The organism is Pseudochrobactrum sp. B5 (assembly GCF_001939785.1).
GTDB lineage: Bacteria > Pseudomonadota > Alphaproteobacteria > Rhizobiales > Rhizobiaceae > Pseudochrobactrum > Pseudochrobactrum saccharolyticum.
Genome location: NZ_MOYL01000001.1, coordinates 573881 through 689223, shown reverse-complemented (window position 1 = coordinate 689223; position 115343 = coordinate 573881). Strand labels below are relative to the sequence as shown.

Annotated in this window: 105 protein-coding genes (1 of these 105 cut by a window edge); 28 read left to right on the top strand and 77 right to left on the bottom strand. The window is 53.4% G+C overall.

Features of this window, described 5'->3' with window-relative positions; translation table 11 throughout:
• From BKD14_RS03090 to BKD14_RS03030, 13 genes are all read right to left on the bottom strand, one after another.
• A protein-coding gene (locus BKD14_RS03090) for an amidohydrolase family protein (RefSeq protein WP_075654228.1) crosses the window boundary here: on the bottom strand, window positions 1-184 show its beginning. It extends 1010 nt beyond the left edge of the window; the window shows 184 of its 1194 coding nt (coding positions 1-184); its start codon is at window positions 182-184; its stop codon lies off the left edge, out of view.
• A gap of 5 nt (window positions 185-189) precedes the next feature.
• Window positions 190-1137, bottom strand: coding sequence for an ABC transporter permease (locus BKD14_RS03085; RefSeq protein WP_075654227.1), 948 nt, complete (start codon window positions 1135-1137; stop codon window positions 190-192).
• A 9-nt stretch (window positions 1138-1146) separates the two neighbouring features.
• Entirely contained in the window at window positions 1147-2118 is a 972-nt protein-coding gene (locus tag BKD14_RS03080; protein WP_022709824.1) for an ABC transporter permease, read from the bottom strand.
• A 169-nt stretch (window positions 2119-2287) separates the two neighbouring features.
• Window positions 2288-3826, bottom strand: coding sequence for an ABC transporter substrate-binding protein (locus BKD14_RS03075; protein WP_075654756.1), 1539 nt, complete (start codon window positions 3824-3826; stop codon window positions 2288-2290).
• Window positions 3827-4092: 266 nt separating this feature from the next.
• The gene (locus tag BKD14_RS03070; RefSeq protein ID WP_075654226.1) at window positions 4093-5658 is read right to left on the bottom strand and encodes an ABC transporter substrate-binding protein; all 1566 of its coding nucleotides are present in this window, start codon (window positions 5656-5658) and stop codon (window positions 4093-4095) included.
• A 193-nt stretch (window positions 5659-5851) separates the two neighbouring features.
• Window positions 5852-6538 carry a GntR family transcriptional regulator gene (locus BKD14_RS03065; protein WP_075654225.1) on the bottom strand — a complete coding sequence of 229 codons (687 nt, stop codon included), beginning with the start codon at window positions 6536-6538 and terminating at the stop codon, window positions 5852-5854.
• A 207-nt stretch (window positions 6539-6745) separates the two neighbouring features.
• Window positions 6746-7795: an ABC transporter substrate-binding protein gene (locus tag BKD14_RS03060; RefSeq protein WP_075654224.1), complete on the bottom strand. Its 1050-nt coding sequence runs from the start codon at window positions 7793-7795 to the stop codon at window positions 6746-6748.
• A gap of 50 nt (window positions 7796-7845) precedes the next feature.
• Window positions 7846-8970, bottom strand: coding sequence for an FAD-dependent oxidoreductase (locus tag BKD14_RS03055; RefSeq protein ID WP_075654223.1), 1125 nt, complete (start codon window positions 8968-8970; stop codon window positions 7846-7848).
• Window positions 8967-10382, bottom strand: a complete 1416-nt coding sequence (locus BKD14_RS03050; protein WP_075654222.1) for an NAD(P)/FAD-dependent oxidoreductase — start codon at window positions 10380-10382, stop codon at window positions 8967-8969. The genes BKD14_RS03055 and BKD14_RS03050 overlap by 4 nt, the downstream gene beginning before the upstream one ends.
• Window positions 10383-10384: 2 nt before the next feature.
• Window positions 10385-10711: a (2Fe-2S)-binding protein gene (locus BKD14_RS03045; RefSeq protein ID WP_075654221.1), complete on the bottom strand. Its 327-nt coding sequence runs from the start codon at window positions 10709-10711 to the stop codon at window positions 10385-10387.
• A gap of 6 nt (window positions 10712-10717) precedes the next feature.
• A complete protein-coding gene (locus tag BKD14_RS03040) occupies window positions 10718-11512 on the bottom strand; it encodes an ABC transporter permease (RefSeq protein ID WP_075654220.1) in 795 nt (264 codons plus the stop codon).
• A gap of 4 nt (window positions 11513-11516) precedes the next feature.
• Window positions 11517-12395, bottom strand: a complete 879-nt coding sequence (locus tag BKD14_RS03035) for an ABC transporter permease (protein WP_075654219.1) — start codon at window positions 12393-12395, stop codon at window positions 11517-11519.
• A 2-nt stretch (window positions 12396-12397) separates the two neighbouring features.
• Window positions 12398-13444, bottom strand: a complete 1047-nt coding sequence (locus tag BKD14_RS03030; RefSeq protein ID WP_075654218.1) for an ABC transporter ATP-binding protein — start codon at window positions 13442-13444, stop codon at window positions 12398-12400.
• Window positions 13445-13689: 245 nt separating this feature from the next.
• Between BKD14_RS03030 and BKD14_RS03025 the strand changes: the two genes are divergently transcribed.
• A complete protein-coding gene (locus BKD14_RS03025) occupies window positions 13690-14505 on the top strand; it encodes an IclR family transcriptional regulator (protein ID WP_075654217.1) in 816 nt (271 codons plus the stop codon).
• Between the two features lie 46 nt (window positions 14506-14551).
• On the opposite strand, the gene BKD14_RS03020 is transcribed toward BKD14_RS03025, so the two are convergent.
• Entirely contained in the window at window positions 14552-15460 is a 909-nt protein-coding gene (locus BKD14_RS03020) for a LysR family transcriptional regulator (protein WP_075654216.1), read from the bottom strand.
• 253 nt (window positions 15461-15713) lie between these two features.
• Between BKD14_RS03020 and BKD14_RS03015 the strand changes: the two genes are divergently transcribed.
• The 3 genes from BKD14_RS03015 to BKD14_RS03005 all read left to right on the top strand — a co-directional run bounded on the left by BKD14_RS03015 (window position 15714) and on the right by BKD14_RS03005 (window position 20082).
• Window positions 15714-16508, top strand: a complete 795-nt coding sequence (locus tag BKD14_RS03015) for a transporter substrate-binding domain-containing protein (protein ID WP_225686362.1) — start codon at window positions 15714-15716, stop codon at window positions 16506-16508.
• A 152-nt stretch (window positions 16509-16660) separates the two neighbouring features.
• Complete coding sequence (locus BKD14_RS03010) at window positions 16661-18172, top strand: M81 family metallopeptidase (RefSeq protein WP_075654754.1); 1512 nt, start codon at window positions 16661-16663, stop codon at window positions 18170-18172.
• Between the two features lie 146 nt (window positions 18173-18318).
• On the top strand, window positions 18319-20082 hold the full coding sequence (locus BKD14_RS03005) for a LysR family transcriptional regulator (RefSeq protein ID WP_075654215.1): 1764 nt from the start codon (window positions 18319-18321) through the stop codon (window positions 20080-20082).
• Here the strand turns inward: BKD14_RS03005 and BKD14_RS03000 are convergent.
• The 8 genes from BKD14_RS03000 to bioB form a co-directional block, all read right to left on the bottom strand.
• Window positions 20067-21155, bottom strand: coding sequence for an acyl-CoA dehydrogenase (locus BKD14_RS03000; protein WP_075654214.1), 1089 nt, complete (start codon window positions 21153-21155; stop codon window positions 20067-20069). The genes BKD14_RS03005 and BKD14_RS03000 overlap by 16 nt on opposite strands.
• 11 nt (window positions 21156-21166) lie before the next feature.
• Window positions 21167-22342, bottom strand: a complete 1176-nt coding sequence (locus BKD14_RS02995; RefSeq protein WP_075654213.1) for an acyl-CoA dehydrogenase family protein — start codon at window positions 22340-22342, stop codon at window positions 21167-21169.
• Window positions 22343-22374: 32 nt separating this feature from the next.
• Window positions 22375-23568, bottom strand: coding sequence for a CoA transferase (locus BKD14_RS02990; protein ID WP_075654212.1), 1194 nt, complete (start codon window positions 23566-23568; stop codon window positions 22375-22377).
• Between the two features lie 91 nt (window positions 23569-23659).
• Window positions 23660-24610, bottom strand: a complete 951-nt coding sequence (locus tag BKD14_RS02985) for a beta-ketoacyl-ACP synthase III (protein WP_075654211.1) — start codon at window positions 24608-24610, stop codon at window positions 23660-23662.
• Window positions 24607-25881 (bottom strand): adenosylmethionine--8-amino-7-oxononanoate transaminase, encoded by a 1275-nt coding sequence (locus BKD14_RS02980; protein WP_075654210.1) that lies wholly within the window; start codon window positions 25879-25881, stop codon window positions 24607-24609. The genes BKD14_RS02985 and BKD14_RS02980 overlap by 4 nt, the downstream gene beginning before the upstream one ends.
• Window positions 25878-26513, bottom strand: coding sequence for a dethiobiotin synthase (gene bioD / locus BKD14_RS02975; RefSeq protein ID WP_075654209.1), 636 nt, complete (start codon window positions 26511-26513; stop codon window positions 25878-25880). Before bioD ends, BKD14_RS02980 begins: the two co-directional genes overlap by 4 nt.
• A complete protein-coding gene (locus tag BKD14_RS02970; RefSeq protein WP_139316313.1) occupies window positions 26506-27621 on the bottom strand; it encodes an 8-amino-7-oxononanoate synthase in 1116 nt (371 codons plus the stop codon). Before BKD14_RS02970 ends, bioD begins: the two co-directional genes overlap by 8 nt.
• On the bottom strand, window positions 27615-28607 hold the full coding sequence (gene bioB, locus BKD14_RS02965) for a biotin synthase BioB (protein WP_075654208.1): 993 nt from the start codon (window positions 28605-28607) through the stop codon (window positions 27615-27617). Before bioB ends, BKD14_RS02970 begins: the two co-directional genes overlap by 7 nt.
• Window positions 28608-28888: 281 nt before the next feature.
• Between bioB and BKD14_RS02960 the strand changes: the two genes are divergently transcribed.
• Both BKD14_RS02960 and BKD14_RS02955 read left to right on the top strand, forming a co-directional pair.
• Entirely contained in the window at window positions 28889-29674 is a 786-nt protein-coding gene (locus BKD14_RS02960; protein WP_075654207.1) for a hypothetical protein, read from the top strand.
• Between the two features lie 20 nt (window positions 29675-29694).
• Entirely contained in the window at window positions 29695-31347 is a 1653-nt protein-coding gene (locus BKD14_RS02955; RefSeq protein ID WP_075654206.1) for an alpha/beta-hydrolase family protein, read from the top strand.
• Between the two features lie 46 nt (window positions 31348-31393).
• Here BKD14_RS02955 and lpdA read toward each other — a convergent pair whose 3' ends face one another.
• From lpdA to BKD14_RS02865, 18 genes are all read right to left on the bottom strand, one after another.
• Window positions 31394-32791 (bottom strand): dihydrolipoyl dehydrogenase, encoded by a 1398-nt coding sequence (gene lpdA, locus BKD14_RS02950; RefSeq protein WP_075654205.1) that lies wholly within the window; start codon window positions 32789-32791, stop codon window positions 31394-31396.
• Window position 32792: 1 nt separating this feature from the next.
• Entirely contained in the window at window positions 32793-34025 is a 1233-nt protein-coding gene (locus tag BKD14_RS02945; protein ID WP_075654204.1) for a dihydrolipoamide acetyltransferase family protein, read from the bottom strand.
• Window positions 34026-35039: an alpha-ketoacid dehydrogenase subunit beta gene (locus BKD14_RS02940; protein ID WP_075654752.1), complete on the bottom strand. Its 1014-nt coding sequence runs from the start codon at window positions 35037-35039 to the stop codon at window positions 34026-34028.
• Between the two features lie 17 nt (window positions 35040-35056).
• The gene (locus BKD14_RS02935) at window positions 35057-36247 is read right to left on the bottom strand and encodes a thiamine pyrophosphate-dependent dehydrogenase E1 component subunit alpha (protein WP_245293578.1); all 1191 of its coding nucleotides are present in this window, start codon (window positions 36245-36247) and stop codon (window positions 35057-35059) included.
• A gap of 140 nt (window positions 36248-36387) precedes the next feature.
• Window positions 36388-37773 carry an amidase gene (locus tag BKD14_RS02930; protein ID WP_075654751.1) on the bottom strand — a complete coding sequence of 462 codons (1386 nt, stop codon included), beginning with the start codon at window positions 37771-37773 and terminating at the stop codon, window positions 36388-36390.
• Window positions 37774-37869: 96 nt separating this feature from the next.
• Entirely contained in the window at window positions 37870-38688 is an 819-nt protein-coding gene (locus BKD14_RS02925) for an ATP-binding cassette domain-containing protein (RefSeq protein WP_075654202.1), read from the bottom strand.
• Window positions 38685-39701 (bottom strand): ABC transporter ATP-binding protein, encoded by a 1017-nt coding sequence (locus tag BKD14_RS02920; RefSeq protein WP_075654201.1) that lies wholly within the window; start codon window positions 39699-39701, stop codon window positions 38685-38687. Before BKD14_RS02920 ends, BKD14_RS02925 begins: the two co-directional genes overlap by 4 nt.
• Window positions 39698-40564 carry an ABC transporter permease gene (locus BKD14_RS02915; protein WP_075654200.1) on the bottom strand — a complete coding sequence of 289 codons (867 nt, stop codon included), beginning with the start codon at window positions 40562-40564 and terminating at the stop codon, window positions 39698-39700. Before BKD14_RS02915 ends, BKD14_RS02920 begins: the two co-directional genes overlap by 4 nt.
• Complete coding sequence (locus tag BKD14_RS02910) at window positions 40561-41514, bottom strand: ABC transporter permease (RefSeq protein WP_075654199.1); 954 nt, start codon at window positions 41512-41514, stop codon at window positions 40561-40563. Before BKD14_RS02910 ends, BKD14_RS02915 begins: the two co-directional genes overlap by 4 nt.
• Window positions 41515-41553: 39 nt before the next feature.
• On the bottom strand, window positions 41554-43020 hold the full coding sequence (locus tag BKD14_RS02905) for an ABC transporter substrate-binding protein (protein WP_139316342.1): 1467 nt from the start codon (window positions 43018-43020) through the stop codon (window positions 41554-41556).
• A gap of 247 nt (window positions 43021-43267) precedes the next feature.
• Window positions 43268-44020 carry a glucose 1-dehydrogenase gene (locus BKD14_RS02900; RefSeq protein WP_075654197.1) on the bottom strand — a complete coding sequence of 251 codons (753 nt, stop codon included), beginning with the start codon at window positions 44018-44020 and terminating at the stop codon, window positions 43268-43270.
• A gap of 33 nt (window positions 44021-44053) precedes the next feature.
• Window positions 44054-45517: an aldehyde dehydrogenase family protein gene (locus BKD14_RS02895; protein ID WP_075654196.1), complete on the bottom strand. Its 1464-nt coding sequence runs from the start codon at window positions 45515-45517 to the stop codon at window positions 44054-44056.
• A gap of 1 nt (window position 45518) precedes the next feature.
• A complete protein-coding gene (locus BKD14_RS02890; protein ID WP_075654195.1) occupies window positions 45519-46205 on the bottom strand; it encodes a GntR family transcriptional regulator in 687 nt (228 codons plus the stop codon).
• Window positions 46206-46332: 127 nt separating this feature from the next.
• Window positions 46333-47106, bottom strand: coding sequence for an enoyl-CoA hydratase (locus tag BKD14_RS02885; protein WP_075654194.1), 774 nt, complete (start codon window positions 47104-47106; stop codon window positions 46333-46335).
• On the bottom strand, window positions 47103-47999 hold the full coding sequence (gene mmsB / locus BKD14_RS02880; RefSeq protein ID WP_075654193.1) for a 3-hydroxyisobutyrate dehydrogenase: 897 nt from the start codon (window positions 47997-47999) through the stop codon (window positions 47103-47105). The genes BKD14_RS02885 and mmsB overlap by 4 nt, the downstream gene beginning before the upstream one ends.
• Before the next feature lie 92 nt (window positions 48000-48091).
• Window positions 48092-49252, bottom strand: a complete 1161-nt coding sequence (locus BKD14_RS02875; protein ID WP_075654192.1) for an isobutyryl-CoA dehydrogenase — start codon at window positions 49250-49252, stop codon at window positions 48092-48094.
• A complete protein-coding gene (locus BKD14_RS02870) occupies window positions 49242-51017 on the bottom strand; it encodes an AMP-binding protein (protein WP_075654191.1) in 1776 nt (591 codons plus the stop codon). Before BKD14_RS02870 ends, BKD14_RS02875 begins: the two co-directional genes overlap by 11 nt.
• 60 nt (window positions 51018-51077) lie before the next feature.
• Window positions 51078-52268, bottom strand: coding sequence for an acetyl-CoA C-acyltransferase (locus BKD14_RS02865; protein WP_139316312.1), 1191 nt, complete (start codon window positions 52266-52268; stop codon window positions 51078-51080).
• Window positions 52269-52401: 133 nt separating this feature from the next.
• Between BKD14_RS02865 and BKD14_RS02860 the strand changes: the two genes are divergently transcribed.
• On the top strand, window positions 52402-53436 hold the full coding sequence (locus BKD14_RS02860) for an AraC family transcriptional regulator (RefSeq protein WP_075654189.1): 1035 nt from the start codon (window positions 52402-52404) through the stop codon (window positions 53434-53436).
• Here the strand turns inward: BKD14_RS02860 and BKD14_RS02855 are convergent.
• From BKD14_RS02855 to BKD14_RS02830, 6 genes are all read right to left on the bottom strand, one after another.
• The gene (locus BKD14_RS02855; RefSeq protein WP_075654188.1) at window positions 53339-54187 is read right to left on the bottom strand and encodes a phosphatase PAP2 family protein; all 849 of its coding nucleotides are present in this window, start codon (window positions 54185-54187) and stop codon (window positions 53339-53341) included. The two genes, BKD14_RS02860 and BKD14_RS02855, sit on opposite strands and share 98 nt — an antisense overlap.
• Before the next feature lie 486 nt (window positions 54188-54673).
• A complete protein-coding gene (locus BKD14_RS02850; protein ID WP_075654187.1) occupies window positions 54674-55864 on the bottom strand; it encodes a HAMP domain-containing histidine kinase in 1191 nt (396 codons plus the stop codon).
• On the bottom strand, window positions 55861-56559 hold the full coding sequence (locus BKD14_RS02845) for a response regulator transcription factor (protein ID WP_022710844.1): 699 nt from the start codon (window positions 56557-56559) through the stop codon (window positions 55861-55863). The genes BKD14_RS02850 and BKD14_RS02845 overlap by 4 nt, the downstream gene beginning before the upstream one ends.
• 258 nt (window positions 56560-56817) lie before the next feature.
• Window positions 56818-57633 (bottom strand): hypothetical protein, encoded by an 816-nt coding sequence (locus BKD14_RS02840; RefSeq protein WP_075654186.1) that lies wholly within the window; start codon window positions 57631-57633, stop codon window positions 56818-56820.
• Between the two features lie 155 nt (window positions 57634-57788).
• Window positions 57789-58712 (bottom strand): hypothetical protein, encoded by a 924-nt coding sequence (locus BKD14_RS02835; RefSeq protein ID WP_139316311.1) that lies wholly within the window; start codon window positions 58710-58712, stop codon window positions 57789-57791.
• An 80-nt stretch (window positions 58713-58792) separates the two neighbouring features.
• Window positions 58793-59611: a sugar phosphate isomerase/epimerase family protein gene (locus tag BKD14_RS02830; RefSeq protein ID WP_075654750.1), complete on the bottom strand. Its 819-nt coding sequence runs from the start codon at window positions 59609-59611 to the stop codon at window positions 58793-58795.
• Window positions 59612-59993: 382 nt separating this feature from the next.
• On the opposite strand from BKD14_RS02830, the gene BKD14_RS02825 reads away from it, so the two are divergent.
• The 8 genes from BKD14_RS02825 to BKD14_RS02790 all read left to right on the top strand — a co-directional run bounded on the left by BKD14_RS02825 (window position 59994) and on the right by BKD14_RS02790 (window position 68923).
• The gene (locus BKD14_RS02825) at window positions 59994-61628 is read left to right on the top strand and encodes an ABC transporter substrate-binding protein (RefSeq protein WP_075654184.1); all 1635 of its coding nucleotides are present in this window, start codon (window positions 59994-59996) and stop codon (window positions 61626-61628) included.
• Window positions 61629-61724: 96 nt separating this feature from the next.
• A complete protein-coding gene (locus BKD14_RS02820) occupies window positions 61725-62759 on the top strand; it encodes an ABC transporter ATP-binding protein (RefSeq protein WP_083646761.1) in 1035 nt (344 codons plus the stop codon).
• Window positions 62756-63748 (top strand): oligopeptide/dipeptide ABC transporter ATP-binding protein, encoded by a 993-nt coding sequence (locus BKD14_RS02815; protein ID WP_075654183.1) that lies wholly within the window; start codon window positions 62756-62758, stop codon window positions 63746-63748. Before BKD14_RS02820 ends, BKD14_RS02815 begins: the two co-directional genes overlap by 4 nt.
• A gap of 12 nt (window positions 63749-63760) precedes the next feature.
• Window positions 63761-64690: an ABC transporter permease gene (locus BKD14_RS02810; RefSeq protein ID WP_075654182.1), complete on the top strand. Its 930-nt coding sequence runs from the start codon at window positions 63761-63763 to the stop codon at window positions 64688-64690.
• A gap of 12 nt (window positions 64691-64702) precedes the next feature.
• Window positions 64703-65578 carry an ABC transporter permease gene (locus tag BKD14_RS02805; RefSeq protein WP_075654181.1) on the top strand — a complete coding sequence of 292 codons (876 nt, stop codon included), beginning with the start codon at window positions 64703-64705 and terminating at the stop codon, window positions 65576-65578.
• Between the two features lie 14 nt (window positions 65579-65592).
• Complete coding sequence (locus BKD14_RS02800; protein ID WP_075654180.1) at window positions 65593-66309, top strand: glycerophosphodiester phosphodiesterase family protein; 717 nt, start codon at window positions 65593-65595, stop codon at window positions 66307-66309.
• A 160-nt stretch (window positions 66310-66469) separates the two neighbouring features.
• Complete coding sequence (locus tag BKD14_RS02795) at window positions 66470-67294, top strand: bifunctional allantoicase/(S)-ureidoglycine aminohydrolase (protein WP_075654179.1); 825 nt, start codon at window positions 66470-66472, stop codon at window positions 67292-67294.
• A gap of 231 nt (window positions 67295-67525) precedes the next feature.
• Entirely contained in the window at window positions 67526-68923 is a 1398-nt protein-coding gene (locus BKD14_RS02790) for an alanine/glycine:cation symporter family protein (RefSeq protein ID WP_075654178.1), read from the top strand.
• A 63-nt stretch (window positions 68924-68986) separates the two neighbouring features.
• Here the strand turns inward: BKD14_RS02790 and BKD14_RS02785 are convergent, their stop codons facing one another.
• The 7 genes from BKD14_RS02785 to BKD14_RS02755 all read right to left on the bottom strand — a co-directional run bounded on the left by BKD14_RS02785 (window position 68987) and on the right by BKD14_RS02755 (window position 77791).
• Window positions 68987-70066: a dipeptide ABC transporter ATP-binding protein gene (locus tag BKD14_RS02785; RefSeq protein WP_075654177.1), complete on the bottom strand. Its 1080-nt coding sequence runs from the start codon at window positions 70064-70066 to the stop codon at window positions 68987-68989.
• Window positions 70063-71043, bottom strand: coding sequence for an ABC transporter ATP-binding protein (locus BKD14_RS02780; protein WP_022710263.1), 981 nt, complete (start codon window positions 71041-71043; stop codon window positions 70063-70065). Before BKD14_RS02780 ends, BKD14_RS02785 begins: the two co-directional genes overlap by 4 nt.
• A 57-nt stretch (window positions 71044-71100) precedes the next feature.
• Window positions 71101-72537, bottom strand: coding sequence for an amidohydrolase family protein (locus BKD14_RS02775; protein WP_075654176.1), 1437 nt, complete (start codon window positions 72535-72537; stop codon window positions 71101-71103).
• A 76-nt stretch (window positions 72538-72613) separates the two neighbouring features.
• A complete protein-coding gene (locus tag BKD14_RS02770) occupies window positions 72614-74206 on the bottom strand; it encodes an ABC transporter substrate-binding protein (RefSeq protein ID WP_075654175.1) in 1593 nt (530 codons plus the stop codon).
• A 58-nt stretch (window positions 74207-74264) separates the two neighbouring features.
• Complete coding sequence (locus tag BKD14_RS02765; protein ID WP_028233467.1) at window positions 74265-75167, bottom strand: ABC transporter permease; 903 nt, start codon at window positions 75165-75167, stop codon at window positions 74265-74267.
• Window positions 75164-76105, bottom strand: coding sequence for an ABC transporter permease (locus BKD14_RS02760; RefSeq protein ID WP_075654174.1), 942 nt, complete (start codon window positions 76103-76105; stop codon window positions 75164-75166). The genes BKD14_RS02765 and BKD14_RS02760 overlap by 4 nt, the downstream gene beginning before the upstream one ends.
• Before the next feature lie 60 nt (window positions 76106-76165).
• Window positions 76166-77791 (bottom strand): amidohydrolase, encoded by a 1626-nt coding sequence (locus tag BKD14_RS02755; protein ID WP_075654173.1) that lies wholly within the window; start codon window positions 77789-77791, stop codon window positions 76166-76168.
• Window positions 77792-78736: 945 nt separating this feature from the next.
• Here BKD14_RS02755 and ccoN point away from each other — a divergent pair.
• The 8 genes from ccoN to ccoS all read left to right on the top strand — a co-directional run bounded on the left by ccoN (window position 78737) and on the right by ccoS (window position 87026).
• The gene (gene ccoN, locus BKD14_RS02750) at window positions 78737-80374 is read left to right on the top strand and encodes a cytochrome-c oxidase, cbb3-type subunit I (protein ID WP_022710270.1); all 1638 of its coding nucleotides are present in this window, start codon (window positions 78737-78739) and stop codon (window positions 80372-80374) included.
• A 14-nt stretch (window positions 80375-80388) separates the two neighbouring features.
• Window positions 80389-81120: a cytochrome-c oxidase, cbb3-type subunit II gene (ccoO, locus tag BKD14_RS02745; protein WP_075654172.1), complete on the top strand. Its 732-nt coding sequence runs from the start codon at window positions 80389-80391 to the stop codon at window positions 81118-81120.
• Between the two features lie 11 nt (window positions 81121-81131).
• The gene (locus BKD14_RS02740) at window positions 81132-81290 is read left to right on the top strand and encodes a cbb3-type cytochrome c oxidase subunit 3 (protein WP_075654171.1); all 159 of its coding nucleotides are present in this window, start codon (window positions 81132-81134) and stop codon (window positions 81288-81290) included.
• A complete protein-coding gene (gene ccoP / locus BKD14_RS02735; protein WP_022710273.1) occupies window positions 81283-82146 on the top strand; it encodes a cytochrome-c oxidase, cbb3-type subunit III in 864 nt (287 codons plus the stop codon). Before BKD14_RS02740 ends, ccoP begins: the two co-directional genes overlap by 8 nt.
• Window positions 82147-82487: 341 nt before the next feature.
• Entirely contained in the window at window positions 82488-84044 is a 1557-nt protein-coding gene (ccoG, locus tag BKD14_RS02730) for a cytochrome c oxidase accessory protein CcoG (protein WP_022710274.1), read from the top strand.
• A gap of 15 nt (window positions 84045-84059) precedes the next feature.
• Window positions 84060-84611, top strand: coding sequence for a FixH family protein (locus BKD14_RS02725; protein ID WP_075654170.1), 552 nt, complete (start codon window positions 84060-84062; stop codon window positions 84609-84611).
• A complete protein-coding gene (locus BKD14_RS02720; protein ID WP_075654169.1) occupies window positions 84608-86854 on the top strand; it encodes a cation-translocating P-type ATPase in 2247 nt (748 codons plus the stop codon). The genes BKD14_RS02725 and BKD14_RS02720 overlap by 4 nt, the downstream gene beginning before the upstream one ends.
• A 4-nt stretch (window positions 86855-86858) precedes the next feature.
• Window positions 86859-87026 carry a cbb3-type cytochrome oxidase assembly protein CcoS gene (gene ccoS, locus BKD14_RS02715; RefSeq protein ID WP_075654168.1) on the top strand — a complete coding sequence of 56 codons (168 nt, stop codon included), beginning with the start codon at window positions 86859-86861 and terminating at the stop codon, window positions 87024-87026.
• A 66-nt stretch (window positions 87027-87092) separates the two neighbouring features.
• Here ccoS and phnN read toward each other — a convergent pair whose 3' ends face one another.
• The 13 genes from phnN to phnG form a co-directional block, all read right to left on the bottom strand.
• Entirely contained in the window at window positions 87093-87644 is a 552-nt protein-coding gene (gene phnN, locus BKD14_RS02710) for a phosphonate metabolism protein/1,5-bisphosphokinase (PRPP-forming) PhnN (RefSeq protein ID WP_245293548.1), read from the bottom strand.
• A gap of 35 nt (window positions 87645-87679) precedes the next feature.
• A complete protein-coding gene (locus BKD14_RS02705) occupies window positions 87680-88834 on the bottom strand; it encodes an alpha-D-ribose 1-methylphosphonate 5-triphosphate diphosphatase (RefSeq protein ID WP_075654166.1) in 1155 nt (384 codons plus the stop codon).
• A gap of 114 nt (window positions 88835-88948) precedes the next feature.
• Window positions 88949-90316: a phosphonate ABC transporter, permease protein PhnE gene (gene phnE, locus BKD14_RS02700; RefSeq protein ID WP_075654165.1), complete on the bottom strand. Its 1368-nt coding sequence runs from the start codon at window positions 90314-90316 to the stop codon at window positions 88949-88951.
• Between the two features lie 3 nt (window positions 90317-90319).
• Window positions 90320-91285, bottom strand: a complete 966-nt coding sequence (gene phnE / locus BKD14_RS02695; protein ID WP_075654164.1) for a phosphonate ABC transporter, permease protein PhnE — start codon at window positions 91283-91285, stop codon at window positions 90320-90322.
• Window positions 91286-91457: 172 nt separating this feature from the next.
• Complete coding sequence (gene phnD / locus BKD14_RS02690) at window positions 91458-92375, bottom strand: phosphonate ABC transporter substrate-binding protein (RefSeq protein ID WP_075654163.1); 918 nt, start codon at window positions 92373-92375, stop codon at window positions 91458-91460.
• 96 nt (window positions 92376-92471) lie between these two features.
• On the bottom strand, window positions 92472-93320 hold the full coding sequence (gene phnC / locus BKD14_RS02685; RefSeq protein WP_075654162.1) for a phosphonate ABC transporter ATP-binding protein: 849 nt from the start codon (window positions 93318-93320) through the stop codon (window positions 92472-92474).
• 162 nt (window positions 93321-93482) lie between these two features.
• Window positions 93483-94097: a DapH/DapD/GlmU-related protein gene (locus tag BKD14_RS02680; RefSeq protein ID WP_022710283.1), complete on the bottom strand. Its 615-nt coding sequence runs from the start codon at window positions 94095-94097 to the stop codon at window positions 93483-93485.
• Window positions 94094-94813 (bottom strand): phosphonate C-P lyase system protein PhnL, encoded by a 720-nt coding sequence (gene phnL, locus BKD14_RS02675; RefSeq protein ID WP_075654161.1) that lies wholly within the window; start codon window positions 94811-94813, stop codon window positions 94094-94096. The genes BKD14_RS02680 and phnL overlap by 4 nt, the downstream gene beginning before the upstream one ends.
• Window positions 94814-94815: 2 nt before the next feature.
• Window positions 94816-95604, bottom strand: coding sequence for a phosphonate C-P lyase system protein PhnK (gene phnK / locus BKD14_RS02670; protein WP_075654160.1), 789 nt, complete (start codon window positions 95602-95604; stop codon window positions 94816-94818).
• The gene (locus tag BKD14_RS02665; RefSeq protein WP_075654159.1) at window positions 95601-96509 is read right to left on the bottom strand and encodes an alpha-D-ribose 1-methylphosphonate 5-phosphate C-P-lyase PhnJ; all 909 of its coding nucleotides are present in this window, start codon (window positions 96507-96509) and stop codon (window positions 95601-95603) included. Before BKD14_RS02665 ends, phnK begins: the two co-directional genes overlap by 4 nt.
• Window positions 96506-97630: a carbon-phosphorus lyase complex subunit PhnI gene (locus BKD14_RS02660; protein ID WP_022710287.1), complete on the bottom strand. Its 1125-nt coding sequence runs from the start codon at window positions 97628-97630 to the stop codon at window positions 96506-96508. The genes BKD14_RS02665 and BKD14_RS02660 overlap by 4 nt, the downstream gene beginning before the upstream one ends.
• A 3-nt stretch (window positions 97631-97633) precedes the next feature.
• The gene (gene phnH, locus BKD14_RS02655) at window positions 97634-98245 is read right to left on the bottom strand and encodes a phosphonate C-P lyase system protein PhnH (protein WP_075654158.1); all 612 of its coding nucleotides are present in this window, start codon (window positions 98243-98245) and stop codon (window positions 97634-97636) included.
• Window positions 98245-98733 (bottom strand): phosphonate C-P lyase system protein PhnG, encoded by a 489-nt coding sequence (gene phnG / locus BKD14_RS02650; protein ID WP_022710289.1) that lies wholly within the window; start codon window positions 98731-98733, stop codon window positions 98245-98247. Before phnG ends, phnH begins: the two co-directional genes overlap by 1 nt.
• A gap of 111 nt (window positions 98734-98844) precedes the next feature.
• Here phnG and phnF point away from each other — a divergent pair, with 111 nt between their 5' ends.
• Together phnF and xylB are read left to right on the top strand one after the other, a co-directional pair.
• Window positions 98845-99603 carry a phosphonate metabolism transcriptional regulator PhnF gene (gene phnF / locus BKD14_RS02645; protein WP_075654157.1) on the top strand — a complete coding sequence of 253 codons (759 nt, stop codon included), beginning with the start codon at window positions 98845-98847 and terminating at the stop codon, window positions 99601-99603.
• A gap of 72 nt (window positions 99604-99675) precedes the next feature.
• On the top strand, window positions 99676-101127 hold the full coding sequence (xylB, locus tag BKD14_RS02640) for a xylulokinase (RefSeq protein WP_075654156.1): 1452 nt from the start codon (window positions 99676-99678) through the stop codon (window positions 101125-101127).
• On the opposite strand, the gene BKD14_RS02635 is transcribed toward xylB, so the two are convergent.
• Genes BKD14_RS02635 through BKD14_RS02610 form a run of 6 tightly spaced genes read right to left on the bottom strand, consistent with a single transcriptional unit; the run spans window position 101116 to window position 107264 of the window.
• Window positions 101116-101889: a dipeptide/oligopeptide/nickel ABC transporter ATP-binding protein gene (locus BKD14_RS02635; RefSeq protein ID WP_075654155.1), complete on the bottom strand. Its 774-nt coding sequence runs from the start codon at window positions 101887-101889 to the stop codon at window positions 101116-101118. The two genes, xylB and BKD14_RS02635, sit on opposite strands and share 12 nt — an antisense overlap.
• Window positions 101886-102680, bottom strand: a complete 795-nt coding sequence (locus tag BKD14_RS02630) for an ABC transporter ATP-binding protein (RefSeq protein ID WP_075654154.1) — start codon at window positions 102678-102680, stop codon at window positions 101886-101888. Before BKD14_RS02630 ends, BKD14_RS02635 begins: the two co-directional genes overlap by 4 nt.
• A complete protein-coding gene (locus BKD14_RS02625; RefSeq protein WP_075654153.1) occupies window positions 102673-103503 on the bottom strand; it encodes an ABC transporter permease in 831 nt (276 codons plus the stop codon). The genes BKD14_RS02630 and BKD14_RS02625 overlap by 8 nt, the downstream gene beginning before the upstream one ends.
• Window positions 103500-104477 (bottom strand): ABC transporter permease, encoded by a 978-nt coding sequence (locus tag BKD14_RS02620; RefSeq protein ID WP_075654152.1) that lies wholly within the window; start codon window positions 104475-104477, stop codon window positions 103500-103502. Before BKD14_RS02620 ends, BKD14_RS02625 begins: the two co-directional genes overlap by 4 nt.
• Window positions 104478-106121, bottom strand: a complete 1644-nt coding sequence (locus BKD14_RS02615; RefSeq protein WP_075654749.1) for an ABC transporter substrate-binding protein — start codon at window positions 106119-106121, stop codon at window positions 104478-104480.
• 24 nt (window positions 106122-106145) lie between these two features.
• Entirely contained in the window at window positions 106146-107264 is a 1119-nt protein-coding gene (locus BKD14_RS02610) for an alanine--glyoxylate aminotransferase family protein (protein WP_245293546.1), read from the bottom strand.
• Window positions 107265-107635: 371 nt separating this feature from the next.
• On the opposite strand from BKD14_RS02610, the gene BKD14_RS02605 reads away from it, so the two are divergent.
• Window positions 107636-108679 carry a purine nucleoside permease gene (locus BKD14_RS02605; protein WP_245293545.1) on the top strand — a complete coding sequence of 348 codons (1044 nt, stop codon included), beginning with the start codon at window positions 107636-107638 and terminating at the stop codon, window positions 108677-108679.
• A 63-nt stretch (window positions 108680-108742) separates the two neighbouring features.
• Here the strand turns inward: BKD14_RS02605 and BKD14_RS02600 are convergent, their stop codons facing one another.
• A complete protein-coding gene (locus BKD14_RS02600; RefSeq protein WP_075654151.1) occupies window positions 108743-110074 on the bottom strand; it encodes an aspartate aminotransferase family protein in 1332 nt (443 codons plus the stop codon).
• A gap of 191 nt (window positions 110075-110265) precedes the next feature.
• Between BKD14_RS02600 and BKD14_RS02595 the strand changes: the two genes are divergently transcribed.
• Together BKD14_RS02595 and BKD14_RS02590 are read left to right on the top strand one after the other, a co-directional pair.
• Window positions 110266-110820, top strand: a complete 555-nt coding sequence (locus BKD14_RS02595; protein ID WP_022710301.1) for a cupin domain-containing protein — start codon at window positions 110266-110268, stop codon at window positions 110818-110820.
• A 36-nt stretch (window positions 110821-110856) separates the two neighbouring features.
• Window positions 110857-111216, top strand: coding sequence for a winged helix-turn-helix domain-containing protein (locus BKD14_RS02590; RefSeq protein ID WP_075654150.1), 360 nt, complete (start codon window positions 110857-110859; stop codon window positions 111214-111216).
• 3 nt (window positions 111217-111219) lie between these two features.
• Here the strand turns inward: BKD14_RS02590 and BKD14_RS02585 are convergent, their stop codons facing one another.
• The 4 genes from BKD14_RS02585 to BKD14_RS02570 all read right to left on the bottom strand — a co-directional run bounded on the left by BKD14_RS02585 (window position 111220) and on the right by BKD14_RS02570 (window position 115209).
• A complete protein-coding gene (locus BKD14_RS02585; RefSeq protein ID WP_022710303.1) occupies window positions 111220-111642 on the bottom strand; it encodes a DoxX family protein in 423 nt (140 codons plus the stop codon).
• On the bottom strand, window positions 111639-112286 hold the full coding sequence (locus BKD14_RS02580; protein WP_075654149.1) for a TetR/AcrR family transcriptional regulator: 648 nt from the start codon (window positions 112284-112286) through the stop codon (window positions 111639-111641). The genes BKD14_RS02585 and BKD14_RS02580 overlap by 4 nt, the downstream gene beginning before the upstream one ends.
• Entirely contained in the window at window positions 112283-113197 is a 915-nt protein-coding gene (locus BKD14_RS02575) for a DMT family transporter (RefSeq protein WP_075654148.1), read from the bottom strand. The genes BKD14_RS02580 and BKD14_RS02575 overlap by 4 nt, the downstream gene beginning before the upstream one ends.
• A gap of 275 nt (window positions 113198-113472) precedes the next feature.
• The gene (locus tag BKD14_RS02570) at window positions 113473-115209 is read right to left on the bottom strand and encodes an ABC transporter ATP-binding protein (RefSeq protein WP_075654147.1); all 1737 of its coding nucleotides are present in this window, start codon (window positions 115207-115209) and stop codon (window positions 113473-113475) included.
• Between the last annotated feature and the right edge of the window lie 134 nt (window positions 115210-115343).

Below are 115343 nucleotides of genomic sequence, written 5' to 3'. Positions count from 1 at the left end.
TTTTATCCAGATGGGTATGAGCATCAATCAGACCAGGGATAACAATATGTCCCTGACCGTCTTCAACAGCCACACCATCCGCACTGAGATTGGTTCCGTATTCAGCGATACGACCATTACGGATCAGAATATCGGTGACAGCACCTGCCTGCGGGCGCACATTGCGCAACAAAAGATCAGACATAAATTTTACCTCAGTTTCGGATTAAGGGCATCGCGCAGCCAGTCGCCGAGCACGTTGACAGAAACAACGAGCAGACAGAGCTGCAGAACAGGGAAAACGGTGATCCACCACAGGCCGGAGAACAGGAACTGGTTGCCCAGACGGATCAGTGTGCCAAGGCTCGGCTGGCTCGGCGGCATACCGATACCAAGGAAGGAGAGCGTGGCTTCAGTGAGAATTGCCATACCGAAATTGAGCGTCGCTGCCACAAGGATCGGCGTCAGCGTATTCGGCAGAATGTGGTACATCATGATGCGGCGTGCAGGCACCTTGAGCAGACGTGCAGCCTGAACATATTCCTTGGAGCGCTCAACAATGGTCTGCGCACGCACGGTACGGGCATATTGCACCCAGCCGGACAATGTAATCGCCAGCACCAGAACACCGGCAGCCGCATAGTCACGCAGATCGGCAGGCAGCATCTGGCGCACCACGGCGCTGACCAGAATAGCGATCAGAATGGTCGGGATTGAGAGGAGCACATCACCGATACGCATCAGCAGATTATCGATAATGCCCTGCATATAACCGGCGATCAGACCAAAGCTCAAACCCACGATCAGCGACAGCACAACGGAAGCCACGCCGATCAGGATGGAGATACGTGAGCCATAAAGAATGGCGGAGAGAATATCGCGTCCCTGTGTGTCTGTACCCAGTAGATAAGGCCACTGACCGTCAGCACTCCAGATCGGCGGCAGTTCGGAATTCCACAGATCAAGCTGTGCCGGATCAAACGGATTTTGTGGTGCGATCAGCGGCGCAGCAAAAGCGGTCACGATCATGAAAAACAGCAGAAAGGCTGCAATCATTGCCGGTTTATTACGGGTGAATGACCACCAGAGATCACTGTCGCGCATACGCTGCCAGCGGCTTTGCGGTTTCACAATCGGGGCGTTTATTTTGTCTGTCATGTCTGCCCCTTAACGTGTAGCGGCGCGCAGGCGCGGATCAATCACAGCATAGGTGATATCAACAAGCGTATTCAGCGCAACAAAGATGAAAGAAACAATGCAAAGATAGGCGGCCATTACCGGAATATCGATAAATGTCACAGCCTGAATGAACAGCATTCCCATGCCCGGCCACTGGAACACGGTCTCGGTAATCAGCGCAAAAGCGATCAGCGATCCGACATTCATCGCGGTCATAGTTACAACCGGCATTAAGCAGTTGCGCAGTGCATGGCGGAAATAGATGCGATAGCGCGGAATACCACGGGCGCGGGCGAATTTGACAAAATCGGAGCGCAGGGTTTCCAGCATTTCAGCGCGCACCAGACGCATAATCAGCGTAATCTGATAGAGCGACAATGCAATGGATGGCAGGATCAGCGCCATGCGTCCGGAATGGGTGAGGAAGCCTGTCGACCACCAGCCGAGCTGCACGACATCACCGCGGCCAAAGGCAGGCAGCAAACCAAGACTTACCGAGAAGACGAGAATAAGCAGAATACCGACCACAAAACTCGGCAAAGACACGCCGATGATTGAAGCGAACTGGAACAGTTCCGTATACCATTTGCCACGATGGATGGCCGTAATTACCCCCATCGGAATACCGATAATCAGCGACAGCAGCGTGGCGACAATCACCAGCTCCATCGTTGCGGGAAAGCTCTCGGCGATCAGCCCCAGCACTTCCTGACCGTTACGATAGGAAATACCGAAATTGCCCTGAACAGCATCGCTGACAAATCGCGCATATTGCGTGATAAAACCGTCATTCAGCCCCAGACGCTCGCGCAGATTGTCACGGTCGATCTGGCTCATCTGTTCATTGGCCATCAGTTCAACAGGATCGCCCGCAAAACGGAAAATCATGAAAGCCAGCAATGCCACGGCGAGCATAACCATCGCCGCATTTGCCAGTCGCTTGATTATAAATACAAGCATTCAGTTCCCTCTCCCAAGGATAATCATGCTATGCCGCAATCTGTATGACCGCGGCATAGACAGAGCATTTTCTAAGCAGTTTAATATGTTGAAAATGCTCTGTTTCTTTGAGTTAACGCGCATTTTAATCCGAAAACCGCTTCACACTTTCGGAATGCGCTTGGTCTTGTTATTTCTTCAGAACAGTCAGCCAGTGGCGCGGCTTGTTATCAGCCTGCTGGACAACGCTTTCCACTTTGTCGGTGAGAACCCATGCAATCGGCTGCTGGTGCAGCGGCAACTGGATGATTTCTTTTTTGACGATTTCCAGTGCCTGTGTCTGCAAGGCCAGACGCTTCTCACGATCCATTTCCGTGGAGGCTGTTGTCACCAGCTCGTCCAGTTCCGGATAGGACCAGCCGCCCCAGTTGAATACACCGGCAACACCGGATTTGGTCTGGATGACCTGCATCAGAATGGAATAGCTGTCGAGCATCGGCTCATTAGCCCAGCCGAGAATATAGGCATCGGCCTGACCGGCTGTACGTTTTGGTGCCTGTACGGCTGTCGGCCCGATATCCAGAGACGGCTTGAAACCGGCACGGGTCAGCATGGAAACCATACCGTTGCACAGTTCTTCTTCATTCAGGTAGTTTTCATAGGTGCAGACCAGCGTGAACGGGAAGCCTTCCGCGCCGTTTTCCTTCAGCAGCGATTTCGCCTTGTCCACATCATAGCCGTAGAGCGTGTCCAGCTCCGGCACATAGCCCGGAATTTCCGGTGCAATAATCGTACCGGCATTGCGGGATTTATCACGCATAATGCGCTTTTTAATCAGATCCATATCCAGCGCATGGGCAAAAGCCTGACGCACGCCCAGCTTGTTGAACTGGTTTTCATCACCGTTGTGCAGCTTCTCACGACGCTGGAAACCGACAAATACAGTGCGCAGATCGGTGCGCTCCATCAGGCGCAGACCCGGAGCTGATGCCAGACGCGCCAGATCCTGTGTCGGCGCGGATTCAGAGAAATCCACATCGCCGCCAAGCAGCGCTGCTACGCGGGTTGCAGCAGAGGTAATCGGGGTGAACTCGATCTTGTCGATATTATGCTGCGGCTTATCCCACCAGCCTTCATTTTTCAGCAGGATGGTTTTGCTGTCCGGCACGCGGCTTTCCAGCTTGAACGGGCCGGTACCATTGGTGTTATAGGTCGCATAACCTTCCTTCTGCCCGCCCACATCGGTCGGCAGCAGGGAATCGTTTTTCACCAGCCAGTCTTCATCAAACATATGAATATTGGTCAGGTCGTTGAGCAGCAGCGGATAAGGGCCTGTCAGCTCGATATCGATTGTATAATCGTCAACAATTTTAGCGGATTTATAGGCCGGCAGATTACCACGCAGCGGCGATGTCGGATGGCTTACACGGGTGAGCGAAGCCAGAACGTCTTTAGCGGTGAAATCCGCACCGTCATGGAACTTCACATCTTTGCGCAGATTAAAGCGCCATGTGTTCTCGCCGACAACCTCCCAGCTGGTTGCAAGAGCAGGCTCGATCTTCAGATCGGCATTATAGCGCACAAGCCCTTCATAAATGTGGCTGAGAAAGGCAATCGTATAGCTGTCGCCGTAGGAATAAGGGTCCATCGAATAGACATCATGCGCTGCGCCCCAGCGCAAAGTCTCAGCAGAAGCAATATGCGCGGTATGACCTAATGCGAAAGCCATCAGACCCGCGAGGATCGATTTTCTGAATTTCATGAATTTGTTCCCCAAAAAAGACAACCGGCTCTTCACTCTTGATGGTGTTTTGTCCGGACGGGGAGAGTGTGTGGAATTCAGAATTCATTGTCAACTAAATTGTCGACATATTTTTTTACAAAATATTAGAGCAAACAGATAATATCGGGCAAAACCCGATCCAAAAACAGAAACAGCGCCTGCAAATGAACCTTGCAGGCGCTGTAAATATCGAAATTCAGCAAATATTATGCTTATTTAGCAATACGCGTTAGCCAGTGGCGTGGCTTATTGTCGGCACGAATGGTGACATCCTCCACCTTCTTGGTCATGCCCCATGCCATTGGCTGCTGATGCAGCGGAATCATAATCACTTCCGATTTAACAATGCCGAGCGCCTCGGATTCCAAAGCCAGACGCTTGTCACGATCCATTTCCAGCGCTGCTTTTTCCGTCAGCACATCGAGTTCAGGATAAGACCAGCCGCCATAGTTTGCCACACCGGCAGCGCCTTTGCGCGATGACAGAACCTGCACCAGAATGGAATAGGCATCCAGTGTCGGCTCATTCGCCCAACCTATCATGAACATATCGGATTTACCGCTCGAGCGTTTTGGTGCCTGAACAGCACGCGGCCCGATATCCAGCTTCGGCTTCAGACCGACACGGCTCAGCATGGTGACAATTACCGAGCAGACATCCTCTTCATTCACGCTCTCATCATTCATGCAGAGATAGGTGAATTCTGTACCGACAGCACCGGCTTCTTCCAGCAATTTCTTGGACAGTTCCGGATCATATTTTGTCGGAATATCCAGCTCTTTCGTATAGCCAGGAATTTCCGGCGCAACGACAGTACCGGCCGTATGGGTCATGCCGCGCATGACGCGTTTTGCCAGCAAATCACGGTCAATCGCATGGTCAATTGCCTGACGCACACGAATATCATTGAAGAAATTATCGCGGCCGTCGTTCAGCTTTTCCTTGCGGTTGAACACCAGATTGATGGTGCGCAGATCAGGACGCTGCTCCACACGAATATCCGGCGTGCTTTCCAGACGCTTCACATCCTGCAGCGGCACACCGTCTACCAGATCAATCTCACCGGACAGCAGGGCTGCAACACGGGTTGCAGGCGAGGCAATCGGGGTAAATTCAATACGGTCGAGATTGTGCTTCGGAGTATCCCACCAGCCATTATGTTTGACCAGAATAGTCTTGCTGTCCGGCACACGGCTTTCGAGCTGGAACGGGCCTGTACCATTGGTGTGGAAGGTTGTGTAACCTTCAACCTGACCACCAACATCGGTCGGCATTTCAGAATTGTTCTTCACCAGCCAGTCGCCGTCAAACATGAAAATATTGGTCATGTCGTTCAGGAAAAGCGGGCTTGGCGACGAAACTTCAATATCAACAGTGTAATCATCAACAGCCGTTGCGCCGACAAACAGCGGAATATTGCCGCGCAACGGTGAAGACGGATGGCTGACGCGCTTCATGGAAGCGAGCACATCGGCGGAAGTGAAATCGGAACCGTCCTGAAATTTCACACCTTCACGCAGTTTGAAGCGCCAGACCTTATTGTCGATCAGCTCCCAGCTGGTTGCCAGCGCAGGCTCGACAACAAACTCCGGCGTATAGCGCACCAGACCTTCGTAAATATGGTTCAGAAACGCCAGATTGGACGTGCTGCCATAGGAATACGGATCCAGCGAGAAAATATCGCGTGCACCGCCCCAGCGCAGTGTCTCAGCAAAAGATGCTGTGCTGATACAGGTTGCAACCGTACAGAATAATAGTTTTTTCAGTAGTGAAGTCATAGTCGTCCCTCTCGCCGACAGATAACAGCACCCTCCTTTTCCTCAGACGGGAGAGTGCCGAACAGGATTGAGACGATGTTTTATGCAGACATAATTGTCAACATATTTGTCATCAAATATTTTAAACAATATAAAAAACTCCGGCAGGCCTGCGGCTTACCGGAGCTAAAAATCGCGTAATTATGAATGAAAATCAGAGCAATGCGGCGCGCAGGCTGGAGGACTGATCTTTGTCATCTTCCAGTTCCAGCTCACATTCCACACGGTCGAGATGTTCAATCACGGCCTTGATTGCCGTTTCCGTGTCACCACGCGCAATATGTTCGACAATTGCCTGATGCTCATCCGGCCCGCAATTATGCAAATGGCGTGAGCGATAAACGGCCGTAATCAGCGATGTGCGCGAGATCAGATCTTTGACAATACCATAGAGGAAAGATGACCCTGCAAGCTCTGCCAGCAACAGATGAAAACCACCGGACAAACGAATAATATCCGTGCGATTGCCCTGCCGGTCGGCATTGCGCTCTTCTTCCACATGGGCATTCAGCCGCTGAACATGCTCTTTATTGATATTCTCGCACAGGCGCTCAACCACACGATGTTCAATAGCGCGGCGGGCATAGAACACATCCCGCGCTTCTTCCACCGATGGTTCTGATACAAATGCACCGCGATTGGCCTGAATTGTTACCAGTCCTTCACGCTCAAGCGTAGCCAGTGCCTGACGGATACGCGCACGGCTGACATCAAAAATTTCTGCCAGCTCTTCTTCTTTCAGCCGCGTGCCGGGCTTCAGCCGCCGCTCGGCAATCGAGAGCCATATCCTGTCAAATATCTGACTTGCCGGCGTAGCCTGGGCACTTTCTGCCTTGGACATGGAAACTCCCGTTATTTCACTTATCTCTCAATTCGTATCAGGCATGCATAATCCTGCCTGTTTAATTATTTTCAAGAGAATGTCGACATGATTGTTCTGAATATTGCTGCTGAATGTCTGACAAATAGGTGTAAATATCAAGAAGGTAAAATAAAAGCCCGCGATCAGAGATCGCGGGCCATATAGTTTCACGCAAAAAGCGGCTGATTAGCGCTCGATTGTACGGTTCCAGCGGCTGTTCCATGCCTGACGGTTTTTATTGACCGCATCCCAGTCCAGAACATTTGCAGTTTCCATGTAACCACGGAATGCTGTGAGCTTAGCAGCTGCATCTTCAGTGCCGGCCTTAGCATTGATGTTCGAAGGAATGATGTTTCCATTGTCCAGAGCAAGGCTCTGGGCATCGGCGGACAGCAGATAATGTGCCAGTTTCTGGCTCAGTTCCGGCTCACTATTATTGGCAATCACACATTGGGTAACGGCCAGAACCACCGAACCTTCCTTAGGCTGCGCATATTCCACCGGAATACCCTTGTCCTTCAGATTGTTCACGCCGGTAGGTGTCAGCGGGAAAATAGCCGCTTCGCCGGTCTGCACCATTTCAGAGATTTTGGCCGAGCTTGGAATGAACTCGATCACATTCTTGCCGATGGTATCGGAGAATTTCTCAAAACCCGGCTCAACATTGTTTTCATCGCCGCCCTGAATACGGTTAAACATCAGGAATGCGTGCAGGCCAAAGCTGGATGCCGAAGCGGACTGGAATACAACCGCATTGGCGAATTTAGGGTCAGCCATATCCATCCATGAGGTTGGTGCTGCCCAGCCTTTTTCATCAAACAGCTTTTTATTATAGGCAAGACCGGTCATGCCCATATCAACGCCGATGGCCATATCGTCTTTCAGACGCGCTGCCGGCTGGATTTCTTTCAGCACCGGATCATCAGAGATCGGCTGGCAAAGATTGCTGCCGATAGCGCGTACCATCACGCCGTCGTCCAGCAGCATGACATGCATCTGCGGATTGTCTTTGGCGGCAGTTGCTTTGGCCAGAATATCAGCCGAAGTGCCCGGAACCACGACAACTTTAACATTGTTGGCTTTTTCAAAAGGCGGCAGAACATGCTCGGTATAAGCGCGTTCAAAATTACCGCCATTCATACCGATATAGAGTGTCTTGGTTTCTGCCTGTGCAGCTGTTGCAACAGCAGCGGCACCCAATGCCAGAACGGAAACCATTGTCAGTTTAGAATTCATTTCGTGCTACTCCCATTATGAAGATTAAAGATTGCCTTATCCGCCCGTTCTCAGGCAGAAAGGTTATGAAAACGATCAATGCTGAAAGCCCCGATCGGTATGTTGCTTTGGCCTTGTGTTACCAGATCACACAGCACCGCCCCCACAGCTGGTGCGGTCTGAAAGCCCGCTCCGCAAAAACCAAAAGCATGAAAAAGCCCGTTCACCTTGGAACTCGCGCTGATAACCGGATTGCCATCCGGCATTTCAGCCTCAGTGCCGGACCAGAAGCGGATAACATGGGCATGTTCCAGATGCGGAAACAGCGCAATTGCCCGCTGCATAACCGATGAGGCGGCAGTCACCGAAGGTCGCGAATAGTCCGGATTATCCAGCACAATTCCGCGCCCGCCGCCCATCACATAATTACCGCGCGTCACCTGACGGCCATAGAAGCTGCCGCCCTCTTCGCCCATGCTCATTGGCAGGCGATAAGGCAGCGGCTCTGTCACCACCATTGACGGATAGATTTTTTTGAGCGGAACGCTCTCACCAAACTGGCTGGCAAACTGATCCGACCATGCACCGGCCGTATTGACCAATTGGCGGCACCGGATTTCCACGTCCTCACCGGCCTGCAACACAAAACCACTACCAGTACTGACAGCCTGATGCACCGGCATATGTTCCAGCACCGTGGCACCGGCAGCGCGGGCTGCACGGGCAAAAGCCGGAGAAACCAGACGCGGATTAGCATGGCCGTCGTCATGGCATAGGGATGCTCCGGCCACATCGCCGGTCAGCCACGGGAAACGTGTTTTCACGGCCTTGCCGCTGATGAGCTCCAGCTCCAGACCATGCGGGCGCACACGCGCCGCATAGGCTTCGAGCTTGGCGAAATCTTCTTCCGTGCGTGCCAGTTTCAGATGACCACTGCGCTGATATTCACCATCAATGCCGATCAATTCCGGCAAACGAGCCCATATTGCATGAGACAATTCCGCCAGCGGCAGCTGTTCTACGCCGCGCCCCTGACGGCGCACACCGCCATAATTGACACCGCTGGCCTGCGCGCCGCAGAAGCCCTTATCCAGCAGGATCACCGACAAACCGGCCTTGCGCATCGCCAGTGCCGCAGAACTGCCGACCAGACCGCCGCCGATAATGGCTACATCCGCTTCCAGACGTCTGGTCATGATACCACCTCGTCTTCAGCCGCCTGCTGCATCGCACCGAAACCCAGCGGTACCGGCTTCACCGGCGCCTGCGCACGCAGCCGACCGATTTCAGATGCATCAATATGCAATTGCGATGACAGCAGTTCCGTGGCTGCAGCCGTACACATCCGCCCCTGACAACGCCCCATACCGACACGGCTCAGGGCTTTCAGACGATTGATCTCGCGAATACTGCCGCCGCTGATTGCGTTCAATGCCTCGCCCACAGTGATTTCCTCACAGCGGCACAAAGTGACCTCAGGGCTGACAGTCTCAAACCAATCGCGCGGAAACGGAAAAGCCTTTTCCAGCAGGTCGCGCTCGGTGCTGATCTTCTGATGCGCTTTTTGCAGTGCATTGATACGCGCTGCATCAACGGGAAGTCCGCGCTTCTGCACCAAAGCCAAAGCGGCTATTTCACCGGAGATTTCCGCTGCATCGGCACCGGCAATACCGCTGCCGTCACCGGCAAGGTAAATGCCCTGCTCGCTGCTCTGCCCCTGTGTATCACGCACCGGTAGCCATACTCTGTCACGGTTGTTGAATTCAAAAGCACAACCGGCGAGATCAGCCAGCTGTGTTTCAGGACGCAGCGCAAAACCATAGGCCAATGCATCGCACGCCAGTGTTTTGACCTCAGATTTACCCTGAATATGATAGCGGATGCCCTCAACATGGGTTTTGCCGACAATGCTGTCGGGGCGTGCATTATAGATGGTTTTCACACCGGCAAAGCGCAATTGCATGGCATAGAACATGCCAAGTGCCACAATGCGCGGTGCATGGAGCGCCAGATGCGCCAGATGCAATTTGGCTTTGAAAGGTGCCGTATCCAGCACAGCCACAACCTTGGCACCGGCTTTCATATATTGCCATGCCACCAGATAAAGCAGCGGCCCCGAGCCCATGAAAACCAGCTTGTTTCCGATGGTCACGCCTTGTGCTTTCAGTGCTGTTTGCGAGGCACCAAGCGTATAGACACCGGGTGTTGTCCAACCTGAGAATGGCAGAACACGATCCGTCGCGCCGGTCGCCACGATCAGTTCGGAACATTCAATGCGGCGGTAGGCGCCATTGGAAATCACATCGAGAAAACGTGTGTCGCCGCTTGGCGAAATATTCCACACCAGACTTTCCGTATGATAATCAATTGCCGGTCTCAGCGCTTCAAATGTCTCATGCAGCGCTTTGGCTTTTGATGCTTCCGAACCGTAGCGCTTGGCATAGGAACGTCCGTCATCAATCAGCGGCTGGCGATAAATCTGCCCGCCTGCACGCAAACCTTCATCCAAAACAACAGGACGCAAGCCAGCCTTGACCAGCACTTCCGCCGCGCGGATACCCGCAGGCCCTGCTCCGATAATCACCGGCTGTAAATCGGCTTTGGCCATCATCACACTCCGGCTTCCACAGGCATGGCTGTTACAAAACGCATACCTTCCTGCAACGGCGTGGTGCAGGCACGAAGGCGCTGCCCCTCTTCCGTCATAACATAGCAATCCTGACAGGCACCGATCAGGCAGAAACCGGCACGGTTCTCACCGGTGAACTCGGTTTGGCGCACATGGGAGCTCACCGCCATAATAGCAGTCAGCACCGTGTCGCCGAGGCGTCCGACCTGTGCAACGCCGTTCAGTGAAAAGCTTATTGGCTTTTCATCCTGACGGTAGCGGCGGTGAAATTGCCCGCCGCTATGTGAAGTTTGCGTTTGAGCACTCACTGCGGATCAGCCTTTTCCGACCAGAATACGATCCAGACCAAACAGGCGATCCAGAATGATCATCGCAACCGTTGCCACAAGGATCATCAGGGCAGAGACCGCAGCCATCATCGGATCAATCGATTCACTGGCATACATATACATGCGCACCGGCAGAGTGACTGTTGACGGCGAGGTCACGAAGATCGACATTGTCAGCTCGTCGAAACTATTGATGAAAGCCAGCAACCAGCCACCGCTCACACCCGGCAACAGCAATGGCAGGGTGATGCGTTTGAACACTGTCCATTCACCGGCACCCAGCGTGCGGGCAGCATTTTCCGCATTGCGATCCATGCTGCTTAATGAGGCCAGTACCAGACGCAGCGCATAAGGCGTGATGATAATCGCGTGCGTTGCCACCAGCCAGAAAAACGAACCGCTCATGCCCATCAGCGAGAACAGACGCAGAAACGCAACGCCGAGCACCAGATGCGGAATAATCAGCGGCGACAGAAACAGCGCATTCAGCGCATCCCGCCCCGCAAAATCATAACGGGTGATTGCCAGAGCTGACGGCACCGCCAGCAAAGTGGAAATCGTCGCCGCCAGAAACGCCAGTTTCAGACTGTTCCCGAAGGAGGTCATGAAATCATTATGCTTGAACACCGCCTCGAACCAGCGCAGCGACAAACCGTTCCACGGCATTGTCAGCGTGTTTTCCGGTGTGAAGGCAACAAGACAGACCACCACCATCGGCGCCAGCATGAAGATGACAACAAGGCTGTGAAAAATCAGAGCAACAGGACCATTTTTCTGCATGATATTACCCCAGCTTCCGTTTGGCCTGACCTTCAATCATACGATTATAGGCAATCATGATGATGAGGTTTGCGACGAGAACAATGATGGCAATGGCAGCGCCAAGCGGCCAGTTCAGCTCAATCATGAACTCGTCATAGACAACGGTTGCAGCCATTTTTAAACGGCGGCCACCGAGCAAGCCGGGAATAGCAAAAGAGCTTGCCGACAAGGCAAAGACGATCAGGCTACCGGAGAGAATGCCGAGCATAGCCTGCGGAAACACGATACGGCGCAGCGCCGTAAAGCGTGATGCACCAAGGGTCAGCGCTGCGGCTTCCACCGTCGGGTCGAGTTTTTGCAACACTGTCCAGACCGGAATAACCATGAATGGCAACATGATATGCACCAGACCGATAACAATCGCGGTTTCGGTATAGAGCAGCTGCACCGGCTCCAGCCCGACCGTTGTCAGCGCACCATTGATGAAACCATTGCGTCCTAAGATCATGCTCCAACCGAAGGTACGCACCACAACGGAAACCAGCAGCGGGCCGATAATCACCAGCAGGAAAATCGAGCGCCAAGGAGAGCGCATATTCGAGAGAATATAGGCTTCCGGCACGCCGATCACCACGGCAATCACTGTTGTGATCAGCGCAAGACGCAAAGTGCGCCAAAAAATCGACAGGTAATAATCATCCTGCAATACTTGCGTATAATTGTGCAGGGTGAAGGTGTTTTCGATACCGGTGTCGTAATTGTAGCTGTTGAACGACAGAATGACTGTCAGCGCCAGCGGCAGCAGTACAAGACCGATGAAAAGCAAAGTCGCAGGCCCTGCCAGAAACAGCGGTGCAAAGCGGCGTTTTGCCTGAGATGGGGCGGCAGAGGTTGCGCTCATGGTCAGGCCGCTCCGCCTGCGAGCATCCGGCAATCTTCATGCTGCCAGACCAAACCAACTGTTTCGCCTTCTGCCGGTGGCGGTGTGCCAACATTTGGCAGCGACACAGACAATTGTCCGGCAGGTGTTGCAACCGTGACAAACCACTGGCTGCCCATAAAATAGCGGGTGGCAACAGTACCATCCACATGACCGGCACCGGCTGCGGTGAGGTTCAGTTTTTCCGGACGGATGAACAGAGAAACCTTGTCGCCGCTCACTGCCTGCTCCGGCTTGAAGCGTATAGCGGTATTTTCAATCGCCAGCATATCCGCTTCAACCTGCGCACTCAGGAAGTTGGACTTGCCGACAAAGTTGGAAATGAAATCATTCCGCGGATGCTCATAGAGCTTATAAGGCATATCAACCTGCGTGATATTACCCTTCTCCATCACCACAATACGGTCGCTGATTGACAAAGCTTCCGCCTGATCGTGGGTCACCATAATGGTGGTAATGCCCACAGCACGCTGAATGCGGCGCAGCTCAAACTGCATTTCTTCACGCAGCTGCGCATCAAGATTGGACAGCGGCTCATCCAGCAGCAGCACCGGCGGATTGATCACCAGCGCACGGGCAATCGCCACACGCTGACGCTGACCACCGGACATCTCACGCGGATAGCGGTCGGCCAATGCGGAAAGATGCACAAGAGCCAGCGTTTCTTTCACGCGCTCATCACGCTCCGCTTTCGGCACTTTGCGCATTTCCAAACCAAAGCTGACATTCTGCGCAACAGTCATGTGCGGAAACAGTGCATAGCTCTGAAACACCACGCCAAGCTGACGCTGAGCCGGAGCCGTATAGGTAATATCGCGACCATCCAGCGTGACAGAACCGGATGATGGCGTCACCAGACCGGCGATCATCTGCAATGTCGTTGTCTTGCCGCAGCCGGAAGGACCGAGCAGAGAGATAAACTCACCTTTTTCCACAGCCAGATCGAAATCTTTCACCGCTGTGAATTTTCCATAAATTTTGGAAACCTGTTTCAGGTTCAAAAAGCTCATGCATACCTCCCTGAGCAGTACCGGCATTTCTGCGCTGCGGGTTATCCGGCCGTTTACCGCTCTCTCAATCGGCCTGTTTCATGGCTGCCTTGTAACAAGGGCATGCGGGCAGATTTCACTTAAAGCGGAATTTATCCAATAATTGACAGAAATTTTGCGAATTAGACAAATTCTATTTTCTATTCTGAAATATTTTATATAGTTTAATCCATAATACGGAATTATTCCAATTCAAGAGTCGCGCAATGAGTGAAAATACGAAATCCCCTGTGAATACGAGCCTCACAAAAGCCATCCAGATTTTAAAAGGACTGGCCGCTCATTCACGGGACGGAATGCGGCTGATTGATCTGGCACGCGAGCTGGAACTCAGCCAGCCATCCATGCATCGCCTGCTCAAAAGCCTGATCAGCGAAGGACTGGTTGAGCAGATCAACGACACAAAATCCTATCGCCTCTCACTGGATTTTTTCTGCATGGCAGCGCAAACCCGCCAGCGTGATGGTATATTGGATTTTGCCCGTCCGGCACTGCTACGTCTGTCAGCTACCTTTAACGACACTGTATTTCTGCTTGTGCGCAGCGGTTTTGATGTCGTGTGTCTCGACCGCGTGGAAGGCCCGTTTCCGATCCGCTCTTTCACAGGTGATATCGGCGGCAAAGTTCCGCTCGGTATTGGTCAGGGCAGCATCGCCATTCTGGCTTTTCTGCCGGAAGAAGAGCGCGAGGCGATTATCCGTTTTAACATGCCGCGCATTCTCGACCGCGCAGCCATTGATGAAGTTGATCTGCGCATTATGATTGACAGTGTAAGACAGACCGGCGCTGCTCATATGAATTTTGAAATGATTGAAGGCATGGCAGGACTCGGCGTGCCGGTGCTGGATCAGAACGGCACAGCCGTTGCGGCACTGAGTATCGGCACACTGGCCTCGCGCCTGACAGAACAGCGCCAACGCACCATCGCTGATCTTTTGAAAAAAGAAGCAGCACTGATTTCCAGCAAGCTCAATCCGTTTGATGCGACATTGCGCTATCCAAGTCAGGCGCTGTCACGATAAATCATTCACCGCTGTATCCTTGCCAAATGCAGCGGTACTACCGGCCTCAGCCGGACAGTTCCGGCGCATCTTGTTGTTTCCGCCGCAATGCAACCTCTCTGAGCAACCAGTCGAGGAAGTCCTTTGTCACCGGCTTTGACCGGAATAAGTCCTCCTGACATACAAACTGGTAAGTCTCCTGCGGTTCAAAGCAATGTTCCGAGACCAGAAACATCTGGCCGGTTTTAAGCTCCTGCTCAACCAGCGCCTGATCGATCAGCGCCACACCCTGTCCCTCTTTAACCGCCTCCAGAATAATATGCTGATCATCAAAAATCAGATCCTGCTGACTATGACCAAGCATCAGGCCGGATGTGGCAATCCAGCTCTGCCATTCCGATACAGAGCGGTAGTGCAGACGGTTGCTGCATAAAAGTTCCGTTGCACTCTTATATTGATTACGGATGGACGTCCCGCAAACCGGTACCAGCCTTTCACGCAACAATTGTTTTGAGAATTTTCCGGCCACACCACCCAGACGATAATCGATCACAATATCTGGCTGGCCAGATGCAGGCACATTGGTATCGAGATGGGACAGATGCAGCTGCAGACCCGGATGCTGCGCCAGAAATTCAGAAATGCGCGGCGCAATGATTTTCATCGAAAAGAACGGCCCCACTTTCACACGCAACACCTTCTGCGCCGTGCGCGGGCTGATATGGCGGATTGTTCCGGCCAGATCGTCAAAGGCACGCTGACAGGATGTGAACAGCAGACTGCCTTCCTGTGTCAGTTCCACACCATGCTGTCTGCGGATAAACACCCGCAAACCCAGATAGTCTTCCAGCAGGCGGATCTGATGGCTGACCGCGCCCTGCCCGACGCATAATTCATCCGCCGCTGCCGTGAGACTGCCGCAACGCGCAGCGGCCTCAAAAGCCCGCAATGATTTCAGTCCGGGTAAATCACGCATCTTTCATCCTGTCCGGAATTTTTCAGATATGAATTATTTCGATATTTTAAATCAATTTTTTCACATTGCATACAGGTTTTAAATCCATCATGCTGGCAATTGAAAAAACAATAAAAATTCAATTAAATTATTAATATCAATGTTTTAATTGATATTAAATTAGTTTTCACACGGCGAATGGAAGCGCCAAGAACAAGCCTTTATTCTAAAATCAGACATTAGAAGAATGAAGGGCAACATCGGGGAATCTTTAATGAAATCAGCATTCATATCAGCGGTAAGCCTGATCGCTCTGGGCATTATGACCGCTCAGGCTCCGGCGGCAGAAAAACTGCGCATCGGCACAGAAGGTGACTACAAGCCGTTCAATTATGTAACCGGCAGCGGCGAAATCAAAGGTTTTGACTATGATATCGGGCAGGCCGTCTGCGCTGAAATGAAAGTTGAGTGCGAATGGAGCACGCATGAATGGTCGGGGATTATTCCTGCCCTGCAATCCGGCAAATTTGACGTGATGATCGCCTCAATGGCAGTCAATGAAGAGCGCAAAAAACAGGTTACTTTCAGCAATCCGTATTATTTCAATGCCATGCATTTCATTGCCCGCAAGGATCTCGGCATTCAGGAAATCTCCAAAGAAGCCCTGAAAGGCAAGGTCATCGGCACTCAGTCCGGCTCGGTTGCGGTCGATACGCTCAAAGACTACTTCCCTGACAATGAAGTGAAACTCTATCCTTCGCTCAGTGAAGTATTCCTCGATATGGACAGCGGTCGTCTCGACATGGTTCTGGAAAGCCAGATGGCGCTGAGTGACTGGCTGGCGCAGGACAGCGGTAATTGCTGTGAATTTGCCGGCAAGCCTTTCATTCTGGATGCGGCACAGGGCAATGCAATGGCCGTGCGTAAAGACAGCGGCGATCTGGCAGAGCGCCTCAACACCGCGCTTGCAGCCATCATCAAAAACGGCACTTACGACAAGATCCGCCAGCAATATTTTGACTTCGACATTATGGTTCGTCCGGTCAATGCCAGCGCCTATCTGAAGTAAATCTGCACGCCTCAGATCATTTCTTCCCCCGTAGCCTGCAAACAGCGTTCCGTTCACAGGCTCATGCTTTCTGCCCTGCTCACAGCAAAAGCAGGCGGGGCAGAAAGCCTTTCGCTTGCAATATCAATACCGCATAAATGAAAGATGCCCCTATGAGCTTCAAAGTCGCCGTTCTTGAACTCAATCAGGAAACCAATACTTTTTCCAAGCTGAAAACCACTTTGAAGGACTTCCACCTCTGCCATTATTTTAAAGGCCAGGAAATCGAAACCCATTGCCGCGGCACCAATTCCGAGATCGGCGGCTTTATCGAATGTTGTGAAGCCTATAGCTGGGAGCCGGTCTATACCGTTGCCGCCCGTGCCGAGCCGGGTGGTTTGGTTGAAAAGTCCATGATCGAGCATTTTCAACGCGATGTCAGAGAAACCCTTGAAGGGCAGAAACCGGACGGCGTGTTCATTGTTTTCCACGGCGCTATGTGCACGGAAAGCGCGGATGATGCCCAGATCGAATTGCTGCAATTTATCCGTGGCATTGTCGGTAATGATATACCGATTGCCGGTACATTCGACTTACATGCCAATAGCGCACCGGAAATGAGTGCGCTGCTGGATATTGCCGTTTCTTTCCGCACCTATCCGCATGTGGATATGGCAGAATGCGGACGCAAGGCAGGTAAACTGCTTGAAGACGCGATGCGCGGTCAGATCAGCCCTGCGATTGCTGTGCGCCAGCCGCCAATGCTCAATGGCTGCAATGACGGCCGCACCACCCATGCCTGCGCCATGACAGAAATTCTGGAAATTGCAGATCAGATTGCAGCACAGGACGGTATTCTCGCCACCTCGATTAATGCCGGTTTTTATGATGCTGATGTGTTGAACACAGGCCCCTCTGCTGTGATTTGCTATGACCGAAACAAGGTCGGGGTAGCACAGGCTGTCAGCCATGCCGAGCATCTGTGTCAGGAAATCTGGAACCGCCGCGAAGATGAGGATAACCGTTTGCAGGCACCGGAAATGCCCGAGGCAATCCGTGCGCATTTTGCCAATAACACCAAACAAGGCCCGCTGGTAATCGCCGACTTCTCCGATAATCCGGGCTGCGGTGCCTATAGCGATGCCACAACCGTACTGAAGGGCTTATTGGAAACCAATGTCGGACGTGCGGCCTTTGGTGCTTTCTGTGACCCGCTGGCTGTTGAAAAACTGGCAGCGGCGGGTATCGGTGCGCAATGCACGGTCAGCCTTGGCGGTAAAGTTGACCCGAAAATCGGTGGCGGTGCAATCACTCTGACCGGTGAGGTCATTGCCATTTCAGACGGCAATATCACTTTTGAGGGGCCGATGTTTCAGGGGCTGCCTGCCTCACTGGGTAAAAGCGTCTGTTTTCGCGTCGGCAATACTGATATGCTGATCTCATCAGAACGTCAGCAAATGCTGGATAAAAACCTGTTCCGCAGTGTCGGCATTGAACCTGCTGATTATGATATTGTGGTAGTGAAATCCCAGCAGCATTTCCGCGCCGCTTTCGGGCCGATTGCCTCAGCGATTATCGAAGTGGATGCCGATGGGTTGAGCACAGCCAATCTCGGCGCCCGCGATTATAAAAAACTGCGTCGCCCGATCTATCCGCTGAACGCGGAAACAACTTTCAGCGTCTGACCAGTAAATCACATAACAACAAAACCGGCTTTGCCTTGCATGGCCGGTTTTGTTTTGTCTGCTTCAATCCTGTTTTTAAGCTGGTCATTTGTATTGGGGAACAGTTATAGAAAACTATCCTTTAAAAACATAAAGCTGCACAGACCATGGAACTTCGCTCTCTCGCCTATTTTGTTCTGGCCTGTCAGTATTATAATCACGCAGAAGCGGCCAAAGCCGAGCAGATTTCCCCCTCCACACTCAGCACCGCAATTTCTACGCTTGAGACGGAATTGGGGCTGGAGCTTTTTGTGCGCGGCCCCAAAGGTCTGGTGCCAAGCGAAGCCGGACGCTGGCTGTTTCAGCAGGCGACTGCGACCTTGCAGGCAGTAGAAACCGCCTTCTCCGGCAAGGCCATTTCAACTTCGCTGAAAGTCAGCTCACCGCTGCATTTCATGTTTGGCAAATTGTCCCGCGCGGCAACGGCAGCCGTGCGCCCGTTCCGGCTTTCCCATCCTGAATATTATGCACAAGTGCATTTCCGCTCACCATTGATCAGCGCCTTCGACACCAGTAAACCTGAGAATACAGATATTCTGCTGGGCTATGCTTCGCAAAATGGCCGCGAGCAAGAACAATTTCTGTTTGATGATGAGTGGATTGCCGTTGCAGGCGGCCTTGTGCCCGATGAAGATCAGGCTCCGCTCAGCCCTGAGGATTTACACAATTACAGCCTGTGGCTGCCGCCGCTCTTACCGGCCGAAGAAGCCCGTATCCGCGCCTATTGCCGCCAGCATGATCTGCCTGCGCCGGAGATGACATCGGAAGATGTGGGGATTTTCACTCGTCTCAAGCAAGCCAAGCAGCCGGTACTTCTGCTTGCACCGCATAGTCTGCTTGCCAGCGGCATCAGCCGCAATGATCTTGCTGTGCTGCAATTGGAAAACCCGTTGCATAGCCCTGTCACAGCGAAAATCACCACGAAAGATGAAAAACTGACTGTCGTCGCACAAGATTTCATCAAGCTGGTGCGCGAAGAACTCAGCAAACAGACCGTAACGCTCTATAATCCGCCGGTGTCGCTGCGCGATATTCAGAGTATTCTGACGCTCTATCATTGCCGCAATATGAGCGAAGCCGCCCGCAGGCTCAATCAGACCCAGCCTGCCTTGTCCGCACAATTGCGCAAGACAGAGCAATTGATGGGCACGGCACTGTTTGCCCGCCATTATAAAGGCCTGCATCCGCTGCCGACCGCAGTCCATAAAGCGCCTTTGCTGCAAAGCGTGCTCAATCTGGCCGATGCGATCCGTCAGGGTGCACAGCAAATTGCAGTGATGGACGAGCCGGTGATTTCTTTCGCCCTTAGCCCGATGATCTTGCTCAGCCCGATCGGCGCCACTGCCATCAGCAATGCGATGCGGGAATGGCAGCGCCTGTGTCCGCATGTGCTGCTGAAAGTGAATGAGGCTCCGGCACATAGTCTGCAGGAACAGTTGAAGCAGGGAGAGTGCTCCATTGCACTTATGGAGAGCACAATACATCCTGAAAATGCTGCGTTCTTAACCGATCTGGGGCCACTGCAATATATTTCCGATATTGATGCGGAGGACGCGCCGCTGGCTTTGCCTGCTACCGGTGACAGTATCCGCAATGCCTTGATGCAAATGCCGGAAGCAGCAGAATATCAACCCGCGCTGGAAACCCAGTCTTTACAATTATGTCTGGCTCTCGCGGGCAACGGCTACAGCACGATTATCCCTGCGGCTCTGGCAGACAATATCAGCTCCGCCAAGCCTTTATTACAGCACATTTTGCCAGATGCGCCGCATTTTTATCTGACTGCGGGTACCAGCGGCACCCGCAACCTCAATGAGCCGGAGCATATTCTGCTCGCTTGTTTGCGTAAGGCGTTTCAGGCAGCCAACTGACGATAAGCCGCCATATAGGCTTCCGCCTGACCGAAACTATGCTCATTCACCAGCAGACGTTTGACCAGCGGGGAAATCGCACATTCTTCAGTCATGCCAATACCACCGTGAAGCTGAACGGCCTCCTGCGCGATATGACGGGCTGACCACAAAGTCTGCACCCATGCGGCAAAAGTCAGAGCACGGGCATCTTCCGCACCACTATCCTGCGCTTCCGCTGCGGCTTCCACCAAGGCTTTTGCCTCATCCAGTGCCACCGACATATCCACAAGACGGAACTGAATGGTCTGAAACGAGCCAAGCGCTTTGCCGAACTGCTTGCGCATCCGCATATAATCCAGTGTCTGCCGGTAGAGATTATCCATCGCGCCAAGACTGTCTGCGGCAACGGCAATCATAATATCTGCGACACAAGCCTCAATGCGCTGTCGTGCATCAGCGCCGGAGAGCAGCACCTGAATATACGCCGGTGCAATATCTGCCGTGATTTCACTCATCATCCGGCCGTCAATCATTGATAATTGATGGAACTGCGCCTTTTCCGGAGAGATCAGACACAGAGCAAGGCCAGCGCCTTGTTGCACCAGACACAACAGCTTTTCCGATTCCCGCGCACCAAAGACTTGAAGGTTTTTGAGTGCCAGACCTGTGCCGGTCAGTTCCGGCAGGTTCGCGGGTTTAATCCCCTGTGCTGCTGTCGCCAAATGACCGGCAATGCCTATGCGCAGCTCACCGGCGAGGAAGTTCTCCAGTAATGGCTCAACATCCGGATTGCTCTTCTGCGCTTCACATAACAGACTTGCTGCCAGTGCCGCACCGCAGGCAAAATCCACCGGCAAGGCAACACTTCCCAGAGCTTGTGCCACCGCTGCCAGACCTTCTGCGCCCAGTTCCGCACCACCCAATGCCTCCGGCAGCGCAAGACCAATCAGCCCCATTTCCGCAATCTGCGGCCACAGATCGAGATCAGTCTGCGGCAAGCCGTTTTCCGGTGTGTGATCGGCAGCAAAGCGGCTCACAAAATCCGTCAGCATCCGCAATTCATCTGCTTTTTCTTCACGTGTTTTCTGCATATCCGCTCTCCTCACCTTAAACCCAGAACCTGCTTGGCAAGGATCATGCGCTGAATTTCATTTGATCCGCCCCAGATCGTCAGCTTGCGCAAATTGAGCCATGCAGCAGCGGCACCGGCAGCCGCCGGATTTTCCGTATCTGCCTCACCATCCAGAAATGCCTCGCTGTATGGCAGCACCTGCGAACCAAAAATATCCAGACGCAATTGAGCCAATGCCTGAGCAATTTCTGTACCGCGGATTTTGAGTTTCGAGGCTTCAGGGCCCGGATTTTCACCCGCTTCACTCTGTGACAGGAGTTTCAGTTCCATATGTTCCAGCGCCAGACGCTGGATTTCAATCCGCGTCATACGATCCTGCAATAGCGGATCATCCGACACGCCGAGACGTGCGGCATCTTCTTTCAACTCACCGAGAATACGCTTGGAACGTGCAGCACCGGACATGGAAAAACGCTCATATTCGAGCAGATATTTGCCATAGCCCCAGCCTTCGCCCTCAGTGCCGATCAGGTTTTCAACCGGCACACACACATCATTGAAAAACACCTCGTTAAACTCGGCTTCACCGTCCAATGTGCGGATCGGGCGGACCGTAATACCGGGGGTACGCATATCAATCAGCAGGAAAGAAATGCCCTGCTGCGGACGTTCGCCTTTATGCGTGCGTACCAGACAGAAAATCCAGTCTGCCCATTGCGCCCAAGTCGTCCAGATTTTCTGACCATTGACCACATAATGATCACCATCCCGCACAGCTGAAGTTGCCAGCGAAGCCAGATCGGAACCTGCCCCCGGTTCGGAATAGCCCTGACACCAGAATGTCCGGTTCTCGCGAATATCCGGCAGAAAGCGTGCCCGCTGTTCATCATTACCAAAGGAGTGGATAACAGGCCCCGCCATGGCAATGCCGAACTGACACGGATGCGGTGCACAAATCGCACCATATTCCTGCTCAAACAAATAGCGTTGCACTGGTGTCAGACCGGCGCCACCCATCTCTTTGCTCCAGCCGATTGCATACCAGTTACGCGCTGCCAGCACTTCCTGCCAGCCGGTCAGATCTTCCTTGGTCAGGCGAATATTGTGCCGCACCTTATAGGCCAGCGCTTCCGGAAGATTGGCACGCAAATAAGCGCGTGCATCCGCTGCGAATGCGCGGTCGGCATCCGTAATCTGTAGTCCCATTCTTGTACTCCGTCCCTTAAATCATCAAATGATCAGACAATTCCTGCGCTTGTCAGCGCACTGATCTGTGTCTCATCCATATTCAGAAATTCCCGTAGAATATCCGCGCCGTCGGCGCCAAGCTCCGGTGCCTGCCGGATATCACCACGCGGCAAGCCGTCGAAATGCACCGGCTGTTCCGGCACCAGAAGCTTGCCCAATTGCGGGTGTTCAACTTCATGCAGTAATTGGCGATGCTGCGCATGGGCGCTTTGTGCGGCCTCATCCACCGACCAGATCTCTGACACGGGCAACCCGGCTTTACCGAGCTTCTCCACCACTTCCGAAGCAGTATAGTGCCGTGACCAATCCTCAATTTCAGCCTGCAGAGCATCACGGTTCTGACTGCGGAACTGGTCGGAGGCAAAGCGCGGATCTTCCGCCAGATGCGGCTTGCCCAGCGCCTCTGCGAGACGGGCAAACAGCGCCTTATTGGCCACAGCAAGAATGAAAGGCGCATCCGATGCAGCAAAAGCACCAAAAGGCGCAGACAGCGGATGCTGATTACCAAAGCGTGCAGGCCGGTTGCCACTGCCCTGCCATCCGGCGAGCACAGTCGGCAGCAGGCTGAACAGTGCATCAAACATAGCCACATCAATCCGCGCGCCCTGTCCGGTAACCGAGCGGCGGTACAGCGCGGCAGAAATCGCCTGCGCCGCATAAATACCGGAAACAATATCGCCGATGGAGTCACCAACCAGTGTCGGGGCACCCGATGCCTCGCCGGTCACACTCATCATGCCAGACAGCGCCTGCGCTACCACATCATAGCTCGGCATAGCGGCCATCGGCCCTTGCTGGCCAAAGCCGGAGACGGAGCAATAGACCAGATCCGGTTTCAGCGCCTGCAACTGTTCTGCACCAATCCCCAAACGATCTGCCACACCCGGGCGGAAATTTTCCAGCACCACATCGGCTTTCAGCGCCAATTCCTGCGCGATCTTCACCGCTTCCGGCTGACGCAGGTCGAGTTTCAGGCTGCGCTTATTACGGTTAAACAGCTGAAAATTGATACTCTGATTGTTACGCACCGCGCCCATATAGCGCTGATCGTCGCCCTGCGGCGGTTCGACCTTGATGATCTGCGCGCCCTGATCCGCCAGAATGGCAGAGCAAAACGGCCCTGCCAAAACGCGGGAAAAATCCAGCACCGTAATACCCGCAAAAGGTTTCTGCTGCTTCACCATTCCAATTCCTCCATACCGGAGACAAGAATAAGAAACCGCGCCATGCCTTGTGAAATAGTGATACGGCAATCAGGCTATAAAATTTACCGAATTATCCCGTGTAATTGAGCAGTGCCGCTCCGCCTGTCAATCCCGCGCCCGCGGCTGTCAGCAGGATCAAATCGCCTTTACGATAAACACCCTGCCCCAAAGACAGACTGAGCGGAATGGTCGCCGCTGATGAGTTGCCATAGTCACTGATCGTGCGGGTAGTCACCGCATTGCTCAGTTGCAACTGCTCTGCCACCGCATCGAAAATTCGTGCATTGGCCTGATGCGGCACAAAATGATTGATAGTCGTGGATTCAACATCTGCCTGTTGTAAAATTATTTTGCCGCATTCCGTCATAGTCTTCACCGCCTGTGCAAACATGGTACGGCCATCGCGCATGGTCATCAATGTTTCACCTGCCGGAATGCCGATCAGATCATAATGACTGCCATCACTGGTAAGTGTGGAACTGACCAGATTGCACAACCCGTCTCGGGATGGTGCCAGCACAACGGCTCCGGCCGCATCGCCAAACATCACGGCAGACGCCCGTTCTTGCCGGTTGATACGGCGTGAGAGAATATTCGCCGCAACAATCAACACTGCCCGCCCCTGTGTTCGCACCAATGCATCCCCCATCACCAGCGCATAGAGAAAACCGGAACAGGCACCGGCAAGATCTACCGCACCGGCACCTGACAGCCCTAATTTATGTGCCAGCAACGGGGCGGAAGGCGGCAAAAGATGATCGGGCGTAGATGTTGCCAGCAGCACCATACCGATCTCAGATTGAGCTATACCAGCATTTGCCAGCGCCATGCGTCCGGCTGCTGCCGCCAGATCCGTCAGTGTCTCACCATCCTCAACCCAATAGCGACTGCGGATGCCGGTGCGGCATTCAATCCAGCCTGCCTCAAGCCCGAGTTCGGTTTCGATCTCTGGGTTGAACACCTGAAGCTTGGGCACGGCATGACCGAAGCCGATAATGGATGACGGATAAGAGCCACTCATAATTTACCGCTTTGCAACAGGTCTGCCGCCTGATCAATCAGCTGATAAGAACGCTGCAATTCCTGCTCGGTGACACAATAAGGCGGCATCAGATACAGCACATTGCCAAGCGGCCGCAGCAGCACATCATGAGAGCGGAAAAACGCTTTCAGCCGTAAAGCGATATCCGAGAGATAACCGCTGCTTTGCGCTTTAACATCCAGTGCTGTGATGGTTCCACATTGCCGGACATTCTCAAAACGCGGGTCATGTTTGAAACGCGCCAGCTCACAGCTCTGCATCGCCTGCAAATTCTGCACGCGTTGCGAAACCGGCTCATCACGCCAGATTTGCAAATTAGCAAGCCCTGCCGCACAGGCAATCGGGTTCGCCGTATAGGAGCTCGAATGATAGAAAGTGCGACTGCGATCGGTTGAGAGATGTGCTTCAAATATTTCCGGCACACAAAGTGTTACTGCCAAAGGCAATGCCCCGCCGGTAATACCCTTAGAGAGGCAGAGAATATCCGGTGCGATACCGGCCTGTTCACTTGCAAATAGAGTGCCGGTACGTCCCCAGCCGGTCATGACCTCATCGCAGATCAATAAGACACCATGCGCCTCGGCAATCGCCTTCAACTGCCGCAACACAAAAGCCGGATAGATTTTCATGCCGCCTGCGCCAAGCACCAGCGGCTCGACAATTAATGCTGCCAGTTGTCCGCCACGGCAGAGCTGTTCAAACGCATCCAGCGTTTGCTGTTCGCGCCCCTCAGCGGGAAACGGAATTGTGGCCACATCATAAAGCAGTGCACCATAGGCCGCATTGAACACGCCGCGCTCACCGGCAGACATGGTGCCGATTGTGTCACCGTGATAACTACCGGCCATCACCGCAATTTTGGAGCGTGGTTCACCGCGATTATGGAAATAGCCCAGCGCCATTTTCAGCGCCACTTCCACACAAGTCGAACCACTGTCGGAATAGAACACATGTGACAAACCATGCGGCACAATACGGATCAGTTCCCGTGCCAGTTGCTTCGCCGGTTCATGACTGTATTCCGCAAAAATGATCTGGTCATATTGTTCTGTTGCTTCACGAATTGCCTGCATAATCGGTGGCGTACGGTGACCATGCGTAATCACCCACCAGGACGAGATCAGATCCAGAATTTTGCGCCCGTCTTCATCAATCAGATAGGCACCTTCGGTACGGGTAATCTTTTTCGTAACCGGTTCCAGCAGATGCTGGGTAAACGGATGCCAGACCGGCGATGAATGCTGGTTCATCGGGCACCTCCGGTAAAATCATGCAGATTAAAGTTCTCTGCAAATGCTTGCGCCAATGTCTGCGGGTTTAGATCATCCAAGACCGGCAGGCGACCAAGGCGACGTACATTGCCCAGTTCACAAATGATCCCTTCACTGTCCTCATGCGCATGACCGATAAAGGCCACGCCGAGCACCGGAATATTACGACTGCGCAGTGCTTCCAATGACAGCAGACTATGATTGATTGTGCCAAGCTGCGTACGGGCGCAGAGAATGATTGGCTGCTGCCAGCGGGCGAAAAGATCAAGATAAGTCTGGGATCGTGTCAGCGGCACCATCAAACCACCTGCACCTTCCACCACCAGAGGCCGGTCGCAGTGCGGAATGGTCAGATCAGCGGGATCGATTTTCACCCCTTCGGCCTGGGCTGAGAGATGTGGTGAGGCAGGCAGTTGCAAGCGCCATTGCTCCGGCAGGACAGGACAATCCGGTGCCAGACGACGCACAGTTTCGCTGTCGGTCTCTTCCTCAAGGCCGGATTGCACCGGCTTCCAATAACTGCCTTGCAGGGCTTGGGTCAGGGCTGCGCTGAAGATGGTTTTGCCGATACCAGTATCAGTACCACTGACAATAAATACAGGATTATTCATAGGAATGTACAATCTGTTTCAGCAGTTCAGCCATACGGCTGATCTGTGCTTCATCAACATTTAGCGTGATGGAAATACGCAGGCGCGCAGTGCCAAGCGGCACAGTCGGCGGGCGAATGGCGCGAATATCAAAGCCATGATTTTGCATAGCCTCAGCCATTGCAACGGCGCGTTGATTATCTCCGATCAGATAGGGAATAATCTGCGAGCCACTTGGCTGCAAATATCGTTCTGCATGGCGAATAAGTGCGTGTAACTTCTCACGCCGCTGCGGTTCTGCCGCCAACGCCTTCAGGCTGCCACGCACAATGGATGCCTGCAAAGGCGATGGCGCAGTTGAGAAAATAACGCCCCTCGCCCGATTGATCAGCACATCAATCAAAGGCTTTTCCGCGCAGAGCAGCGCACCGGAAGCACCAAGTGCCTTGCCGCAGGTATGCAGGATCAGAACATTGTCCCGTCCTGCCAAATCCGCCGCCAAGCCCCGCCCGTCTGCGCCAAACACGCCGGTCGCATGCGCTTCATCAATATAAAGAAAACACCCGTAACGATCTGCCAAAGCACTCAGCTCTGCAAGCGGAGTAAAATCACCATCCATAGAATAGAGGCTTTCCACTGCCAGCCAGATATTGCCGCTTTTCTCTGTCGCACGAAAATTGCGGATCGCCGTTTCAAAAGCCGCAATATCATTGTGCGGCACGTTTTTGGTCTTCGCTTTGCCTGCCTGTAACCCTGTATGAATACTGGCATGGATCAACGCATCATAAAGCACCAGATCGCCAGCTTGGGGGAGCGTTGCAAATACCGCCTGATTGGCATCAAAACCACTGGCAAAATACAGAACCTGAGGCGCTTTGAAAAAAGCCGCGGCTTCTGCCTCCAGCGCTTCATGCTCCGGATGATTGCCACGTAACAGACGCGAGCCACCGGAACCAACCGTCACACCACGCTCCAGTGCCTCACAGGCAATATTGCGCAAATAGTCCGAGCCGGCCAATGCCAGATAGTCATTGGATGAGAAATCTGCACCTTGCGCCACGTTGAGACCACGCAGCCGTCCTTTGCTTTCAAGCCGCTGCAGCATTGCATGATAGGGCTGCATCAGCATGTGCAGCTTTCCTCAGCCACAGTCTCAGCCTGTATGCCCAAACGCTTCAGCAAATCCGCATCACGGTCATCACCGGCATTGGCGGCAGTGAGCAGAACATCTCCGATGAAAATCGAATTGGCACCGGCGAAGAAACACATCGCCTGCATTTCATCGCTCATATTACTGCGCCCTGCGGTGAGACGCACATGAGATGTCGGCATCATAATTCGCGCTAAGGCGATAATTCGGATGAAAGCGATGGAATCCACTGGCTTAGCATTGGCAAGTTTGGAGCCTTCAATCGGGATCAGCATATTGATCGGCACGCTTTGCGGCACTTCCTCAAGATTGGCCAGCGTCACCAGCATATTGACGCGATCCTGCTCACTCTCCCCCATGCCGAGAATGCCACCGGAGCAGACATTGATACCGGCCATACGCACATTATCCAGCGTATCCAGCCGGTCTGCGAAAGTACGGGTGGTGATAATCTGCGGGTAAAATTCCTCAGACGTATCAATATTATGATTGTAATAATCGAGCCCCGCGGCACCAAGACGCTGCGCCTGCGGTAATGACAACATGCCGAGCGTCATACAGGTTTCCATGCCCATGGCCTTGACGCCCTGAACCATGGCAACGACCATATCCATGTCGCGCTCTTTCGGGCTGCGCCATGCCGCCCCCATGCAATAACGGGTGGCACCGGCAGCTTTTGCCTGCTGCGCTTCAGCCAGCACACGCTCCACTTCCATCAATTTGGACGCCTTCAGGCCGGTCGGATTATGCGCAGACTGATTGCAATAGAAGCAATCCTCAGGGCAGCCTCCGGTTTTGATACTCAGCAATTTGCTCATCTGTAAGCGGTTCGGGTCAAAGTTCTGCCGGTGGATGACATGTGCCTGAAACATCAGATCATTAAACGGCAGATTATAGATGCGGCGTGCTTCCTCTGCCGTCCAGCGTGCTTGAGGTGCATTCTGATGAGAAACAGGCTGAGACATGAAATATCCTTATAAAATGATACCCGCTACAAATTATAGATAATTTTACGAGATTCGGAATTTTCATTTCAGTTAAAACGTCAAAATCGATATGTCCATACAAAAAAATCTATAAATTTATACCATAATAAATTCAACGCTGAGTTTTTATCTATAATTTAACGAAAACCTCCTCTGATGCTCCTCCTATCAAAACTTCGTCAGCCTCATGAATTCAGTGTCTTTTGCTGCAATTTTTGTATTATGCAGACAGTTCAGATCAGAACCGCAAGAGAGATTTCATGGTGCCGGTACATTTCAAACACCTTTCACTCGCCATTTTGGCACTGGGCATATCTGTTGCTTTCAGCAGCCCGCTACAGGCAACAGTACCCGCCACCGGCACCGATCATCTGAATAAAGCCTTGCAGGAATTTATTGTGCGGCTGGAAGAAACCAAGCGAACCAAACTCCCGCCGCGCCTGTCCAACAGTCAGGATGCACCTGTGCTTGAGGATTTGTGGAATGTACCGGCGATTATCGGCCAGGCACCCTATCAGGCGAGCGATTTGCCAATATTGATGGATATTATTCAGCAGCAGGCACAGGTGACCAAGGCCTATGTGTCCTTCTCGACTGATCCGCAAAAACCGGCAGATACCGAGAAAAACAGCATCGCTTTTCAGGATGAAATCACCCGCTCTTCTGCCGCTATGGTCAGTTTCATTGCTGCCGCCCTCGAAGCCGCAGGCGACTATGCTGGAGCACTGAAAACGACAAGCAACGGCAAAGCACAAACGGATACAATTCTTAAATTGCGGCTCGGCTTGCAGCAGGTCATTAATGGTTCTGCGCTGATGTTAAGCAATCCTGAACTCAATGCCCATAATCAGGAAAGACTGGCGCAAGCACTGGCAGATAACGCCCCCGCAATTGCCAAAGCTATCTCCTTGCAAGATCGTAAAATGCTGAGCAATATTATCGAGCGCGCCAAACCGGTCTTGCGCGATACTGCACGTCAATCCGCCGACCGGTTTATTACGGCTATGGCAAATAAAGACTGCACCGTTCTTTGCGCATTACATTGAAACTAAAGGGAAAATAACTGATGAAACCAGTCTGGCTGGAAAAATTCTGGAGTTCCCTGTCGCTGATCGGGATGTTGCTCGGCACGCTTTTCTTCGCAGCCTCGCTTACGCCATCGCTGGTGCCGCGCCCCTTTTTGATACAGGGCGTGCTGTCGGGAGCCTGTTTCGCCATTGGTTACGGGATCGGTGTTTTTCTGTTCTGGCTGTGGAACTATCTGCAATTGCCGAAGCCTAAAGGCCGGATTTCCACGATCATCAAAATTACGGCCATGGCCGTGACCATCATCACAGCTATGGTGTTTCTGTGGCATGCGGCAGACGGACAAAATTCCATCCGCAATCTGATGGGATTGGAAAAAGTTGAAAGCGCACACCCGCTGAAAACCGGCCTGATTGCGCTGATTACTTTTGTTATTCTGATCGCGCTCGCCCGTTTATTTCAGCTGATTTATCGCAGTTCCAGCCGCTGGCTCGATCGCTATATCCCGCCACGCCTGTCACGTTTTACCGGTTTTCTGATTGCCGCCGTGATTTTCAGCATGGCAATCAATGGCGTGCTATTCCGCTTTGGCCTGCATGTGATGGATTCTTCCTACCGTCAATTTGATGCGCTGATGGAAGCGGAAGTCCCGCAACCGCAAGACCCGCTGAAAAGCGGCAGCGCCGCCTCGCTGGTCAAATGGGATGAGTTGGGGCGTATGGGGCGCAGCTATGTCAGCTCCGGCCCTGATGCGCAGCAGATCAGCAATTTCACCGGCCGTCCGGCACAAAATCCGCTGCGCGTATATGTGGGTTTGCGTTCCGCTGAAACTGCGAAGGAACGCGCCAAACTTGCGCTTCAGGAGATGATCCGTGTCGGTGCATTTGACCGCTCTCTGCTGCTGGTGACCATTCCGACCGGCACCGGCTGGGTCGATGAAATGGGTATTGATCCGGTGGAATATCTCCATGACGGTGATATTGCCAGCGTTGCGGTGCAATATTCCTACCTCGCCAGCTGGCTTTCGCTGCTCGTTGAGCCGGGCTATGGCAGTGAAACCGCGACGGCTCTGTTTGACGAGGTTTACGATCACTGGACCAAGCTGCCAAAGGAAACGCGTCCGAAACTCTATCTCTATGGCCTGAGCCTCGGTGCGATGAATTCGCAGCTATCCTCGGAACTGTTTCAGGTGCTGGGCGATCCTTATCAGGGCGCTTTGTGGAGCGGCCCGCCGTTCACCAGCCGTTTGTGGCGCTCCATCACCAATAACCGAAATGAAGGCACACCGGAATGGCTGCCGGAATTCCGTGATGGTTCCTATGCACGCTTCACCAATCAGAATAATGCTCTGAAACTGCCAAACAGCCATTGGGGACCGATGCGTATTGTCTATCTGCAATATGCCAGTGACCCGATTGTGTTTTTTGATCCGAAAGACTTCTACCGCGAACCGGACTGGATGAAGGCACCACGCGGCCCTGATGTGTCTCCGCAGCTGAAATGGTATCCGGTTGTCAGCATGTTGCAGCTGGCCATTGATCTGATGCTGGCCACTACCACGCCGATCGGTCACGGCCATGTCTATGCACCGCAGCATTATATTGACGCATGGGTAGAGGTGACTGATGTCAGCTGGTCACAGGCAGATATTGACCGGTTGAAAGAACATTTCATCGCCAAGCTGCCCAAATAATAATCATGATATGGCGGGCTCTGCCACAGCAGAGCCCGCCATAGTTTTAACTATGCAAATTACGGCCAAGCGCCGTAAAAGCAGCCTCCTGAAAAGCCTCTCCGCGTGTCGGATGCGCATGAATGGTCTGCGCCACATCTTCCAGCACAGTGCCCATTTCCAAAGCGAGCGCGAAACCATTGACCAGCTCGGATACATCATGGCCGACACCCTGTATGCCCAGTACCAGATGATTATCCGCCCGTGCGACAACACGGACAAAACCCGTTTCATCCTGCTGGGTCATGGCACGGCCATTGGCCATAAACGGAAAACTGCCGGTGACAATTTCATAGCCTTGCAATTTCGCCTGATCCGGTAACAGGCCGACGCTCACCACTTCAGGGTCAGTGAAACAGACGGACGGTATCACAGGCTCATCCAATGCCGCTTTATGTCCGGCCAGATGTTCCGCCAGCATTGCGCCCTGCGCCATTGCCCGATGTGCCAGCATCGGCTCACCGGTCACATCACCGATTGCCCAGACATTGAGCATCGAGGTCGCACAATATTTATCGATGCGAATGAAAGCGCCATTCATCGCCAGATCAAGACTTTCCAATCCGAACCCGCTGATATTTGGTCGCCGACCGACGGCCACCAGAAACTTATCCGCTTCCACCACCACCGGCGCACTGTTGCCATGCTGGTGCACCAGCAAAGAACCGCCATCTGCGCTTAATCCCCGTGCTTCGCTGCGCGTCATCACGGTAACGCCCAGAGTTGTCAGCCGCTTGCGCACCGGCGTGGTCAGTTCTGCATCCCAAAGCGGCAAAATGCGGTCAGCCGCTTCAATAATTGTCACCTGCGAGCCGAGTTTGGCAAAAGCCGTACTCAGTTCCATGCCGATATAACCGGCGCCGATCACTGCTAAGCGCTTCGGCACCTGCTCCAGCGCCAGAGCATCTGTTGAGGAAATAACATTGCCACCAAAGGGCAAAGCGCCGATCTGCATCGGCAATGAGCCGGTTGCCAGAACAAGATGTTTGGTACGGATACGGGTTGTACCGGCCTTGCCATGAACCACGACAGTTTTACCGTCAATGATCTCTGCATTGCCCTTTAGCACAGTCACCTTGTGCTTTTTCAGCAGACCTTCAACACCACCGGTCAACCGCCGCACAATGGCACCTTTCCAGCTGAGCGTTTTGCCCCAATCCAGCGACACGTCTCCCACACGCAAGCCCAGCGCAGAACCGGATTGCTGAGCAAGTGCATGATGATAGGCATCAGCCGCATGGATCAGTGCCTTGGAAGGAATACAGCCGATATTCAGGCAGGTGCCGCCCAGTTGTTCCTTCTCAACCAATATCACCGGCAGTCCTAATTGTCCGGCACGGATGGCAGCGACATAACCGGCAGGTCCACCACCGATAATCAGCACATGTGTTGCAATATCTTCCATCTCACACCTCAATGAAAAGTGTTGCGGGAACTTCAAGCAATTGCCTGATGCGGCGGATAAAAGCGGCAGCCTCATAACCATCGACCATCCGGTGATCGAAGGAGGACGACAGGTTCATCATCTTGCGCGGCACAAACTGGTTCTCCTGCCATTGCGGGCGTATCGCGATGCGGTTGATGCCGATAATCGCCACCTCCGGCTGATTGATGACCGGCGTTGTCACCAGCCCGCCGAGGTCACCAAGGCTGGTGACGGTAATGGTGGAACCGGAGAGTTCTTCGCGTTTCGCCACGCCTTCCCGTGCAGCACCGGCAAGCCGTGTGATTTCTGCGGCCATTGCCCAGAGATCCATCGCTTCCGCATGATGCAGCACCGGCACCATCAAACCGGATGGCGTTTGTGTTGCCATACCGATATGCGCTGCCTGATGGCGGGTCAGCACCTGCGCTTCCTCATCATAAAGCGCATTCATCTGCGGAAAATCGCGTAGCGCCACAACCAGCGCACGGAGAATAAACGGCAATACCGTCAGTTTACCACGCCGTTCCGCATGACTTGCATTGAGCGTACTGCGCAGAATTTCCAGATCGGTCACATCCACCTCTTCCACATAGGAAAAATGTGCCACCTCGCGGGAGGATTTCGCCATACGCTCCGCAATCTTGCGGCGCAGACCGGTGATTTTAATCTGCTCTGTACCGTCGCGGCGTTGATAGGCCGAATTGTGCGCACTGCCGCCGCTGGCTGTGAAATGATCGAGATCATCACGGGTTATGCGCCCTGCCGGCCCGCTGCCCTGCACCTGCGTAAGATCAACGCCCAGCTCCCGCGCCAGCGCCCGAACGGCAGGTGATGCAAGCGGCTTGTCATGCGCTATCGTGCTTGATGGTTGCACAGCCGAAAAAACAGGTTTTTCGGGCATTGTTGGTTTTACAAGAGCTGGCGGCGCAGCCTGAACGGGCGGAGGTGGCGGGGCATCATCCGCCCCAGTCCCTTCCACTTCAATTTCTACCAGCATCGCACCAACAGCCATCACCGTTCCGGCTTCCGCACCGATCTGCAGGACTGTTCCTGCCACAGGTGACGGCACCTCAACCGTTGCCTTATCGGTCATGACAGCAGCCAGCAACTGATCCTCTGCAATGACATCACCGGCTTTGACATGCCATTCGACAATTTCAGCCTCGGCAACACCTTCGCCGATATCCGGCATTTTAATGATCTTTTTCACCATTTATGCCTCCATCACTTGCATGAGTGCCCGACCGACCCGTTCCGGCCCCGGAAAATAATCCCATTCATGGGCATGAGGATAAGGCGTGTCCCAGCCGGTCACACGCAGGATCGGCGCTTCCAACTGATAGAAACAACGCTCCTGTACTTCCGCCGCCAGTTGGGTACCGAAACCGGACAGCCGCGTCGCTTCATGGACGATCACACAGCGTCCGGTTTTGGCGACAGAAGCCGTAATCGTCTCAATATCCAGCGGCACCAGCGATCGCAGATCAATCACCTCGGCATCAATGCCTGTCTCGGTAACAGCCGCTTCCGCCACATGCACCATAGTGCCATAGGCCAGCACTGTGACTGCGGAACCTTTACGCCGGATGGCTGCCTTGCCGATCGGCACCGAGTAATAGCCTTCCGGTGTTTCACTCAAAACATGTTTTGACCACGGTACGACCGGCTGATCGTAATGACCGTTGAATGGCCCGTTATAAAGCCGTTTCGGTTCCAGAAAGATCACCGGATCATCATTCTCGATGGCCGAGATCAGCAGGCCTTTGGCGTCATAAGGATTGGACGGAATAATGGTCTGCAACCCCGCCACATGGGTAAACAGTGCCTCAGGGCTCTGGCTATGGGTCTGCGCACCAAAAATACCGCCGCCGCACGGCATACGGATCACCATCGGCGCGGTATAATCACCGGCAGAACGGAACCGCAGGCGTGCGGCCTCCGAGACGATCTGGTCATAGGCCGGATAAACATAATCGGCGAACTGGATTTCCGCTACAGGGCGCAGGCCATAGGCGCCCATACCGACTGCCACACCGACAATACCGGTTTCGGAAATCGGTGTATCGAAGCAGCGCGCCTCACCATATTTGCGTTGCAGCCCTTCTGTGCAGCGAAATACGCCGCCGAAGAACCCAACATCCTGACCGAACACGACAACCTTGTCATCGCGCTCCATCATCACATCCATCGCTTCGCGGATGGCTTCAATCATTGTGCGTCTTGGCAATACAGGTTTTGACATTATCAATACCCCATCTGCTGGCGCTGCTCGCGCAAATGCTGCGGCATGTCCTTATAGACATCCTCGAACATGGTTGCGGGACTGGCTTTCGGCCCTTCATGCAAAGTGCCGTATTTCAAAGCCTCGCGGGCGGCATCATTAATCTCCGCATCAATACCGGCCAGCAGCTGCACATTACGCTCCTCGCTCCATTCGCCTTTGCGGATCAGATGTTGTTTGAGCCGCTCTACCGGATCGCCCAGCGGCCAGTTCAGCTCCTCCTCTTTCGGCCGGTATTTGCTCGGATCATCGGAGGTGGAATGCGGCGCCACGCGATAGGTCACCCATTCAATCAGTGTCGGCCCCAGATTGCGCCGAGCCCGTTCCGCTGCCCAGCTTGCTGCCGCATAGACCGCCAGATAATCATTGCCATCCACCCGCAAAGACGGAATAGCAAAACCATGAGCGCGGGAGGCAAAACTGATATTTTCGCCACCAGCGACAGATTGCGGTGATGAAATCGCCCATTGATTATTGACGATGTTGAGGACCACCGGCGGACGATAGACCGAGGCAAAAACCAGCGCCGCGTGAAAATCGCTTTCGGCAGTGGAACCGTCACCAATCCATCCGGCTGCAATTTTTGTATCGCCCCGCATAGCAGAGGCCATGGCCCAGCCAACGGCCTGCACAAATTGCGTGCCGAGATTACCGGAAATCGAGAAAAAACCGGCCTCCGGTGCCGAATACATAACCGGTAATTGCCGTCCTTTAAGATGGTCTTTCTCATTGGAAAGCACCTGACAAATCATATCTGTCAGCGGGAAACCTTGTGCTATCAGCAGTCCCTGCTGGCGATAGGTGGGGAAATTCATATCCCCTTTTTGCATCACCATCTGAAAAGCGCAGGCAATTGCCTCTTCGCCGGTACATTGCATATAGAAAGAGGTTTGTCCCTGACGCTGCATACGCATCATGCGCCGGTCATAGGCACGGGTTTTGAGCATGGAGCGCAGACCGTGGCGCAATTGCTCTGCCGTCAGATCCGGCACCCACTCGCCTTTAGCCTCGCCGTCATCATCCAGCACCCGCACCAGATTATAGGCCAGATCATGCATAGCATAAGGATCGGAATCAACCGGCGGGCGGCGCATTTCGCCTGCTCCGGCAAAACGTAAATGCGGATTAGGCGGCGGGACACTTTCTCCCCGCATCGTGCGGGGCATATGTAATGAGAGTGGCGGATATGACATGACTGCACTTCTCCATTGGCTGGAACTGATACTGCATGCTGTTTCTGCCGTTTCCCCCGAATGGCAGAATGTATTCCGTTTGTCCCCTTAACCTCTGCTGTCTATATTTTCGGCCACGGCCTTTGCTGTGGGCGAAGTTGTTCATAGGCATGAGCAAGTTGCAACACGCCCAGATCATCAAAACGCTGACCAATAATCTGCAAACCGATCGGCAACCCTTTTTCCGTGTAACCACAGTTGACAGACACAGCAGGTTGTTCCGACATATTCATGGCAACGGTGAAAGCAATATGCTCGAACGGGCGCTGCGGATCATTCAGCGGTGATGCCCATTCTGCCGGATAAGTCGGCATCGGCGCTGTCGGCGAAATGATAAAATCATAAGAACTAATTGCCGCCAGCGCCGCATTGCGCATGGCCTCGATCTGCGCAAAGCCCTGATAGACCTGCGCACCGTTCAAATCCTTGCCGCCTTCTGCCCACTGATAAATATAAGGCAGGATTTTTGCCTGATTATCCGGCGTCATTTTAGAGATGTCGCCCCATGAGCGCACGCGCCAGAAATGATCCAGCCCGTCAATCATCTCACGGGTGAGATAGCTAGGCACTTCCTCAACAATCGCACCGGCATTGGCAAAGGCTTGTGCTGCAGCTTCTACCGCCGCTTTGACCTCAGGCTCCACAGCGGAGCCAAAACCGGCATCCAGCCACAGGCCGATACGCAGATCTTTGACATCGCGGTCGAGATTCATCCAGTCGATACGGTTGTAAGGCAGGCTCATCGGATCGCGGCGATCCGGCTTGGACAGAACCGACATATAAAGTGCTGCATCAGCAACCGTACGCGTCATCGGCCCCGCAACACGACCGATAAAAGGCGGATCAATCGGGATACGTCCGAAAGACGGTTTGAGCCCGACCACACCGCACCAACCGGCAGGCAGGCGGATGGAGCCGCCAATATCCGTACCAATATGCAAAGGGCCGTAACCGGCAGCGGCAGCCGTTCCCGCCCCTGCACTTGAGCCACCGGGATTGGTGGTCAGATCCCACGGATTGCGTGCCAGCTCATGGAAACTCGACAGGCCGGACGACAACATACCGAGATCAGGCATCGTCGTTTTACCCAAAATAATACCGCCGCTCTCACGGGAACGGGCAGCTGGCGGCGCATCTTTTGCCGCCGGATTCAATGCTATTGCCGCGCAGCCGAGCGGTACCGGCAAACCTTTGGTGGCAATATTTTCTTTGATCGTCAGCGGCACGCCGTCAATCGGCCCGCGTTCTTCTTTCCGCCTCCAGCGACCTTCCGACAAGGTTGCCGCAGCCAGTGCTGCCTCCGGCTCAAAAGCCCACATCGCATGAAGTTGCGGCTCGCAGCGCTCAATCCGGTCAATCACGGATTCTGCCACTTCCACCGGCGACAGCGTACCCGCCTTATAACCGGCAACCATTTCCACAGCGCTTAAATCAGCAAGCTCAGACATATCTGCTCCCATTTCCCTGTCTGACGCGAACCTCTTGGCGGATTTTGATCGTCAGACAGACATTCAGTTTTTCATTACAAAGTTTTCACCCGCATTTTACGCCCGTATTTTTTTACGTCGGCCGGAAAACGGTTTTGGCACGGCATTAACCAGTGCTTGTGTGTATGGATGCTGCGGATTGTCAAAGACCTCATTGGTCGGCCCTTCCTCAACAATTCTGCCCAGATGGATCACCGCCACACGGTCTGTAATCACCCGCATCACACCAAGGTCGTGACTGATAAACAGATAGGACAGGCCGAATTGCTCCTGCAAATCCATCATCAGATTGAGCACCTGCGCCTGAATGGAAACATCCAGCGCCGAAACCGGCTCATCAGCAACAATCAGTTTCGGGCGCGTAATCAATGCGCGGGCAATCGCAATACGCTGGCGCTGACCGCCGGAAAATTCATGCGGATATTTATCCGCTGCAGATGCGGGCAGGCCAACCGCCTCCAGTACCTGACAGATACGCTCTTCACGGTTTTCCGCCGTTGTGGCACTTTCCAGTGACACAACCGGCTCCGCCAGAATGCGGCGCACAGAGTGGCGCGGATCGAGCGAGCCATAAGGATCCTGAAAAATCGCCTGAAACTCCTTGCGCGCGGCTTTCAGCTCCGCCCGCCCCAGACTGTAAATATCCTTGCCATTGATGGTCACACTGCCGGATTGCGGCTTTTCCAGCCCCATTACCGACCGTGCCAATGTGGACTTACCGGAACCGGATTCGCCGACAATGCCGAGGCTTTCCCCCTGCTTCAGGCTGAGGCTGACACCATGCAGCACCCGCAAATTTTGCGGCTTGGAAAGCAAGGACTGTTTTGGCAACGTATAATCACGCACCAGATCGCGCACTTCCAGAAGAGTGGTCATGCCATCACCTCATCTGTCAGCGGATGAAAACAGGCGACCCGATGCGTCACATCCAGAAAATCAGTATTGCCTAACGGTGGCACTGTTGCACGGCAATCCGCCTGCACAAAACGGCATCGATCAGCAAAACCGCATTGCGGCAAGCGACTGAACGGATCGGGCACCACACCGGCAATCGTGGTCAGGCGCTGGCGTTTATCCGAATTTTCCGGTTTTGGCCGCATTGTCAGACTATGGGGCGAGGCAGCGAACAGCCCACGTGCATAAGGATGCGCCATATGGCGGAATACGTCCTGCGTATCGCCGGTTTCAACCACGCGTCCTGCATACATCACTGCAATGCGATTCGTCATTTCCGAGACTACGCCGAGATCATGGGTAATCAGCAGCAGTGCTGTGCCGCTCTCGTCAATCAGCTCATCCAGCAGATCAAGAATTTGCGCCTGCACGGTAACGTCCAGTGCCGTGGTCGGCTCATCCGCAATCAGCAATTCCGGCTCGCAGGCCAGTGCCATCGCAATCATCACACGCTGGCGCTGACCGCCGGATAATTGATGCGGATAAAGTTCCAGATCAAAGCGCGGGGCAGCAAGGCCAACACGGTCCAACAAACGACGCGCGACCTTGTCAGCATCGGCACGGTTTTCTCTCAGATGCAGACGACGACCTTCACTGATCTGTGCGCCAATGGTTTTGATCGGGTTCAGCGCCGTCATCGGCTCCTGAAAAATCATCGCCATCTGCCGCCCGCGCATCGTGCAATGGGCAGCCTCTGAGATTGTTGTCAGATCCTGTCCGTCAAAGCGCAGGGTTCCGCTCAAAGCCATACGATGCGGCAACAGCCCCATGACAGCCAATGCGGTGATGGATTTGCCGGAGCCGGATTCCCCGACAATGCCCAGACGTTCGCCACGGTTCAGTGTCAGCGTGATGCCGGACAGGATTTCGGCTTGCCTGCCTCCGGCTTGCAAATGCACGCCCAGATCACGGATTTCGAGAAGCGGTGTGGTCATCTCTCTCTCCTGACACGAGGGTCGAGTATATCACGCAAACCATCACCCAGCATATTCAGCCCCAACACGGCAAAGGTAATGGCCAGCCCCGGAAAAATCGCCAGATGCGGCGCATCATAAATATAGGTCTGCGCATCATTGAGCATCTTGCCCCAACTTGGCATAGGCGGCTGCGTACCAAGACCGACATAAGACAAACCGGCTTCCGCCACGATAGCCAAGGCAAACTGAATGGTCGCCTGCACGATCAGCACATGGCCGATATTCGGCAGAATGTGATCCAGCGTAATCGCCACATCACCACGCCCCGCACAGCGGGCGGCCAAGACATAATCGCGCTTCCATAAACCCATCGATGCACCACGGGTAATACGGGCAAAAACCGGAATGTTGAAAATACCAATAGCGATCATCGCATTAACCGCACCGGGGCCGAATACGGCAGTGATAATCACGGCTGTCAGCAATGCCGGAAAAGCAAAAGCCAGATCAGTCATGCGCATGACAAAACCGTCGATCATACCGCCGAGTGCAGCCGCATAGGCGCCGAGCGGCACGCCAAGCCCCATACCAACTGCAACGGCTATCAAAGCCACCGACAAAGAGTTACGCGCACCGACCATGACCATCGACAACACATCCCGGCCAAGCGCATCTGTGCCCAGCCAATGCTGCATCGACGGCCCTTGCAATTTGCGCAGAATATTCATGCCTGTGGGGCTGTAAGGCGTCCAGACCAGTGACAGCACGGCCAGCCCGATCAGAAGGCCGGTAATGATTGTCCCGATCATCAGGCTGCGGCTCAGTCCGAAAGACAACAAGATCATACGACTGCGACGGGAAAAATTCTCTGCCATGCTCATGCCCGCACTCCTGTCGACAGGCGCGGATCAAGAAAACCATAGGCCATATCAACCAAGAAGTTCACCGCAATCACACTGGCTGCCAGCAAAGTCACCAGCGACTGCACTGTGACCAGATCGCGCTGCGCAATCGACTGGAAAATCAGACGACCAAGACCCGGCAGATTGAACACGTTTTCAATAATGATCGTACCCGCCAGCAGGAATGAGAATTGCAGACCCAAGATCGTCACCACAGGGATCAGTGCATTAGGTGTCGCATGTTTCCACAAGGCTGCATTGCGGCTCAGACCCTTGGCGCGTGCTGTACGCACAAAATCTTCACTTAGAGTTTCAAGCACTGCGGAACGGGTAACACGCGCCAGAATTGCAGCCAGCGGCAAGGCCAGAGCCACGGCTGGCAGGATCAGCGAGCGGGTGCCTGCCCACAGACCATTTTCCCAACCGGCAAAACCGGAAGCCGGAAACCAGCCAAGCGTAAGGGCGAAAAACAAGATCAGTAGCAAACCGAGCCAGAAATTCGGAATTGCCACACCGATCTGTGCAACGCCCATCCCCACCACATCGGTCGCACTACCGCGCTTTGAAGCGGCAATCACACCAAGAGGAATAGCAATCACCACCGAGAGGATCATCGCCAGTACCGCCAGCGGCAAAGTCACCTGCAAACGTGGCCCGATCAGCTCACTGATCGGCACGGAATAAGTATAGCTGGTGCCGAAATCACCAACCGGAAAGCCGGTAATCCAGTTGAAGTAACGGACAATCAGCGGGGCATCAAGACCGAGTTGTTTTTGCAAAGCCGCCAAAGTGTCAGGCTGCGCATTAATACCAAGCATAATCGCTGCCGGATCACCCGGAAGCACCTGCATCAGCAGGAAAACAATGACTGAGGCCGCCAGCGTCGTCAGGATCAGAGAGATCAGACGCCCTGTAAAATAACGCAGCAAATGCGGCCTCCTTCAATATTCATTTCAGCATCAACAGGATCAGTCTGCCCAGTGCACACTGGTCAGGTCATTGGCCGGAATGGTCTGATTTTTCCACATGCCTTTGAGCTTCTTGTCCCAGACACCGATTTTCGGCAGGGCATAGAGAAACACATTCGGCTCATCTTCAGCGAGTTTGCGCTGCAACTGACCGAGCAGTTCAAGCTGCTGCTTGTCATCCACGGCCTCAGCAAATTGCTTGTAGATCGCCTTATATTCAGGGCTGTTATAGTTGAAGTAATATTTATCCCGCGCATAGATATCGAGATCGCGGGTTTCCACATGAGCGATAATCGTTGCGTCGAAATCGCTGCGGGCAAAGACCTGATCCAGCCATTGCGCGAATTCAACCGGCACAAGTTTCACCTCAATGCCAACTTCTGCCAGCATTGCCGCAATCACCTCACCGCCACGGCGTGCATAGGCAGGCGGCGGCAACATGATAGTGATGGAAGTACCCGCAGGCACACCGGCTTCGGCCAGCAGTGCTTTAGCCTTGGCCACATCATAAGGATAGGTATCGCTCAGATCGACATAGCCCGGCTCAGCGGGTGTGTAATGGGCACCGATGGTCTTGGCGAGGCCGGTGGTGATCGCTTCCTGCACAACATTTCGATCAATGGCATGGGCAAGCGCACGGCGCACCCGCAGATCATCAAATGGCTTGCGTGCGTTATTCAGTGACATAATCACTTTGCCCGCTGTCGAGCCGATTTCCACAGCAAGACGCTCATCGCTTTGCAGGCGGCTGATCAGCTCCGGTGCCGGAAATTCAGGAAATGCATCGACGTCACCGGCCATAACCGCAGCGGCAGCCGCTGACGGATCGCTGATAAAGCGAAAAGTCACAGCGGAGAGTTTCGCAGGCTCGCCCCAGTAATCAGGATTACGCTCGAACTCGATCCGGTCGCCCTGCAGCCAGCGCTTGAATTTGAACGGTCCTGTGCCAACAGGATTGGTCTTGTTGGTGGCAATGGTATCCGGTGCCATCATCACCGCATCGCCCCAGCCCATCCCGAACAGGAAGGTGGAGGACGGGCGCTTGAGCGTCACTACCGCAGTCGCCGGATCAGGACATTCGGTCTTTTCAATCGGCGCAAACAATGCCTTTTGCGCATTGGTGGAATCCGGCGCTATGGCGCGGTCATAGGTGAATTTCACAACAGAACAATCGAATGACGTACCATTATGAAATTTCACACCCTGACGCAGTTTGAATGTATAGGTCAGATTATCCGGTGAAATCGTCCAGCTTTCCGCGAGGTTCGGCTTAACAGCCCCCTCTTCATCAATGCGCACCAGACCTTCATAGAGATTATTATAGGTCAGACGGCGGATAGAAGCCGCAGCATTTGCTGTCGGGTCCATACCCGGAGGCTCCAGTACTTCGCCGATTGCCAATGTATCTTTTGCCAGCCCTGACCCGCTCATAGCCACAACAGCAATCCCCGTCATTGCTGCCAGCATGAGCTGTCCGGTCAAATATTTATATCGCATTGCCTGTCCCCTTATTTATCACATCCTGATGTTGCTCAGGAATTACCGGAATAGAGCTGGCCGACTTTAGAGCATTTCCTGCTTATCTTGAACCTCAGAAAATGCTCTATCTTTTTGTTTTTACGCGTATCTTACCGAAAACCGTTTCACACTTTTCGGGATACGCTTCAACGACCCATTGTCAGTTCAAATGCTTATCACATTTGATGCCGTAGTTTTAAATTGAACGGCCGCCATCCACATCCAATGCAACGCCGGTGATCATACTGGCTGCCGGTGAGCACAAAAATGCAGCACTCTCCGCCAGATCTTCCGGTTTCAGCAAGCGACCTAGCGGAATGGATGCGCGGAATTTCTGACGGATTTCTTCCGTATCCTCACCCATAAATGTCGTGAGCAACGGGGTTTCACCCGCCACAGGATTGAGCGCATTGACGCGGATATTCTCTGATGCCAGCTCAATCGCCAGCGCCTTAGTGACAGAGACGACCCAGCCTTTGGTCGCATTATACCATGTCAAATTAGGGCGCGGACGGGCTGCACCAGTTGAGGCAATATTGAGAATAACGCCGCCGCCATTGTCTTTAAAATGCGGGATTAAAGCGCGGCTCATCAGATAAATACCGCGAATATTTACCCCGACAATGCGGTCGAATTCATCCGGCTGCACATTTTCCGCCGGTTGTGGTTTATGGCCGATACCGGCATTGTTGATGAGAATATCCACCCGTCCGAATTGCATCTGCGCCTGACGTACCGCTTCCGCCACACCATTTTCCGATGCAATGTCCGCTTCAACCGCCAGCCCCTTGCCGCCAAGTTCTCCTGCCACGCGCTTTGCACCCGCAGCATCGCGGTCAACGACGACCACATTTGCACCTTCTCGGGCAAATTTACGCGCCATAGCCTCACCAAAACCCGAACCTGCGCCGGTGATGATTGCAGTTTTATTCTCAAGCGAACCAGTCATTATGCGGTATTCTCCCATGCGATTTTCTGCAGATCAGCCGTGATAGACCGAAATGGTTTTCAGCGAGGCAAAGCCATAAAGCGCCTCAAAACCTTTCTCACGACCGTGGCCGGAGCGTTTCACCCCGCCAAAAGGCAGCTCAATGCCGCCGCCTGCTCCGTAATTATTGATAAACACCTGTCCGGCATGCACCGCATGCGCCATACGCAATTGCCGCGCGCCGTCTTTTGTCCACACGCCGCAAACCAGCCCGTAAGGTGTGCTATTAGCCAGAGCCACAGCTTCCTCTTCCGTATCAAACGGCATAATCACCTGTACGGGGCCGAAAATTTCCTCCTGTGCCAACCGATGCTGCGGCGGCACATCGCGCAGTAAAGTCGGGCGCACATAGGCACCATTTTTCGGTGCATCAGGCATAATTTCACCCTGCGCCGCAACAAGCAAACCATCCTGTTTTGCCAGTTGCAGATAATCTTCAATGATCGCTTTCTGACGTGTCGAGACAACAGGCCCGAGCGACAGATCAGCCTCAGCAGCACCCACTTTGAGCGCGTGATAACGCTCACTCATAGCGGCAATCACCTGTTCATAGACTTCACGCTGCACGAGAATGCGTGAGGAAGCAGAACAGGTCTGTCCTGCATTCTGAATGCCTGCATTGACCAGAAACGGCAATGCACGCTCAATATCCGCATCAGCAAACACGATTTGCGGGGATTTACCGCCGAGTTCCAAAGTCACCGGCACAGCATTTTTAGCCGCTGCCGCTTGTACTGCCTCACCGGTACGTAAAGAACCGGTGAAAGAAATATGATTGACCTGCGGATGGGAAGACAAAGCCGCTCCGGCCTCGGCACCCAGCCCTGTCACCACATTCAGCGCACCGGTCGGCAATCCGGCCTCGTGGGCAATCCGCGCAAATTCGAGAATAGTCAGGCAGGCTTCTTCCGCAGGTTTGACCACCGCAGCATTGCCCATAGCCAGAGCCGCACCAAGACTGCGGCCAAGGATCTGCATCGGATAGTTCCACGGAATAATATGCCCCGTCACACCATGCGGCTCATAGACAGACAGAACGGTGAAACCATTCTGATAAGGCAGTGTATCACCATGCACCTTGTCAGCAGAGGCACCGTAAAATTCCAGATATCGTGCCAGCGCCACCACATCGGCGCGCGCCTGTGTTAAAGGTTTGCCGACATCACGCGCTTCCAGCACAGTCAGAAGATCAATCTCGCGCAATACCGCTTCTGAGATTTTATGCAGAATACGACCGCGTTCGGTTGCGGTCATTTTCCCCCAGAAACCGGATAAGGCTGCACGTGCGGCGTCAACGGCGAGATCAATATCAGCCGCAGTGCCACGGGCGATCAGCGCCAGATCACTGCCGTCTGACGGATTTTTCAGTGTCAGCACCTCACCCTGCACGGCGTCCTGCCACACACCATTGATGAAATTGCCGTAGCGGCGCTGTCCGTTCTCTATCCCGTGTGCCATGTCATTCTCTCCCGCAGGATGTTTCCTGCTGATTATTTTGCATCATCTGAAGGCTGTTGATGGTCTTGCGGATATGCTGCCGCGCCAATTCCTCAGCCCCTGTACCGTCTTTGCGCGCAATCGCCTCAACGATCAGAGCATGTTCCTCAATGGCATTTTTCGCCCGCTCTGCTGTGAGCGCAAAAACCGGCGCAAAGACCTGCGAGGTCATACGCAGCAAAGGCACAAAATTCTCCAGAGAGGCATTGCCGCCTGCTGCCATTACCGCCAGATGAAAATCGACATTAGACTGCGTATAGGCTTTGGAATCCCAAGGCTCGATAATCGAGCGCTGATGCCTGATGAGTTTCTCAAGACCTGCAACCGCACCTGTATCAGCGCGCTCAGCAGCAAAACGTGCGGCAACACCGTCAATCACTTCACGCACGGCATAAGCATCGAGCAGATGCGGCAGATCAACACTTGCCACACGCACACCGCGACCGGGGAGATGAACGATCAGACCATCGCGCTCGAGCACCCGCAATGCTTCACGCAGCGGCGTGCGGCTGATACCGAATTCAGCAGCAATATGCTCCTGTCGCAAAATCGTGCCCGGCGCATATTGACCCGCATAGATGCTCTCACGAAGTGCTTGCGCAACTTCGTCCAGCAGCCTCGTTTGGCTGCTCCATTTATAGCTGGACAAGCCTGTGTTCCCTTATATTTTTCAGTATGATTATCCAGGATACAAAATTGTTCAAGACAAAAATGCCCTTCACCAGATATTTGTTTTCAAAGGCTTCTCCCGCCTGAAGTGAATGAGTGCTCCGGTCTCAGCGATGCAGAAAAAACGGATCACGTTTTTCGATAAAGGCGCTCATACCTTCTTTCTGATCGTGGCTGGCAAAGCCGGAATGGAACAGACGGCGCTCGAATTGCACACCCTGAGTCAGCGTTGTTTCATAGGCCGCATTCACAGCCTCTTTCGCCATCATAGTCACCGGCAAGGATTTCTCTGCGATAGAGGATGCCACACTCAAAGCCTCACTCAGCAGCTGATCTGCGGGGATGATACGGGAAACCAGACCGCAGCGCTCGGCCTCTTCGGCCTCCATCATCCGTCCTGTCAGGCACATCTCCATCGCCTTGGATTTACCGACAAAGCGGGTCAGCCGCTGCGAACCGCCCATACCCGGAATAACGCCAAGACGGATTTCCGGCTGGCCAAAGCGGGCATTATCTGCCGCCAGAATAAAATCGCACATCATCGCCAGTTCACAGCCGCCACCCAGCGCATAGCCTGCCACAGCGGCAATAATCGGTTTGCGCACCGAGGTAAAACGCTCCCATTCGCCGAACCAATCGGCCGCGAACATAGTGCTGAAATCCTGCGCCTGCATTTCCTTGATATCCGCACCAGCGGCAAAGGCTTTGGCCGAGCCAGTAAGAATAATACAGCCCACATGTTCATCTTTGTCCGCTGCCTCTGCTGCTGCAATCAGTTCTGCTGCCAATTGCCGGTTCAGCGCATTCAGCGCCTGCGGGCGGTTCAGCGTGATGAGCAGCACGCGGCCATGCATTTCTGTGAGAATGGTTTCATAAGTCATGATGTACCCTCCTTGCCGCGCAACAGGCGGATAATACCGGAGAAATCCTCCCCGCCCGAACCAAGTGCGTTGAACAGATTATAGAGCTGTGCTGCCTCCGCCCCCAGTGGCGTAGTTGCCCCCACAGAAGCGGCAGCCTCCTGCGCCAGTTTCAAATCTTTCAGCATTAAACTTGCAGCAAAGCCCGGTTGGTAATCCCTGTTTGCAGGGGATGACGGAACCGGCCCCGCCACCGGACAATTGGTGGTGAGCGCCCAGCACTGGCCGGACGAAGTGGAGGCCACATCAAACAATGCCTGCTGAGAAAGACCCAGCTTTTCACCCAAAGCGAAAGCCTCGCACACACCAATCATAGATATCCCAAGGATCATGTTGTTGCAGATTTTCGCCGCCTGTCCTGCACCCGCATCACCGCAATGCACAATGCGCTTACCCATCGCGGCCAGCACAGGTTCGGCTTTGTCAAAAGCAGCCTTTTCACCACCGGCCATAAAGGTGAGCGTTGCTGCTGTTGCGCCAACAACACCGCCGGAAACCGGTGCATCAATGCTCAATAATTTATGCTCTGCCGCCATTTTATGCCCCTTGCGGGCACTGTCGACATCAATGGTCGAGCAATCAATCAGCAATGTATCCGGCACAACCAGCGCTGTCAGTTCACGCCAGACGCTCAACACATGGGAACCGGCGGGCAGCATGGTGATAATTACAGTCGCACCCTGCACGAGCTGCGCAACATTATCCGCAATCTGAACGCCGTTTGCTTTTGCTGCCTGTTTTGATGCCTCAACCAGATCAAAACCACGCACGTTAAATCCCGCTTTGACGAGATTGGCCGCCATTGGCCCGCCCATATGACCGAGGCCGATAAAACCAATAGTTTGAGTGTTCATTTATCGCTTTCCTCTTTAAAACATCGCATTTCCGACGGATCGCAGCGGGAAACCAAAACAGTCCGGCGAACTGTTTTGCCCGCGAAGACGTTTCACACTTTTCCTGAAAATGCTCTCCCGCTCAGCAGCTCACGGGCGATAATCACCCGCATAATCTCATTGGTGCCTTCCAGAATCTGATGCACACGCAGATCACGCACCAGTTTTTCCACGCCATATTCGCTCAGATAACCGTAGCCGCCATGCAGCTGCAGCGCCTGATCGGCCACGTTAAATCCGGCATCAGTGACAAAACGTTTGGCCATAGCGCAAAGCTTCACCGCATCGGCATCATGACGATCGAGCGCACGGGCAGCGCGGTGCAGAAATGTGCGCGCTACCTCCAGCTCCGTAGCCATATCGGCAAGGCGGAATTGCAATGCCTGAAACTGATGCAGCTTTGAGCCGAAAGCCTTGCGCTCATCCATATAGATCAGCGCCTTGTCAAAAGCGGCCTGCGCGCCGCCCAGTGAACAAGCGGCGATATTCAACCGCCCGCCATCCAATGCAGACATGGCAATTTTAAAGCCAATGCCTTCCTGACCAATCAGGTTTTCCGCCGGTACACGCACATTATCAAACATCACCGTGCGGGTCGGCTGGGCATTCCAGCCCATTTTCTTTTCATTGGCACCGAAAGACAGGCCGACTGCATCTTTGGGCACGATAAAGGCCGAAATACCTTTTGCGCCTGCCGCGCCGGTTCGTGCCATCACGATATAAATATCACTCGCACCGGCACCGGAGATAAACTGTTTCTGCCCAGTAATCAGATAATCATCGCCATCGCGCACAGCTTTGGTACTGAGATTGGCGGCGTCAGAACCACAGGCTGGTTCGGTCAGGCAATAACTAGCGATCAGCTCCATAGGTGTCAGTTGTGGCAACCATTTTTGCCGCTGTGTTTCTGAGCCATAGGCATCAATCACCCATGCGCACATATTATGGATCGACAGGAACGAGGCGATGACCGGACAGCCCTGCGACAGTGCTTCAAAAATCAATGCCGTATCCATGCGGGTCAGGCCGGAACCGCCAACATCGTCACGGATATAGATGCCGCCCATGCCCAGTGCCGCCGCTTTGCGTAGCACATCGACAGGGAAATGCTTTTGCTCATCCCACTCCAGAGCATGAGGTGCCAGTTCCTGCGCAGCAAAATCCGCAGCCATGGCGAAAATGCTGCTTTGTTCCTCATTGAGTTCACCGGACATGGTTCTCTCCTTTACTCTGCACAGGTCTGTTGCGGCCGATGTTCAGTTCCGGAAATTCCCCCTCATCAAAAGCTACACCACGAAACACATCATCCTCGATGCCCTCCCGCTCAAAACGGCGCAGTTGCACACGGCGGATTTTTCCGGAGATTGTTTTGGGTAGTTCCCGCACAAATTCCAGCGAGCGGATGCGCTTGAATGGCGCCAGACGCTCATTGGTATATTGCAGCACCGAGAGCGCGAGCGCACGCGAAGGCTCTTCACCGGCGCGCAGCAGAATATAGGCTTTGGGAACCGACAGGCGGATCGGATCATCCACCGGAATAACAGCAGCTTCCGTCACCGCATCATGTTCCAGCAACACGCTTTCCAGCTCAAACGGGCTAATACGATAATCAGAAGATTTAAACACATCATCGGCGCGGCCGACAAAATGCAAGTAACCATCCGCATCCTGATAGGCAACATCACCGGTGCGATAGACACGACCATCGGTGCCGCTGAGACTGCCGTCAGTTTCCTGATAGCCCTGCATCAGCCCTGCCGGATGTTTGTCATCCAGCAGCAGACAGACTTCGCCTTCCTGTGCCGCATGACCGTCCGCATCAAGGATCACCACTTCGTAGCCCGGCAATGGCCTGCCCATCGCGCCGCTTTTCACACTTTGCGCAGGGCTATTGGCCACCTGTGCGGTGGTTTCGGTCTGGCCATAACCGTCGCGAATGGTCAGTCCCCATGCGTCGCGCACCTGATCAATAATTTCAGGATTAAGCGGCTCACCGGCACCTACCACTTCGCGCAGGCTCATTTTACAGGCTTTGAGGTCTTCCTGTATCAGCATACGCCATACGGTCGGCGGGGCGCACATTGTGGTCACGGCACAACGCTGCATTTCTGCCAGCAACACCTTGGCGCTGAAGGCTGGCTGATTGACAACCAGCACTGTGGCTCCGGCATTCCACGGTGCAAAGAGCGAACTCCATGCATGTTTCGCCCAACCCGGGGATGAGACATTGAGATGGATATCGGCCGGTTGCAAACCTACCCAATACATGGTCGAGAGCGAGCCGACCGGATAGCTGCGATGGCTGTGGCGCACCAGTTTCGGCTTAGCGGTGGTACCGGAGGTAAAATAAAGCAGCATCGGATCATGTGGCTGAGTTTCACCATCCGGCTGAAATTCAACAGGCTGGCTGAAGGCTTCGTTATAATCGTGCCAGTTGCTGTTTTCTGCTTCATGACCATTCGGCACCTGAATACGCAGCACCTCATCTCCGGCCAGTCCTTCACATTTTAAGAGCTGATCGCCGGTTGCGAGAATGGCGCAGGCATGGCCGCGCTCCAGTCGGTCAGACAATTCGTCCGGTGTCAGCAATGTCGTCGCTGGGATGACGATAATGCCGAGCTTCATCGCGGCCAGCATCACTTCCCATAAGGCCGGCACATTGCCGAGCAGGACCAGCAGATGATCGCCGCGCTTCAGACCCAGCCCACGCAGATAATTGGCAAGCTGGGAAGAGCGGATGCTCAGATCGGCAAAACTCAATTTTATATCCGTTTGCGTGGCGCTATCGACAATCCACAACGCAGTCTGATTGCGGCTTTGCGGATTAGCGGCCAGATCGGCATCAAACCAATCCAGCGCCCAGTTGAAGGGCAGCGCCTCCGGCCAGACAAAACCGGCTTTTGCGGCCTGATAATCCTCGCGATGCTGCAAAAGAAAATCACGCGCCTGTTTAAAACTCTCCGTACTCAGCTGCCTCATGCAATCCTCCCAAAATGCATAAATCACTGTGTCTGCGATTTCATAAAACCGCGCTGATTGTCAGGTGAAACGCTCCACCCCTATGGCTGTTGCCTCACCGCCGCCGATACAAATACTGGCAATGCCGCGCTGCAAATCATGGGTCTGTAAAGCTGCCAGTAATGTCACCAGAATACGGGCGCCCGATGCACCGATCGGATGGCCGAGCGCACAGGCACCGCCATGAATATTCACTTTCTCCGCTGGCAGATTGAGCTCCTGCATTGCAGCCATTGTCACCACGGCAAAGGCCTCATTGATCTCGAAAAGATCAACATTATCCGCTGTCCAGCCGGTTTTCTCATAGAGTTTACGCATCGCACCGATCGGAGCAGTGGCAAATAAACGTGGCTCATGGGCATAAGATGTCTGCGCAACAATACGGGCAAGCGGTGTCAGCCCGTGTTTTTCTGCCTGCGAAAGACGCATCAGTACCAGTGCCGCCGCACCATCAGAAATAGAGCTGGAATTGGCTGCTGTAACCGTTCCGTCCTCACGAAAGGCAGGGCGCAGAAACGGAATTTTCTCCGGTCGTGCTTTGGCCGGTTGTTCATCCATATCAATCAGATGCGCGGAATTGCCGTTTCCCGTAACAACCGGCGCAATTTCCTTTGAGAAATAACCGCGCTCCAGCGCCGTCTGCGCACGTTTTAAAGAGCGTAGTGCAAACTCATCCTGCGCGGTGCGGCTGAACTGAAAGGCCTCGGCACAATCCTCGGCAAAACTGCCCATCAGACGGCCTTTTTCATAGGCATCTTCCAGCCCGTCGAGAAACATATGATCCGTGATTTTGCCATGCCCCATGCGATAGCCGCCACGGGCTTTATCCAGAAGATAGGGCGCATTGGTCATGCTCTCCATACCACCGGCCACGATAATATCCGCACTTCCACCGGCCAGCATATCATGTGCCAGCATCACCGCCTTCATACCGGAACCACACATTTTATTGATCGTCGTAGCCCCTGATGCCACAGGAATAGCGGCAGCAATCGCGGCTTGACGTGCCGGTGCCTGCCCCTGCCCCGCAGACAACACACACCCCAGCAAAGTCTCATCAATCTCGTGTGCAGCAATCCCTGCCCGCTCAATCGCGGCTTTGATTGCTGTTGCACCAAGTTCTGCCGCCGGCACCGTGCTAAAGGCGCCCTGAAAAGCGCCCAGAGGTGTGCGCGCCATGCCGACAATAACCACAGGATCTGCCATCTGCACTTCCTCCCAAAACTGCAAATTCAGATGAAGAACTTTGAGCCTAGCCCTAAGGTCTATGGCAAAGAATGACAGTTTGGACTTTATTTTATGATCGATTTTGCCATATCTTGTTCTTCAGGAGCAGGAGGAGACGATGATCGGTCGTGGCTTTGTTGATGATGCACTGACAGTCTTACAACACTATGCACCTGCAAAAATACCGGATGTGCTGGCAGGTGCCGGTATTGATGCCAAGGCCTTACAGCAACCGGATTTCAAACTGGATGCTGCACATTACAGCCGCCTCTGGCTGGCGATTGCGGAGGAAATTCAGTGTGAGTTTTTCCGCTTTGGCCAGCGCCCGATGCCACCCGGAAGTTTCGCCATGCTGTGTCACGCTGCTCTGTCCAGCGATAATCTCGAACATGCCATCCGCCGGTCATTACGCTTTTTCACATTGCTGATCGGTGAGCCCAAAGGTGAATTGATCCTGCGCGATGGGCTGGCTGTTATTGTGTTGCGTGAGGTGAGCCCAGCACGCCCTGCCTTTGCTTACCGCACCTTTTTTCTCATTCTTTACGGCGTGCTGTGCTGGCTCGTGAAACGGCGCCTGCCTATCCACGATATTGGTTTTCGCGGGGCGCCTCCGCCGGACAGGCCGGATTATCTGGATTTTTTCAGTACCAAAGTCCGTTTTTTCCAACAGGAGACCAGCTTCAGCTTCGATCCTGCTTTGTTGTCGCTGAAAATCCACCGCAGCAAAGCAGCCCTAAGGCAGTTTCTGGCACAGGCACCGGCCAATATTCTGCTGCGCTATCGCTATGATCGCGGCAGTGCTTCTGCGATCCACAAATTGCTGCGGGAAACACCGCCTGCCAGCTGGCCGGATTTTGCACAGGCAGCGCAAAGCCTGCATATATCCGAACCGACATTACGCCGCCATCTGCGGGCAGACGGCATGAGCTATAGCAGCCTCAAAGAAGAACTTCGCCGCCAATATGCGCTGAACTGGCTGCAGGAAACCGATAAGCCTGTCGGAATGATTGCGGCAGAACTCGGCTATACGGAGCCGAGTGCTTTTCACCGCGCTTTTAAAAAATGGACTGGTGCAAGCCCTGCCCGCTACAGATCATCGCAACCGGAGCCAGCCACACGAAACCGCGATTACGGATACGCTGACCGATCTTGAAAATGAAGCTGTCAATGCGATCGCCATGGCGCCGAAAAACCGGCCAGAACCACGCCATAGTAATTGCAACAAACAGCCAAGACAGCGTGATATCCGAGAGAAAATGGGCTCCCATAACCAGCCTGTTCAGTGAGAAAACCAAAGCTGCAAAACCGGTAATAATCAGCAGCAGTACACGATTGGCACCGCCCAGAACCAGCGGAATAGCAAGCATTGCCATAGCACTCGCGGATTCACCCGACGGAAAAGAGCAACTGCTCTGACAGCTCTTGGCAATCTGCCATGCCGGACTGAAAAACGAACTGCCGCCGAATTCCATAATTTCATTCGGACGGGCACGGCCGACAAGATATTTCAAACCATGAACAATAGCTGCCGCGCCGATAGCATAGACAGACAGAATATAAAGCAGCTTATGCGGCGCAGGCAGCCAGCGCCGGTTAAACAGACCTTGCAAGATCAGGCAAGCAAGCAATGCAGGCACGATGATCGCCGGCAAAGTGCGGTGCAGATCACGCAATGTCAGTAAGAAACGGTTTTCATGTAGCGGAAACTGGCCTGCACGATCTGCAAACCAGCCGGAAACCGTAATATCAATGACCGGTATCACCATGAAGATAAAGCTGACAATCACTGCCAGTCTTATCAGTATGTTAAGTCTGTAATTGCCATGGCGAATGGCAGAAACATTGCCGTGCAATGGACCGGCAGAACTGCGTATCAGTGCAGGCAGATTATTATTTATACCCATAGAAATTCACGCACGAATAAATACAATAAAAACAAAACATAAATGTAAATCATGAGGTAGCTTTCTCATGGGACGACACTCCGTCCGGCAAGCATCATATGTTGGCCTGTCAGTAAAAATTCACTTTTGTAAAGATTCCGTTTGATAGCTTGCGGCCGTTTTGGATTACGCGGAAGGAATGAAGAAGACACAAGCGCATGTAACCGCTGCTGCCACTTGGCAGGCAGGTTCTTCTTATCCTGAAATTCTGACTGAAGCTCCGTATAGTATGACACTCAACAATTCTCGCTCACATTTATTACACGCGTTGATGTGCAGCAGAATTGTCAAGATTTAACCGGAATAAGATGTGATCCGGTTTAAGACTTATCGTCAAACAATATATTCAATATTATTTTTTAAAATGTACCTATGAAAACTGTATTTTATGACAATTGCATAAATATTACTCCGTATTACGGAATTACAAATCCAGATATTCTGAATTTATGCCACTGTCCCATCCGGCTTATTTTCCGTCAGTTTGCGCGGAAAAATCATGGCCACACAAGCTCCGCCCTCAGCCAGACTGGCCTGTTCCACCCTGCCGCCATGGGCAGTCACGATTGCACGGACAATTGACAAGCCCAGACCTGACCCGCCGGTTGCTCTTGCACGGGACGGCTCGCCACGCCAGAACACATCAATCGTATGGCCGGAAAATTCCTGATCGAAGCCGGGTCCGCGATCAATAATGCGCAGAAAGGCTTCTTCTTTATTCAGATATCCGCTTTCACAGCGCAAATATCCGCCGGATGATGCATAACGGCAGGCATTTTCCAGAACCGCCAGCATGGCTTGCCGCAGACGCTGACTATCCGCCGGAATGATGGCTCGCTTCAGATTGGTTTCCAGCACCATTCCCGCTTCGGCGAGCAGTGAGCGTGAAGCCTGCAAGACCTGCTCGGCCGCCTGTGCAATATCTGTATTACAGCGCTCGGTCACCAGTTTCTGGCCGGCTGCAAGCGATAAGGTACGCAAGTCATTGACCAGACGGGTCAAACCTTCCACCTGCATAAGCAGGTCTTGAATCCGGTCATCGTCCCGCGGGAAAATCTTATCGGCCATTCCCTGCAATATACCCTGAACAATGGTCAGAGGCGTACGCAACTCATGGGCCACCGCCATGGTGTTGAAGCGCAGACGACGCTCCATATTCTCCAGCTCTTCTGCCAGCGCATTGAAACGCTCGATAAGCATCGCAACTTCGCTTGTGCCTTTAACCGTGTCAGGAACACGGACGGAAAAATCGCCTTCACGCAGGTTATTCACTACGCGTGTAAGCTTTTCCAAAGGGCTGCTGAATTTACGGGCAAGCCAATAACCGATGAGGCTGCAAATCAACGCAGCCCCAAGTCCGAATTTCAGCACCAGAAGATAAAGTTCAGCCTCTGCATCTTCGTATAAAGGCGTCAGTTGCTGGACAAGAGCCAGAAAATCGGCCTCTTTCGGAAGCTCCCCCCTGTCCAGCATCTCATAAGCGAGACGGGCATTATCACTGATCTGGCTCAGATATTGCTGCTCATACAGGCCTTGTACCCACATGACACCAAAGAAAATAATCGAAAAACTGAGCATCAGCATCGCTGCTGTGACCAGAGCTGAAACCGTACTCAGCGACAAGCGGGATAATTTCATCGTGGTTCTGCCAGACGGTAGCCAATACCGCGCACCGCCGGGAACAGACCGGACGGCCCGCCTGATGCTTCAATTTTGCGGCGCAGATTGGCAATATGCGTATCTATGGTACGAACCAGCGCATCACTTTGCGGCAGGCAGGCATCCAGCAGATCATTGCGCGGAAATGCATGGGTCGGACGCCGGATCATATGGGCGAGAATGCGAAACTCGCTCAGCGTTAACGGCAGCAGCTGCCGCTCCTCATCCGTATCGGTGAAAGCCGCATGGGCATCGAAATCAACCAGAATATTCTCAAAGCGGATCGCTGCATTGGCCGCATTATTACGGGTGCGGCGCAACACGGCATTCACCCGTGCCACAACTTCCTGCGGGTTGAACGGCTTAATCACATAATCATCCGCACCGAGGCGCAGACCTGAGAGACGATCCAGATCTTCTGCCAGCGCGCTGATCATAATCACCGGAATATTGCTTTCCCGCCTGATGCGCGCCAGAACTTCAAAACCGTCATATTTGGGCATTTTGACATCCAGCAGGATCAGATCCGGTGACAGCATGGCATGATGGCGCAATGCTATTTCACCGTCAGAAGCACAGACTGTGCGGAACCCGTCACGGATGAGGTAAGCTTCGAGAATACCGGCAATTGCCGGTTCATCTTCAACAATCAGTATCAAGCCTTTGTCAAGCATTCCGCACCTTTTATACCGGGTTCGCACAAGGCAATATAGTTTGACAAATCAATATCAACCATCACCTGCATAGGGAAACAATTGCCAGTATAAGCTGAATGTCAAGATTTTGTGTGCGTCACGCCAAGCATCAAAAGGCGCATTCCTAATAAAGTGCCTGCATATTGCCGGTAAACATTATTTCCCGACAAATTGTCCGATTTCCGCCAGTTAAAGAGAACCTGTTCAAAAGAACAAGTTCTCTGCACATTATTACATTCAGACTGCCAGTGCGTTCTCGATAGCCTGTTTTTCATCCGCCGTCAGATCAAGCCGGTTCAGATCTGCATCCAGCAGCACCGGCACGTCACATCCCTGTGGCAGCACAGCGAGCGCGGGTGTTTCATTCTTCTTATTTCCGGCTGCAACGCTCAGATAAAACGGCTCTTCTTTCTTCTTAAAACGGCTGGCACGCTTCTTCTTTTTACCCGCTTCATTCAGGTAGCTGTAAAACACATTACGCATACCATAATTCGACTGAATACCGGTCACTGTGACAGCAACGGGTTTAAGAGGCAGTGGTTTGCGGATTTTCTTATTCAAACCACGCGTTCTGAACATGGCCACAATCACAGCAATCGCGCCACCGATCAGCAGCACAGTGAAAACACCGAGCGTGAAAATGCGATCCCAGAGCTTTTCGATGCCCAGATCCAGTGTCACCAGTGACGGATCATCACCGGAGCGAACGATTTCCACATCATAGCCGGAGCGGTTCATGTCAAAAAACATGAAGCTGACGCTCTCCTGAACAGATTGACCCGCGCTGTCCTTGAAAACAATATCGGCTTTACAATCGGTCATAATCAGCTGGCGGGTTTTGCACTCGCCTTTGCGCAAGCTGGCATTCTCATCCACGACCGGATTCTGGCTGATTTTATAGTCGCGCAGAATGCCCGGCCCTTGGTACCAGAGCAAAAAAGCACCAAGCGCCATACAGACAATCATCGCAAAAGAGAGAATAATACCACCGGAAAAGCCGGAGTTTTTGATCTGAATTGCGCGGCGCGGAAACGCCTGTTCAAGAGCCTGCATATGAATAATGTCCTGATGCCTGATACGAAATGTTTTTTCCGCTATAACGAAAACCAGACACCGAGACCACCGGAAACCGTTTCACAAAACGCAAGCCCGCGTAAAAAAATTTGTGCAGGTCCGGTCAAACCCGCTCAGAAAAATGCTCCAAAGCCTTATTTGCCGGCATAAACGGCACTGATTTTCAGATTTTTCTGGAACGCAGCCAGCACAGCCAGCGGCGAGCTATCGGATTGGGACACAGAAAAAGCCGGATCAAAAACCAGCTTTATCGCGGCCTTAGATTGCGGATGCGGCAGATCAGCAATCAGACGGCTGAGTGCCTGTTTGCCGTCGGCATCAATCATATTGGCTGACAATCCCGCGACAAAAGCCAGCGCCATAGAGCGATATTTTTCAATTTCCGGTTCCGGATCATCATTATAACCAATCATCCCGACGATAGTTGTCATAACATAATTTGCAAAGAAACCCTGATCGTCGAGCTCGGTCGAAATCTCGCGAATTTTCATGGTTTCCAGAGATGAGCTTTGCGCCCCCAGAATATCAAAACGCGGCAATTCAGACAGCTCAACCGTCGCGGATGACAGCACTTCACCAATATACCGGCCGGAGAAACGCGCTTCATTCACGCGGAATATTTTACTGTCCTTATCCCATTGATAAGCCAGCTTCAGATCAAAACCATTCTTCTGAATTTTGCTTAAATAACGCATCGCAGGGAGACTGGACGGCCAGTATCCGACAGACTTAACAGAGATTTCAGCCCATTCCGGCCAGTATTCAGCGTCCTTTTCCAGCGGAGCACTGCGGATTTCAACGGTTTCGGCTGACCAGCTCTGATAGGTTCCGGCATCGATGGTGACATTGCTGAGTGTGCAGCCATCTGCACGATAGGTAATTTCAGCGCCGTCCAGAAGTGAAGACAAATCCGCCTCAGCAAAAATAGCCGCGCAAGGGCCTTCCGCCTTAACCTGTACCTGCTTCTGCGGTTCTGCCGGATTTTGTTGTGCAAGCACTGTACCTGTCGATAAAGCAGACAAAAGACAGGCAGACAAAACCGGACGCAAAACAGACATAACAGGCTCCTCAAAATGCAACATCCCGCCGGTGTAACACCGGCAGGACGCAACAACAATTCTTTTCGGCTGCTAACGGTTTACTGTCCGAGACCGACAGCTTCCAGATATTTCATCGATTTTTTAATGTCATTATGATCGCGCATTTCCAAAATCAGGCGCGGATTGCTGTCATATTGCTTGAGTGCTGCAAAGACGGCTTTCCAGTTGACTGTGCCGTCACCGGTTGCCCAGTGGCGGTCTGCATAACCATCCGCATCCTGCAAATGCACATGCTGCAAACGGTTGGCTGCGGCATGAACAAAATGATCAACCGGTGCAGCACCGGTATTGCCATGGGCATAATGCGCATGGCCGGTATCGATAGAAACCGCCACGGCAGATGAATTGAAGCTGTCAGCCAGTTTCAGGCGCTCAAACGGATTGATATCTTCAATATTCTCGATAACAAAAGTCACGCCCATATTTTCTGCACGGCGAATAGCCGGTGCCAGAGTGAGATGGGTGTTTTCGGTGATTTCTTCACGACCGTTAAAACCGTCATCCAGATGGTTGTAAGACCATGTGGTAAACGGGCTGTGGATCACGACCTGATCGGCACCAAGGAACTCACAAACATCCAGCGCCTGATCGAGACGCTTCTGCACAACAATACGCACATCCGGATCCGGCGTATCAATGGTGAAGCCCCAGAACGGGCCGTGAATGCCCAGACGCCCCTGATGACCATCCAGCTGTTTTTTGATTTCTTCAGCCATCGGCTTCCAGTCGCCGATCAAAACATCAGCATTGATAAAGCTCTGGATTTCCAGATCACGCGGCTTTTCCAGATACCAGTCACGATGAACCGGCATTTCCTCAACCAGCAGGGCAGCACCAATAATCGGCAGTTCAGACATTGTCTCGTCCTCGATAATAATCAGATAGCCACACTCGTTGAAGGATGGCGCTAAAACGCAATGCACAATTCCATAATATGCATCGACAGAGCGGTGCGGCAACTCTGCCACCAACCGCATGGGCGCGCTCTTGCCTGTATTATATGTCAGGCATTTTACAGCCTTGTGCAAAATTGCTCAGAATTCAAAATTTCATAAATAATTCATACTGTTGCAACACAGAAACCCACCGTCAACAGAACGTCATGAAAAGATAAAATCAGATTTATACCCTTGTCATACAGAGAGCCTATTCCGCTGCCAGCCCATGCCGGCACGGTTTTCACCCCTGCTTTTAACGGCCGGACGGCATGACATTTCTGTCAACAACGGGAGACCTTTGATGGTTTCGATTAACCGGCGTAATGCACTCGGCCTGATCGGCTTCGGCGCAGCCTCTCTGACCCTGCCACGCTTTGCTATTGCGCAGAGCAATGACCGTCCTTCCATCACTATTGCGGTGCAAAAAGTATCCAACTCCAATACGCTTGATGTATTGCGCGAACAGTCCAATGTGGGCGAACGCGTTTTCTTCTCGCAATTGTGGGAAGCGCTGATCGGTCTTGATTATATGAATAATCTCGTTCGTGCACCGGCACTGGCGACCGGGTGGAAACGTATTGACGATCAGACTGTTGAACTGAAACTGCGCCAAGGCGTGAAATTCCACAACGGCGATGAAATGACCGCTGAAGACGTGGCTTTCACTTTCAGCACAGATCGTATGTTCGGTGACACCAAGCCGAATACCGGCGAGACTTTGCGCGTTCTGGAAATGAACCCCACCAACCGCGAGAGCAAAGAACTGCCGCCGGAAGTGCCAGCCACAGCGCGCCGCAACTTCCCGTCGCTGCTCGGTGTTGAGATCATCGATAAATATACCGTGCGTTTCAAAAACGGTACGCCGGATATCACGCTGGAAGGCCGCATTTCCCGTTACGGCAGCCAGATTATGAACCGCCGTTCTTTTGAAGAAGCCAGCAGCTATCTCGATTGGGCACGCAAGCCTGTGACCACCGGTCCTTATAAGATTGTTGAATTCAAGACGGATAATTATCTGCAGCTTGAAGCGCATGATGAGTATTGGGGCGGACGTCCGCCGCTGAAAAGCATCCGCTTTGTTGAGGTGCCGGAAGTGGCCTCCCGCGTCAACGGTCTGCTCTCCGGTGAATATGATTTCGCCTGTGATATCCCGCCGGATCAGATCGAAATCATCGAGAAAAATCCGGAATTCGAAGTGCTCGGCGGCGCGGTGCTCAATCATCGCCTGACCGTGTTCGACAAAAACCATCCGCAGCTTGCCAATCCGCTGATCCGTCGTGCTTTCACCCATGCGATCGACCGTCAGGCTATCGTGGACAGCCTCTGGGCAGGCCGCACAGAAATTCCGGCCGGTCTGCAATGGTCTTATTATGATGACATGTTCATCAAGGACTGGACTGTGCCGGAATATAATCCGGACCTCGCACGCCAGTTGCTCAAAGAAGCCGGTTATAAAGACGATCCGATTCCTTATCGCCTGCTCAACAATTACTACACCAACCAGACCGCAACCGGTCAGATTCTGGTGGAGATGTGGCAGCAGGCCGGTCTCAATGTTGAGATCGAGATGAAAGAAAACTGGCAGCAGGTGCTGGAACAGACCCCGACCCGTGCGGTGCGTGACTGGTCAAACTCTGCGCCGTTCAATGATCCGGTTTCCTCCATTGTCAGCCAGCATGGCCCGAACGGCCAGCAACAGCAGGTCGGCGAATGGACCAATAAGGAAATGAACGAATTGTCCGGTTTCCTTGAAACCAGCATGGATCAGGGCAAGCGTCGTGAAGCCTTCAAGCGGATGCTGGAAATCTGCGAACGTGAGGATCCGGCCTATACGCTGCTGCATCAGAACGCGACCTTCACCGCCAAACGTAAATCCGTGAAATGGAAAGCCGCCCCGGCCTTCGCCATGGAATTCCGTAGCAACAACTGGGGCTAAGCCCTGTGAGCCATGCGGGTGTCACCATCCGCATGGCTTTTTTGTTTCATTCTCTGCTTGGCATCTGATGCCGATATTTATGACAGGAGCGCATCGATGGCTTTGGTCGAGATCGCCGATCTGAAAGTGGCTTTTGACGGCGTGCAGGTTTTGCACGGTATCAATCTGAAAATCGAAAAAGGTGAAGCCGTCGGGCTGGTCGGGGAATCCGGTTGCGGCAAATCCGTAACATGGCTGGCAGCGCTAGGATTACTGCCAAAGAAAGCCACAGTCTCCGGTTCGGTGATGATCGACGGTGCCAATCTGGTCGGCGCACCACGGCGTAAGCTGGAATCCATACGCGGTGCCCGCATTGCCATGATCTTTCAGGATCCGTCCTCTTCGCTCAATCCGGTGATCCGTGTCGGCAAGCAGATCGAAGAAGCGGTGAGATTGCATCGCGGTATTTCCGGTACGGCTGCGCGCAAAGAAGCGCTGCGCCTGCTGGAACTGGTCGGCATTCCCGATGCTGCCCGCCGCCTTGATAATTTTCCTCATGAGTTTTCCGGCGGACAGAACCAGCGCCTGATGATTGCCATGGCGCTCGCCGGTGAGCCGGATTTGCTGATTGCCGATGAGCCGACCACGGCGCTGGACGCTACTATTCAGGCACAAGTGCTCGACCTGCTCGCCCGTATCCGTCAGGAAACCGGCATGGCGATTGTATTTATCAGCCATGATCTGGGTGCTGTTTCGCAAATCTGCGAGCGCGTCTGCGTGATGTATGCCGGTCGTATGATCGAGAAAAGCTCGACAGAGGCGCTGTTTGCCCAGCCGCGCCATCCCTATACACGCGGGCTTTTTGATGCGATCCCGCGTATTGATGGTGGCCGAGAGCGTCTCATCCCGATTGAGGGCACAGTGCCGGAACCGGGCAAATTGCCGAAAGGCTGTGCTTTTTCTCCGCGTTGCAACCGTGCGGAAAATCGTTGCAAAAGCGATCTGCCGCCTTTGACCGGCAATCAGGATGATCGCTATGTCGCCTGTTTCCGTCCTGTCGAAATACGCGACACGGTTATTCCTGTGGCACCGGTCGTACCGGCTGCATTCATTGCCCCTGCTCCGGCAACACAGCAGCAGGTGCTGTCATGAACAAGCCGCTGCTCGAAGCCAAAAACCTAAGCAAAATCTATACCTCAAAGCGCGGATTGTTTGCCAAGCCGACAGAAGTCAAAGCCGTTGATGCGGTGAGCCTGTCTATACAAAAAGGCAAAACGCTGGGTATTGTCGGCGAAAGCGGCTCCGGCAAATCCACCACCGGCCGACTGCTGCTCGGTTTGGAGCGTCCGAGTACCGGTGAAGTTCGTTTTGACGGTGAGGTTCTGCCGCCTGCACGCACCAATGAATGGCGGGCTTTGCGCAAACGCATGCAGCTTGTTTATCAGGACCCGCTGGCTGCACTCGACCGTCGTCTGACCATCGCCACACAGATTGAAGAACCGCTGCTGATCCACGGCATCGGCGACAAAGAAAGTCGTGCAGCACGGGTGAAAGAGCTGATGCAGTCCGTTGGCCTGATGCCGCATCATGCAGCGCGTTTTCCCCACGAGCTTTCCGGCGGGCAGCGCCAACGTGTAGTGATTGCCCGTGCCATTGCCTGTAATCCCGAACTGCTGGTTTGCGACGAAGCCGTCTCTGCACTGGATGTCTCCATTCAGGCGCAGGTGGTCAATCTGCTGCGCGATCTGCAGGAGAAAAACGGTATTGCCATGGTGTTTATCAGCCATGATCTGAAAGTAGTGCGCAATATCAGTGACCGCGTGGCCGTGATGTATCTGGGACGGATTGTTGAAGAAGCACCGTCCGATGTGATTTTTCAGGCACCCCAGCATCCTTATACGCAGGCACTGGTTTCCAGTATTCCGGTGCCCGGCACGCTCCTGAGCAATCGTATTATCCTGCAGGGTGAGCCGCCAAATCCGGCAGCCAGACCAAGCGGCTGTGCCTTTCATCCGCGCTGCCGTTTTGCCTCAGAACGCTGCCACACCGATGTGCCGGAAACCTTGCACACCGGCAATGAGCATAGTGTTGCCTGTCATTTGTATGACAGTGCATCACAGCCAATAGCATTAGCCGGATAACAGGACAGACTGATGATTTCCTTTTTCCTCACCCGTCTGTTGCGGGCTTTTATTACAGTCATGCTGGTTGTGACCTTTGCCTTTATCGTGCTGCGCATGTCCGGCGATCCGGCACAGATCATTCTCGGCCCCGATGCACCGCCGCAGGCGATTGAGGCCTTCCGCAAGGCATGGGGGCTGGATCAGCCGATACTCGTGCAATATTTCAGCTATTTCGGGGCGATCTTTCAGGGCGATCTCGGTGTCTCCATGCGCGACGGCCAGAAAGCGATTGATCTGGTTGCCGAGCGTATTCCGGCGACGCTGATGCTGACTATTCCGACCTTGCTGCTCAATCTGGCAATCGGCATTCCTGCCGGTGTTTATGCGGCTCTGCACCGCGACAGCATTATCGACCGGCTGGTGATGATGACCGCCATTATCGGCTTTACCCTGCCGAATTTCGTGCTCGGTCTGGTGCTGGTGCTGATCTTCTCCGTGACGCTGAAATGGTTGCCTTCCGGCGGCAGTGATACCTGGATGCATGCCATTTTGCCGGTGCTCACCATGAGCATTGCCGGTGCGGCTATTCTCGCCCGTTTTGCCCGCAGCGCGATGATCGAAATTCTCGGCCAGCCCTATATCCGCACCGCCAGTGCCAAAGGTGTGCGCTGGGGCGATGTGATCCGCAATCACGCATTGCCCAATGCCGCTATCCCCATTGTGACACTGGTCGGCTTCATGGTCGGCTCACTGGTTGCCGGTGCGGTGGTGATCGAATCCCTGTTCTCATGGCCGGGTGTCGGACGCTTGCTGGTAGTTGCCGTCTCCAACCGTGATCTCGCAGTAGTGCAATGTATCCTGCTGCTAATTGCCTCCACCATGGTGTTGTCAAACTTCGTTGTTGACCTGCTCTATGGTTTTCTCGATCCGCGCCTGCGCGATAATCAGGCCAAAGCGTAAAGGAACCGGCTGATGTCTGAACTCTCAATCAGTGACAGTACCGCCGTTCCCGTGGTCAATGTCCATCAACGCAAAAAGAAACGCATCCCGCTGCTGGTGATACTGTCGCTGATCTGGTTTGCTGCGATGATCATCATCGCTATCACGGCTGACTGGATCCGCCCCTATAGCATTACCGCGATGGATCTTAAGAGCCGCCTTGTGATGCCCGGTCATCCGCAGCATTGGCTCGGCACGGATGAAGTGGGGCGCGATGTATTATCCCGCCTGATTGAATCGATCCGTGTCTCCCTGCTGATTGCTTTTGGTGCAACCATCATTTCTACCCTGCTCGGCACCACCGTCGGCTTTCTTGCTGCTAATTTCCGCAAGACTGTGGAGCAGGTGGTGCTGACACTGGCCGATTTTCAGGCGGCATTGCCATTCCTGATCCTCGCTTTGTCGGTGCTGGCTTTCTTTGGCAATTCCATGGTGTTGCTGGTTTGCCTGATGGGGCTTTACGGCTGGGAGCGCTATGCGCGTATCGCCCGTGGTCTGGCTATTTCCGCGAGTTCACAAGGCTATGCCTCCGCAGTCACGCAGCTTGGTGCCAAACAATCATGGGTCTATCTGCGCCATATTCTGCCGAATATTGCCTCGACACTGATCGTCTCCATGACCCTGACTTTCCCTGAGATTATTCTGCTGGAAAGCAGCCTGTCCTTCTTAGGTCTCGGCGTACAGCCACCCAAATCCAGCCTCGGCAATATGGTCGGCTATGGCCGTGAATATTTGACCACCGCGCCGTGGATCATGCTGGCACCGGCCTTTGTGATCATGTTCACCACGCTGTCGATTTCCATTCTTGGTGACTGGCTGCGCGACAAGCTCGATCCGACTATTCGATAAAAGAAAGACCAACCATGACACGTATTATCGGCCATCGCGGCGCGCGCAATCTCTGGCCTGAAAACTCCCTCTCCGGTTTTCGCAAAACCGCCGAGCTCAATATTGCCGGTGTGGAATTTGATCTGCATCTGACCAATGCCGGTGAAGTGATTGTGCTGCATGACCCGACTTTGGAGCGCACCACCCATGGCATCGGCGATGTGGCAGAACTTTCCAAACAGGCACGTAAGAACACGATTTTACGTGAAAGTATGGATGAGCATATTCCATTGTTTGAAGAGGTTCTGGAAATCTTCAAACCAACCGGTATGGAATTACATGTGGAACTGAAGAACCGCGTCAATGGTGATCTCTATGACGGCCTGACTGATGCGGCTGTGCAGATTATCCGTGCGCAGGGTATGGAAGACCAGTGCATACTGACCGGCTTTACCCGTCAGGTATTAGAGCAAGTAAAAGATATTGCACCGGAAATGCGCCGCCTCGCCTCGCTCAATGCTTTCAGCGCCACTATTCTCGGTGGGTTACAGGAAGCGCTCGACTATTTCGACAGTCATGCCGATATTCTGGCTGTTGAGAAAGCCCTGCTTGCCCATAGCTGGGACGCAATCACAGACCGCATTGCACCGGAGCGTTTGGGCGTTTGGGTGCCCAATACGGAGCCGGAGCTGGAGTTCTGGAAGAACACACCGATCCGTCAGATCACCACAGACCGGCCTGATCTTGCATAATTGATGTTCTATATCCCGTTTATCTTTTCGATAAACGGGATTATTATATACAATATTGTCGACAATTTATCTTTTTTAATGATAATCCCCTTATCCCTCTTGCAGAAACACCGAAAACCGGCCTGACTGCGCACTGAGGGTAAAAATAACGGGAGAGATTATGACTGAGCGCACTTATTACGCCCCCAAGGGCGGCGCACCGATGCAGACGCAATTGCTGAGCGACCGTGCCGTATTCACCGAAGCCTATGCGGTTATCCCAAAAGGCGTGATGATGGATATTGTTACATCCTGCCTGCCATTCTGGGATAAAACCCGCGTCTGGATACTCTCCCGTCCGCTCTCCGGTTTTGCCGAGAGCTTTGCGCAATATATTGTGGAACTGGAACCGCAGGGCGGCAGTGACAAGCCCGAACCTGATCCGGATGCCGAAGCCGGTATTTTTGTGGTTGAGGGCAATATTGTTATTACCCTTGACGGCAAAGACCATGCCATGCGCGCAGGCAGCTATGCTTTTCTGCCGCCGAAAAGCCTCTGGACTGTGCGCAACAAAAGCGATGCGCCTGCCCGCTTCCACTGGATCAGAAAGAGCTATGAATATGTGAACGGGCTGGATGTGCCGGAAGCCTTTTTCAAGCATGAATCCGAAGTCGAGCCGGTTGCCATGCCGGACACGGACGGCAAATGGGCGACCACCCGTTTTGTTGACCCGTCTGATTTGCGACATGACATGCATGTCAATATTGTCACTTTTGAACCAGGTGCCATTATTCCGTTTGCCGAGACCCATGTAATGGAGCACGGTCTTTATGTGCTGGAAGGCAAGGCAGTCTACCGTCTCAATCAGGACTGGGTGGAGGTGGAAGCCGGTGACTATATGTGGCTGCGCGCTTTCTGCCCGCAGGCTTGCTATGCCGGCGGCCCCGGAAAGTTCCGTTATCTGCTCTATAAGGATGTGAATCGTCACGTAAAGCTGAAGCTCTGACGCCGGATCAGCAATAATATTTTTTATAACAGCCGCCGGTTTTACACAGACCGAGCGGCTGTATCTTTTTGAAAAACCAAAATTAAATCCGGAAAATTGCGCATTTCCACACTGATTTAAAAAATCATGCATTCGCTGTGAATATAAGCTAAAACCAATTTATCAGATCATAATTATCATAAAAACGACATATTCACCTCACCCGAAGGTGCAGCGGAGCGCGTCATACCGATGAATACAATTATTAGCTTTATAAACATGATCCTCTGGGATTATGTGCTGATTTACGGATTGCTCGCTGTCGGGATTTATTTCTCGGTTCGGTTGGGCTTCCTTCAGATCTTCCATTTTCCTGAGTTTTTCCGCTCGGTCATGCGTGCGCCAAAGCGCGATGACAGCGGCATTACCCCGTTTCAGGCGCTGTGTACCAGCCTCGCCTCACGCGTCGGCACCGGCAATATTGCCGGTGTGGCAGTCGCGCTTTATCTCGGTGGCGCCGGCGCAATTTTCTGGATGTGGATCGTCGCTTTTGTCGGCATGGCGACAGCCTATTCCGAAAGCACACTGGCACAGCTTTATAAAACCCGCGATAATGACGGTCAGTTTCGCGGCGGTCCTGCCTTCTATATTTCCAAAGGTCTGAAAGCCCCGTGGGCAGCAGCGATTTTTTCTGTCTGTCTGATTATCGCATTCGGCCTTGTTTTTAACGCTGTGCAGGCCAATGCCATTGCCGATGCGATGAACGGCTCTTTCGGTTTCTCTAAAGTTCTGGTCGGCCTCGTCATTGCAGCTTTGGCCGGTATTGTCATTTTCGGCGGTATCCGTCAGATCGCCCGCGTGGCCGAACTGGTTGTGCCATTTATGGCGGCAATTTATCTGGGCGTTGCCGTCTATGTGCTGCTTGCCAATATTACTGAAGTTCCTGCGCTGTTTGCCCTGATTGTTAAAAGCGCTTTCGGCATTGAAGCAGCGGCAGGCGGCATCACCGGCGCTCTGATGAATGGTGTGAAACGTGGGCTGTTCTCCAATGAAGCCGGTATGGGTTCTGCGCCGAATATTGCCGCTTCCGCCACACCAAATCCGCACCATCCTTCCTCGCAGGGTTTTGTGCAGGCACTGGGCGTTTTCATTGATACAATTCTGATCTGCTCGGCAACCGCGATTATGATCCTGTTGTCGCATAAGCTGGTTCCGGGTTCCGGCCTGACCGGCACGCTGCTGACACAGGAAGCCATGACCGCACATATCGGCTGGTTTGGCAGCTATTTCATCAGTATTGCGATCTTCTTCTTCGCCTTCACCTCGATCATCGGTAATTACGCTTATGCGGAAAATGCCATGATTTATCTGGGTGCGGGCAGACATCTCTGGCTCACATTGTTGCGTTGTTCCACATTGCTGATGGTGGTCTGGGGTGCCTATGAAAGCATTCTTACAGTGTTCAATGCTGCCGATGCTGCCATGGGTCTGATGGCAACCATCAACCTGATCGCCATTGCGCTGCTCTCCGGTACTGTTGTCAAAGTGACCAAGGATTATTTCGATCAGCAGAAGCTTGGCACACCGCATTTCACGCTCAAGGATTATCCGGAGCTGAAGGGCAAAGTGGACGGCGAAATCTGGAAATAACCACCAAACTAAAACAGGCCGCTTCAGAAATGAAGCGGCCTGTTTTGTATCAATATAACTATATTAAGCAGCCTGTTCTTTTTCAGCACGTTTCTTGGCAAACAATCCGAGACGTTGCTGCAATTTCTCCGCACCGGAAGCGAAATGCGCCGCATGTTTGAAGACAGGCACCTGTGCTTCAAAATGGCAGGCGACCTGCTGGCCGGTTCCTAAATCCTTCAATTCAGGCACCTGCTGTTTGCACAAATCCTGCGCCAGCGGACAACGGGTATGGAAACGGCAACCGGACGGCGGATTGAGCGGGCTTGGCACATCACCGCCCAGCACATTCCACGAACCGCGCGAGGCCGGATCAGGCTGTGGCGCAGCAGACAACAAAGCCTGCGTATAGGGATGGCGCGGATTGTTATAAAGCTGATGCTTGTCAGCAATCTCCACCACCTGCCCCAGATACATCACCGCCACACGGTCAGCCATATGTTTGACCACCGGTAGCCCGTGCGAAATGAACAGGTAGGACAGTCCCATCTCTTTCTGCAAATCTTTGAGCAGATTGACGACCTGCGCCTGAATGGACACGTCGAGCGCTGACACAGGCTCATCACAGACAATCAGTTTCGGCGACAGGGAAAGCGCACGGGCAATACCGATACGCTGGCGCTGCCCGCCGGAAAACTCATGCGGATAGCGCGCGGCATGGTAAGGTGCCAGATCAACACGGCGCAGCAGTTCAATCACCCGCTCACGGCGTGAAGCATCCGTGCCGACACCATGCACCAGCATCGGCTCGGCAATCAGTTCACCCACGGTCATACGCGGATTGAGACTGGCATAGGGGTCCTGAAACACCACCTGCATTTTGCGGCGCAGATCACGCAGCTTGGTGCCGCTGGCATTGGTGACATCTTCACCCTCAAACAGTACCCGACCGGCAGTCGGCTCCAGCAGACGCAGCGCCAGACGCGCAGTGGTGGATTTTCCGCACCCGCTTTCGCCCACAATGGCCAGTGTCTCCCCGGGCATCAGCTTGAAAGAGACTTCGTCCACGGCGCGAACTGTGCCGACCACTTTTTGCCGGATCAGGCCTTTTTTGACAGGGAAATGTTTGGAAATGCCCTGCAGCTCCAGAAGTGGTTGTGTCATACGAAATCCTCCACCGGAGCTTTATGGCAGGCAACAAGATGATTGGCTTGGAGTTCATGCAGAGCAGGCAGAGTTGCTGTGCATTCCTCATCAGAAAACGGGCAGCGCGGATTAAACCGGCAGCCGGATGGCAGGCGAAACGGCGGCGGCACGACACCGCTGATTGCCACCAGCCGGTCAACATCCTCATCCATTCGCGGCATAGAGCCCATCAGACCAATAGTATAGGGGTGCTGCGGGTCTTTAAAAATCGCATTGACGGAAGCGCGTTCTGCCACCTTACCGGCATACATCACCGCCACATCATCGGCGACCTGCGCAACCACACCCAGATCATGGGTGATGAGGATGATGGCCATATTGGTTTCCTGCTGCAACTCGCGCAGCAAATTGAGAATCTGCGCCTGAATGGTCACATCCAATGCCGTTGTCGGCTCATCGGCAATCAGCAGCACCGGCTTGCAGACCAGCGCCATAGCAATCATCACACGCTGGCGCATACCACCGGAGAGCTGGTGCGGATATTCATCAAAACGGCGTTCCGGTGCAGGAATGCGCACTTTACGCAGCGCTTCAATCGCTTCCTCACGCATTTCCTTGTAAGGTTTTTTATGATGCGCCTGTAAGGCCTCAACCAGCTGATAGCCGATTGTATGCACCGGATTGAGCGAAGTCATCGGCTCCTGAAAGATCATCGCTATGCGGTTGCCGCGCAGCCTGCGCATCTCATCAGCCGACAGTTTCAGAAGATCCTGTCCTTCAAAAATCACCTCACCGCCGGCATTCTTGCCCGGTGGCGGCACCAGCCCCATGACAGACAGCGACAGCATGGATTTACCGCAGCCGCTCTCCCCCACAATACCCAGTGTCTTGCCGCGCTCGACTTTCAGCGAAATACCGTCCACCGCACGGATAACACCGTTCGGGGTTTTAAACTCCGTGACGAGATTGCGGATTTCGAGTACCGGTTCTGTCATATAGTCATCTCCAAGCCGGTCATATTTCCATATGACCGGAATATTGCTTTGGCCAGTTTAACTCAGGCCGGAAAATGAATGCGGGGCGTAAGCAGTAACAGGGCGTTTCGCCCAGTCTTCCTGCGGTGCCCGTTGAACTGTGCGTTGCTGTGCGGCGTGGAGATCTTCGGCGGCCTGCTCAAAATCAATCGTCAGGCAGCGGCCTTTCTCGACCACTTTCTCACCGCCGACATAGACCGTATCCACGGCACGCTCGGCTGCGGCATAGATCATGCTGCGGATCGGATCATAGCCCGGCCGCATCATCGGATGCGCGAGATTGACCAGTACCAGATCGGCATTACAGCCTGTTTCCAGACGCCCGATATCATCACGCCCGAGAAGATCGGCACCGCCCACAGTTGCTGCGGTGAAAATCTCACCGGACGTAACAGTACGCGGGTTTTCAGCCATCATCCGCGCCACGTAGCCGACATGGCGCATTTCTTCGAGCATATTATGCGGATAGGTATCGGTACCGATACCAAGGCGCACACCGGCGCGCAGGTAACGGCCGAAATCGCGCATGGCTATACCACGGCGCATGAAAACGGTCGGGCAATGGGCAACCGCTGTGCGGGTTTCCACCAGCAGATCAAGATCGCGGCGCGTATGCCAGCTGTTGCGCGGATAATCATCGAGGAAAATCCCGTGGCTGACAATGCTGGTCTCGCCCAAAACATCAAGCTGCTCAAGCCATTGCACCGGCGATACACCATGACGGCGGGTAATTTCATGAAACTCAACAGTCGATTGTGCAGCATGAATCTGCCACGGAATTTTGCGGCGCTGCGCTTCCGCATAACTCTCTTTGATCAGGCCTTCGCTGCAGGTGTCAATCTGCGCCGGACACAGCATCGAGAACAGGCGACCGGACGGATGTGCTTCAGCAGCATCCACCATTTCCAATGCCTGTGCCATGGCTTTTTCGCCAACGGCCTCATCCCACTCATATTCAACCACATGGCCGTTTTTGGTGTACCAGCGCGCCGTGCGGAACATTGGTGTAATGCAAACACGCAGACCGCTCTGCCCTGCCAGATCAATCCATGACGGATGGGCAACGGAGAGATCAGCCAGTGTTGTAACGCCGGATTTCAGCAGTTCCGCATAGGCGACTTTCCACGCGGCCTCTGCGCCCTCCGCATCCGGACGGATAATCGGCATGAATTCATAAAGCGCGGAATTATACAGGCCCGGCGAACCGAGTTCATCGAGAATACTCTTATTCAGCGGTTCGCTTGCGGGGTGAGAATGGATATTGACCAGACCCGGCATGACCATAAAGCCACGACCGTCCTGTTCTGTATCGGCTGCACCGGCATAGCCCGTGCCGACAAAAGTCAGCTTGCCGTTTTCAAAAGCAACATCGGCCTTTTTTACATAGATATGGCTTTGGCTGTCCTTATCCCATGCAACGACAATATCCGCGTTTCTGATGACTGTTACACTCACCGCATCACTCCCCTGCGCCTGAAATCCCGATTTGAGACTGCGGCACTGCCTCCTCGCAATGCCGCAGTCTTTGTTTTTAGCGTTTCAGAGAAATATCCAGACCTTTATAGATACCGGCACCATAGATACCGTGTGCCTTGGCACCTTCCACACGATCACCGGAGATCAGCCACATCGGCTCGGACGACAGCGTGACCCAGACATTGGCCTCGGTCAGGTTGCGCTGCAGGGTTGCCAGCGCTTCATGACGTTCTTCCTTGCTGGTGGTGGTTGCCGCCTTACGGATCAGCTCATCCGTTGCCGGATCTTTCCAGTTCATGCGGTTTGGTGTTGGTGCCTGACGGCTCGGGAAGTAGAGACCAATCGCTTCAAGCGCAGTCAGCGCCGGATAGTTCATATAGAACGCATCAAATTCCTGCGTTGCCATCTTGCCCCAGCCGACAGTCGCATCCCAAAGCTGGATTTTCATGTCGATACCGATCTTGCGCAGATCAGCCTGCATGGCTTCACTCACCGTCGGATTGGTGGCATTGCGCAGACCATAGACAAGGAAAGTGGCTTTCTGGCCGTCTTTTTCACGGATGCCGTCGCCGCCCATTTTCCAGCCGGCTTCGTCCAGCATTTTATTGGCTGCATCCTGATCGAAAGCAGGCATCAGTTTTGCGGATTCAGGATCGAAATCAATAATCGCCGGATTAACGAGCGACTTCATTTCCTTACCATGACCGAAATAAACGGCCTGAGTGATTGCCGCTTTATTGGTCGCCATATTCACGGCTTTACGGATTATCGGATCAGACACCACAGGCTTGTCGATCTTGAAGCCCATGAACATGTCGTAGATGTAGTTTTCCTGTTTGGAAACATTAATGCCCGGCATGCTTTCCATCGTGGTCAGCGCAATCGGCGGCATGTAATAGGTCATGTCTGCCTGACGTGCCTGAATTGCGGCCATCAGCGTATTGGCTTCAGGGATCACGCGCCAGACGATTTCATCAACCTGCGGGCTTGGATTTTTATAGAATGACGGTCCCCATGTGTAATTCGGGTTTTTCTTGAGCTTCAGTTCCTGACGCGGCTGCCAGCTGACCCAGCAATAAGGGCCGGTACCGTTGAAGCCCTGCACACCGAAATTCTCACCGAGCTTCTCTACGGTTGCTTTGTCCACAATGGTCGAGAACGGCATGGTCAGCTGCGGCAGAAGATCGGAATACGGCTCTTCCAGCTCATAGATCACGGTGTAATCGTCTTTAGCGGTTACACTCTTGACCTTACCGCCACGGAAGGCAGTCGGTGAGCGTTTTTCCGGGTTTTGCCAGCGCTCAATCGTATAGACCACATCGGCAGCGGTCATCGGGCGGCCGTCGCAGAATTTCACATCCTTACGCAGGTTGAAGGTGTAAGTCTTACCATCTTCAGAAACCGACCATGCTTCCGCAAGACCCGGCTTGACGGTTTTCATGTCAAAATCGAGCGAGACCAGCGTGTCGCCCAGCATGGCCATCACTTCAACCATAGCGGTTGCGGTGGAGCGGATCGGATCATAATTATCCGCATCAATCACACGCAGGATCGACAATGGCGCCTTGGTCTGGGCATAGGCTGCACCGGACAAAACGGCACTGGCAGCAACACCGGCGACGAGAGTGGCAGTCAGATATTTTCTCATTTTAGTCCTCCTGATGAGGCGCCCACTGTTCTGTGCAGTGATCCGCCGCCAAAAATGATTATTTACGTAATTTCGGATCGAGCGCGTCACGCAGGGAATCCCCCAGCACGTTAAACGCCAGAACGATAATGAAGATCACCAGACTTGGCAGAACCGAGACATGCGGTGCGAAGAACAGGAAGTTACGCCCTTCCGATGCCATGGCACCGAGTTCCGCTGTCGGCGGCTGTGCGCCAAGGCCGATAAAGGATAGCGCCGCACCGAGCAGGATCACCTGTCCGAAACGAAGCGTTACAAACACGAAGATCGATGACAGGCAGTTCGGCAGCACATATTTAAAAATGATGCGGCTGTCGGACATGCCGAGCGAATGCGCGCTTTCAATATAATCCTGCTGCAACACCACAATCGCACCGCCGCGCACCACACGCGCCATCAGCGGCACGGTCGCAATCGACAATGCAATGATAACGGCTGTGAGACCCGGACCAAAAATTGCGGCAATTGCCAAGCCGAACAAAATGGCCGGAAAGGACAGCAACACATCCATGAAGCGCATCAGTACGCCGCTCCAGCGGGTGTAGTAAGCCGCCACGAAACCGATAATCCCGCCGACCACACAACCGAAGAATACCGAGACAAAGCCCATGAACAGCGTGGTGCGAATGCCGTAGAGTAAGCGTGTGACCATGCCGCGCCCCTGCCCGTCGGTGCCGAGCAGATAACCTGCCTCACCGATTGGCTTCAGCATCATACCAAGATTGCCGCCATAAGGGTCTTCCGGTGCCAGCCACGGGGCGAACAGACCGCAAAACAGGGTCAGTGCCACAAGGGTCAAAGCAATGACCGAACCGGTATCGGAGAGCAGCATGCGCAATACGCTGACACGCTTGAAAGCGATTTCCTGCTCTGCCGGTTGCGCTGCATCCGCAACATTTGTTTTTGCAAGACTGGTCATCATGCACCTCTCACGCGCGGATCGAGCACAGCGTAGAGAATATCAACGCCCAGATTGACGAGAATAAAGCCGAGAGACATTACGATAATCGTGCCCTGCGCCATTGGCAGATCGCTGGACAAAATCGCACCGACTGCCAGACGGCCAATGCCCGGCCATGAGAACACAGTCTCAACCACCACAGCACCGCCGAGCAGGAAGCCGATCTGCAAACCGATCAGTGTCACCACCGGCACCAGCGCATTGCGCAGCGCATGACGGGTAACGACCTTACGCTCTTTCAAACCCTTGGCGCGTGCTGTGCGGATATGATCTGCGCCCAGCACATCCAGCACGGATGTACGGGTCATACGGGCAACAGGGCCGACAAACACACCGCCCAGCGTGATCGCTGGCAGAATGATGCTGGTGAAGCCTTCCCATGTCCATAACGGCCCGAGGCGACCGGTAAATGGCAGGATCGGATATTTAAAGCCGAACAGCCAGACCAGCACCAGACCGAGAAAGAACACAGGGATAGACACACCGGCAACAGACACCGCCATGATCGAGCGATCCAGCAATGAGCCGCGATAATAAGCACCAACTGTGCCGAGCAGAATGCCCAGAGGAATTGCCCAGATCAGGGATGCAACCATCAGCTCCAGTGTCGGGCCGATTGTGGCACCGAGTTCCTGCGAGACCGGCACATTATTGATGATGGAAACGCCGAGATCGCCCTGCATCAGGCGGCCGATATAATAGAAGAACTGTTTCCACAAAGGCTGATCGAGACCGAGATCACGACGGATGGCTTCAACCAGTTCCTGTGTCGCGGTGGGTCCTGCACGCACCTGTGCCGGATCGGTCGGCACCACCTGCATCAGCAAAAAGCCGAGCAGCAGCACACCGAACATAACCGGTAAAGCGAGAAGCAGACGTTGTAACGTGTGCCGAAGCATGAAATTGCCTTTCTCTGGCTGTCGGTTCAAGGCGCGCTAACGCGCCCCGAACCTGAACAGTTACACCTGCCGCTCGAAAACGACTTTGCCATCCAGCACGGTCATATCGCAGACCACATCAGTGCGGATTTCTTCCACGTCACAGGTAAAAATATCCTTCGACAACACGGCGACATCCGCCGCCATACCTGCCACCAGACGTCCGGTTTCATTCTCAGCAAATTGCGTATAGGCGCCGAAATGCGTGTAAGCGTGGATTGCCTCTTCCCGTGTCAGACACTGGTCTCCGCCGATCACCGAACCGACCTTGGTCTTGCGGGTGACGAGCGTGTAGATATTCTGGAACGGATTGGTGGAAGTGACCGGCGCATCGGAAGACGCAGCCGGATGCAAACCGGCATCCACCCATTTGCGCATCGGATAAGATGCATGGGCGCGCTTTTCGCCCAGATTGGCAACGTAAAGATCGCCGAATTCATAGATGAACATCGGTTGCGGCACCGGATCAATACCGGCTTTGGCCATACGCTCAATCTGCCCGTCGCTCAGGAAGCCGCAATGTTCAATACGGTGACGACGGGTTTTAATCGGATGTTCTGCACTATCGGCATTCTCAATACCGGAGAGCACCTGTTCAATCGCCGCATCGCCAATCGCATGAATGGCCAGCTGATAGCCAAGTTCATGATAATGCTTGAGGGACTTGTGCATTTCCGCATCGGAATAGCAGAAAATACCAAAATTATTCGGATCGCCTGCCACATATGGCTCGCTCATAGCGGCTGTCAGACCACCGGCACTGCCATCCGAGAAAACTTTCATTGCACCGTAGCGCAAATTGCCTGTCTGGCGCTTGGCACGGAAACCCTGTGCATGCGCCTGATCGCCGATACCGTCATGATTGCCATAGATGCAGACCCATGTGCGGATTGGCAGCTCACCGGCGGAAGCCAGTTCTTCATAGGCATGGAGTTCTTCCATACCATAGCCCATGCCGACAGCGGCATCCATCACGCTGGTGAAACCCTGAGAGAGCATGAAACCGGCTGCGCGGGTAATCGCAGCTTTCAGTTCATCACGGCTCAGTGGCGGGATTTTATCCGTGACCACACGCATACCGGATTCCGCGAGCAGGCCGGATAATTTGCCGTTGCGCTTTTCAATCAGGCCACCGGACGGACTTGGTGTATCGTGGGTAATATTTGCCAGACGCATGGCTGCGCTGTTGGCGATACCAACGTGACCGCATGTACGGGTGATATAAACCGGATGACCGGGCGCAATCGCATCCAGTTCCTCAATGGTCGGATGGCGCTGTTCACTCAGCTCGAAATGATCATAGCCGCCGCAACGGATCCATTCACCCGCCGGTTTCACAGCCACTTCCTGCGCAATACGTTTGAAAATCTCTTCGAGACTGCGCACGCCAGATTCAGGGCGCAGATTAATCTCGTTCATACCTATGCCAAGCATAAGAAGATGCATATGGGCATCATTGAGCCCCGGCACCGCAACACGTCCGCCCAGATCGACACGTCGTGTCTTTTCACCGGTCAGTGCTTCAATCTCAGCTGTAGTGCCGGTTGCCAAAATCTTACCGTCAGCAATTGCAAGCGCCTCAACAAAACCTTCATTAAGGCCGCAAAAAATCCGCCCGCCCGCAAGGACGAGATCTGCATATTCCATACTCTGTCTATCTCCCAGCACCCTGCCTTCAAGGAAGACAAGACATAATTCAGCGAGCCCTACCGATATGAAGATCGGGAAGGTTAATGATTGAGCTGAGGAAAAGCCTCACTCATACGAGATCCGGTGGCTTTTTATTCCCCTGTACTGTTCGGTTACTCCCGGGCTTTTGACCGGTCATTCCGTCAGCAGTTATTTTTGTTTGTTAAGAACATGCTTGCAAAAAACTGGTACCAAAGCAAGAGCCCGCGCCGCAAATGTTGACAATTTACCAGACGAAAATTGCATAAATTGATAGCAATTTTGCATAATGAAAAACATCGGCAACGTAACCATCAATGCCAAATTGGTACTGTTTTCTGTGATTTTACCTGCACAAACAGCTCTGTAGAGATGAGAATCATTCCAGACTGGAGCGATCCGAGCCCCTGCTGTACTTTACAGTACCATTAAAACCGGCGCCTGAACGGCCACCGGCACCGCCTCAGCGACAATCAGCCCCACCCTGCGCAGCAAGACACAACGCCCCTGTTCCGGCTGAATTTTCAAAGCTTAAACGACTATTCCCCGATCCGGTTCAGAACTGAAAAATCTAAATAATTTCCTACATTTATTTCAGAAATTTCTGTAAATACAGCAATAAAGATATAAGAATTTATCAGGCAACTATATGATATTTATAGAAAATTCTACATATCACATTGTCATAATTAAATTATTTCGCAAACAACAAAACCCGAAGCCATTATCTCCGTCAATATGCTGCGAATTGGCCGAAAATCACGCAAAAAACGCTTCATTTATACATGCCCTGTCACCGGCCGTACTTGATTTAAATCAATGACTAAATTTTTCCGTCGCATATAATACCCGCTATATTGCTCGAATTGCAGGCATATCTGTAATTTGCGGGCAGGATAAGTTGCGCGCGCGAGGGGATTTTTCATGAATTACGCTGCGGGAATTGTAATCTCCGGGCTCGGTGCTTTTTTAGCACTGCTGGCCGCGGGGTTTACGCATGATCCATTATTCAGAAGCCATATGTGGGTTCTGTTTTTCACTCTTGTGATTTTTACAGTCTTACTGCTGCGTAATGCAGATTACAGTCTGAAGCCTGTGAAGGAAGATCAGTCCGTTTATATGGACGGTCCGATCCGTTACGGTGTCATTGCCACAGTATTCTGGGGTGTTATCGGCTTCCTCGTTGGCGTTTTCATTGCTGCGCAGCTCGCATTCCCTGATTTGAATCTGGGACCATGGCTAAATTTTGGCCGTGTCCGCCCTCTTCATACATCAGCCGTTATTTTTGCCTTCTGCGGTAACGCCCTGATCGCCACTTCTTTCTACGTGGTTCAGCGTACTTGCCGTGCGCGTCTTTTCGGCGGCGATCTGGCATGGTTCGTTTTCTGGGGTTACAACCTTTTCATCGTCATGGCCGGCACCGGCTATCTGCTCGGCATCACCCAGTCGCGTGAGTATGCTGAGCCGGAATGGTATGTCGACCTCTGGCTGACCATCGTCTGGGTAGTCTATCTCGTGATCTTCATGGGCACGCTGATGAAGCGTAAAGAACCGCACATTTATGTGGCCAACTGGTTCTACCTCTCCTTCATCATCACCATTGCCATGCTGCATGTGATCAACAATCTGGCAATTCCGGTCTCTTTCCTCGGCGTGAAAAGCTATTCGGCTTTCTCCGGCGTACAGGATGCGGTGACCCAGTGGTGGTACGGCCATAATGCCGTGGCCTTCTTCCTGACCGTGCCGTTCCTTGCGATGATGTATTATTTCGTGCCGAAACAGGTCAATCGTCCGGTCTATTCCTACCGTCTGTCGATTGTGCACTTCTGGTCGATCATCTTCCTGTATATCTGGGCCGGTCCTCACCACCTGCATTATACAGCGCTGCCGGACTGGGCACAGACACTCGGCATGGTCTTCTCCATCGTGCTGTGGATGCCGTCATGGGGTGGTATGATCAACGGTCTGATGACGCTTTCCGGTGCATGGGATAAAATCCGTACGGATCCGGTTGTCCGTCTGATGGTTGCTGCTATTGCCTTCTACGGTATGGCGACCTTCGAAGGCCCGCTGATGTCGGTTAAAGCCGTTAACTCGCTGTCGCACTATACAGACTGGACCATTGGTCACGTTCATGCGGGTGCGCTCGGCTGGAATGGTATGATCACTTTTGCGGCTGTGTACTTCCTTGTACCGCGTCTGTGGAACCGTGAGCGTCTCTATTCTGTACGTATGGTCAACTGGCACTTCTGGCTGGCTACACTTGGTATCGTGCTCTATGCCGCTTCCATGTGGGTTGCCGGTATCCAGCAGGGTCTGATGTGGCGCGAATATGATGATCAGGGCTTCCTGGTTTACTCCTTCGCCGAAACAGTACTCGCAATGTTCCCTTACTATGTCATCCGTACACTTGGCGGCACGATGTATCTGGCGGGCGGACTGGTGATGGCCTGGAACGTCTACAAGACCATCAAGGGTGATCTGAGAGAGGAGGCCGCAATTCCGGGCTCAACACCAATCTCAGACACCAATACCGGCCCGTATTTGAAACCGGCAGAATAAGGAGCAGGTGAGTTATGTCTATTCTCAAAAAACACTCGCTGATTGAAAAAAACGCTACTTTACTGCTGATCGGTTCGCTGGTTGTGGTCACTGTCGGCGGTATCGTAGAAATTGCCCCGCTGTTTTACCTGCAAAACACCATTGAGAAAGTAGAGGGTATGCGCCCCTACTCTCCTCTGGAGCTGGCAGGCCGTGACATTTATATCCGCGAAGGCTGCTATACCTGCCATTCGCAGATGATCCGTCCGTTCCGCGATGAAGTGGAACGCTACGGCCATTACAGCCTTGCAGCTGAAAGCATGTATGACCATTCGTTCCAGTGGGGCTCGAAGCGTACAGGGCCTGATCTTGCCCGTGTCGGCGGCCGCTACTCGAATGAATGGCATGTTCAGCATCTGATTGAGCCGCGCGATGTGGTGCCTGAATCGGTTATGCCGAGCTACGCATTCCTGATGAACACGCCGCTGAATATGTCCGGCATTACCGGCAATCTGAAAGCCAATATTGCTGTCGGCGTGCCTTATAATCAGGAAATGGTCGACAATGCATTGGCGGATATGAAGGCGCAGGCTGATCCGGAAGCCGATACAGAGGCTCTGCTTGCCCGCTACCCTAAAGCCAAGACCGGCGATTTCGATGGCAATCCGAAGGTTGTCAGCGAAATGGATGCGCTTATTGCCTATCTGCAGATGCTGGGTACTCTGGTTGATTTCTCAACTTACGACCAGTCACCGAAGTCGCGTTAAGGAGGTTCATCATGGATTATACGACCATGCGCCACTTTGCCGACAGCTGGGGGCTGTTAGGCATGTTCCTCTTCTTCCTCTTTGTTGTCTTCTTCGCCTTCCGTCCAGGCAGCAAACAGGTTGCCGATGCTGCGAAAGCCATTCCGTTCAAGGACGAAAACAATGACTGATAAGCAAATTGACGATGTAACAGGCGTTGAAACAACCGGCCACGAATGGGACGGCATCAAGGAACTTGATAATCCGATGCCACGCTGGTGGCTCTATGCCTATTATGCAACCATTGTCTGGGCGATTGCCTATACTGTTGCCTATCCGGCATGGCCGCTCATCAACGGCGCTACTTCCGGCCTTCTGGAATGGTCGAGCCGTGGTGATTTCTGGAAAGAAAACACCAAAATTCAGGGTGAACGTCAGGATATTCTGGCAGCTATTAAAGAAAAATCCGTTCAGGAAATTATAGCTGATCCGCAGCTTAACCAGTTTGCAATTGCAGGCGGTGCAGCGGCATTCCGTGTGAACTGTGTTCAGTGTCACGGTTCCGGTGCGCAGGGCGCGCCAGGCTATCCGAACCTGAATGATGATGACTGGCTGTGGGGTGGTTCTATTGATGAAATCCTGCAGACTGTACGCCACGGCGTGCGCTCCAAGGATGACGAAGAAACACGCATCTCCGAAATGCCTGCCTATGGCGACATTCTTGAGCCACAGCAAATCCGTGATGTGGCGGCCTATGTCACCAGCCTGACATCGACACCGCATGATGCAAGTCTGATACCCGCAGGCAAACAGGTTTTTGCTGAAAACTGCGCGGCCTGTCATGGCGAAAATGCCAAGGGCAATAAGGAATTCGGCGCGCCAAATCTGACCGATGCGATCTGGTTCTACGGTTCCGGCGAAGCGGAAATTGCCAAACAGGTGAGAAATCCCAAGCATGGTGTAATGCCTGCATGGGAAGGCCGTCTGGGCGACACAACTGTGAAGCAGCTGGCAATCTATGTCCACTCTCTGGGTGGCGGTGAGTAAAAACGCCCTGTTTCAAGTCATGGCCGGCCGGTGTAAAATATTGGTGTAAAATATTCCGGCCGGTGCTCAAAAAATCAGCAAGCCCCGCAGATATAATCTGAAAAACGGGGCTCTGATGAAACATTAGAAACTCAGTGCGGATTTCTGTACCGATAACCGGAACCCGCTCTGAGTGATTTGAGTGCAGTTTTATAAGACCATTTCAGTTCTCAGACTGCCCTTAAGCATTCCGCGCTCAAATGCCCTCAATGAGCGCAGTGTTAATGCGATGAAATAAAGAATCTAGAGCAAGCGCCATACTTCAATCTGAACGCAAACAGCTCTAGCCCCCGGAGTGTACCATGTCAGATGTTGGTGAATTTGAACGTATCGATGCGCAGGCGGTGAATTCGTCTGAGAAACGCGGCTCTCTATATGCCGCGCGTGTCAAGGTTTTCCCGAAGCGAGCGAGTGGTGATTTCCGCCGTTTCAAGTGGATTATCATGTTCATCACACTCGGCATTTACTATCTCACGCCTTGGCTACGCTGGGATCGCGGGCCTTACGCCCCCGATCAGGCGGTGCTGATTGATATTGCACATCGCCGTTTCTACTTCTTCTTCATCGAAATCTGGCCGCAGGAATTCTACTACGTTGCCGGTATGCTGATTATGGCCGGTATCGGCTTGTTCCTTGTCACCAGTGTCGCGGGACGCGCATGGTGTGGCTATACCTGCCCGCAGACCGTATGGGTTGATCTGTTTCTGGTTGTTGAGCGCGCCGTTGAAGGCGACCGCAATGCCCGTATCAAGCTCGACAAATCCCCGATGACGGCCAATAAGCTTGTAAAACGCGTCACCAAACATACAATCTGGCTGGCTATTGCCGTTATGACCGGCGGTGCATGGATTTTCTATTTCGCAGATGCACCAACACTGCTGATGGAATTTGTGACCGGTCAGGCCGCTATGGTCGCCTATATCACTGTCGCCATTCTGACCGCCACCACCTATGTTTTCGGCGGGCTGATGCGTGAGCAGGTCTGTACTTATATGTGTCCTTGGCCGCGTATTCAGGCAGCAATGCTCGATGAAAACTCGCTCACAGTGACCTATAATGACTGGCGCGGTGAGCCACGTACCCGTAATTCCAAAAAAGCCATTGCTGCCGGTGAAAGTGTCGGCGATTGCGTGGATTGTAATGCCTGTGTGGCCGTCTGCCCGATGGGGATTGATATTCGCGACGGTCAGCAGCTGGAATGCATTACCTGTGCCTTGTGTATTGATGCCTGTAACTCGGTTATGGACAAAATCGGCAAGCCGCGCGGCCTGATCTCCTATTCCACGCTGTCCGACTATGATGCCAATATGGCGCTGGCGACCAATAACGGCACAACACCGATTGAGCCGACACGGATTTATGAAGCTAAAAACACCTTTAATGACAAGGTGCAGCAGCTGAAAATGTCCAAGATTTTCCGCCCGCGCAGCCTGTTCTATTTCTCGATCTGGGCACTGATCGGTGTGGCGCTGATTACAACTTTGCTGATGCGCGAACGGATCGGCATCAATGTGCTGCAGGATCGTAACCCGCAATATGTGTTGCTGTCCGATGGCTCTATCCGCAACGGCTATACGGTCAAACTGCTGAACATGGTCAATGAACCGCGCCAGTTTGAGTTGATTATTGACGGCCTGTCACAGGCAGAAGTGCATGTGGCCGATCAGGCAACTGACGGTTCAGGCCGCCATATTTTCAACGCCGAACCGGATCGTCTGAAAACCCTGAAAGTGTTCGTTGTCCTGCCTAAGACCGCAGTCCCTCCGGGCAGCACACCATTCACCATGACAGTCCGTGATGTTAACGGAACCGAGTCAGCAACGTATAAAGCCACTTTCATTGCCCCTGAAAAGCGCTGATAACGGAGAAACGTGATGATCAAGCAGAATACGTCTTCCCCTGCCCCTCAGGGACGCGAATTTACCGGCTGGCACATGCTTGCGATTATGATCGCTTTCTTCGGGGTGATTATTATCGTGAATGTTATCATGGCCACATCAGCAATCCGCAGCTGGTCCGGCCTTGTTGTTCAGAACTCCTATGTTGCCAGTCAGGAATTTAATGAGAAATCCCAGCTCGGCAAAGAACATGCCGCGCTCAACTGGAAACAAAATCTGGATTATAAAGACGGTATTGTCAGCTATAGCCTGACCGATGCCAATGGCGCGCCGGTTAAAGCGCTTGGTGCAACGGCTGTTTTCCGCAGGCCGGTGAATGAAAAAGAAGACCAGATCCTGAATCTGATGCCGGCAGGTAATAATGTTCTGACCGCAGAAGCCGCTCTGAAAGACGGAAACTGGGTTGTTGAAATCAATACCTATGCCGGACTTGATCTGCCTTACCGTCAGGTCAACCGTGTGAATATTGCCGGTGGTAAATTCACCATCACCGCAGACAACCAGCCGGCACAAGGATCAGCGCAATGAGTTGCTGTGGTTCCGGCATTCAGTTTTCAGCTGCGGATTATCGTCCGGAAGAATTACTGCTGGCCAGCCGCACACTCGGCGATGGTCAGCGCCAGCTTGACCTGTCTGTTCCCTCAGTTCATTGCGGATTGTGCATTCAGACTGTTGAAACTGCGCTGAATGCTTTGCCTGAAGTCAGTTATGCGCGTGTCAATCTTTCGTCCAAACGGGTATCTGTCCGCTGGAAAGACGGTATTGAGCCGCCGCATGTGATTGATGCTTTGCAGAGAGCCGGTTACCCCGCCCATATTTTTGAGCTGGGTGATGATAAAGATCCGCAGCTTTCCCGCCTGCTGATCGCGCTGGCAGTGGCCGGTTTTGCCTCGATGAATATCATGCTGTTTTCCGTGTCAGTCTGGTCCGGCGCGGATGCCGCAACGCGTGATATGTTCCATTGGCTTTCCGGCCTGATTGCATTGCCGACTTTGGTTTATTCCGGCCGTATTTTCTATATGTCTGCATGGAATGCGCTGAAACACGGCCGCAGCAATATGGATGTGCCGATTTCGCTGGCGATCACCCTTGCCTTTGTGATGAGTGTTTATGAAACGCTCAATTCCGGCCAGCATGCTTATTTCGACGCCTCGGCGACATTGCTGTTTTTCCTGCTGATCGGCCGCACGCTGGATCATGTGATGCGCGAACGCGCCCGCTCTGCAGTGAAAGGTTTAAGCCAGCTGGCCGCACGCGGCGCCGTGGTGATCGGTGATGACAACCAGCACAGTTTCATGCCGATTGCCGATATCCGCCCGTCTATGCGCATCATTCTGGCCGTTGGTGAGCGCGTGCCGGTCGATGCTGTTGTTGAAAGCGGCCGTTCTGATCTCGATTGTTCGATTGCGACCGGTGAAAGTGTGCCGGTTCCGGTGACACAAGGATCGAAAATCCGTGCAGGTACCATGAACCTGACAGCACCGCTGACGATTAAAGCCACTGCCTCTGCTGATAGTTCTTTCCTCGCCGAAATGGTGCGCCTGATGGATGCCGCAGAAGGTGGCCGTGCTCGTTATCGCCAGCTTGCAGATCGTGCTTCCGCACTTTATGTGCCGCTTGTCCACACCACCGCATTTCTGGCTTTTGTGGTCTGGCTTTATCTGAGCGGCGACTGGTACAAATCCACCTATGTGGCGATCACCACGCTGATTATTACCTGTCCTTGTGCACTGGCTCTGGCTGTACCGATTGTGCAGGTTGTGGCCGCACGTCGCCTGTTTGAAAACGGCATCATGGTCAAAGACGGTTCCGCGATGGAACGTATGGCTGAAATTGACAGTGTGATGTTTGACAAGACCGGCACACTGACACTCGGCCAGCCACAGCTCATGGAGCGCGGCAGTCTCGATCAGAATGCCCTGGAACTGGCCGCCGAACTGGCACTCTATTCGCGTCATCCGCTGTCGCGTGCGCTGACAGCCTTCACCAATCCGGCAAAAAACATCCGTTTTGATCTGATTGAAGAAGTGAGCGGTGCGGGTATCGAAGCCCGTATGGGGCAGGATATTTATCGTCTTGGTCGCCGTGACTGGGCAGTTGCAGACAATGCACAAGACTCCGCGAGCACCGGCACAGAAACCGTGCTGAGCCGCAATGGTACTTTGCTCGAAGCCTTCCGCTTTGAAGACAGTCCGCGCGATGATGCTGCACGCTCTGTTCAGGCGCTGAAAGACGAAAAACTCAGCGTGGAAATTCTCTCCGGTGACAAAGAAAAGACGGTCAGCGCCCTTGCCCGTCAGCTTGGTATTGAGAAATACCGCGCGGAAATTCTGCCTGCCCATAAATCAGAATTGGTGACCGAGCGCACCAATGAAGGCCATAAAGTGCTGATGGTCGGTGACGGACTGAATGATGCGCCTGCGCTGATGTCTGCCTATGTGTCGATGGCACCGGCAACGGCGGCGGATATTGGCCGTAATGCTGCGGATTTCGTCTTCCTGCATGACAGTCTGACAGCGGTGCCGCTGGCAGTGGCAATCTCCCGTGAGGCAGGCAAACTGATCCGTCAGAACTTTGCATTATCACTGATCTATAATATTATTGCCGTGCCCATTGCGCTGTTCGGCTATGTCACGCCTTTGATTGCAGCGCTCTCCATGTCGCTGTCTTCGATCCTCGTGGTCAGCAACGCCCTTCGCCTGAAAGCAGGTAAAAAACAAGGCCAGAAAACAGCCTCTCCTTTAAGCCTGCTGAAGCGACAAAAGGCCTGAGATTATGAATATATTGATTTTCCTCATACCCATTGCCCTGTTTTTGGGCGGCATGTGGCTCGCAGCATTTTTATGGTCACTGAAAAGCGGGCAATATGAGGATATGGACGGAGCTGCCAACCGGATTTTTCTGCCGGATGACGATGATAAACCAGCACCGGAAAAACCATAAAGATCAGGGCAGTTTCGTTTTCCCGAAACTGCCCTGAATTGTTTTCAAGATGTAATTAGTACAGGTTCAGCTACGGCAGGCATTCAGCTGGCTGGTAAAAACGTCACCCGCCGAGGCCACATCACCGGAATTATCAATCACCCAAACCGGCACATCACCGGCTTCAACCGGCTCCTGACGCTGCAAACGCAGCGCAATGGATTCCGGCGTTTCGCGCCCGCGCGATGCAAGACGTTGCGCCAGCACTTCCGGAGTTGCGGTAATATGGGCAATCGCCACACGCGGAAAACGCGCGGCCAGTTGCGGCAGAACTTTGCGTGACAAATTAGCGATAACCACGCCGCCATTTTCAATCACCTGCTCCACCGAGGCAGGCAGCCCGTAATAGAGGCCATGCGCCTGCCAGTGCATGCAGAATTCTGACCGCTCAACCGCTTCCAGAAATGCCGTTTCCGTCAGTGTATCATGATCTTCCGTATTGCCATGGGCATCACGGGTCACGACGCGGCGCACAAAATGATAGCTGCCATCCTGCGGCAAACGCGTGCGTGCATAGTCGATGATTGTGTCTTTGCCCGCGCCGCTCGGCCCCACAACGGCAACAAAAATACCGGTCATTTCATTCATTCCGTCACTCAATATTGCAACCGCACTCAGAGTACGCGCTGCCCTTCCCGCCATACTGAACGTACCACCGGTATCGCATTCTGCATATGAACGCGAACCATATCAGCCCGTTTGCCCGATGCAAGTGTTCCGCGATCTGTAAAACCGACAGCTTTAGCCGGATTGCGGGTAACCAGATTGATCGCCTGCGGCAGCGTATAGCCGTCAACCAATTGCGGCAGTGTATAAACTGCCTGCACAAGACTGAAAGGAATATAATCGGAGGACAGAATATCGAGATGACCGGCGGAAGCCAGATCACGCGCCGAGACATTGCCGGAGTGGGATGAGCCGCGCACGATATTCGGTGCGCCCATCAGCACAGCCATACCGGCTTCTTTCGAGGCTTTGGCTGCTTCCAGCGTTGTCGGGAATTCGGCCACATGAATACCCTGCTCAATCGCTTCATCCACATGGGCAAGTGTCGCATCATCATGGCTGGCAAGCGAAATACCCTTGGCCTGACAACGGGCAGCAATTTCTTTGCGAAAACGGTCTGCATGAGCCACAGATTCCGCCACGCGGCGATCACAAAACGCATCAAACTCGGCCTGCGTCATCTTCTGCTTGCCCATATAGTAGGTCTTATAGGCTTCAAGGCTGGCAAACTGGCGCTGTCCCGGAGCGTGATCCATGAGGGAGGCAATCTTAACCTGAGGATTGTGCTCAAACAATTCAAACGCATCGAGGCAATTCGGCGAAGACACTTCGCAGCGCAAATGCAGATAGTGGTCTGCGCGCAGACGGCCATTGTTCTGACCATCAGCAATCGCATCGGCAAGCAGCACCATATCGTCGGAGTTAATATCCGTGTCACCATCAAGACCAACGCGCAGTGCGTCGAATACTGTGGTGATGCCGGAAGCAGCAATCTGTGCATCATGCGCCATCAGTGCCGCATCTGCATTCCAGCGTACTTTCGGGCGTGGTGCATAATGGTGTTCAAGATGATCGGTATGCAGCTCAACAACACCCGGCATCAGATAATCGCCGCCGAAATCTTCACCGCTAATGCCGTTTCCAGAGCTGATATCAGCGATTTTTCCGTCACGAATCTGGATTGTACCGGTGATAACTTCATCCTCAAGGATGATGCGGGCATTTTTAAAAACGATATCGGAAGGGCGCGTGTCGCGTGTCATCGGAATTTTCCTGCTAACCAAAACTGTCCTGCATGATCGCTGTGATCATGCAGGACAGCTTTGGCCTACAGGAGTTTTGTGACAATCAGACAACGCTGATTTGAAGTTTTTGTCTCATTTCTGTGAGACGCGGCGATCACCGGTCAAACGTGAGCGCAGCGCATTGGAAATGGCATCGAATACAAACACCACGATCAGAATGAGGATCACCATATAGGCGACATTTGCCCAATTGGAGTTGGTGCGCATGGCTTCCCAAAGCTTCAGACCGATACCACCGGCACCAACAGCACCGATAATCGTTGCCGAACGGGTATTGGACTCCCAGAAATACAGCATCTGACTGAGGAAGACCGGCATCACCTGCGGAATAACACCGTAGCGCTGCACATTGGCTGGCGATGCTCCAACCGATTTCACACCTTCACGCTGTTTATCGTCGATATTTTCCAGCGTTTCTGAATAGAGTTTACCCAGCGTACCGGTATCAGTGAAGAAGATCGCCGAAATACCAGCCAGCGGCCCCGGTCCGAAAGCACGGGTGAAGAACAGCGCCCAGATAAACATATCGACAGAGCGCAGGAAGTCGAACAGGCGCTTGGTAATCTGATTGGCAAAGAAGTTCGGCGTAATATTACGCGCGGCGATGAAGGCCAGTGGCAGCGCGAGCATACCGGCAAACAGCGTACCGACAAAAGCCATGACAATCGTCTGCAACATCTTGATCCAGACATCACCGTGCTGCCATTCCGCATTGTTCCAGATATTGTCAAAAGCCAGCGACAGATTGGACATTTCCGGTTTGATACGCTCACCGGAAACGATCAGTGATGTTACCTCACCAGCTGACTTACCCCAGAATGGCGAATTGGTATCGAATACAAAGTTCGGCCAGCCGAAGAAACGGCGATTAACGGTGATACGCTCCGGCATGATACGGGCTTCACCGGAGAAACCGAAATCCACCTGCACTTCATCATTTTTCAGCACTGCCCATGACGGCAGCGGTTTATCATCAACAGGTCGGGCAGCATCGGCATCAATGCGCACATTCAGCACTTCGCCGCCATGCTCCACGACAACCGTATTGCCACTGAGATGCAGCGCTTCAGAGCCACCGAAAATCACACTGGTACGGCCATTGGCCTGCTGCACCCAATCCGGATCAGGGTTCTTACCCAGTACCGAAAAGCGCGGATAGGTTACTTTTGCTTCATCACCATTCAAACCAGTGTTTAGGCGTATGGTCGGGCGCACTTCATAGGAATACCACTGACGGGCAGTAATTCCGGCACGATCCCACTGGCCTTCCGACAGCACTGTACCAATGGCAAAGAACCACCAGCTATAGGCCATATAGAGCACAATGCCCAAACCGATCAGCGGCAATGTATAGCGCTTGGAAAACGGGCGGCGAAAGACCTGCGGATAGCGGTTTTCGTAATCAGCAATCTGAGCGGCGTTTAAAGTCAAAGCTGTCATTTTTTACGCTCCGAACTGAAAGGCCTGAGCGCCGACAAGACGGCCGCGCAGCCATGCAGAGGTCTGATCCACCGCAATGATTGTAACGAGCAACAGAAACACAATCGCCAGTGTTTTTGCCTGATGGCCATGACCGATCGACAGGCGCAATGCCTCACCGATACCGCCGCCGCCAACCGCACCAATAATGGTGGATGCACGGACATTAATCTCGAAACGCAGGAAGGCGTAGGACATGAAGTTCGGCATGACTTGCGGCACAATGCCGAAGCCGACGCGCTCAAACCAGTTGGCACCGACGGCACGCAGGCCTTCTTCTGCCTTCATATCAGCATTCTCAACCACTTCGAAAAACAGCTTACCCAGCGCGCCGATGGTATGAATACCAACAGCAAAAATCGCAGGAATTGGCCCCAGCGAGAGAATGGCGGCAAAGAAACCGGCAATCACAATTTCAGGAAAAGCACGCAGAATTTCCATGTAGCGGCGCACAAAGAAACGCAGCGCACGGCTGCTTGTCAGGTTTTTAGCCGCAAGGAAACACAGGATGAAACCAAAGAAAAAGCCGATCAAAGTTGCCATCATGGCAATATTGAGCGTCTCCAGCATCTTGTAGAAATATTCAGGAATATAGAAACCGCTGCCGAACAGATAGACGCGGCCTGCCTCATAATCATATTTCTGGCTACCGTCGAAATAAGGTGACGGCAGATCAAACAAAGCCCGCCAAACTTCCCAGCCGTCACGCGGCACCATATCACCGACAAAGTCGAAGAAATGCGGCAGACGCTCCCAGAATTTACCGGCATTGCTTTCATTGGCGAACCACAAGGATGCGGAAAGCGCCAGAAACAAACCACCGATAATCAGCAGCGTATAGGTACGGCGTCGGGAGGACAGCTCCCGCCAGTGCTGCTCGACCAAAGCGGCTTCACCGGACAGGGATGGCTTAGAAACAGTATGGGTCATCGGGCCCGCCTAGAGCATTTCGCAGTCAAATGACTTCATTTGACGCCCGCGATAATGCGACAAAACAAAGAGTTAGAGCGAGCGCAGTGAATAGAGACCAAACGCAACACGCTCTAAAAAGGATACAAAAATGCGGCCAGCATCATTCTTTGACACTGGCCGCAACTTAATCTTACTGACCGATCTGCGACTTACGTGCGTCGATAACCGGCTGGTAGAAATCTTTGTTCACTTCGACATAGGATTTGAAATCGCCGCCCATTGTGGAAGCAAAACACTCAGGATCGGTCTTTGGCAGATCCATCATATAGGTTTTGAACTTGGCTTTCAGATCAGCGTCAATCGCTGTGCGGATAACAATCGGGCCGTTCGGGATCAGCGGGGATTTCCAGACTTCTGTGAAGTCTTTCATATCGATCAGGCCTTTGTCGACCATCTTGCGCAGGTTACCGGATGTGTAACCTTCATCGAAGCTGCCAACGCCGGAACCGAAAGTTGTACCGGCATCAAACTTGCCGTCTTTTACAGCCAGAACCAGATTTTCATGGCCGCCGCCGAAACCGGTTTCGCTGAAATAATCTTTAACCGTCGCGCCATCGAGGTCTTTTGGCAGCGAGGTTACCGGAATGAGATAGCCGGAGGTTGAATCCGGATCGGCAAAACCAAGCTTCTTGCCTTTCATATCAGCAACAGTCTTGATGCCGCTGTCTTTACGGGCAACCATGATCGAATAATAACCGGTCGAACCGTCTGTCTGTTCAGTGGTCAGGATCGGCTCAACCGCATCTTCTTTGGTCAGATAGATTTTGGCATAGCCGGAAGCGCCAAGCTCTGCATAATCCAGTGTGCCGCCGAGTAGACCCTGAATAACGCCGTCATAGTCGGCAGCAGGAAACAGTTTAACTTCCTTAACGCCGATTGCCTTTGGCAGCTGGTCAATAATGCACTGGTAATTGCGCAGACGGTCGGCTTCGTTTTCGCCGCCGATAATACCAACGCGGAACACTTCAGGCTTATCTGCCTGCGCTGCGGTTGCGGTTGCCACTGCGGACAGCGCAACGGCGCCGAGCAAAAGCTTCTTGAAGGTCATGAACCATTCTCCTGTTAAACGATTATCGTTTTTGGTTGAAGCAGTTTCAGGAAAAGTGGATGCCGGTTTTCCGTCCGAAACTGCTCAGATGAAGTGTTACTGTGCGTCTGCAACAAGCTTTGCGACCTGTCGTGCCACTTGCGGGCTGACCGGAGGCTGCGGCTGTTCCAATGCTGTGGATGTCACGGCTTCAGAGAAGCTTTCATCATCAGCTTCGGCACCATAAATGCGGCGGGCTGCGGCCTGTGTCAGATCAGCAGGCGTTCCGTCAAACACAACGCGTCCGCCCTGCATACCGATAATCCGGTCGCAATAGGTGCGCGCTGTATCCAGCGTATGAAGATTGGTGATAACGGTCAGACCTTCGCGCTGATTGATATCGCGCAATGCGCTCATCACGACCTGCGCATTGCGCGGATCAAGCGAGGCAATCGGCTCATCAGCAAGAATAACTTTCGGGCTCTGCATCAGCGCACGGGCAATAGCCACGCGCTGCTGCTGGCCACCGGACAATGTTCCGGCTGGCTGCAAGGCGGTTTTGACAATATCCAGACGTTCAATATTGGCGATGGCCTGCGCACGTTCCTCGCGGGAGAAAATGCCCATCAGGCTTTTGACCGTGGAACGCTGATTAAGACGGCCAAGCAGCACATTGGTCAGCACATCAAGACGTGGCACCAGATTGAACTGCTGGAAAATCATTGCACAATCACTGCGCCAGCGGCGCAGCTCAGAGCCGCGCAGACGCGACACGTCCTGATCTTTAAAAACAATAGAACCGTCAGACGTATCAATCAGACGATTAATCATTCGCAACAAAGTGGATTTACCGGCACCGGATGCGCCAATGATCCCCACCATCTGGCCCTGCGGAATTTCCAGATTAACATCTGCAACCGCAGTATTGCCGCCAAAACGACGGGTTACATTTTCAAGCTTCAGCATCAGCGCCCTCTATCAATTTCCCTGCGAAATTAGGCGCGTGATATGAAATGAAAATGTAAGTTAGATTACACTTCCATGAAAGTTCTGAATCAGATTTTTGACAAAAAAGCCGCCGGAAATTCCGGCGGCTCTGTTCTGCTATTGGATTCAGCAGCTTGGCTATCAGCCGCCGTGCTTTTCAAGAAAAGCTTCAATTTCAAGTTTGCGGAAATCATCCAGTGCATCACGCAGGCGCTGATGATCCCAGTCCCACCATGCCAGAGCTTCGAGACGCTCGACAATCGCATCGGAAAAACGCTGACGAATGAGTTTGGCAGGCACGCCGCCAACAATCGTATAAGGCGCGACATCTTTGGAAACGACCGCACCGGAACCGATGACCGCACCATTACCGATTTTAACACCAGGCAGAACGGTCACGCCATGACCCAGCCATGTATCATGACCAATGGTCACTTCATGAGCGCGACGCCATTCAAAGAAATCTGCCTCCTGCTCGGCATCCGGCCAGTAATCATTGGCGCGATAGGTGAAGTGATGCAGCGTTGCGCGCCACATCGGGTGATTGGTGGCATTGATACGCACCGAAGCGGCAATATTCGCAAACTTACCGATCTTGGCGCACCAGACCATACCGTCGCGCTCAATATAGGAATAGTCCCCCATTTCCGTTTCAGAAATACGACAACGGGTACCAATTTCCGTATAGCGGCCGAATGTGCTGTCGGAAATTTCCGTATCCGGATGGATAAACGGCTGTTCTGACAATCTGGTCATGCATCTGCTCCCTGACGCACATAACCCGGAGCAAATTCCGTCACGTCGATAATGCGGTCGGCCACAGCCTCACGCACATCTTCATCATGGAAAATACCGAGCATCGCCACGCCTTCTGTTTTTTTGCGACGGATCAATTCCATAACAACTTCACGGTTTTTGGCATCGAGCGATGCGGTCGGCTCATCGAGCAACAACACCGGATGATCGGTGATGAAACCGCGGGCAATATTCACACGCTGCTGCTCACCACCGGAGAACGTGGCTGGCGGCAGATCCCACAGACGCTGCGGCAGGTTGAGCATAGCCAGCAATTCACGGGCCTTATCCTGCGCCTGCTCGCGATCAACACCACGGGCGAACAACGGATCGGCCACCACATTCAGAGCACTGACACGCGGCACAGTGCGCAAAAACTGGCTGACATAACCAATCGTATCGCGGCGCACAGCCATAACCGTGCGCGGGTCCGCCGAAGCAATGTCAATCTGTTTGCCGTGATGGCGCAGAATGATCTGACCTTCGTCCACGGCATAATTGCCATAGACCATTTTCAGAATAGAGCTTTTACCGGCACCGGACGGGCCGCCAAGCACGGCACATTCACCGGCTTTCAGCGCAAAGAAAACATTATTCACCACCGGCAATTTAATGCCGCCCTGCAAATGCATGGTGAAGCTCTTTGCCACTTCCGAAACAATAAGGGGCATAGTCATGATTAAACCTGCAAAATCGAGGAAACGAGCAGCTGCGTATAAGGCGCCTGCGGATCATCCAGCACGCGGTCGGTCAGACCGGCTTCGATAATATGACCGTCTTTCATCACCATCATGCGGTGCGACAACAGACGAGCCACAGCCAGATCGTGGGTCACAACAATCGCAGCCAGACCAAGATCGGCCACCAGACCGCGCAACAGATCAAGCAAACGTGCCTGTACGGACACGTCCAGACCACCGGTCGGCTCATCCATGAAAATCAGACGCGGTGCAGTCACCAGATTGCGGGCGATCTGCAAACGCTGACGCATACCGCCGGAGAATGCACGCGGCTGGTCATCAATGCGGTCGGCAGAGATTTCCACACGACCAAGCCAGTCGGTCGCGGTTTCACGGATTTTACCATAATGGCGGTCACCGACAGCCATCAGACGCTCGCCGACATTGGCACCGGCAGAAACTGTCATACGCAAACCGTCAGAAGGGTTCTGATGCACAAAGCCCCAGTCGGTACGCATCAGGAACCGGCGCTCGGCTTCACTCATGCGATAGAGATCACGGAACTGGCCGTCACGCATCCGGTATTCCACAGCGCCGACTGAAGGCTGCAAGCGTGTGGCAAGACAGTTGAGCAGTGTCGTCTTACCGGAGCCACTCTCGCCGACAATCGCCAGCACTTCACCCGGATACAGCTCAAAGGAAACATTGCTGCAACCAAGACGGTTGCCGTAGAATTTCGACAATCCGTTTACACGCAGCAAAGGCGTGTCATGATTTAGATTGCTCATTGGGCTGCCTCCAGACCTGAGGACACTTGTCCGATATCTTTGTTATTTGCAGACAAGTGTCCGACATGGCCATCGGCCTGTCGTGTTTCGCAATAATCGGTGTCGGAGCAGACGAACATGCTGCCGCCCTTGTCATCCAGCACCACTTCGTCGAGATAGACACCCTTGGCACCACACATGGCGCAAGGCTGAGCAAATTTCTGCACCTCAAACGGATGATCTTCGAAATCAAGGCTCACCACTTTGGTATAAGGCGGCAGAGCGTAAATACGCTTCTCGCGTCCTGCACCAAACAGCTGCAAGGCCGGTGACATATGCATTTTAGGATTGTCGAATTTCGGTGTCGGTGAAGGATCCATCACATACCGGTCTTCGACTTTCACCGGATAGGCATAGGTCGTGGCGATATGGCCGTGGCGGGCAATATCCTCATAGAGTTTGACATGCATCAGGCCGTATTCTTCCAGCGCATGCATTTTGCGGGTCTCTGTCTCGCGTGGTTCCAGAAAACGCAGCGGCTCAGGGATCGGCACCTGATAGACGAGGATCTGGCCTTCTTTGAGCGGTGCTTCCGGAATACGGTGACGGGTCTGGATGATGGTTGCATCTTCCGTGCGGGTCGTCACTTTAACCTGCGCCGTCTTTTCAAAGAATGCACGGATCGACACGGCATTGGTGGTATCATCCGCACCCTGATCGATCACTTTCAGCGTATCATCCGCGCCCAGCACCGCAGCAGTTACCTGCACACCACCGGTACCCCAGCCATAAGGCATCGGCATTTCGCGGCTAGCAAAAGGCACCTGATAACCCGGCACCGCAATCGCTTTAAGCAATGCACGGCGGATCATCCGCTTGGTCTGCTCATCAAGATAAGCAAAATTATACTGCATCAGAACGCTCATTCTGCGGCTTCCTTCTGTGCTTCTTTCTGGGCATCATTAGCAGCATTGTGGCTGGCATATTCGGCACGCATACGGCGGATCAGATCAAGCTCAGCCTGAAAATCCACATAATGCGGCAGTTTGAGATGCTCGACGAAACCGGTCGACTGCACATTGTCGGAGTGGGAAATCACAAATTCCTCATCCTGTGCCGGTGCGGTAATGTCTTCTTCAAATTCTGCGGTGCGCAGCGCACGGTCACAGAGCGACATCGACATCGCCTTACGTTCGCTCTGACCGAAAACCAGACCATAACCACGGGTGAATTGCGGCGGGCGGGTTGCAGAACCGGCAAACTGGTTGACCATCTGACATTCGGTGACCTGTATGCTGCCCAGCGATACCAGACCGCCGAGTTCCGGCACATCCAGTTCAACTTCAACTTCACCGATGCGGATTTCACCGACAAACGGATGCGTGCGGCCATAACCGCGCTGTGTGGAATAGCCCAGCGCCAGCAGGAAGCCTTCATCGCCACGTGCCAAAGCCTGCAAACGCAAATCGCGTTCCATCGGGAATGTCCACGGTTCGCGGGTCAGATCACCCGGAACATGGCCTTCCGGCATTTCACCATCCGGCTCGATCATGCCATTGGCACCGAGAATATCAGTCACGCGCGGCATAGCTTCATTAACAACTTCATCATCACGCTGCACACCTTGTGCCACCGGATGATCACCGGCCATTTCAGGATCCAGCAGGCGGTGGGTGTAATCGAAAGTCGGCCCCAAAAGCTGGCCGCCCGGCAGATCTTTAAAGGTTGCAGAAATGCGGCGCTCTGCCAGCATCTGCGCTGTGTCCAGCGGCTCGGAATAACCGAAGCGCGGCAAGGTTGTGCGATAGGCACGCACCAGAAAAATCGCCTCGATCAGATCGCCGCGCGATTGGCGGATTGCCAGCGCTGCCAGTTCACGGTCATAAAGCGCACCCTCGGCCATAGCACGATCAACGGCCAGACCCAGCTGCTCCACGATCTGCTCCAGCTGTAAAGCCGGTACTGAACGGTCACCACGGCGGCGGTCACCCAGCAACTGATGTGCATTCTGAATAGCGGCTTCACCGCCTTTAACTGCAACATACATGGTTCAATTTCCGTTTTTAATAAGTTTGGTACTGCGCGGCAGTGCGGCAACGGTTTTAGGTGCGGCAAAAACCAGATCCACACCACGCGGGAACAAGGCCGTATTGGCCGCCCATTGTTCATTGAAACGTACCGGTAAAGCACTTGGTGCAAATTCACGGACATGCTCAATGCCGGGCCCCTGAAGCTGCAAAGTCCGCGCACCTGCAAAGCCCTCGATCGCCATAACGATTGTGGCAGAGCGATCCGGATATTCCGATGTGCCTTTGGCAAAAACATCCAGCGGCGGCATCTGAGTAACATCGCTGACCAGCGCAAAATTCGCCTCACCAATTTCGGAAACCAGCTCAAAGCCAGTCTGGAATGCGAGCCATTCACGCACAGCGCTGCTTGCAGCCAAACGACTGTCGAGCCAGACCTTGGTATCATGGTCGAACAATGCCTGCGCAATAGCACCGAGTTCCGGTGTCAGCGGCAATGGCGGTTGGGTTTCTGCTGTCAACGGCTGGATAGTACCGGGATTGGCAAGCGCATCCATCAAAGCACGGAAACAGGTCTGCGCATCATAAACGGCGTCAGCAAAACCACCTTCAAAAGCCTGATTATCAAAAGCCATTAGTCGTCTCCCCGAACCATGGTGAAAAAGTCCACTTTCGTTGCCGCGGCTTCACGGCGACGCTGGGTGCTACGAACATCAAGACGCTGTGCAATTTTCTGCAACAGATCACGCTCAACAGCCTCACGGCTCTGCGGCGCCTGCCACAAAGCATCGGCAATCGCTGCCAGACGCGCTTTTTCATGATCGCGTCCCAGCGCATAGGAGTGACCGACCAGACCTTCCGAGGAAGTACCGGACGACACGCGAACAGTCGCACGGGTCACAGTTGTCTCACCCAGATTGAACGGTGCTCCGCCGCCACCGATACGGCCACGCACCATCACCAGTCCGGTTTCAGGGCCGCGCAGCACATCAACCTGCGGCTGCTCTGCTTGATTACTCCAGAAGGAAGCCAGCTCCTTCAATTCCGCCTTTGCCAGCAAAGCGGCAACCTTGCGCCGTTCGCCTTGCAGCTTTTCGGGTAAATTCTCGGTTTCATTCTTCATTTGACACACCGCTCTAAATTGTCTATTTATCTATACAACTAGACATTAATTATTGTTCTAAACGCTCTTAGTGACAAGCGCATGACAATCAGCGGGGCTGCGGCAAATTAAATGGCAGAGACAACAAAAATCGCCCGAAACAGCGGTGTGGCCGTCTGGCGGCAGATTGCCGATGAAATTCGCAGGGAAATTAAACACGGACATTTCAAGCGCGGTGAAAAGCTGCCGCCGGAAATGACGCTGGCTGCTCGCTTCGGCGTCAACCGCCATACAGTGCGCAGCGCCATTGCGGCTTTGACACAGGAAGGCGTGTTACGGGCAGAGCAAGGGCGAGGTACTTTTATCGCCAATGCCAAACGCCTGACCTATCCCATCAGCAAGCGCACCCGCATGTCCACCAGTCTGGCCGAACAGATCACGCAGCAGGAACGCGTCATCCTCTCGCACAGGATTGAAAAGCCCTCAGCCGAGGTCGCCCATGCTTTGCAGCTTAGTGATGAAAATGCGCAGGTGCATTATTTTGAAACCCTGTCCATTGCTGATGGTCAGCCGGTTTCCATGTCCGATAGCTGGTTTGACCAACAGCGTTTTCCGCAATTTGATGAATTTTACAAGGCCAGCGGCTCAGTCACAAAAGCACTGAAGCAATCGGGCGTTGAGGATTATTTCCGCAAATCCACACTGATTTCCGCACAGCACGCCAACGGGCAGGATCTGCTGCACCTGAAGCTCACACCGGGGGCGATTGTGCTCACGGCGCAGTCGGTCAATGTCGATACCAATGGTGTGCCGGTGGAATATTCAGCAACACGCTTTGCGGCTGACCGCATGGAATTTTCTATCGAGAGCATGTCGCTGAATGAAGAATAAAAACTATTGCCTGCATTAAGTTTCTGTCGTTAGCTGCGGCCTGTTCATAATTCCAGTCACAGGATCAGCAGCATGGCATTTTATCTCGGTCTTGACCTCGGCACGTCCGGCCTCAAAGCACTGCTGATTGATGAAGAGCAGAAAATTATCGCTTCTGCCCATGCAGAGCTCCATGTCTCCCGTCCGCATCAAAGCTGGTCTGAGCAACAGCCACAAGACTGGATAAAAGCCGCAGAAGCAGCAATCACCCGGCTAAAAGCGGAACATGGCACTGCGCTTTCGAATGTGCGTGGTATCGGCCTTTCCGGTCAGATGCATGGCGCGGTTCTGCTGGATGAGCAGGATCAAGTGTTGCGCCCCGCCATTCTCTGGAATGATACACGCAGCCATGCCCAAGCTGCGCAACTGGATGCTGATCCGCAATTCCGCGCCTTGACCGGCAATATTGTCTTTCCGGGTTTTACCGCGCCTAAATTGCTTTGGGTGAAGGACAATGAACCGGAGATTTTTGCCCGCATTAAAAAGATCCTGCTGCCGAAAGATTATCTGCGTCTGTGGCTGACCGGCGAGCATGTCAGCGAAATGTCCGATGCCTCCGGCACATCATGGCTCGATGTGGCACAACGCAAATGGTCAACTGACCTGCTGGCAGCAACAGAGCTTGATGAAAGCCAGATGCCGCGCCTTGTTGAAGGCACAGATATTTCCGGCACATTGCGCGCAGAGCTGAGCCGGCAATGGGGCATGGTATCAGGTGTAGTGGTTGCCGGTGGTGCCGGAGATAATGCGGCCTCCGCCTGTGGTATCGGCACGGTAAAAGCCGGACAGGCCTTTGCCTCGCTCGGTACATCCGGTGTGTTATTTGCCGCCAATGACAGTTTTCTGCCGCGTCCTGACAGTGCCGTTCATGCTTTCTGCCATGCTCTGCCGCAGACATGGCACCAGATGGGCGTTATCCTCTCCGCAACCGATGCCCTGAACTGGTACAGCACCATCACCGGTCATGAAGCTGCGGCGCTGACGCAGGAGCTCGGCGATGATCTGCTGGCACCGTCAGGAGTAACTTTCCTGCCTTATCTTTCCGGCGAGCGCACCCCGCATAATGACAGCCTGATCCGCGGCAGTTTCACAGGGCTAAGCCATAGCGACAATCGTGTGGCACTCACTCAAGCCGTGCTTGAAGGCGTGGCTTTCGCCTTCCGCGACAATCTGGAAGCTCTGGCAAAAGCCGGTACACAGCTTGAAAGTGTCATGGCTATCGGCGGCGGCTCACGCTCGGCCTATTGGCTGAAAGCACTGGCAACCGCACTGAATATGCCGGTTCACTTGCCTGCCGACGGTGATTTCGGCGCGGCTTTCGGGGCAGCACGGCTTGGACTGATTGCGGCGGAAAAGGCCGATGCTCTGGCTATTTGCACCAACCCGCAGATTATCAAAACCATTGAGCCGGATCAAAAACTTCATGCGGCTTATGAGGCAGCCTATCAGCGCTACACGGCGCTTTATCAGGCATTAAAGCCGTAATGTCTCAAAAGCCAGTTTCGGCACGGCATCAACCAGTTGCCGTGTCGGCTCGGTCTGCGGGTTTTGCAGCACAATATCCGGCACACCCTGTTCAACAATCTCGCCCTCATGCAACACCAGCATCCGGTCACAGAAAGCCCGTACCAGTGCCAGATCATGCGATATAAACAGATAGGCAATGCCATTTTCGCGCTGTAAATCGGCCAGAAGATTAAGAATTTTCGCACGCACAGATACGTCCAAAGCCGATACCGGTTCATCCAGTACGATCAGATCAGGCTTGCACAAAAGCGCACGCGCAATCGCCACCCGTTGGCGCTGACCGCCGGAGAGTTCACGCGGGTAGCGGTCAGCCATATCCGCAGTCAGACCAACCCGTTGCAAGACTTCAGCAATTTGCTGGTTCGTATGCTGCTGACTACCATGCAGAACCAGCGGCACCTGCAAAATCCGGCTGATCGTATGGCGCGGGTTGAAAGCCGCTAAAGGGTCCTGAAACACCATCTGGAACTGAGCCCGTTTTTCCCGCAGCGCACTGCCCTGAAGGGCTGTAATATCAGTGCCGTTGAGAATGATCCTGCCACTATCCGGCTCGTTCAACCGCATAATCAATCGCGCCAAAGTGCTTTTACCAGAGCCGGAACGCCCGACCAGCGCCAGTGTCTCACCGGCATGAAGCGTGAGATTGATATTTTTCAAACCTTTTGAAGGGTCTTTGCCAAAGGCCTTGTTAAGACCGGCAATCTGCAAAACCTCGCTCATAGCGCACCGTCAATCTTAGGCAGACGCGGCTGCTTTTCCCGGTCCAGTCCGATATGGGTTGCCAGCAAAGCTTTGGTATAATCATGCTGCGGTGCGGTGATCACCTGTTCAGCCGTGCCGATTTCCACCAGCTCCCCGCGATAAAGCACCGCAATTCTATCGGCCAGTTGTGAGGCCAACGCGATATCATGGGTCACAAACAGCATTGTCAGTCCTTGCGTGCGCACCAGACCATCCAGCAATTGCGCCACATGGTTTTGTACCACCGTATCCAGCGCACTGGTCGGCTCGTCTGCGATCAGTAATTGCGGCTGTGCAGCCAAAGCCGCGGCAATGGCAATACGCTGTTTCTGCCCGCCGGAAAATTCATGCGGATAGCTTCGTAAGCGCTGCTGACTGTCCGGTATTTGCACTTGCTGCATCAGTTCTGCCGCTCTTTGACGTGCTTCAGTCCACGAGATTTTAAGATGCGTGACGATCACTTCCGCAATCTGGTCTCCCACCCGCATCATCGGATCGAGCGACCCATCGGGATCCTGAAACACCACGCCGATATCGCGACCGGCACGCGGCTCATGCGCCAAAGCCGGAAAGCGGATTGTACCGCCAAGTGTTGCTATGGCAGGCAAGAGACCAGCGATTGCCATGGCTAATGTGGTTTTACCGGAACCACTTTCACCAATCAGCGCCAGTCTTTCACCTTGCTTTAGCTCAAAACTAACAGGGTGCAGCACAGTTTGCACACCATAGCGAACCGTCAAATCCTGTACGACAAGAAAGACCTCAGACATTGCTGCGCTCCCTCTCTGATGATGGGCGGCGCGTCAGCGCCTGTCCGGTGAGATGCACAGCCAGAACGGTGACCACTAGTGCCAGTCCCGGAATGATTGAGAGATAAGGCGCTGAGCGCAGCACTGTGCGTCCTTCGGCAATCATCGTGCCCCATGTCACGCTGTTCGGATCGCCAAAGCCCAGGAAGGCCAGTGAGGCTTCAATCAGAATAGCCGCCGCGACCGAAACGGCTGCCAGTGATGCCGCAGGTCCAAAGGCATTGGGCAGGATTTCCCGAAAAGCAATGGAGAGCGGCCCCTGCCCCAGCGTGCGGGCAGCGGCGACGAAATCGCGCTCACGTAAGGACAGCACTTCAGCCCGTGTCACCCGCGCAGCCTGCGTCCAGCTGCCGATGCTGATTGCAATAATCAGTGTCGGAATGCTTGGCCCCAGCACATTGATCATCGCCAGCGCCAGCAAAAAGCCCGGCACGGTCTGAAACGCTTCAGTGATCCGCATCAGAACATTATCGGCAAAACCACCGAGAAATCCGGCCAATGTGCCGATCAGACTACCGGCAATCAGCGCAGCGGCTGCGGAACTCAGCGCCACCAGCAAAGTCGTACGTGCGCCATGAAACAATCCCGCCAGCACATCGCGCCCCAGCCGGTCTGTACCGAGCCAATGGGCATAATTTGTGAATGGCCGGATCAGCGGTTCTCCGGCGATTGCCAGCGGATCACCGGCAAACAATAACGGTGCAGACAGCGCCATCAGCCCTAAAAGCATAAGAAGACCAATACCGGCTTTACCTTGTCTGTCCAAAGTCTGAAAAAACGTCATTGGCGCTGGCTCCGCACCCGCGGATCAAGCCGCGCATAGGCCAGATCAACCAGCAGATTGGCAATGATCACTGCAAAAGCACCAAACAGAATGACACCAAGCAACAAGGCTGTATCGCGTTTGGCAACAGCCTCTGCAGCCAGACGACCAAAACCCGGAATGGCAAAGACACTCTCAATCACCACACTGCCGCCAAGCATCACACCGGCTTGCAGGCCTAACATTGTCACCACCGGTAAAACCGCATTACGGGCAATGTGTCGCCAGATGATACGGCGTGAGGAAATACCGCGTGCTTTAAGCGCCTGCACAAACATTTCCTGATGCAGATCAGTCATGCGATCCCGCATCAGCCGCAGATAGAGCGTGAGATAGACACTGGAAAGTGCCGCAACCGGCAAGATCAAATGGCGACTGATATCTGCCGTTCTCGCCAACCCTGTTTTGCCGGACGCAATGGTTTCCAGCCCGCCGATTGGCAGCCAGCGCAATGTTACGCCGAAGATCACGATCAGCACCAAACCCAGCCAGAAACCCGGCACGGCATAAAGCGCCAGTGAAGTCAGCGACAACAACCGGTCGCGCCTGGAATGCGGTTTTGCACCGGCCACAATGCCGAGCAAAGAACCGGCAAAAAATGCCAGAAATGTCGATACGCCCATCAGCAATAATGTTGCCGGAAGCCGCTCCAGAATAACATCAAGCACCGGACGCTGAAAGGCCGAAGACCAGCCAAAATCGCCGGAAAACAGCGCCGTGACATAGGCAAAAAACCGCTGCAACGGCCCCTGATCCAGCCCCCATGACTGGCGCAAAGCTTCAAGCTGCTGCGCATCCGCCCCGCCCATCTGCGCCACATAAGCATCCACAGCATCGCCGGGGGCAGCTTCCAGAATAAGAAAGCTGCCCACCAGAACAATGCCCAGAACCGGAAGGATACTGCCAAGACGACGGAGGAGAAACGGCACTGATATTTACTCTTGCAAACCGGTATTCGCCCAGCCGGAAACCGCCCAGCGCGGATTATCCGAGACATTCTGCACGCGCTCGCTGGCAACCGTGATGAAAGAGAAATCCGCGACATTGATCAGCGGCAGATCTTCCGCCACCAGACGCTGCAAATCCTGATAGATACCTGCACGCGCCTTATCATCAAGCGTCACCGCACCTTTAGCGATCAGTGCATCGACCGCATCATTCTTATAGCCATATTGATTGGTAAATGGCGCACCGGCAGGCAAGCCGCTCTGGAACAGCACTGTCGTCGAGATTGCCGGATCGGAGCGATAAACCGGCGTAGCCACGGCAATATCAAAATCATGATCGGTGTAGACCGCTTTGAGATGCGCCGGTGAATCATTGGCGACAATCACTGCATCAATGCCGATTTTCACTAAAGCCTGACGCAGATAATCGCCGAATTGCTTGGTTTCATTGAAGAATGGTGCAGGCAGCAGCTTCAGCTTAAAGCGGAAACCGTCAGCGCCTTTTTTATAACCAGCTTCATCCAGCAGGCTTTCAGCCTTGGCAATATCAAAAGCATATTGCTGCGTATCCGGCGCATAGAAGACCTTGTCAAAAGCCGGTACTGGCCCTGTCGCCGGTTTGGCATAACCAAGGAAAATCGTCTTGACCACAAAATCCTTATCAATCGCATGGGCGATAGCTTGGCGCACTTTCAGGTCAGCGAGTTCTTTGCGACGATGATTAAGTTCGACACTGAGCTGATAGGTCAGCGCCTCATAGCCATTGGCATAGACTTTCAGCCCCGGCACTTTGGAAATCCGCTCCAAGTCGGCCAGCGGCACAGCAGAGAAAGCGGCCAGCTGAATCTGATCGGCTTCCAGCGCATTACCCGCAGATGCGCGATCCGGCAGCACCTGATAGACAATCTCATCCAGCGCAGGTGCTTGTTTGTCCCAATAATTTTCATTGCGCTTCAGCAGGTAATATTCACCCGGCTTATGGTCGCCATAGACGAATGGCCCCGTGCCCACCAGTTTTTCATTGGCAGGGTTTTTCGCAATATCCGTGTCTTCATAAAGATGTTTCGGCAGCACTGAAGTCACCACCGGCAGCGCATTGCGGATCAGCTGAAACGGTGTCGGTTCGGAGAAGCGGAAGACAGCTGTATGCTCATCCGGTGTCCCAACGCTTTCCAGATTTTTGAAAACCGAGCGGCCAAGATTTTGCAGTTTCTTCCAGACTTCCAGCGCCGAGAAAGCCACATCGGCAGAGGTGAACGGCTTGCCGTCATGCCATGTCACGCCTTCGCGCAATTTGAACGTAGCCGACAACCCGTCTGCCGAGCCTTCCCAGCTGGTGGCCAGCAGCGGCTTCAAACCATCCGGATGCTGCGCATCAACATAAGACTGCTCGGCCAAAGTCTCGATAACCTTGCTCGCCACATAGAAAACGCCGTTTGAGGCGACAATTGCCGGATTAAGATTGGCCGGTTCGCTATCCGCGGCCACAACCAAACGACCACCACGCACCGACTCAACGGAGGCCTGTTTTTCAGCCGTTTGTGCGAAAGCAAAACGCGGCAGAACAGAAAGTGCTGCAAGACCGGCAGTTCCTGCCAACAGAGCACGTCGATTAAGCGTCAATCTTGTCATAATAACCTGTCCCTCTGTCACGGATTAATCCGCAATAATCCCAAACTTCTTCAATGCACCGGCCAAAGCTTCAACAGCCTTTGCCGCAAATTCCGGTTGCGCTGATGCCCCCATATGCCCGATACGCAAAACCTTGCCAGCCGTATCTTTACGACCCAGCGACACCAGCACATCATGGTCGCGCAGCATCAGATCGCGCAAAGCCACATCGCTGATACCATCCGGCACTTTGAACACTGTCGCAGTCGGTGCCGCATTGGCTTCCTGACGCGGCCATAATTCCAGTCCAAGTGCTTTGACACCTTCACGGGCAATTTGCGCCGTTTGCGCATGACGCGCCCAGACATTTGAAGCGCCTTCCGCCAGATAAAGATCGAGCGCTGTGTTAAGAGCATAAATTTCTGCAACAGACGGCGTTACCGGAAAAGCATTGCCTGCACGCCATGCTTCTTTCCAGTCCAAAAGACTCAGGAATGATGCCCGTGGCGCATCCGGATTCCCTGCCATTTTCTGCCATGCACGATCACTCACTGCTGCGAGCGTCAGACCCGGTGTACTGCCCAGACATTTGGACGGAGAGGTAATGAAAATATCCGCATGTACAGCTTCAGGATGCACATCCATGCCGCCAAAAGATGAAACCGCATCGACAATCAGATAAGCACCATGACGCGCGGCAATGGCACCGATCTCCGCCAAAGGATTGAGCGTGCCCGAAGGCGTATCGTGATGACAAACGGCAATAATGCTGATGTCAGGGCGTTTTTGCAGCATGGTCTCTACAGCCTGCGGATCAATCACATCATCATAATCCACTGCCAGTTCAATGACTTCACGGCCATAGCGCGTTGCCCACGGACCAAAGCCTTTGCCATAAACGCCGGAGACAAGATTAAGCACCACATCCTGACGGGCAATCAGACCCGCAGCTGCCGCCTCAATACCGAGAATAGCCTCACCCTGCATAATAACCGGTTGATTGCCGGTACGCATGACCTGCGCCAGCTTCTCAATCACGCTTTGATAAAATACCTGAAATGCATCCGTATAATCATACAAAACCGGCTGCCCTAATGCCCGAAGAACTTCCGGATAGGCCGGTACCGGACCGGTTGTGAGCATATAGGCAGGCACTTGCAGCATGGGATCATTGACCAGTTTAAAAACAGCATCATAGGAGCGGTTCCCTCCATCTCCAAGAGGGATAATTTTCCACGATCAGCAATTATTGGAATATGATTTCTTTTTACGAGCAGAGATGAAATATCCCACTGTATTCTTTTCTGCTGGCAAAGAAGATCGTGCAATCACAGAAGCTCTCTTCTGCCTGTGACAAACAGACTTGCGACAAGTTTCCGGCAGAGATTCCGGTTTCGCTCTCAAAGCAGATCGCGTACAAGACGCAAGATCAGTTTCTTTCCGGTTAGCAGGTAAAGTCTGATCAGTCATGATCGCAACGCACCTGTCACCACGGATGAAACTGACCAATGTCATATCATCGAAGGTATTCAGAATTGCGCGCTCTTCTCCTCTCTGCCTCCGCTCTTACCGCTATTACATTTTCTGCCGCACTGGCCGCTCCGGCTCTGGCGCAGGATACTGCTAAAATCGCACCGAAAGTCATGGTCATCACCATGTTCGGTCAAGAAGCCAAACCTTGGGCTGAGGGCGAGAAATTCACGCAGCAGATCAAGCTGGCCGGTCTTAATCCGGAATATCCGAATGTTGACTGCACCGATGAAGGTCTGTGCCACATGACAACCGCCATGGGTTTTGCCAATGCGGCAAGCTCGGTCTCGGCCATGGCACTCAGCGAGAAATTCGATCTCTCCAAAACCTATTTTCTGATTGCCGGTATTGCCGGTGTTGATCCGAAACACGGCACTCTCGGCTCTGCTCACTGGGCAAAATTCGCCGTTGATGCCGACCTCAACCACCGCATCGATCAGAGCGAAGTGCCGGATACATGGGAAACCGGCTCTTTCGCCCTTGGTGCCAGCAATCCGACCGAAAAAGCCAAATGGTCAGCAGGTACAGAAGTTTATGCCCTGAATGCCAAACTCACAGATTATGCTTTCAGCGTGACCAAGGATGTGGAACTGCTGGATGGTGATGGCGCGAAAGCCTATCGCAAACATTACAAGGGCGATATTGCAACCGGCGCACCGATTGTCAGCATGTGCGATACGCTCTCCAGCGACACCTATTGGCATGGCGTTAAAATGGCTTTGTTCATGGAAAAATGGGTTGAACTGCTGACTGACGGCAAAGCCACCTATTGCACCTCGCAGATGGAAGATAATGCTACTCTGACGGCACTGAAACGTGCATCCGAAGCTGGCAAACTGGATTTCGACCGTATTGCATTGCTGCGTACTGCATCGAATTTTGACCGTCAGGGCGAAGATCAGACCGCTCTGGAATCGCTGAAATCAGAATCCGGCGGCTTTAAACTGGCGACCACCAATGCCTATCGCGTCGGCAAAGCCTATGCACAAACCATTCTGACCGGCTGGGACAAGTGGCAGGAAGCGCCTCAGACGGACAGCGCAAAATAATTTAAGCATATGGAAAAGCCCCGCGCAGAGCTTTCTGTGCGGGGCTTTTTCATGTCTTATAGATTACGATGCGCGGTTGATTGCATCCCCGAGGATTGAGACGATCTTGCCGATCTCTTCTTTGCTGACGATCAGCGGTGGTGAAAGGGCAATCACATCACCGGTCACGCGGATCAGCAGACCTTTCCTGAAGCAATCGGTGAACACATCATAAGCGCGTGCGCCAACAGCACCGTCACGCGAAGACAGTTCGATACCGGCCACCAAACCAAGGGTGCGGATATCAATAACATTCTTCGCGGATTTCAGCGAATGGATCGCTTCCTGCCAGTCATCTGCCATTTCGGCAGCGCGGGTCAGCAGCCCCTCTTCCGCATAAATATCCAGCGTTGCAATCCCTGCCGCACAGGCTGCCGGATGACCGGAATAAGTATAGCCGTGGAACAGTTCAATCGCGCCTTCCGGCCCATGCATCAGACCATCATAAATATGACGGCTGGCAAAAACCGCTCCCATCGGAATGGCACCATTGGTCAGACCTTTTGCAGTGGTGATCAGGTCCGGTGTAACACCAAAATAATCTGATGCAAACGGCGAACCAAGACGACCGAAGCCGGTGATCACTTCATCAAAAATCAGCAGAATGCCATGTTTCTTGGCAATAGCAGCAAGGCGTTCCAGATAGCCTTTTGGCGGCACCAGCACACCGGTTGAACCGGCCAGAGGCTCAACAATCACAGCGGCAATAGTTTCCGCACCATGCAGCGCGACCATGCGCTCCAGATCATCCGCCAGTTCGGCACCATGTTCCGGCTGGCCTTTGCTGAAAGCATTTTTCTCAAGATCATGGGTATGGCGCAGATGGTCAGCACCCGGCAGCAGCGGAAACACACGGCGGTTATTGACCAGACCACCGACGGAAATACCGCCAAAGCCTACACCATGATAGCCGCGCTCACGCCCGATCACGCGGGTGCGCGTGCCCTGACCAATAGCGCGCTGATAGGCAATGGCAATTTTCAGAGCGGTATCAACGGATTCTGAACCGGAACCGGTGAAGAACACACGGTCGAGAATTTTGCCGTCGCCGCGCGGTGCAATTTCACCAAGGCGGGTGGCAAAATCGAACGCAATATTATGCCCCATCTGGAATGTCGGTGCGAAATCCATCGTCGAAAGCTGTTTTTCGACGGCGCTGGCAATCTGCTTGCGACCATGACCGGCATTGACGCACCACAGACCCGCAGTACCGTCCAGCACGGAATTGCCGTCCACATCCGTGTAATACATGCCTTCAGCTGTAGCCAGCATACGTGGCGCAGATTTGAACTGGCGGTTTGCCGTAAACGGCATCCAGAAACTGTCAAGCTTGGGACTATTGGTTAAATCAGTCATTGTTTCGCTCCTCGCCGACGCAATTTTCCAAACGGAAAACCGTCCTCTCCCTTATATGTAACTAAGAGTTGGCCATGCTTCGGAGAGCGAAACAAGTCTATTTCTTGCGCTCATTATCGCCTTGATCTCTTTGGCAGAAAATATAAAATGTTTAAAATATTTAACAACCTCAACAGCGGAAACAGGTACCCATGACCGGTGAGATCGATATTGGCGGCCGTTTGCGCTTCATCCGTGAAAAATCGGGGCTTTCACAACGCGAGCTGGCAAAGCGCAGCGGTGTAACCAATGCCACGATTTCGCTGATTGAGGCCAATCAGACCAACCCTTCAGTCGGCGCGTTGAAACGCATTCTCGACGGTCTGCCGATCGGCATGTCGGAGTTTTTCGCCCTGCAACCGGATATGCCACAAAAGGCGTTTTATCAGTCTGAGGAGTTTGTCGAGATCGGCAAAGGCAAAATCTCCTACCGGCAGCTGGGCGACAATCTGTTCGGGCGGGCGCTGCAGATTCTCAAAGAGCGCTACGAACCGGGTGCGGATACCGGCAAAGTGCCGCTGGTGCATGAAGGTGAGGAAGGTGGCATTGTTATTGCCGGTCGTCTGGAAGTGACTGTCGACAGTGAGAGGCGTATATTGGGACCGGGTGACGGTTATTATTTTGAAAGCCGGCGCCCGCACCGGTTTCGTTGTGTCGGGCCGGTGGCCTGCGACGTTATCAGCGCCTGTACACCGCCGACTTTTTAAGTAATGAATTTTTAAAGACAGAACGGAGAACCAATCATGGCACAACAGGATATCGCTTTGCTGAAGCCGGTATTGCGGATTGATTTTCCTGAAAATGCGCGGCTGGGGCGCGGCAAGATCCAGTTGCTTGAACATATTCGCGACACCGGCTCGATTTCAGCGGCAGGTCGCGCCATGGATATGTCCTATCGCCGTGCGTGGCAGTTGGTTGATGCCCTGAACTCCATGTTCAGCGAACCTTCCGTCACCTCTCAGCGCGGCGGCAAACAAGGCGGCGGCGCAGTCCTCACTCCCTTCGGAGAAGAACTGATCCGCCGTTTTCGTCATATGGAAACCACCCTCGCGCAAGCTTTGAGCGATGATATTGAATGGCTGAACAAGAACCGTACCGTGTAAAAATTATTTACTGCGCAGGCGCGGCACAATTGCATGAAGAACAGCTACAATAATCAGCCCGCCGATAACCGACATATGTTCAACAGCCACATGCATTTTAGCAACGGCTTCTGCCCCTTCTGCCCGCCAGAAAGCGTGGGAGACCGGAATTGTCATGGCGGTGAACACACCCAGCGCACCGGCACCCAGCCAGACCAGTGAGCCACCCCGTATTATCAGAGCGGAACCGATCAGTTGCACGGCAATGGTCAGTGCCGCAAACAAGGCTGGCACCGGCAAATTATTCGCTGCCATTTCAGCCACCGCAGCCGGAAAATCAAAAAGCTTGGCAATCCCGCTCAGCCAGAATGTCATGGTCAGCAAAATACGCGCCAACAGCTGAATAACGGGCATGGATAATAGCTGATAAATCCAGTTCGGGCTCATAATAATCCTCCTGTCCGGTCGTTGCGTACAAGCCAGCCATGCAGCAGTGTCTGCAAAGCATCGTCTATAGTCTGGCGCTGCATTTCCACACTCACATATTGCCCCAGCAAAGCCAGACTGAGCAGATTTTCGACAATCATGTCATGAAAATGGGTGGCCATAATATAAGGGTCACCCTGTCGCAGACTGCCGTTTTCGACATGCGGGGCAATGGCCTTGGCGAAATAATGCCGCGCCATTTGCGGGCCTTTTTCAAACCATGTCCGTGCAATTGCCGGAAACCGTCCCGATTCCGCGATAACCAGCCGCTGAAACGCCACGTGATGCTCTTCCATCAGAACAGTCAGCAATTGACGCCCCAACCGTTCCAGACCGTCTTTCAACGGCAACATGGAGACATCCAGATCTTTGATCCCATAAGTGAAAGTCTCACTCATTTGCGAGATAACAGCCATGAACAAGCCTTCTTTATCTCCGAAATGATTATAGAGATTGGTCTTTGAACCACCGGCCTGACGCATGATTTCATCAACCGACACGCCCTCATAGCCATGCTCCAGAAACAGGGCACCGGCGATGGTTCTGATCTGCTCCCGCCGCTCTATACCGCGGCGGGTAATCCGGACTGGTTTTTCTGCGCTCATTCAGCCGCCTCCGGTTGTTTTTCTGTCTGTTTCTCAGCATCTGTAATCTTATGATGGTGCCGAGCCGGTCTGAATGATCTGCGATCAACCAGCTGACCATAGAGCAAGCTTCCCAGCACCAGAACAATACCGCCAAGTTGCAGCCAGCTTGGCACCATATCATTAAAAACAGCATCCATAATAAAAGCTGTCACCGGAGCGAGCAGGAAAAACGGAGCAACTGCGGATGGTCCTGCGCCCTCAATACCACGGAACCACAAAGCGAAAGCCAGCGCTGTCAGGAAGAGTGCGAGAATGACAAAACCGGCAAAATTCACGAGCGTAACAGAAGACGGAATGTCCTGAAAGATCACAGCAAGGATTGCCAGTTCAACGCCACCGACAACCAGCTGCCAGCCAGTGAATGCAAGCAAAGAACACGGGCGACCCCATTTATGGACATAGATACCACCCAGTGCCACAGATAAGGCCGCGCCTAAGCCTGCCAGCACACCGATCATATCCATCTGCACGCCACCACGCAGCACAACAAGGCTGACACCAACGGCACCCAGCAAGACGCTGAAAATCTTATGACCGGTCGGAATAACCTGCATCAGCGGCCATGCGAGCAGAATAGTGAAGAGCGGTCCCAAAGCCTGAATGGTTGCCGCCACGCCGCCCGGAAGGCGCAAAGCCGCAACAAAGATCAGGCCGAAAAACAAACCGGCATTGAGCGTGCCAAGCACAAGAATTTTCCACCACCATTCACGCGGCAGCATTGTGCGGGCAAACAGCAACAGCGGAATACCACCACCCAAAGCGCGGATTGCACCGATAAAAACCGGATTATGCGGCAGCATGTTGGATGAAACAATATAGGTGAAGCCCCATAGAATGGTGGCCAGTGCGGCTGCAAGTTTAGGATTCATAATCTGTCCTGTCCTTCAATTTGCAGCACCAATATCATACCATACGGTATCGTATCAATTCATCATGTTGATGGACACTGCGTTCACAATTAACAGACAAAGCTGGCCTGCATGCCCGACTAGAGCATTTCACAGTCAAGTTGGATCAACTTGACGCCTGTGATAATGCGGCAACTTAAAGAATCTAGAGCGTGCACTGTGATCCAGTCAGGACGTAAACCGCTCTAGGGTACAATTGCATAAGCATTATCTGCAGGGTGCAGAAAGCAGAGCTCCTACACCTCGGCCGCACGGTTCTGCGCTTCAAGCAATTGGCGGTAGAGACCGGATTTTGCTTCCAGCAACTGCTGATGACTGCCCTCTTCCGCCACACTGCCGTCCTGCACAACAACAATGCGGTCAGCATTGGTGATTGTTGCCAGACGATGTGCGATCACCAAAGTAGTGCGCCCGACCGACAATTCCGACAGGGATTGCTGAATGGCACGCTCTGTCTCTGTATCAAGAGCGGAAGTTGCCTCATCCAGAATAAGGATCGGCGGGTTTTTCAGGAAGATACGGGCAATCGCCAGACGCTGTTTCTGCCCGCCGGAAAGCTTGACCCCGCGCTCACCGATAATCGTATCCAGCCCCGCCGGCAGACCGGCAACCACATCGCCCAGACGCGCGCGTTGCACAGCATCCATAATCTCGGCATCACTCGCATCAAGGCGGCCATAGGCGATATTCTCACGGATCGTGCCTGCAAACAGGAACACATCCTGACTGACAATGCCGATATTGCTGCGCAGGGATTTCAGCGTCATATCGCGGATATCAATACCGTCAATACTGATAGCACCGCCGGTCACTTCGTAAAAACGCGGCAGCAAAGAACAGATCGTGGTTTTACCCGCACCGGAGGGCCCGACAAATGCAATGGTCTCGCCAGCCTGAATATCGAGGTTCAGATTATGCACGATCGGACGATTATCCTGATAACCGAAGGAAACCTGATTATAACGGATATTGCCCTGTAATTTGCCTGCATCGCGGGCATTGGCGTGGTCAGCAATATCCGGACGCGTATTCAGGAATTCCAGATAGCGTTGGAAACCGGCAATACCTTTCGGATAGCTTTCAATCACCGAATTGATCTTATCAATCGGCCGGAAAAATACCCCGACCAGCAGCAGGAAACCGACAAAACCACCGGCACTCAGGTCGCCGCGAATGACAAAATATGCCCCGCACAGCATCACCACCACCTGAATGAAACGCATCGACAGATAGCTCAGCGATGTGGAGGCTGCCATCACCTTATAGGCTTCAAGCTTGGTGCTGCGATAATTCTGATTATCCTCGGCAAACAACGCGCGTTCATGGTCTTCATTAGTGAAAGCCTGCACCACACGAATACCGCCGACATTTTCCTCAATACGCGCATTGAATGCCGCCACGCGGCCATAAAGTGCGCGCCATGTCGTGGTCATGCGACCGCCATAGCGCAATGTCACCCATGCAGTGACCGGCACAATCAGCGCGGTAATAACAGCCAGCGTCGAATGTTCCCAGAACATCAGAATGAAAGCGCCGATCAGCGTCATGATCGCGATGAACAGATCTTCGGGACCGTGATGGGCGACCTCGCCGATCTCTTCGAGATCTTTGGTCATACGCGCCACAAGATGGCCGGTCTTCTGATTATCGAAATAGCCGAAGGAGAGTTTCTGCAAATGATCAAAGGCTTTGCGGCGCATCTCGGTTTCAATATTGATCCCGAGCATATGCCCCCAATAGGTCACCACCACTTGCAAACCGGCATTGAAAACATAAACGCAGAGCAAACCGGCGGCCGCGAGAGCAATCAGCCCCCATTCATTGGTCGGCAGCAACCGGTCGATGAATAATGTAACAGCCACCGGAAAAGCCAGCTCCAGCAAACCGGACAATACCGCACTGCAAAAATCGACAGCGAACAGAAGCTTATGCGGACGATAATAGGCAAAAAACCGTTTTACGATATCCGGCATTACAATCTCTCCCGTCGTCCCGCCTGCAAAATCTGACATTATCATTCAAGTTACTGGCGGTTGTAGCCAAAAACCTTCAGCTTGCAACAAGATAAGTGCCTGATTGCCAGTAAATCGGCCGGAATGATCTATCA

What these genes read in the sequence shown, in the direction of transcription:
- BKD14_RS03085 (WP_075654227.1), bottom strand. Translation starts at nt 1,137, where the DNA reads ATGACAGACAAAATAAACGCCCCGATTGTGAAACCGCAAAGCCGCTGG.
- BKD14_RS03080 (WP_022709824.1), bottom strand. Translation starts at nt 2,118, where the DNA reads ATGCTTGTATTTATAATCAAGCGACTGGCAAATGCGGCGATGGTTATG.
- BKD14_RS03075 (WP_075654756.1), bottom strand. Translation starts at nt 3,826, where the DNA reads ATGGCTTTCGCATTAGGTCATACCGCGCATATTGCTTCTGCTGAGACT.
- BKD14_RS03070 (WP_075654226.1), bottom strand. Translation starts at nt 5,658, where the DNA reads ATGACTTCACTACTGAAAAAACTATTATTCTGTACGGTTGCAACCTGT.
- BKD14_RS03065 (WP_075654225.1), bottom strand. Translation starts at nt 6,538, where the DNA reads ATGTCCAAGGCAGAAAGTGCCCAGGCTACGCCGGCAAGTCAGATATTT.
- BKD14_RS03060 (WP_075654224.1), bottom strand. Translation starts at nt 7,795, where the DNA reads ATGAATTCTAAACTGACAATGGTTTCCGTTCTGGCATTGGGTGCCGCT.
- BKD14_RS03055 (WP_075654223.1), bottom strand. Translation starts at nt 8,970, where the DNA reads ATGACCAGACGTCTGGAAGCGGATGTAGCCATTATCGGCGGCGGTCTG.
- BKD14_RS03050 (WP_075654222.1), bottom strand. Translation starts at nt 10,382, where the DNA reads ATGGCCAAAGCCGATTTACAGCCGGTGATTATCGGAGCAGGGCCTGCG.
- BKD14_RS03040 (WP_075654220.1), bottom strand. Translation starts at nt 11,512, where the DNA reads ATGCAGAAAAATGGTCCTGTTGCTCTGATTTTTCACAGCCTTGTTGTC.
- BKD14_RS03035 (WP_075654219.1), bottom strand. Translation starts at nt 12,395, where the DNA reads ATGAGCGCAACCTCTGCCGCCCCATCTCAGGCAAAACGCCGCTTTGCA.
- BKD14_RS03030 (WP_075654218.1), bottom strand. Translation starts at nt 13,444, where the DNA reads ATGAGCTTTTTGAACCTGAAACAGGTTTCCAAAATTTATGGAAAATTC.
- BKD14_RS03025 (WP_075654217.1), top strand. Translation starts at nt 13,690, where the DNA reads ATGAGTGAAAATACGAAATCCCCTGTGAATACGAGCCTCACAAAAGCC.
- BKD14_RS03020 (WP_075654216.1), bottom strand. Translation starts at nt 15,460, where the DNA reads ATGCGTGATTTACCCGGACTGAAATCATTGCGGGCTTTTGAGGCCGCT.
- BKD14_RS03015 (WP_225686362.1), top strand. Translation starts at nt 15,714, where the DNA reads ATGAAATCAGCATTCATATCAGCGGTAAGCCTGATCGCTCTGGGCATT.
- BKD14_RS03010 (WP_075654754.1), top strand. Translation starts at nt 16,661, where the DNA reads ATGAGCTTCAAAGTCGCCGTTCTTGAACTCAATCAGGAAACCAATACT.
- BKD14_RS03005 (WP_075654215.1), top strand. Translation starts at nt 18,319, where the DNA reads ATGGAACTTCGCTCTCTCGCCTATTTTGTTCTGGCCTGTCAGTATTAT.
- BKD14_RS03000 (WP_075654214.1), bottom strand. Translation starts at nt 21,155, where the DNA reads ATGCAGAAAACACGTGAAGAAAAAGCAGATGAATTGCGGATGCTGACG.
- BKD14_RS02995 (WP_075654213.1), bottom strand. Translation starts at nt 22,342, where the DNA reads ATGGGACTACAGATTACGGATGCCGACCGCGCATTCGCAGCGGATGCA.
- BKD14_RS02990 (WP_075654212.1), bottom strand. Translation starts at nt 23,568, where the DNA reads ATGGTGAAGCAGCAGAAACCTTTTGCGGGTATTACGGTGCTGGATTTT.
- BKD14_RS02985 (WP_075654211.1), bottom strand. Translation starts at nt 24,610, where the DNA reads ATGAGTGGCTCTTATCCGTCATCCATTATCGGCTTCGGTCATGCCGTG.
- BKD14_RS02980 (WP_075654210.1), bottom strand. Translation starts at nt 25,881, where the DNA reads ATGAACCAGCATTCATCGCCGGTCTGGCATCCGTTTACCCAGCATCTG.
- bioD (WP_075654209.1), bottom strand. Translation starts at nt 26,513, where the DNA reads ATGAATAATCCTGTATTTATTGTCAGTGGTACTGATACTGGTATCGGC.
- BKD14_RS02970 (WP_139316313.1), bottom strand. Translation starts at nt 27,621, where the DNA reads ATGCTGATGCAGCCCTATCATGCAATGCTGCAGCGGCTTGAAAGCAAA.
- bioB (WP_075654208.1), bottom strand. Translation starts at nt 28,607, where the DNA reads ATGTCTCAGCCTGTTTCTCATCAGAATGCACCTCAAGCACGCTGGACG.
- BKD14_RS02960 (WP_075654207.1), top strand. Translation starts at nt 28,889, where the DNA reads ATGGTGCCGGTACATTTCAAACACCTTTCACTCGCCATTTTGGCACTG.
- BKD14_RS02955 (WP_075654206.1), top strand. Translation starts at nt 29,695, where the DNA reads ATGAAACCAGTCTGGCTGGAAAAATTCTGGAGTTCCCTGTCGCTGATC.
- lpdA (WP_075654205.1), bottom strand. Translation starts at nt 32,791, where the DNA reads ATGGAAGATATTGCAACACATGTGCTGATTATCGGTGGTGGACCTGCC.
- BKD14_RS02945 (WP_075654204.1), bottom strand. Translation starts at nt 34,025, where the DNA reads ATGGTGAAAAAGATCATTAAAATGCCGGATATCGGCGAAGGTGTTGCC.
- BKD14_RS02935 (WP_245293578.1), bottom strand. Translation starts at nt 36,247, where the DNA reads ATGCGGGGAGAAAGTGTCCCGCCGCCTAATCCGCATTTACGTTTTGCC.
- BKD14_RS02930 (WP_075654751.1), bottom strand. Translation starts at nt 37,773, where the DNA reads ATGTCTGAGCTTGCTGATTTAAGCGCTGTGGAAATGGTTGCCGGTTAT.
- BKD14_RS02925 (WP_075654202.1), bottom strand. Translation starts at nt 38,688, where the DNA reads ATGACCACTCTTCTGGAAGTGCGCGATCTGGTGCGTGATTATACGTTG.
- BKD14_RS02920 (WP_075654201.1), bottom strand. Translation starts at nt 39,701, where the DNA reads ATGACCACACCGCTTCTCGAAATCCGTGATCTGGGCGTGCATTTGCAA.
- BKD14_RS02915 (WP_075654200.1), bottom strand. Translation starts at nt 40,564, where the DNA reads ATGAGCATGGCAGAGAATTTTTCCCGTCGCAGTCGTATGATCTTGTTG.
- BKD14_RS02905 (WP_139316342.1), bottom strand. Translation starts at nt 43,020, where the DNA reads ATGCTGGCAGCAATGACGGGGATTGCTGTTGTGGCTATGAGCGGGTCA.
- BKD14_RS02900 (WP_075654197.1), bottom strand. Translation starts at nt 44,020, where the DNA reads ATGACTGGTTCGCTTGAGAATAAAACTGCAATCATCACCGGCGCAGGT.
- BKD14_RS02895 (WP_075654196.1), bottom strand. Translation starts at nt 45,517, where the DNA reads ATGGCACACGGGATAGAGAACGGACAGCGCCGCTACGGCAATTTCATC.
- BKD14_RS02885 (WP_075654194.1), bottom strand. Translation starts at nt 47,106, where the DNA reads ATGACTTATGAAACCATTCTCACAGAAATGCATGGCCGCGTGCTGCTC.
- mmsB (WP_075654193.1), bottom strand. Translation starts at nt 47,999, where the DNA reads ATGAACACTCAAACTATTGGTTTTATCGGCCTCGGTCATATGGGCGGG.
- BKD14_RS02875 (WP_075654192.1), bottom strand. Translation starts at nt 49,252, where the DNA reads ATGTCCGGTGAACTCAATGAGGAACAAAGCAGCATTTTCGCCATGGCT.
- BKD14_RS02870 (WP_075654191.1), bottom strand. Translation starts at nt 51,017, where the DNA reads ATGAGGCAGCTGAGTACGGAGAGTTTTAAACAGGCGCGTGATTTTCTT.
- BKD14_RS02860 (WP_075654189.1), top strand. Translation starts at nt 52,402, where the DNA reads ATGATCGGTCGTGGCTTTGTTGATGATGCACTGACAGTCTTACAACAC.
- BKD14_RS02855 (WP_075654188.1), bottom strand. Translation starts at nt 54,187, where the DNA reads ATGGGTATAAATAATAATCTGCCTGCACTGATACGCAGTTCTGCCGGT.
- BKD14_RS02850 (WP_075654187.1), bottom strand. Translation starts at nt 55,864, where the DNA reads ATGAAATTATCCCGCTTGTCGCTGAGTACGGTTTCAGCTCTGGTCACA.
- BKD14_RS02845 (WP_022710844.1), bottom strand. Translation starts at nt 56,559, where the DNA reads ATGCTTGACAAAGGCTTGATACTGATTGTTGAAGATGAACCGGCAATT.
- BKD14_RS02840 (WP_075654186.1), bottom strand. Translation starts at nt 57,633, where the DNA reads ATGCAGGCTCTTGAACAGGCGTTTCCGCGCCGCGCAATTCAGATCAAA.
- BKD14_RS02835 (WP_139316311.1), bottom strand. Translation starts at nt 58,712, where the DNA reads ATGTCTGTTTTGCGTCCGGTTTTGTCTGCCTGTCTTTTGTCTGCTTTA.
- BKD14_RS02830 (WP_075654750.1), bottom strand. Translation starts at nt 59,611, where the DNA reads ATGTCTGAACTGCCGATTATTGGTGCTGCCCTGCTGGTTGAGGAAATG.
- BKD14_RS02825 (WP_075654184.1), top strand. Translation starts at nt 59,994, where the DNA reads ATGGTTTCGATTAACCGGCGTAATGCACTCGGCCTGATCGGCTTCGGC.
- BKD14_RS02820 (WP_083646761.1), top strand. Translation starts at nt 61,725, where the DNA reads ATGGCTTTGGTCGAGATCGCCGATCTGAAAGTGGCTTTTGACGGCGTG.
- BKD14_RS02815 (WP_075654183.1), top strand. Translation starts at nt 62,756, where the DNA reads ATGAACAAGCCGCTGCTCGAAGCCAAAAACCTAAGCAAAATCTATACC.
- BKD14_RS02810 (WP_075654182.1), top strand. Translation starts at nt 63,761, where the DNA reads ATGATTTCCTTTTTCCTCACCCGTCTGTTGCGGGCTTTTATTACAGTC.
- BKD14_RS02805 (WP_075654181.1), top strand. Translation starts at nt 64,703, where the DNA reads ATGTCTGAACTCTCAATCAGTGACAGTACCGCCGTTCCCGTGGTCAAT.
- BKD14_RS02800 (WP_075654180.1), top strand. Translation starts at nt 65,593, where the DNA reads ATGACACGTATTATCGGCCATCGCGGCGCGCGCAATCTCTGGCCTGAA.
- BKD14_RS02795 (WP_075654179.1), top strand. Translation starts at nt 66,470, where the DNA reads ATGACTGAGCGCACTTATTACGCCCCCAAGGGCGGCGCACCGATGCAG.
- BKD14_RS02790 (WP_075654178.1), top strand. Translation starts at nt 67,526, where the DNA reads ATGAATACAATTATTAGCTTTATAAACATGATCCTCTGGGATTATGTG.
- BKD14_RS02785 (WP_075654177.1), bottom strand. Translation starts at nt 70,066, where the DNA reads ATGACACAACCACTTCTGGAGCTGCAGGGCATTTCCAAACATTTCCCT.
- BKD14_RS02780 (WP_022710263.1), bottom strand. Translation starts at nt 71,043, where the DNA reads ATGACAGAACCGGTACTCGAAATCCGCAATCTCGTCACGGAGTTTAAA.
- BKD14_RS02770 (WP_075654175.1), bottom strand. Translation starts at nt 74,206, where the DNA reads ATGAGAAAATATCTGACTGCCACTCTCGTCGCCGGTGTTGCTGCCAGT.
- BKD14_RS02765 (WP_028233467.1), bottom strand. Translation starts at nt 75,167, where the DNA reads ATGATGACCAGTCTTGCAAAAACAAATGTTGCGGATGCAGCGCAACCG.
- BKD14_RS02760 (WP_075654174.1), bottom strand. Translation starts at nt 76,105, where the DNA reads ATGCTTCGGCACACGTTACAACGTCTGCTTCTCGCTTTACCGGTTATG.
- BKD14_RS02755 (WP_075654173.1), bottom strand. Translation starts at nt 77,791, where the DNA reads ATGGAATATGCAGATCTCGTCCTTGCGGGCGGGCGGATTTTTTGCGGC.
- ccoN (WP_022710270.1), top strand. Translation starts at nt 78,737, where the DNA reads ATGAATTACGCTGCGGGAATTGTAATCTCCGGGCTCGGTGCTTTTTTA.
- ccoO (WP_075654172.1), top strand. Translation starts at nt 80,389, where the DNA reads ATGTCTATTCTCAAAAAACACTCGCTGATTGAAAAAAACGCTACTTTA.
- BKD14_RS02740 (WP_075654171.1), top strand. Translation starts at nt 81,132, where the DNA reads ATGGATTATACGACCATGCGCCACTTTGCCGACAGCTGGGGGCTGTTA.
- ccoP (WP_022710273.1), top strand. Translation starts at nt 81,283, where the DNA reads ATGACTGATAAGCAAATTGACGATGTAACAGGCGTTGAAACAACCGGC.
- ccoG (WP_022710274.1), top strand. Translation starts at nt 82,488, where the DNA reads ATGTCAGATGTTGGTGAATTTGAACGTATCGATGCGCAGGCGGTGAAT.
- BKD14_RS02725 (WP_075654170.1), top strand. Translation starts at nt 84,060, where the DNA reads ATGATCAAGCAGAATACGTCTTCCCCTGCCCCTCAGGGACGCGAATTT.
- BKD14_RS02720 (WP_075654169.1), top strand. Translation starts at nt 84,608, where the DNA reads ATGAGTTGCTGTGGTTCCGGCATTCAGTTTTCAGCTGCGGATTATCGT.
- ccoS (WP_075654168.1), top strand. Translation starts at nt 86,859, where the DNA reads ATGAATATATTGATTTTCCTCATACCCATTGCCCTGTTTTTGGGCGGC.
- phnN (WP_245293548.1), bottom strand. Translation starts at nt 87,644, where the DNA reads ATGACCGGTATTTTTGTTGCCGTTGTGGGGCCGAGCGGCGCGGGCAAA.
- BKD14_RS02705 (WP_075654166.1), bottom strand. Translation starts at nt 88,834, where the DNA reads ATGACACGCGACACGCGCCCTTCCGATATCGTTTTTAAAAATGCCCGC.
- phnE (WP_075654165.1), bottom strand. Translation starts at nt 90,316, where the DNA reads ATGACAGCTTTGACTTTAAACGCCGCTCAGATTGCTGATTACGAAAAC.
- phnE (WP_075654164.1), bottom strand. Translation starts at nt 91,285, where the DNA reads ATGACCCATACTGTTTCTAAGCCATCCCTGTCCGGTGAAGCCGCTTTG.
- phnD (WP_075654163.1), bottom strand. Translation starts at nt 92,375, where the DNA reads ATGACCTTCAAGAAGCTTTTGCTCGGCGCCGTTGCGCTGTCCGCAGTG.
- phnC (WP_075654162.1), bottom strand. Translation starts at nt 93,320, where the DNA reads ATGCTGAAGCTTGAAAATGTAACCCGTCGTTTTGGCGGCAATACTGCG.
- BKD14_RS02680 (WP_022710283.1), bottom strand. Translation starts at nt 94,097, where the DNA reads ATGACCAGATTGTCAGAACAGCCGTTTATCCATCCGGATACGGAAATT.
- phnL (WP_075654161.1), bottom strand. Translation starts at nt 94,813, where the DNA reads ATGACTATGCCCCTTATTGTTTCGGAAGTGGCAAAGAGCTTCACCATG.
- phnK (WP_075654160.1), bottom strand. Translation starts at nt 95,604, where the DNA reads ATGAGCAATCTAAATCATGACACGCCTTTGCTGCGTGTAAACGGATTG.
- BKD14_RS02665 (WP_075654159.1), bottom strand. Translation starts at nt 96,509, where the DNA reads ATGAGCGTTCTGATGCAGTATAATTTTGCTTATCTTGATGAGCAGACC.
- BKD14_RS02660 (WP_022710287.1), bottom strand. Translation starts at nt 97,630, where the DNA reads ATGTATGTTGCAGTTAAAGGCGGTGAAGCCGCTATTCAGAATGCACAT.
- phnH (WP_075654158.1), bottom strand. Translation starts at nt 98,245, where the DNA reads ATGGCTTTTGATAATCAGGCTTTTGAAGGTGGTTTTGCTGACGCCGTT.
- phnG (WP_022710289.1), bottom strand. Translation starts at nt 98,733, where the DNA reads ATGAAGAATGAAACCGAGAATTTACCCGAAAAGCTGCAAGGCGAACGG.
- phnF (WP_075654157.1), top strand. Translation starts at nt 98,845, where the DNA reads ATGGCAGAGACAACAAAAATCGCCCGAAACAGCGGTGTGGCCGTCTGG.
- xylB (WP_075654156.1), top strand. Translation starts at nt 99,676, where the DNA reads ATGGCATTTTATCTCGGTCTTGACCTCGGCACGTCCGGCCTCAAAGCA.
- BKD14_RS02635 (WP_075654155.1), bottom strand. Translation starts at nt 101,889, where the DNA reads ATGAGCGAGGTTTTGCAGATTGCCGGTCTTAACAAGGCCTTTGGCAAA.
- BKD14_RS02630 (WP_075654154.1), bottom strand. Translation starts at nt 102,680, where the DNA reads ATGTCTGAGGTCTTTCTTGTCGTACAGGATTTGACGGTTCGCTATGGT.
- BKD14_RS02625 (WP_075654153.1), bottom strand. Translation starts at nt 103,503, where the DNA reads ATGACGTTTTTTCAGACTTTGGACAGACAAGGTAAAGCCGGTATTGGT.
- BKD14_RS02615 (WP_075654749.1), bottom strand. Translation starts at nt 106,121, where the DNA reads ATGACAAGATTGACGCTTAATCGACGTGCTCTGTTGGCAGGAACTGCC.
- BKD14_RS02610 (WP_245293546.1), bottom strand. Translation starts at nt 107,264, where the DNA reads ATGCTGCAAGTGCCTGCCTATATGCTCACAACCGGTCCGGTACCGGCC.
- BKD14_RS02600 (WP_075654151.1), bottom strand. Translation starts at nt 110,074, where the DNA reads ATGACTGATTTAACCAATAGTCCCAAGCTTGACAGTTTCTGGATGCCG.
- BKD14_RS02595 (WP_022710301.1), top strand. Translation starts at nt 110,266, where the DNA reads ATGACCGGTGAGATCGATATTGGCGGCCGTTTGCGCTTCATCCGTGAA.
- BKD14_RS02590 (WP_075654150.1), top strand. Translation starts at nt 110,857, where the DNA reads ATGGCACAACAGGATATCGCTTTGCTGAAGCCGGTATTGCGGATTGAT.
- BKD14_RS02585 (WP_022710303.1), bottom strand. Translation starts at nt 111,642, where the DNA reads ATGAGCCCGAACTGGATTTATCAGCTATTATCCATGCCCGTTATTCAG.
- BKD14_RS02580 (WP_075654149.1), bottom strand. Translation starts at nt 112,286, where the DNA reads ATGAGCGCAGAAAAACCAGTCCGGATTACCCGCCGCGGTATAGAGCGG.
- BKD14_RS02575 (WP_075654148.1), bottom strand. Translation starts at nt 113,197, where the DNA reads ATGAATCCTAAACTTGCAGCCGCACTGGCCACCATTCTATGGGGCTTC.
- BKD14_RS02570 (WP_075654147.1), bottom strand. Translation starts at nt 115,209, where the DNA reads ATGCCGGATATCGTAAAACGGTTTTTTGCCTATTATCGTCCGCATAAG.